Here is a 115,343-nt window from a genome sequence, read left to right as displayed (position 1 = left end):
GCCTGGACCGCGGTTACTGCCCGGTTTATTATCATCAAAGCGCTTCGCAGTTGGCTTCGTTTTCTTCGTTGTCTTCACGCCTGCCTTCGCTGCAGCTTCATCTAGTTCTGCGGCTGTTGCGCCTACATGAAATTGCGGCGTAGCTTCCTGAATAACAGGTCTACCGCTTTGATTGTGGCGGTTGTCGAATTGACGATTCGGACGTCCATTCGTACTGCGGTTTTGACTGCTTTGGCTGCGGTTTCCTGAAGATCCTTGGCCGCTAGAAGCACCCGTGCTGCCTGATTGATTAGGACGGGAAGCGGAGTTCGAATACCCGCCGCTCGGACGATTAGAGCCGCCTTGACCTTGACCTTGACCCTGGCCTTGACCATTTGAACGGTTATTAAAGTTACCTCCGCCAGAGCGATTCTGAGAACCGCCGGAACGCTGCTCCCCATTACGTGGGCCTTGTCCTTGATAACCGGAACGTTGGCCTTGATTGGAGCCGCCTTGGCGTTGGTCGCGCTGAGGTTGAGCGGGACGGCTCGCTACGTACTGGCCGTCCGAGCGTCTGGAAGAGTTCCCTGAATTCCCTTGTGTGGAGTTAGCTGCTTGTGCAGAGGCATTCGAAGCCGTTTCCTTATTGGATGGCTGCGATGCCGCAGATGTAGTTACTGGCTTTTCGGCATTTTTATGTTCTGGTGCAGGATTCTGCCCAGCATTTTTCTGATTTGTCGTCGTTGAGATCACATTTCCTCCGTCCGTGACTGCTCGCTTGGCAGCCGCATTGGCTTTAATATCGCGAAAAAATCGTTCTACACTATCCACCGCTTCGTTTTCCATCACACTCATGTGATTGTTCACGGGAATATTTAATCGTTTGAGAATCGTAATAATTTCTTTGCTGCTCATGTTGAGCGATTTGGCATATTCGTAAACGCGAAGTTTATCCTTATTATCTTGTTTATTAGTCAATACTCTTCACCTCCGCAGTATTTACCTGACACTTCAACAGCATCTGTGCGAAGCCTCCGTCTAGTACGCCCAGGATCACGCGCATTTCTTTGCCGATACTGTTCCCAAGTTCTTCTTTGCTGCCCATGGAAATGAGCTTGACATTGTAAAATTGGCATTTATCCTGAAATTTTTTAAGCGTATTAGCGGAAGCGTCCTCTGCGATGATTACCAGCTTGGCTTCTCCGGAACGAATGGCTTTCATAACCCCTTCATCTCCGGTAACCAGCTTGCCTGCCCGCATGGCCAATCCAAGTTGGGATAAAAATTTATTCTTCATCGTCCGTCATCTCCTCTTTCGAAGAGATAAACTCATCTTCAACGCGGATAAAATCCTGCTCCAGCTGATCATAAATCTCAGCGCTTACTGTATGCTTCAACGCACGATCGAACGCTCGGCTTTTCTTCGCCAACTTGAAACAAGATACTTTCCCGCACAAGTAAGCGCCGCGCCCTGACTTCTTGCCCTTCAGATCGATTAAGATTTCATCTTCCGGCGTCTTGACGACACGAATCAGTTCTCTCTTCGGCATCATTTCTTGACATGCAACACATTTTCTCAGAGGGACTTTTCTCTGCTTCATACCTTTGTCACCCCTTGGTTCTACAACTTACTTCCGGAAAACCAACAAAATTTAGTCGATGCTCACAGAATCCTGATGCATTTCTTCTGTATAGGTCTTCGGTCTGCCGAATTCCTGCTCAGCTTGCGACTCACTCTTGATATCGATTTTCCACCCTGTCAATTTTGCCGCTAGGCGTGCATTCTGGCCCTTGATACCGATAGCCAGCGACAGCTGATAGTCCGGCACAATCACGCGAGCCATTTTTTCAGCTTCATGAACCTGTACTTCAAGAACCTTGGATGGGCTAAGCGCATTTGCAACATATTCCTCTACGTTTTCCATCCAACGCACAATGTCAATTTTTTCGCCGCGCAGCTCGCTGACGATCGTTTGAACGCGCATCCCTTTAGGACCGACGCAGGAACCAACCGGATCTACCTCGTCATTACGGGAATGAACGGCAATCTTGAGCGGAAGCCCGCTTCGCGTGCTACGGATCGAATTTCCACAACTCCGTCGAAAATTTCCGGAACTTCTAACTCGAACAAACGTTTGAGTAGACCCGGATGAGTTCTCGACAAGATAATTTGTGGCCCTTTGGTCGTGTTCTCGACCTTGGTGATATAAGCCTTAATGCGATCACTCTGCTTGAACTTGTCAGTAGGCATGAGCTCAGTAAGCGGCAGCACTGCCTCTACCTTCCCAAGATCTACATAAATGTTGCGTTGATCCTGACGCTGCAAGATGCCCGTAACGATATCTTCCTCTTTGTCGATAAACGCATTGTAGATCAATCCGCGCTCGGCTTCACGAATTCTTTGTGTCACCACCTGCTTGGCTGTCTGAGCGGCAATCCGTCCGAAATCCCGAGGCGTCACTTCAATTTCAACGATATCATCGAGCTGATAATTCGGATTAATTTCACGAGCGGCGTGCAGAGAGATTTCCATTCTCGGATCCAGCACTTCTTCTGTTACGGTTTTGCGGGCGTAGACTTTAATTAAGCCGGTTTGGCGGTTAATATCCACGCGCACGTTTTGCGCCGTATTAAAATTACGCTTATAGCTTGAAATCATCGCTGCCTCAATCGCGTCGATCAACAAATCCTTAGAGATGCCTTTCTCACGTTCAATTTCAGACAGCGCTTCGATAAAATCCATATTCATTTGAACCGAGTTCCCCCTTTCAATAAATGACAATTAGAAAACAATAGCCAGCCTAGCGCTAGCGATTTTTGCAAGAGGAATCGTGAACTTCTTCTTGCCGGTTTCAACTACCAGCTGTTCGGCATCGTATGACTGCAAAAGTCCTTCAAATTCTTTGGCGCCGTCAATGTGCTCATAGGTAGTGATAAAGACATTGCTGCCAATCGCTTTCTGAAAGTCCTGAGGCTTTTTGAGCGGTCGTTCTGCGCCTGGCGACGAAACTTCCAAGAAATAAGCTTCCGAGATCGGATCCTTCTCATCAAGCTTCCCGCTTAAAAATTCGCTGATCCGGCCGCAGTCATCTATATCAATGCCGCCCTCTTTGTCTGCATAGACACGAAGGAACCAGTTGCTGCCCTCTTTGACGTATTCAATATCCACGAGTTCAAATCCATTTTGCTCGATGTACTCTTTCAGCATGTCTTCAACGACGGATTTGATGTGCGCTTGCGTTACCACGGATCGATATACCCTCCTAAGAATGAACTTCCTGCTTCAATCAGCTCGAAAAGTTCTATATCAAAAATGTAAAGAGTGGGTTTCCCCACTCTTTAATCACAAGATGATATCCTCATTATTGCCAAGAAAAATTATACCATAACCTATAATGGCTTACAATAGCAAGATTGTTAATGATTTTAGCTTGACAGTTAGAATAAGGACAGCTGATTCGACTCGGGCAATCCGCGGAAACAACCCATTGAAGCGAGCAGTTCAACGATTGTCTTGGAAGCTTTGGACCTGTTTTGGAAATCCTCAATGGATAGGAAATCCCCTTGTTCCTTGGCCGCTGCAATATTTTTTGCCGCATTCTCACCGATCCCCGGCATAGCCGCAAAAGGAGGGATAAGCGAGGTCCCGTCGATCAAAAATTTCGTAGCATCGGAGCGGTACAAATCAATCGGCTTGAAGCTAAATCCGCGCGCCGTCATTTCTAGGGCCATCTCCAGAATTGAAACCATCGCTTTTTCCTTAGGCTGCGCTTGGAAGCCTTTCTCTTCAATCTCGATCAGACGCTTTAAGATGACATCATAGCCTTGGCATAGCACATCCAGTTCAAAGTCGGAAGCCCGAACGCTGAAGTAAGTGGCGTAGTAGGCAAGCGGATGATACACCTTGAAGAATGCGGTACGAACCGCGGAGATGACGTAAGCAGCAGCATGCGCTTTAGGGAACATGTATTCGATCCGTTCGCAGGATTCGATATACCAGGCAGGCACGTTGCAGCGCTTCATCTCTTCCTTCCACTCATCCGTAAGACCTTTACCTTTACGGACGCTTTCAGTTATTTTAAACGCCAGTCCGGCATCCATCCCGGCTTTGTAAATCAAATAAAGCATAATATCGTCTCGGCAGCCGATAACAGTTTTAATATTACAAATGCCTTTCTTGATCAGCTCTTGGGCATTACCAAGCCAAACGCCCGTTCCATGGGAAAGACCGGATATCTGCAGTAGATCGGCAAACGAGCTGGGCTGCGTCTCCTGAAGCATTTGACGGACGAACTTGGTTCCCATCTCCGGCACTCCGAATGTAGCTACAGGAGAGCGGATTTGCTCCGGCGTAACGCCTAGCGCCTCCGTAGAGTTAAAGATGCTCATAGCCTTCGGATCGTTCATCGGAATCGTGGTTGGATCAACTCCAGTTAAATCCTGCAGCATTCTCATCATCGTCGGGTCGTCATGCCCTAGTATATCGAGCTTAAGCAGATTCGCGTCAAAAGCATGGTAGTCGAAGTGAGTGGTTTTCCATTCTGCATTGACATCATCCGCCGGGTACTGGACAGGAGTAATGTCATCAACTTCCATATAGTCGGGTACAACGACAATCCCGCCTGGATGCTGGCCTGTGCTTCGTTTAACCCCTGTACATCCAGCGGCCAACCTATTCAACTCCGCACCGCGCCACTTGTGCCCGTATTCTTCCTCATATTTTTTCACGAAGCCAAAGGCTGTCTTCTCGGCAACGGTACCAATCGTACCCGCCCGGAACACACTTCGCTCGCCGAACAATACCTTCGTATAGTTATGCGCAACTGGCTGATACTCCCCGGAGAAGTTCAAGTCGATATCGGGAACCTTATCCCCTTTAAAGCCTAGGAACGTCTCAAACGGGATATCGTGCCCGTCGCCTCTCATATTCGTGCCGCAATGCGGACATAATTTATCAGGCAGGTCAAATCCGGAAGGAACGCTGCCGTCTAGGAACCACTCGCTCTGCCTGCAGTTTTTACAGACGTAGTGAGGCGGCAGCGGGTTCACCTCGGAAATACCGAGCATCATTGCAACGACGGAGGAGCCTACGGATCCCCTGGAACCTACGAGGTACCCGTCCGCATTGGACTTCTTCACCAAACGTTCCGAAATCAAATAGTTCGCAGAGAAACCGTATTTGATAATCGGAACAAGCTCTTTTTCCAAACGGGCTACAACGACTTCCGGCAGTTCCTCACCATATATCGTCTTGGCCGTCTCATAGCAGGTATTGCGGATTTCATCATCCGCCCCTTCAATAATCGGTGTAAAGAGCTTATCTGGGAACAGTTGAATTTCTTCAAATTGGTCTGCTAGATCGTTCGTATTGCGAACAACAACTTCATGCGCCTTCTCTGGGCCAAGGAACGCAAATTCCTTCAGCATTTCTTTCGTCGTTCGGAAGTGCGCGTCAGGCTTCTTCATATCCTTGAGCGGACTGAATCCGGTAATCCCAAATATCGTGATGTCCCTGCACAGCTTTTCTCTGGGATGCAAATAATGCACATTACCGGTGGCAATGACGGGCTTGCCTAGCTTGGCGCCGATCTCACAGATGCGTCTGACTGCATTCTCCAAATCTTCCTTGCTGCCAACCAGCCCTTTGTCCACTAAATGCATATTGTAACTGACTGGCTGAATCTCCAGAACATCGTAAAATTCCGCGACCTGTTCCGCTTCTTCAAGCGATTTATTTAGAACCGACTCAAAAAATTCGCCCTTCTCACAGCCGGATATCACCAAAAGACCGTCTCTCATCTCGACGAGCTTGCTCTTAGGAATACAAGCAACTCTATGAAAATACTGCGTATGTGACATTGAGATTAGTTTAAACAAATTTTTCTTCCCGGTCGCGTTGAGCGCGTAAATGCAGCAGTGAAATGGACGCTGATTTCGGAGGTCTTGACCAACACTGTCATTCAATCGATTCAGATTCGTAATGTTTCTTTCATAAGACTCATTAATTAAATGAAACAATACATATCCAAGTGCGACTGCATCGTCAACAGCTCTATGATGGCTCTCCAGACTAACTTTGAACTTATCCGTCAATGTGTTGAGACGGTGATTCTTCATGGTAGGGAACAAGAAGCGTGCAAGCTCCAAGGTGTCCAATACTGGATTAGGCAGCTCAGGCAGGTTCATTCTTCTCAGGTTGGCTTGGATGAAGCCCATATCAAATCTAGCGTTATGCGCTACTAGAATTGCGTCACCGACGAATTGAACGAACAGCGGAAGCTGCTCCTCAAGTTCAGGAGCGTCCTTCACCATATCATCGTTAATATTGGTCAATTGCTGAATATTGTAAGGTATTTTCTCGTGCGGATTAATAAAGGTTGCAAAGCGATCGATCTCCTTGCCGTCCTGCATCTTGACACCCGCAAGCTCAATAATCTTATTATTCGTTACTGATAGTCCGGTAGTCTCGATATCAAATACAACATAAGTGCCTTGCTTTAAATCGATATCTTGCGGATTCATCACAATCGGCACGGAATCATTGACCACATTGGCTTCAAGTCCATACATGACCTTAATACCGTGCTTCTTGGCCGCCTTCCTGCTTCAGGAAAGCATTGAATATTGCTGTGATCCGTGATGGCGATCGCTTTATGTCCCCATTTTGCTGCCATCTTGATATATTGATCTACCGGCGTCAACGCATCCATTGTACTCATTGACGTATGCAGATGAAACTCAACACGCTTCTCTTCGGCATCATCCACACGATCCTTAGGAGGCATGACTTCATTGATATCATTAGGAATCATAACTAGCTCAGGGATTTGCATAAACCGGTCGTATTCCACTTTGCCTCGCGCACGAATCCATGTACCGTTAGACAACAGGCTGAGGATTTTCACATCATCCTTTGTCTTTGCAAAAACTTTCATCGACATGGAATCTGAAAAATCCGTCAAATTGAAGGTGAATAACGTATTTCCGTTTCGCAGTTCCTTGACATCGAGACCGAACACGGTACCTTGCACGGTAATTTTCTTTTCCTCTTCAACGATGTCCTTTAGAGGTGTCGGCACTTCTTTAATATCGTAACCGATCATCAATTTTAGATCTGCTTCCGGCAGTGAAGAGACCTCTTCTTCCTGCTCGCTCGACGTGATCATTTCTTGTGTAACGGTTTTTTCTTCTTGTTCAATCAGCTTGGCAAACTTCTCTTTTTCCGCTTCAATATCGCTTGAATCCCCCAAGCCGTACTTCACGTTAAAATCCGTTTGAAAGTAGTTGAGAAAAAATTTCTGACGAACAAATCAACATTTTTCTTCTTGGCAAGTTCAAGTCCAATTTGATCGAGCAGAACAACTGTAAGCTGATTCCCCTGAACATCATATTTGGCCTTACTCATCCATCCGTTCACCGTAACTGCCTCTCTTTGCAGCCAATCGATAAATAAGCTCCAATATTCGGCAACAAGAGCAGCTGGTTCTGCTTTCTCGAATCGCCATATGAAACGAACCTTTGCAAGATGGGAAAACTTATCTTGAATCATTTTACTAAAAGATCGGTATATGTTCTGAGGCAGCAGCTCGTCTTTGACCAAATAAAAGGTCCAATCCCGGTTCTTGCGGCTAATCTCTACCTGCTCTATATACCCTTCCGCAAAAAAACGAACGAACGACATCGGCCGGAATCTCTGCTTGCTGCATCAAGAGCTCAAAGCGATTCCTTTTATCAGCCTGGTTACTCATGAACATCCTCCCCAAGAAAATACGAAGGGCAAAGGAGATGTAGCATTCCGTTTGCCCTTTAATTTGATTTTAATAGCTTCTTCCGAATACGACCGTATGCTTTGCCGACTCTCCGCACACAAGACATGTATGCTTCGTTTCGGACGGCGAGAATGGAATGTTACGGCTTGTTGCACCCGTTTCATCTTTCACCTGCGCCTCACATGCATTGGAACCGCACCATCCTGCAAGGGCAAACCCTCTCTTACCTTCCAGGAATGTTTTAAATTCATCTAGTGTATCGACAGCAATGTAATGCTCATCGCGGAACTGCTTCGCTTTATCATACATCTGCTGATGAATCTCGGCAAGGAGATTTTGCACTTCCTGCACAAAATTCTCCTGGGCTACCGTTTTCTTCTCGCCGCTTACACGGCTTACAAGAACAACCTGCCCATTCTCCATATCACGAGGACCCAATTCCACACGAATTGGAACACCTCTCATCTCGTACTCATTGAATTTCCAGCCAGGACTCTGATCAGCTCGGTCATCGACCTTCACACGTACGCCCGCTTTTTTCAAGTCTGCATAAAGCTCGTCTACTTTAGCAATTACCTGCTCCCTTGTTTTTGGAGGTCCGATCGGAATCATCACAACTTGAGTTGGAGCTACTTTAGGGGGAAGCACAAGACCTCTGTCATCGCCATGCACCATGATCAAAGCACCAATCAAACGGGTGCTGACCCCCCAAGATGTCGTGTGGGCGAATTGATGTTGATTTTCACGGTCAAGGAACTTGATATCAAACGCTACGGCAAAATTAGTGCCCAGGTAGTGGGAAGTTCCGGCTTGAACCGCTTTGCCGTCTTTCATCATCGCTTCGATCGAGAACGTGTCTACGGCACCCGCAAACTTCTCCGAAGGTGTTTTTTGACCGACAATGACCGGAATGGCCAGGAAGTTTTCAGCAAAATCACGGTATACTTCCAGCATCTGCATGGTTTCACGGCGCGCATCCTGCTCATCTTCATGAGCTGTATGGCCTTCCTGCCATAAAAACTCGCTCGTGCGCAGGAACGGCTGCGTTCTTTTCTCCCAGCGAACAACGTTAGCCCATTGGTTAATCAGAAGAGGCAGATCTCGATAAGAATTAATCCATTCCGAATACATATGCCCAATCATTGTTTCGGACGTAGGACGAATTGCCAGTCGTTCCTCCAGCTTCTCTCCACCTGCTTCCGTTACCCAAGGCAGCTCAGGATTGAAGCCTTCCACATGCTCTTTTTCTTTTGGAAAAAGCTTTCAGGAATAAAGAGAGGGAAATATGCGTTACGATGACCCGTCTCTTTAAAACGTGCATCCAGCTCACGCTGAATATTTTCCCAAATTTCATATCCATCCGGCTTGAATACGATACAGCCCCGTACAGGGAGTAGCTCATCAAATCCGCTTTCTTAATGACATCTATGTACCAGCGGGAGAAATCTTCTCCCTGTGGAGTAATTTCTTTTACAAACTGCTTATCGTTCGACATATTCTCCTCCTAAGACTTTTCCGTCAGAAAACGTAACTGTTACCCTTTCATCAACCGTAAGATATCATTATACGTTACTGCGACCATTAAAAGCATCAGTAAAGCAAACCCAATAAAATGCACCATACTCTCCCGGTTAGGGTCGATTGGTTTACCTCGCAAAGCCTCCAAGCCCATAAACAAGAGCCGGCTCCCGTCCAATGCAGGGATTGGCAGCAAATTGAAGATTCCCAGATATAAGCTTAATGTTGCAGCCCATGAGATTAAGTAGCTCATGCCCAATCTAGCAAATTCAGCTGAGACTTGTGCGGTTCGTACGGGACCTCCCAGGTCGTCAAGCTTAAATTGCAGCATGACCAGCTTCTGCAAGCCAGTTACGATACCAATGGTTGTACCTACCACTTGCTCATACGTACCTGTAATGACCTCGCTAAAAGTAGCATTCCGACGATCTCCTGAAATCACGACACCAAGTTTTCCTGTACCTTCCTCCATCTCGGGTGTAACTTCAAGGGTAAGCGGACTACCACTTCTGTTGACTATCCATGTCATCGGCTTGCCTGCTGATTGCTGAATGGCTGATACCAGCTTCTCTCTATCATCCCCGATAGGTTGATTATCGATGGAGATGACTACATCTCCACTCTTGAGTCCAGCTTTCTCTCCTGCTTTGCCTGCTACCACCGAATCAAGCTTCACATTTGTATACACACCAAGCATGATCACTAAAATCAGAAAGAGGAATATCGCTAGAACAAAGTTCATTACCGGCCCCATAACGATGGCTAAAGCTCTCTGACCTACCGTCTTGCTTCCGAATTGTCTGTCGATTGGCGCAATTTGCGTTTCCGTACCTTTTGCTACAATCATCGCTTTGGGATGAATCGGATAGGTAGCCTGTTCACCATCAACATCGATAGTGAGACTTAGTTTATGTTCCAGGTCGATTTTGTCCACAACACCAAGTATCACATTAGAACGACGGTCCAACTGATCTGCGTACAGCGTGGAAACTTGCTCTTGCTTATTTAAAGAGATGGCAATGGTCTGTCCCGGGTTAATTTGAACGATTTCAGGATCCTCTCCCGCCATTCGAACGAATCCGCCTATCGGCAGAATACGAAGGGTGTAACGGGTTTCCCCTTTCTTATAGGAGAAGAGCTTCGGTCCAAACCCGATCGCAAATTCTCTAACCAATATCCCTGCTCGCTTGGCAAAATAAAAGTGTCCCCATTCATGTATCGTCACCAGAACAAAAAATAACAAAATCACTTTCAATCCAACTTCAATCGCTGACAAGTCGTACCTTCCTCCTTTGAGCCTTCCGCTAAGATAGCTTGCATCGTGTGCATGAACGAAGTCCCATTCAGAATAGTTACCGTCGTAACCGTAGAGATTCCACGGATATTTCGTCATGGTCTGATGACAATTTACGTAACCTGTGCAAACAGCTGTATATAGAACACTTGTGTTCTAAGAGTACCATTACTGAACATGAGAATACAAGCTGTACCTACTTGCACAGTATACGACAAAAGAGGATGGTTTAGACTCTGTTACCTATTCAAAAAAAGAGCTTTGCCATAAGTAAATGACTTAGCTCCTTATGTTAAAATTGCATGGCCGCGGCAATCTTTCTTGCCCATGCGTCCTGCTCGTAAATCACTTCAAGCTGAGGATTCTGAGTGTTGTCATGCTGTGCTAACGTTTCTTCGATCACTTGTTCGATTTGCAGAAACGTAATCTCACCGCGCAGGAACCTTGCAACTGCTACTTCATTCGCCGCATTGAACACAGTCGTTGCAGTTCCGCCTTGCTTGCCGCTTTCATAAGCCATTCTTAGGCACGGGTAACGTTCGAAATCCATCTCACGGAAATGAAGCTTTCCGATTGCTGCTAAGTCAAGCCGCTTGGTTGGCGTAGCATAACGATTTGGATAGGTAAGCGCATATTGAATAGGAACTCGCATGTCAGGGTTACCTAGCTGCGCAATCACACTGTTGTCAACGAACTCTAAATACGAGTGAATGACACTTTCAGGATGGACCAGTACATCAATTTGAGTATAGTCAAGTCCAAACAACCAGTGGGCTTCGATCACTTCCAAGCCTTTGTTCACCATCGTTGCCGAATCAATCGTGATCTTCGATCCCATCGACCAATTCGGATGCTGCAGTGCCTGTTCAACCGTAACACCTGCAAGCTCCGCCCGTGATTTATCACGAAATGAGCCGCCTGATGCCGTTAAGGTGATCTTGGATACTTCTTTCACGCTTTCGCCATTCAAGCACTGAAAAATCGCCGAATGCTCACTGTCAATTGGCAGCAAGCTCACTCCTTTGCGCTTGGCGGCTTCTGTAACAATATGACCTGCACTCACCAAAGTCTCTTTATTGGCTAGACCGATGTGTTTTCCCGCTTCAATCGCAGCAAGAGTAGGCTTAAGGCCCTGACTTCCAACAAGAGCCGTTACCAAAAGCTCTGCATCCGTTGACGCCGCTACTTCGTGCAGACCTTCATCACCATACAGCACTTTAGTTCCTGTTGGAACTTGAGAACGAATTTCATCTGCGATATGCTTTTCTGCAACCGACACCAGCTTTGGGCGAAACCGATTCGCCTGCTCAATTAGCAAGCTGCTGTTATAGCCTCCCGATATAGCTTCCACTGTAAAAATTTCCGGGGCATGTGCAACGATGTCCAAGGTCTGCGTGCCGATTGACCCCGTTGATCCTAGTATCGCAAGTCGTTTTGTCATAATCCACCTCGTAAATGGCTAAAATTGCGGAAGGATTGCAAGAAGCTGTATAAATGGGAATACAATCAACCAGCTATCTGTGCGGTCCAGTACACCACCGTGACCTGGCAGCAGTGCTCCAGTATCTTTAATTCCTTTTACACGTTTATAAGCAGATTGAATCAAGTCTCCAATTTGTCCTACGACCGCGATCACGAGTCCAAGGTATATCGCCTTTGTATAGCTAAGGAGCGATGGAGCATACCATGCAAACACAAGGGCGGCAACAATCGAGATTACAATGCCTCCTACTGAGCCTTCTATGGATTTCTTCGGACTGATTTGGGGCCAAAGAGGATGCTTCCCTATCATGGAACCAACGAAATAGGCACCTGAGTCTGATGCCCAGATGCACACAAAGACCAGAACTGTCCAAAATAAACCATTCTCCGGCAAACGAGTTGTAATCATATAATGGAACCCGAGCCCGATATAAACTGCGCCAAGTAAAATAATCGATACCTGATCGATTGTAATCGAATTTTTGGAAGCAACCGTAATAAAAAGGAGGACAAACATGGCGAGCCATATCACAGCGGTGTAGCGGATCTCAAAGTCGATATGAAGCATACTCCAAGGGAAGGCAAGGAGCAGCATAGCGACTAAACCGCATAAAGAGGAGATTGTAAATTTGCTGTAACCGTTCATTTGTATATACTCACGGTAGCCGATTACCGAGAGAAGAAGAATGAGTCCGGTGTACCAATAACCGCCGAGCACTAATAAGGTGATGAATACAAGTCCGGCTGCGACTCCTGTGATGATTCTCTGCTTCAAAATTATTCCTCCTACGAGTATCGCTAAGCAAGACATTTACTCTACGTGATTAAACTCCGCCGTACCTTCTCCCCCGGCGTTGATATTCAGCGACAGCTTGTAAAAACAATGCTTCTGTAAACTCCGGCCAATATGCTTCCGTAAACCATAGCTCAGAATAGGCTAATTGCCATAATAAAAAATTACTGAGCCGCAGCTCCCCACTTGTTCGAATCAATAGGTCAGGATCCGGTAAATCGGACGTTAGCATATATTGAGAAAACCGGTCTTCATCGATTTCGTCAGGATTCAGCTTTCCGCTTTGTACATCACGAATCATGTCTTGAACACCAGCAATCATTTCCTTACGGCCACCATAGTTCAAGGCAAAGTTAAGGATTAATCCGGTATTATTCTTTGTCCGCTCGATCGCATCTTCAATCGCGCTCAGCGTATAGTCCGGCAACCCTTCCTTCCAACCAGTCATGCGGATTTGAACGTTATTCTCAATTAGCTCTTTAATCTCCAAAGGAAAAAATTCTTGAGGCAGCTTCATTAGAAACTCTACCTCTTCTTTTGGTCTTTTCCAATTTTCAGTAGAAAATGCGTACATGGTGAGTACTTTTAACGCCGATGTCATTAGCAGACATCGTAATTTTCTTTACATTCTTCATACCGGAATGATGGCCGGCTACCCGCGGCAAGCCTCGTTTTTTTGCCCAACGCCCGTTACCGTCCATTATGATTGCAACATGAGCCGGAACATTGTCCGGATCTATACTTGGAAAATCCTGATTGGATTGACCCTGCGGAGTGCTTCCCAGCCATTTTTTTATCGGTTTGAGCATTGTAGTTCCCCCATTAAAGGAAAGATGAAAAACCCCCAGCGAATACCCCGGGGCTAGCTCTATGCTACACTTCCATGATTTCTTTTTCTTTAGCTGCCAACACTTTATCCACTTCAGCCACAAACTTGTCCGTAAACTTTTGAATATCTTCTTGATGCTTGCGGGACTCATCTTCCGAGATCCCAGCTTTTTCTAGTTTTTTGATTTCATCATTGGCGTCGCGTCGAATGTTCCGGATGGCAACCTTCGCTTCTTCGCCATATTTCTTTGTCATTTTCACCAATTCCGCACGACGTTCTTCGGTAAGTGCAGGAATGACGATTCGGATGACTGTTCCGTCATTGGTTGGAGTTAGTCCCAGATCGGATTTCATAATCGCTTTCTCAATCGCACCCATCGAGCTCTTATCCCACGGTTGAATCACTAAGGACCGTGAATCCGGAGTTGTTAAATTAGCCAGTTGATTAACAGGAGTCATAGCTCCGTAGTATTCAACCTGGATACGATCAAGCAGAGAAGGAGTAGCTCGGCCCGCACGAAGCGATGACAAGTCTCTTTTCAAAGCGCCAATTGCTTTTTCCATACGCTCTTCGGCATTCTTTTTTATCGTTTGTGGCATAGTTATACACTTCCTTTAACTGTAGTCCCGATTTTTTCGCCAAGGACAACGCGTTTAATGTTCCCTTTTTCCGTAATCGAAAACACCACCAGCGGGATGTTGTTATCCATACAGAGGAGGAAGCCGTTGAATCCATGACGCCCAAATTTTTACTAATGACTTCCAAGTAAGTCAAAGTTTCGAACTTTTTCGCAGAAGGATCTTTAAACGGATCCGCAGAATAAACGCCATCCACTTTATTCTTAGCCATGAGAATTACTTCTGCTTCAATTTCAGCGGCACGAAGCGCAGCAGTCGTATCTGTTGAGAAGTAAGGGTTACCGGTTCCTGCTGCAAATATGACTACTCTTCCCTTTTCCAAATGGCGCATAGCTCTTCTTCTTATGTATGGTTCTGCAACTTGCTGCATGGTGATGGAGGATTGTACGCGGGTAGGCACTCCCATAGTTTCAAGAGCATCCTGAAGGGCTAATGAATTCATGACAGTTGCCAGCATGCCCATGTAATCCGCAGTTGCTCGGTCCATTCCTTTTTCACTGCCTGCAATGCCTCTCCAAATATTGCCGCCGCCTACAACGATGGCAACCTCTACTTTTAAATCAATAACTTCCTTCACCTGATGTGCGATGGAGGTGATGACTTCAGCGTCAATGCCATACCCCTGCTGTCCAGCTAAAGCTTCCCCGCTTAATTTTAAAACGATTCTCTTATAATAAGGTTGCTCCAACTCGTAATACCTCCGTTTCAATAGGTGAACGCGTGCCGATAAATTTCGCTAAAAAAGAAGGAACACCATGTGTTCCATTCTTTGGAAAATGCTTATTATAGTTTTACTTGAGACATAACTTCTTCTGCGAAGTTTTCTTGTTTCTTCTCAAGACCTTCACCAAGAGCGAAACGAGCGAAACGACGAATGGAGATGTTCTCACCGATTGTCGCAATTTTCTCATTCAATAGCTGCTCAATTGTTTTGTCTGGATCTTTAACGAAAGATTGCTCCATCAAGCAATACTCTTCATAGTATTTACTGATGCGGCCTTCAACCATTTTATCAACGATTTTCTCAGGCTTTCCTTCGTTCAAAGCTTGGTTGCGAAGAATTTCTTTTTCTTTATCCAAAGCTTCAGTTGGAACTTCTTCACGACGAACATATACAGGGCTTGCAGCTGCGATGTGCATAGCGATGTCTTTGCAGAATGCTTTAAACTGATCTGTTTTACCTACGAAGTCAGTTTCACAGTTGATTTCTACAAGAACGCCTACTTTACCGCCAGCGTGAATGTAAGATTCAACAGCACCTTCAGTAGCGATACGACCAGCTTTGTTAGCTGCTGCGGAAAGACCTTTTTCACGAAGCAGTTCTCCTGCTTTCGTCAAATCACCATTTGCTTCTTCAAGCGCTTTTTTGCAATCCAACATACCTGCGCCTGTTTTTTCACGTAATTCTTTTACTTGTGCTGCTGTAACTGCCATTGAAAAGAACCTCCCGATAGTTATATGTAGTTTTCTTTAAAAAAAGGGTGGTGACAGGCTGTTACACCTTCCAACCACCCTTTTGTAGCATTCCTATAATTAAGCTGTTGTTTGCTCGCCTTGATGAGCTTCAATCACAGCATCCGCAATTTTCGCAGTTAACAATTTCACGGCGCGAATTGCATCATCGTTACCAGGAATTACGTAATCGATTTCGTCTGGATCGCAATTTGTATCAACGATACCAACAATTGGGATACCCAATTTGCGAGCTTCAGCAACCGCAATACGCTCTTTACGAGGATCGATGACGAACAAAGCACTTGGCAGACCTTTCATATTCTTGATTCCGCCCAGGAACTTTTCAAGACGCTCTTTCTCTTTACGGAGAATGATAACTTCTTTCTTAGGAAGAACTTCGAATGTACCGTCTTCTTCCCACTTCTCCAGAGTTTTCAAGCGATCGATACGCTTTTGGATTGTTTGGAAGTTTGTCAATGTACCACCCAACCAACGTTGGTTGATGAAGTACATTCCGCAACGCTCAGCTTCTTCCGCAACGGAATCTTGAGCTTGCTTCTTTGTACCTACAAAAAGAATGGTTCCATTCTCTTCGGAAACGGATTTAACAAAGTTGTATGCTTCCTCAACTTTTTCACCGTTTTTTGCAGGTCGATAATGTAAATGCCGTTTCTTTCTGTGAAGATGTATTTGTCCATCTTTGGGTTCCAACGACGTGTTTGGTGCCCGAAGTGTACCCCAGCTTCTAGAAGCTGTTTCATGGAGATAACTGCCATCTCCAATCCCTCCTCTGATTTGGTTTTTTTGTGCTATCCTCCGCCAGTCGCATCTTCGAGCAAAACTTACAAATTGTAAGCACCATTGCGCGAATTGACGTGCGTGCGTTTTTAACACCGTGAATAAATATACCATAACTCATTTGGGCTTGCAACCTTTTGTCACTATTGTAAGTTTACCCGTAATCATGGCGAAACATGTAAAATCCACAAATAAAAACAGACCTCGCTTTGTTACTTTTTAGCTCAGTCTGCCGTTTGGCTCGTTATTAAATTTTTGACGACATCTTCCATTGTGAGCGTCCCTTGAAACTGATGATACCCAATTTGAATCTTATACGATCCGCCCTGCTTTTCAAGCTCTGCGGCAAAGGCTTTACGGTCCGATATTACACCAGAATTAAGAAGCAGTTCTCCTACAGCTGTAGCGTCAAGATTAGGTTGAACATAAACAACTACACGACTCACCGGTGCAGGCTGAGCTTGAGGTTGAGCGGAAGGGTTGGTTGCAGCAGGCTGCTTCGCAAGCTCATCCTGCACTCTCTTCTGCACACTTGCATCAAAATCTGCCTGTGTATACAGCTTCTCATCCTTTTCATACACTTGATAAAACTTAGAGGCTTGCTCTTTAAGCTTCTGCGGCTCCATCTCTTCAATGGGGGCGCTTTCCTGAGCAGGTGTGGGTCTCTGGGAAATCGTCATCATTTCAAGAAGAATGGCTCCTACTATGATGCCGGTCCCAATACCATACATGTAAGATCGGTTCTTAAACACGTGACTGTTCCTCCTGTTTGGAAAGTTGAAGAATGAGACTGACCTCTCCTTTGTTCATGCCAAGCTTCTTTGCTATAGCTTCTACCCCTTTGCCTTGATCATGTAGGGCAAACAGCTCCGCATATCTGCTTTTCATACTCAGTCCGGTCAAAACAGCTGCAACATCAGGAAGTTCAGATTCCGGCTCTACCTCTTCTACAGGAAGTTCGGATTTATGTTGAACAGGAAGCTCTGTGACAGGCGGATGTAGCTCACTCATCGCTTTCATATTTAACTGTTGATTAACATTCGCTTGAGTCAGCTCATGAGTCAGCTCATTTCGTTGTTTTTCCAACGATTCAAGTCTTCCTGACAGCTTGGCTAGTTCAATCTCATAATCCTGTTTCGTTTTCGTAAAAAGAGTAAGAATCGCTTGATTCTGCTCATCCATTTCTGAAGCGAAGTGCTCGATCGTATCTTCAATCTCTTGTACAACGTTGTTTTTAGGCTGTGATGCATGCTGTTTAGGTAAAAATCGCGCATATACCACAAAAACCAGACCAAGAAGTATCACATACATCCATGGCTGCAGAGCCATGAAAACCACCTTCTCTTAACAAAATATGAAACTGTTGCTCACAAAGTAACATCAATATGATGCCCTTTATATGGATGATCGAAGCAGGTAGAAGACGCGGAACCTGCAGCGTCTGATGACTGTTTCTCTTTAGCATTGCTGCTGACAGGCTCCTGCCCGCGACCTTGTCCTTGATGAGCTTGATCGTGAATATTGGATTTGGCACTCTCCTCAAGCTTTGAGCTACGATGTCTGTCACGCTCAACCGTCTGAGAAGCTTGATTCTCTAAGAGTGCTTCATCCAACCGCGGCTTTTGCATCATTTGATTCTGCCGAATGCCGGCTTCATCATTCTTGTGCACTGCAAACTGCAAATCAATCGCTTTCATGCTCATGCGCGGCACCTCACTGAATGATCTAGCCTATACATATGGCGTCATTGAAATATCGCCATCGCTCAAATGAAAAGTCATTCGATTCGTTGGATCTTTAATAAACTTCGTATAACGCCCGATGACGATTTTGGACCCGCCGTAAATCGTTGAAAGTATTTCAACTTTGGCTTTTTCTGAATCCTCCAGCGATTTTTCAATCTCCAAAATACGTTCCTTAATGGAGTTCTGCTCTTCTAATGCCTGCTTCTTTGTATGATTCAATTTAATTCTCATGGAAACTTTATCTGGACCCAACTGGCCGGCAGCGGCTAACTGATCCAGAAGTGTTAGCGCTTTATCTGTTTTGTCCATATTTTCCAAGTGAATACGCAGCTGATTTCTCAAATGGAGCAGCTCGTTCCTTAATTCAGGTAGGACCCCGACCTCTATGATGGTTGTTGTTGACATCGAGTTCCCAACTGTTCTAGCGGTAACTCGTTCACCTGCCTGAATGGTACCCCCGACGATTAACCCTTTGGATCCACTGCAATTGATTGCTTTCGCCGCCCGTATTGTCGAATGCATCACACTCTGCGAAACGAAAATTTCTCCGCCCGCTTCAACAATAGCGTCTTGTATAAAAGCACTCTTAACATTTCCTCCTGCTTTTACATGAGCTTTATTCTGACCAACAATACCCGCATTGATCTCAATAGATCCGTCAGCCTCAAGCTCTGCAGCTTCAACACCACCTGTAACGCGGATATCTCCTGCAGCTCGAATCTTAAACCCCGGAAGAACATTGCCTCGGATAACAACCGTACCAATAAAATCAACGTTTCCGATGTTGTAATCGACATCACCGTTTACTTCGTATACAGGAAATACATTAATCTTGTCACGATCCGTTTTGACAACCATTCCGTCAATTGCCGCGTATAACGCCATTTGCTCTGGATCAGTGACGACATTTTTACCAGTCTTAAAGCGTGCTTCTTTACCAGCTTTGCCATACAAAGCTTCACCTGTAACTGCTCTACCTGGTATACCCTCCGTAGCGAGAAAACGTTGACCGATGAGCTGACCTTTTTTTACATTATGAAGCGAAATGACTTCTTTGTAGTCAACTTTACCGTCGTCAAGTTCAAGAGGTTTCTTCTCTTCTTTATCTAAATTGTAAATGTACTGAATATATCCATTATCACCATCGATAGGCTTCGTACCTTTGGCAATAACTATTTTCTGAGAGTTAAACGACTTAAGATTCGTCGCGATTTGTACCAGCTGTGCTTGATCTAGACCATGAACAATATGATGGGCACTAATCAATTCTTCTAGCTGTTTTAAGCTTACAGTAAAGCCTTCTTCCACATTGCTTATTTGCATCAACGCGGTAAGTTTGTCATCTGATACGGAGACTGTGAAATAAAAATCTAAAGGCATGCTCCTCTCACCCATGGACATACCACCTTTCATTCAAGCTTACATATAGATGTTAAGTGTCTTGAAACAATTGCGTCTTAAATCTTGCCAGAGCTCCCTTGAGGCGTAAAATCGCTTTAGAATGCAGCTGAGATATTCGAGAAGGCGATAGATTCATTACCTCTGCTATCTCACTTAATGAAAGCTCTTCGAAATAAAACAAGGAAACAACGGTTCTTTCTTTTTCCGTAAGCCGTTCAATAGCTTGTGCCAGTGAATCCTTGAGAAAAAATTCATTGACTTTGAATTCAGGATTTTTGGCTTTCTCATCAACAAGCAGGGATAAACGCGTCTCCGAATCTTCCTCGCGTATGGGATCATCTATGGAGCATACCGTTGTGATCGAAATATCCTGGAGCATCTGTTGAAATTCCTGTTCAGAGACTTGCAAATAGTTGCTAATTTCTGAATCTGTCACAGACCGGAGATATTGCTGCTCTAGTTTTTGATATGCATCTTCGATTTTTTTTGCTTTTTCCCGAACGGAACGGGGAACCCAATCCCCCTGCCGTAATCCATCGATAATAGCGCCGCGGATACGCCAAGACGCATAGGTTTCAAACTGAAGTCCACGAGCATAATCAAACTTCTCAACGGCATCGATAAGTCCCATCACGCCATAACTCGACAGATCGTCTTTGGATACATTTTTAGGCAAGCCTATGGCAAGTCGTCCCGAAACATAGTCGACCAAAGGAAGGTAGTTCTCAATCAGGGTCTGTTTGGCCGGTACCCATCCCTCTTCCTTCCATTGTTTCCAGAGCTCCATATTTGCCAGTTGGGGTTGCTTCTGCTCGATCATGAGTTACGTTCCACCATCCTTAATCTTCTGACATTCGCCTTAAGGCACCCGCAAGTTGTTCGGGGTCTATTTGATTTTTGGTGACGAGCTTAGGCGGATTCAGGGGTGAAAACTGGGGTTCGCTTGCTTGAGCTGTTGAAGTCGGATCAAGTCCGGCTTTCAGTAATTCGTTCGTTTCATGATCTTCCTCAGGAGTTGATACATCAAGCGTACTGCCGATGTGTGAATCGGAGGTTAGATCATTTGGTGACATGCTTGTTTTCGTCTTCTCTATCGTAACCAGAACGCCCAATACCCATCTGAATCCGAATGTCAAAACAAACAGAATCGCAAAGCTGTACAAGCTCTTCAGACATGTGGTGACAAACATATTGTTTCCCAAAGACATGACAAAGGTAAACACAGCTGCAAGAGCAGCAACGATCAAATTAATTCGGATAGTACCTACCATGTTTTACATTTCCTTTACTCCTTGTTGGACACTTCGGATCATTAAAATCCCGGTTTCACAATTAAATTCAATAGTTCTCCCGAAATTTGCTCCAGTATCCTCTGCTTTAACAGGAATAGTGTACTTTTTCAGCATTTCCTTACAAGATTCTACATTTCTCGGACCTATTCTCATCGTATCATTATTTCCAGCAAAAGCAAACATCTGCGCCCCGCCTGCAAGCTTAGCTTCCATTCTGCTTACACTTGCACCTAGTTTCTCCATACGGGATATAAGCTCTGGAATGGCGGTGTCGGCATATTTGGCAATGTTGACTGAACCTTCTCTAGCAATTTCCGATGATGGGAGCATGACGTGTGCCATCCCAGCTACCTTGACGCGGCTGTCGTAAAGTGTGACGCCTACGCAAGAACCCAGCCCTGTCGTCTTAAGTATACCTGTAAGGTGCGCGACGTTCAGGTCAGCCATTCCTACTTTAATGTAATTATCTTGCATCATGGAGATTCTACCCCTAAAGCTGCAAATATTTTGCCAAACGATTCAGGGTCCGGAATGAGGAAGAAATGACCTTGTACTTCATTTTGCCCTTCTAAGAATTTTGTATCAATTAATAATGCTTGATCGCCCATTTCACCGAATTGCAGCAGACCGTAGCTTAGAATGGCACCGGCCATATCTATTGCTAATGAAGGGACAGTGGGCTGCATATTGAGGCGTGTAAAATCTGCAAGAGAAGATAAGTAGGAACCTGCCAAAATATTGCCAATTTCATTAAGGGCAGAAAGCTCAAGCTCTGAGTATTGCTCTTCATCTTCAACCTCTAGACCAACTAAATTGCGTAAAACATTCTTAGCCGATTCCAGATGAAGAATAAAAAACATATTACCTGGAGCATCACCCTCAACGCGTAAAAAAATCGCCAAAACAGCTGTCTCCGCGCCCCCAACACTTTCACAAATCTCCTCAAATGGGAGCATTTTTACTTTGGGCACCATCATATCGATGGGCTTGTCCAGAAGAGTAGAAAGCGCGGTAGCGGCATGCCCCGCGCCTATATTCCCTACTTCCTTTAGGACATCCATTTGGAAGTCGGCTAAATCCTTAAATACATCCACGACCTAGTCCTCAGTTCTTTCTAATTGTTGAATTTCGTGACGGTCCAATACTTGCTCCAGATTCAAAAGAACCAGTAATCTCTGTCCTCCCACTCTGGCAATACCATCAAGGTACTTAGCTTTTATGCCTCCCACAATTTCAGGCGGATTATCAATATTATCCGTATCTAGATCGATAACATCATTTGCTGAATCAACGATTAAGCCAACTTCATAATCACCTTGTGAAACGATAATAATACGTGTTGCATCCGTATAATTTTGAGTTTCTAGACCAAACCTAGATCGTAGATCAATAATTGGAATTACGACACCGCGAAGGTTAATAACACCTTTAATAAACTCAGGAGCTTTAGGAACGCGTGTCATTGGCTGCATTCTTTCAATTGTACGAACTTTCTCTACTTCAACACCATACTCTTCCGTACCAAGAGCAAATACGATCACTTTTTTTCTTCTCCCATACTAGAACCCTCCCATGAGTTATTCGCCAGGTTTTGGCTTAGCTAACAGAATTATTTGATCAATGCATTTGGATCGATGATGAGAGCGACTTGTCCGTCCCCTAAGATGGTTGCACCAGATATAGCGAACAGTCCCGACAGGTATTTACCCAATGTTTTCAATACGATTTCTTGCTGGCCGATAAACTCATCCACCATCAGAGCAACTTGTTTATCACCTTTACGAACGACGACAATCTCGGTTTCATCTTCCATGTCCTCTTTGAAATCCGGCACATCAAACAGCGTACTGAGTGAAACTAACGGAATGACAGAATTACGATATTCGATCATCTTATTACCGTGAATATTTCGAACCTGATTTCTCTGAATTGCAGAGGTTTCCACAATGGAGGACAATGGAATAGCGTATTTCTCACTACCCAGCTTAACCAGCATTGCAGAAATAATGGAAAGGGTAAGCGGCAGCTGTACGGAAAATTTACTGCCAAGCCCTGGTTTGGACTCAACATGCACATGACCGCCAAGCATTTGAATTTTCGTTTTTACCACATCTAGACCTACACCACGTCCGGAAATGTCTGAAATCTTATCGGCTGTACTGAAGCCTGATTCGAACAGTAGATTGTACACCTCGGTATCGCTCAGCTTAGCAGCTTGATCTTGAGTAATTAATCCATTTTTGAGCGCTGTCTTTAGCACCTTCTCGCGATTAATCCCTCTTCCATCCTCTTCAATCTCAATAAATACATGATTTCCGCTGTGGAAGGCTCGAAGATATACCGTACCATGTTCAGGCTTTCCAGCCGCCAGTCGATCATTGATCGATTCAATACCATGGTCTACAGAGTTACGAAGTAAGTGAACCAACGGATCGCCAATTTCGTCGATGACCGTACGATCTAGCTCAGTTTCAGCACCAGTAATGACCAGGTCGACTTTCTTGTTTAATGACTTCGCTAAATCGCGAATCATACGAGGGAAACGGTTAAATACAGAGTCAACAGGAACCATTCGCAGCTTCAGCACGATATTTTGCAAATCGCTGCTTACTCTAGACATATGCTCTACTGTTTCAGACAAATCGTTTCGCTTCACTTCACTTGCAAGCTGCTCCAACCGAACCCGGTCAATCAACAGCTCGCTGAACAAGTTCATCAATGCATCCAGACGCTCAATATCCACTCGGATGGTGCGATTAGCGACAGGTGCTCCTCCTGCTGCGGGTTTAGCCGAAGCATTAGGCTCAGCCTTTGCTGCAGGAGCATCGCTTGCTTCAGGCGCGACAGCTGCAACCGCTGCGGCAATTTCCTTTGTGGCTGCCTCCACTTCACTTTGCTTTCTGGACATATCAGCTAGAGATTCAGAGTCTACTGTTGTTATTTCAGCTGATTCGATCTCAGAAACATTAAGAATTTCTTTCTGTAGAGAAGCTTTGTCAATCTTGGAGATATAGTAGACCGAAAACGTACGATCAAACTTCTCTTGTTCGATATCCTGAACAGATGGAGTTGCCTTGACGATTTCACCGTTTTGCTCTAAAGCGTCGAATACCATATAAGCTCTTGCTGCCTTAAGGACACAATCCTCGCGAACACTGACTTTTATAAAGAATACAAGAAAACCAGAGTCAATCGATTGCTGGAGAATAGAATATTGGAATTCATCCACTTCGATGCCTTTAGTTCCTTCTTTTTTGTTCGAATCTGTAGAAGCAGGCGCATCTGCAGATGATTTCTTGTAGTCACCTGTTACAATGGACCCTAAAGAAGCAACAATTTGCGTAACATCCGCTTTTCCTGTACCACCCTGAATGATGTCTTCAACCATGGATTCCAAAGAGTCCAAGCTTTTAAATATACAATCAAAAATAAAAGAGTCCATTGCTAACTTATGATTACGGACTAGATCTAACACGTTCTCCATTTCGTGAGTGAGAGACGCAATATCTTCGAAGCCCATTGTTGCCGACATACCTTTTAACGTATGTGCGGAGCGAAAAATATTGTGCACAATGCTAATATCTTGAGGATTGTTCTCCAAGCTGAGCAGGTTCTCATTCATTGCTTGTAAATGCTCTCTTGATTCATCGATAAACATGGATAAATATTGACTAAGTTCCAAAACCACACACCTCCGATAGGTTCGTTATGTAACTTGCTTGCCATGGCTTATTCATGTCAACACCGCTTGAGAAAGCTTAGAAGCAATGTCCTGCTGAGGGATGACATGCATTGCAGCTTTTAATTCGACCGCAGCTCGAGGCATTCCGTATACAACACAGGTTTCTTCGGACTCCGCAATCGTAGTTACGGCTCCATTTTCACGCAGCGACAACATGCCTTTAGCGCCATCGCTACCCATCCCCGTCATAATGACGATGTGCCTTCGCAATTCTTTGAAGGGCAATAATGATTCCAGCATGACATCAACCGAAGGTCGATGCCCTGAACGAGGATCTTCTTTAGAGAGGCGTATCTTGTACACTCCTCTTGTTGACTCTCGATAAGCGGTCATATGCCATCCACCCGGCGCAACATAAGCTGTCGCTGTATGAATCACTTCTCCGTCTTGAGCTTCCACAACTTTGATATGTGAAATATCGTTCAATCGCTGTGCAAGAGACTTCGTAAAGTTCGGCGGCATGTGTTGGACGATAAGGATCGGTGCCGGGAAGCCCGCAGGTATTTGAGAGATAACCTGATGCAAAGCTCGCGGTCCGCCGGTTGAAGTCCCGATCGCTACCAGTTGATCGAATTGTGTCATAGATGAGGCGGATGTCGATACTGGAGCCCTCGGCTCCGGCGGCTTCATCTGAACAGCATTGTTTTTAATTGGGGGTGGATCCAATAATTTATTATTTATCGGCTGAATCGGCCGAAGCTTAGACCTGACTGCAATTTGCAGTTTCTCGTGAAGAAGCTGTTTGACTTTGTAGAGATCCAAAGAGATAGACCCCGATGGTTTTCGGATAAAGTCAACAGCGCCCAGTTCTAGAGCTCTAATCGTTTCAGACGCACCTTCCTGAGTTAAAGAACTTAACATGATCACGGGAGTTGGTTGTTCGGCCATAATCCGTTGAAGCGCATCAAGTCCGTTCATTTCGGGCATTTCAACATCCATGGTGACTGCATCGGGACGAAGCAGTTTCACTTGCTCTATGGCATCTTTGCCATTCTTTGCAGTTCCAACTATTTTGAATAAAGGATTATCGGAGATGAGATCACTAATGATTTTGCGCATAAAGACGGAGTCATCCACTACAAGTATGTTATATGCTGCCATGCTGCTTCCCTCCCTTTATGGGCTCTGAAAAAAATATGGATACTGATCGTTATTTCATTAAACGGATCATCTTGCTAAGAAACCCTTTTACTCCAGCATTCTGAGTCTGAGCCTCCGAAGCCTGGTGACCATGTATAAAACGGTCAGCAATCGTCTGTAGATTTCTGGCTGCTGCGGAGTTTGAAATGCTACGGTAAATGGGATTTGTTTCTTGACGGCCTTAGATACCGAGCTATCATCATCTACATAGCCAAGAGTAGGAATATCTAGATGCAAGAACTGCTTGGCAACCAAGCTGATTTTATCTGCAGTCATTTTCCCCTCTTTATTGTCTGTGACCCGGTTTATAACTAGTTTGAATTGGATTTGATGTCCCATGGAATTCACCATTTTTATTATTGCATAAGCATCCGTAATGGATGTAGGCTCAGGCGTCGTAACAACGATCGTCTCCTCGGCAGCAAGAATAAACTTTAATGTTTCTTTAGATAAGCCTGCGCCAGTATCGAAAATAATAAAATCAACGTAACCGTTTAGCTGTGAAACCTGTTCGGCAAAATAGTCAAGTTCCTCATCCGTTAATCGAAGGAGATCATTGAAACCCGAGCCTCCAGCGATAAATTCAATTCCATTAGGACCTTTTTGGATGATTTCCCATATGGTTTTTTCCTTCTTAAGTAAGTGGTACAAGCTGTATTTGGAGGAGACTCCCATAAGCACATCAATATTTGCTAATCCGATATCGGCATCAAATACAAGCACTTTATGTCCTAGTGATTGCAGTGTGAGAGCAAAGTTTAAGGTGAAATTAGACTTTCCTACTCCGCCTTTACCGCTTGTTACCGTAATGACTCTTGTCGTTCGAGTCGCTTTCTCATTTTGAATCTGGACCAGGTTACGGAGTCCTTCTGCTTGATCGGTCATGATTTGGGTTCCTCCAATAACAGATCAATGATTTCATTCTCATTCATCTCTGAAATATCGTCAGGGACACTTTGACCATTGGTCACATAAGAAAGCTGCAGAGAAAATTCATTGATTAGATTGACAATGGCACCGAATGAATCCGTCTCATCGAGTTTGGTAAACAGCACTTTGTCCACTTTAAATTTATTGAAATTATTCGTTATCGCTTTCATATCCCGATATTTGGTAGTCATGCTCAAGACGAGAATTGTTTCACTATTTCCCTGTGTCTTCAGAAGTGCATTCAGTTCGGACACATACATTTCGTTTCTAAAATTTCTACCCGCGGTATCCATAAAGATCACGTCACAGCCTTCCAAATTATGAAAAGCTCGCGACAAATCTTGCGGTGAAAATACAATTTCCAAAGGTATATTTAATATCGTTGCATAAGTTTTCAGTTGCTCAATGGCTGCAATTCGGTAAGTATCTGAAGTAATAAATCCGACTTTCTTTTGATATTTCAGAACCTGCTCCGCCGCTAGCTTTGCAATCGTAGTTGTTTTTCCAACACCAGTTGGTCCTACAAAATGAACAACTCTTGTATTACTCAAAATTCTTTTGTTGTTTCCTGTGTGAAGAATGGACGCGATCTGCCTGCGAATCGAGGTTTCGGCAAATTCCTCCGATATCAATTCAAGCTGCTTCTCTTCCGCGTCAAGCAATACTTGATCAATCATTTGCTTGACTAGTTGAGGATCCACTTCCTGGTACAACAGCTTCTGCTCGATTACCTGCAAGCATTCAGGCAGTTCTTCCGAAGCTCCTGCAACAGCTAATTTTTTCATCATTTCTTTCATTTGTTTGATTTCTTCCAGCAGCTTATCATCATTAGGCTTTCCTCCTGCTTCAACAGTTAGATTGCTGTTCGAAGTATAGGATTGCCTAGCAGAAGAAATGGATGGAGGTGCAGCCGAAGCAGCTGTGGTTACAAGCTGTCTAGATGGTGCAGTCGCAGCTGCAGAGACAAGTACATCAGGCACCTCGGGAAAATCAGAATGATACGTTTCTTTGACAGGTGCTTGAGACGCTGCCATAATCGGAGATTTCGCCGGCTGATATTTGGGCGCAGTAGGTGAAGCAGCTACTTGACCCGCTCCGCCATCAATCGCAGCGATGACTTCGATCTTCTTCTTGCCGAACATACCAAGAAAACCACCTGTGCGTATTTCCTTCGTATTTAAAATAACGGCGTCCTTGCCCAGATCCGTGCGAATCTTTTGCAGCGCATCAGGCATGGAATCAACAACATATCTTTTTACTCTCATAAATTGACAACTCCCATGCTCTGAATTTCAACGCTAGGTTCAAGCTCACTGTAAGAAAGAACCGGTATATCTTGTAGGGTTCGCTCCAGCAGCTGTCGCAAATACATTCGGATCGTGGGTGATGTTAAAATCACAGGCTGTTGACCGGATTGAATTAATTTAGAAACTTGTTCACTGACTCGATGATAAATAATTTGCGAAGAAGACGGGTCTAGAGCTAGATAACTTCCCTGATCTGATTGTTGGACGGAATCTGCAATTTTCTTTTCAACAGAAGGACCGACAGTAATAACTTTGAGAGAATCTCCTGTTGTCGTAAATTGCAAAGTAATTTGTCTGGACAGTGCTTGTCTCACATATTCCGTCAATATTTCGGGATCCTTCGTATAGGAGCCGTAGTCTGCTAGCGTTTCTAATATTGTTACCAAATCGCGAACAGATATCTTTTCTTTTAGCAGCTTTGCCAACACTTTTTGCACATCGCCAATGGACAATACGGATGGGATTAAATCGTCCACAAGAGCTGGATAAGATTCTCTGACATTTTCGATAAGCGCTTTTGTTTCTTGACGTCCCAACAGCTCGTGCGAATGCTTTTTAATTGTCTCCGTTAAATGTGTAGCCACTACAGATGGAGGGTCTACTACCGTATAGCCTGACAACTCTGCACGTTCTTTCGTTACCTCATCAATCCAAATTGCTGGCAAACCAAATGCTGGTTCAGTCGTCTCAATGCCTGAGATCGAATCATCCTCAATACCTGGACTCATGGCCAAGTAGTGGTTAAGGAGCAGTTCGCCGCGGGCAACCGTATTCCCTTTAATTTTGATGATATACTCATTTGGTCTTAATTGGATATTATCTCGAATCCGAATAACTGGTACCACGATACCTAATTCAAGCGCACACTGACGACGAATTAAGATAATTCGATCCAGCAAATCCCCGCCCTGTCCAGTATCTGCAAGTGGAATCAACCCATAGCCGAACTCGAATTCAATCGGATCTACTTGAAGCAAGCTGATAACACTTTCGGGACTGCGAACTTCTTCGATCTGCTGCTCTTCGACCATTTGTTCTTCTTGTATCGCTTGCCGTTCCAAGTTTTTTTGCATCTTCATAGCGGCAAAGACTAACAATCCTGCAATAGGGAAAGTTGTGTACCAATGAATAGGTGTGAAAATGCCAAGCATGACTAGCGTACCTGAAACAATGTATAACAGTTTAGGCTGAGAGGTAATCTGAGAAGTAATGTCATGCCCCAGATTGCCTTCCGATGAAGCACGAGTTACGATGATACCCGCTGCTGTCGAAATCAATAATGCCGGGATTTGGCTGACCAATCCGTCTCCAATCGTAAGGATAGAGAATGTCTCAAGAGCTTCTTGAAAAGACATTCCCTTCATGGTCATCCCGATAATAAAACCACCTAAGAGGTTAATAATGAGAATGATAATACCCGCAATGGCGTCCCCTTTGACGAATTTACTGGCACCATCCATAGCTCCATAAAAATCCGCTTCCCGCTCGATCTTTTGTCTGCGTTCACGCGCTTGACTTTCATTAATTAAGCCTGCGTTCAAATCGGCATCAATACTCATCTGTTTACCAGGCATAGCATCGAGTGTGAATCGTGCCGCTACCTCGGCAACCCGCTCAGAACCTTTGGTAATGACGATGAACTGAACCAAGACAAGAATGAGGAATACAACGAATCCTACGACAATATTGCCTGCAGCCACGAAGGAACCAAAAGTTCTGACCACGTTACCTGCTTCCGCATGAGCTAGAATGTTCCGTGTCGTAGAAACGTTTAGCGCCAATCGAAATAAGGTCGTAATCAACAATAAGGATGGAAAAATGGAAAACTGGAGCGCTTCTTGCGTATTCATCCCAACTAATATGATCATTAACGCAATCGAAATATTAATAATCAGCAAAAAATCCAACAAAGGAATAGGGATTGGTACAACCATCATTAAAACAATACCGATAATTCCGATCAATACTAGTAAATCTTTCACTCTCATCAGGATGTACCTCCTTTCCTCGTTTAACCAGCTTTACCCTTCATCTTATATACGTAAGCCAGCACTTCGGCCACAGCTTGGAACAATTCCGCCGGAATTCCATCTCCAATCTCAACCTGAGCATATAATGCACGTGCAAGCGGCTTATTTTCCATAGTTATAATACCGTTTTCTTTAGCGACTTCCCTGATTTTCAATGCGATGTGATCCGTACCTTTCGCAATCACGGTCGGAGCCTGCATATTACCCGAATCATATTTCAATGCGACCGCAAAATGCGTAGGATTCGTAATAATGACATCTGCTTTAGGTACTTCCTGCATCATACGCTGCATCGCCATCTGACGCTGCTTCGCACGGATTTTACCTTTAATATGAGGATCGCCCTCACTCTTCTTGTACTCATCCTTGATATCCTGCTTGGACATCTTGATGCTCTTCTCAAACTCATACTTTTGATAAATAAAATCAAAGACCGCAAGAACAATTAGAATAGATCCAATTTTTATACCTAGCTTTAGAGTTAATGAGGCGATAAAAGTAAAAGTACTTTCAATGGGCGTATGCCCAAGACCTAACAAATTAGCTTTTTCACCCATCAGTGTGCTGTAAACGACGTATCCGATAATAGCCAGCTTAAGACTGGATTTTAGGAAATCAGCTACTGTACGCATGGAGAAAATTCTTTTGAACCCTGAAATCGGATTGATCTTACTAAATTTAGGGATCAACGGATCCCCGATAAACATAAAACCAATCTGCAGATAATTGGATAAAACGCCGATTACCATAACCAGAAGAAATAATGGAGCCATGATCTGAAAGCCCTGCATAACCAGCTCTGAGAACATCACTTCCACATTCGAAGCCGTAACGTCCATTGTAAGCTGATGTTCAAAGATCTGTCTGAACATACCAACCATCTTTTCTTTCATAAAGCTGCCAAAAATAAGAAACGAGGCAAAAGAAAAAGCAACACCAAGGCAGCGGGTAAATCCATAGACTTGGCAACTTGCCCTTTCTTGCGGGCCTCCTGCCTTTTCTTCGGCGTCGCCGATTCCGTCTTCTCTCCTGAAAATAATTGCAAATTCAGCTGTAAATGAAGTTTGTGTGACACAATGAACCCCCCGGGTTACGGTGATGTTGGTTGCGAACCCGAAATCAGCTGCAGTAAATTTTGCATTGAATCGAATAAGGAAGCAAAAAGGCCTTGAAACTGCGATATCAATTCCGGGAAAAGCAAGGCTAGTAAAATCAGCCCTAGAATCATTTTCAATGGTGCTCCGATGACAAAAATATTAAACTGAGGAGCTACACGCGTAAGCAGACCGAGTCCTAAGTCAGTCAAAAATAATGCGGCAATAATTGGAGCAGCCAATTGAAACGAAAGATAAAACATTTTAGAGAAGGACTGAAACAAAAAGTCCGATATCTGACCATTATAGATACGTGTGAAAAGCTGATTGTCTAGAGGTATCCAATGATAGCTTTCCATAATAGCCCGAAGCAAATAGTGGTGTCCGTCAAATGTTAAGAACAGTAGAATCGCTATCATGTACTTCAAATTGCCGACTAGCGGCGAAGAAGTTCCGGATAACGGGTCAATAATATTGGCCATGCTAAACCCAATTTGCATATCCATGAACGAACCTGCAATTTGAACAACTGTGAAAAACATGTAACCTAAAAACCCAAGCAAAATTCCAATCAACATTTCCCTAATGATGAGCAAAATGTATTGCCCGTCAATCACGACAGCCTGGTTCAACCCAATGCTGCTAAAGACGATAAACGTGACACATAGGGACAATCCGATCTTGAATGTATTTGGGATATTTTTCGAAGAAAGCACAGGCGCCACGACAAAGAACGATGTGATTCGACAAAAAATAAGCATAAAGCCAGGTAAAACTTGAAATAACAGTTCCAAGCCTCTCACAACCTATCCAACGAATTTGTAGAGGTTGTTTAGCAAATTGTAAGTGAAATCAACCAAAGTGTTCATAATCCAAGGCCCAAATATAAGGATGGACAAAAGAACGGCAACAATCTTGGGAACAAATGCAAGCGTCTGCTCCTGAATCTGCGTAGTGGCTTGAAATATACTGATAATCAGACCCACGACCAATCCGATCACCAACATGGGCGCGCTTGCTTTAAGAACTGTATACACAGCTTCTCCTGCAATCCGGATGACAAACTCTGAACCCATCTAGCTGACCTCCATCCATTTTCGTCAAGTACTGTAACTGAGTAACAATGATTTAACTACCAAATACCAGCCATCCACCAAAATGAATAACAAGATTTTGAATGGCAATGAAATCATGACTGGCGGAAGCATCATCATCCCCATCGCCATAAGCGTACTCGAGACTACCATATCGATGACCAAAAATGGAATGAAAATCATAAATCCCATCTGGAAAGCAGATTTAAGCTCGCTAATCGCATAAGCAGGCACTAGGGCCGTTACAGGAATATCATCAACTCCTGTTGGCTTAGGTGCCTTTGTGTAGTCAAGAAAGAGCTTCAGGTCCTTTTGTCTCGTATGGGTGAACATAAACTTTTTCATAGGACCAGCCGCCTTTTGAAAGGCTTGGGTTTGATTAATCTCACCTTTCAAATAGGGCTGTAACGCTGTTTGATTCACTTCACCAAGCGTAGGTGACATGATGAAAAATGTGAGAAACAGCGCTAATCCTACTAGAACTTGATTGGGTGGCATGGATTGAGTCCCCAGGGATGTACGTACAAAGCCGAGTACAATAATAATGCGTGTGAAGCATGTCGTCAAAATGAGAATGGCAGGAGCCAAGCTTAAGACAGTCAATAAAAGCAGTAAAGTTATTGTATTCGACGATTGGCCCGTACCGCCGACGTCTCCTGCCCCGATGTTAACATTAAGGCCAGGGATCGGGTTACTAGGATCTGTTCCCGCGGCCGCGGCAGTCAGTGACCAAGCAAACACAGATAACAGGGTCAGAATTACGATTACACTAATTTTGTTTCTCTTCATTCGTCATTCAACCGATCTTTCATTTTTTGATCCGAGAGCCAATCTTCAACATTTTTGTTGCGATTTGTCACCCGCTGCATTTTATCATGAAATACTTGCTGAAAGGATGACGTTATTTCTTCCTCCTCGGCTTCTCGTTTGCCTATAGGAAGTTTATCCAGCCATTTACGAGCATTCATGATTCCTTGATGCTGGGCATGAGTTGCCGTTAGAAGGTCTGTAATATAGGCCACCTCATCGGCGTCATTGATTTTATCCAGCAACTGAATATTATCACCGACGCCAACTACGAAGAGTGAATGACCAATTTCTACGATTTGAATCGACTTATTTTGCCCTAAAGGCACCCCGCCGAGGGAACGCACGGAATTACCAAAAAATGAACCCCTGTTTTTTCTTGCAATATATTTGATGAGAACGAAGAACAAAAGAATAATCAATACCAAGAAAAAGATGACCTTCACAATCATGGTGAATGAATCAAACGAATCCCCTGGATTAAATTCAGAGTCTGCTAATCCTTGTGTAGGGTCCGTCTCAGCAAAACAAACAGCTTGTGTGTAGATGATCAGCACAAGCCCCAGTATAGTGGATAGCGATAGTTTGGTGATGAGTCTTCTCATGGTCACATCCCTTTCGGTTTATGTCAGACTCAGCCGAACTTCGTAAAATTACCCTAGAGTCTTTTTGATTGCTTCAATAACACGGTCCGCTTGGAAAGGTTTTACGATAAAGTCCTTAGCTCCAGCTTGGATCGCATCAATAACCATGGCCTGTTGTCCCATCGCAGAACACATAATGACCTTAGCGTTTGGCTCGAGCTTTTTGATTTCTTTCAGTGCTTGAATGCCATCCATCTCAGGCATCGTGATATCCATGGTAATCAAATCTGGCTTAAGTTCCTTGTATTTTTCAATTGCTTGCGCTCCATCATTTGCTTCTCCACAAACTTCATATCCGTTCTTTGTTAGGATATCCCGGATCATCATTCTCATAAATGCAGCATCATCCACAATAAGAATTCGGTTAGCCATTAGTAAACAGTCCTCCTAGAATTTAAGTTATTGTAACTTTTGAATCCGTTCCCACTGGTTCACAATATCAGTGACACGAACTCCAAAGTTTTCATCGATGACGACGACTTCGCCTTTGGCAATCAGCTTATTGTTCACCAGAATGTCAACTGGCTCCCCGGCCAATTTATCCAGCTCAATGATGGATCCCTGAGAAAGCTCCAAAATATCCTTAATCACTTTGTGAGTTCTCCCTAATTCTACAGTTACCTTAAGGGGGATATCTAGTAGTAAATTCAGGTTCGTATCATCGGCTTGAGCCATGCTGCCTGACTGCAGATTTCCAAACTGTACTGGCTGCACATTGACATTGCGATTCGGCATTCCACCGTAAGCTGCAGGCGGTTGACCATACATGGGCTGCCCCGGAGGATACATCGGTTGTCCCATCATTGGCGGCTGCTGGTACATTGGCTGCTCGTGCATAGGTGGTTGTTGATACATGGGCTGCTGATACATCGGTTGCTCATACATCGGAGCTGCAGCTGCAGGCGGCGTATGCACATCTTGTCGAACCGGAGCGCTTGGTGGCGCTGTTGGTGAAGGTGAAGGTGCCGCGGCTTGCGCTGTCGGCGCTGCTTCCATTGTAGCCTCGGATCCTCCCCCCATCAGGATCGATACCATGTCTCTCGCAAAAGTCACAGGCAGCAGCTGCATAATGTTGGAATCAATCAGATCGCCAATCGTCAGTCGGAACGATATTTTAATAAATACGTCCTCGTCAGGTAGTTTTCCTTCTCCTTTCGACAAATTTAATATGTCGATTCCAGGAGGTGAGATATTGACAAACCGATTAAAGATCGTAGACATGGAAGTGGCCGATGATCCCATCATTTGGTTCATTGCTTCTTGAACCGCACTAATATGAATTTCACTGAGATTTTCGTCTCCGCCTGTTCCATCTCCACCCATCATTAAGTCAGCTATGACCTGAGCGTCTCGAGTTTTAATAACAAGCAAGTTAATGCCATCAAAACCATCCACATAATTAACATGTACTGCTACATGCGGTCTTGGAAATTCACCTTCGAGCTCTTCTCGAGCAATGATGGAAACCTTAGGGGTTGTAATATCAACCTTTTTCCCTAATAAAGTCGAGAGTGCTGTAGCTGCGCTTCCAAATGTAATATTCCCAATCTCACCAAGCGCATCCTGTTCTAGCGAAGACAAGTAGTCCTCAATGTTAGGCGACGTCTGGAAAGAAGGATCTGTGGTGTCGTCAGAGGTTTGTCTTAACAAAGCATCTATCTCTTCTTGAGATAAATAATCTTTATTATTCGTCATGATCTTCTTCTCCTTCATTCACGATATCAGTTACTTGCACAGCTATCTTGCCTCTTACTGTACCAGGGCTACCGAGATATTTAAGCTTCTCTCCTACTTTGATTTGAAGCGGGTCATCTACCGATTTGTGCAAGGTCAGCACATCTCCAACCGACAAGCTCAAAAATTCCCGAATCGAAATTTCGGATGTACCTAATTCGGCAATAAGCGGCAGCTTAGCTTTCTCTAACCGTGATTGAAGTGCTTCAACTTCCTCAGGAGCTCTGGTCTTTTTCTGTGAAACAAACCAGTGATGAACAGATAACCGAGGCATAATAGGCTCAATTACGACGTGTGGTATACATAGGTTGATCATACCTGTCGTATCACCAATCTTCGTGCTCAAAGAAATCAAAGCGATAGTTTCATTAGGAGAAACAATCTGCATAAATTGCGGATTGGTTTCCAAGGCTTCCAGCCGCGGAGACAAGTCAATTACTGTCTTCCAAGCTTCCTGAAGACTATCGAAGGCTCTGCTGAAGATACGTTCCATAACGATCGTCTCGATCTCAGTCAGAGCATTAATTTTAGTTGGAGATGTACCAGCTCCCCCCAACAAACGATCCAACATGGCAAAAGCTACATTGGGATGGACCTCAAGGACCATTCGACCCTCTAAAGGCTCTGCTTCAAAGATGTTCAAAATGGTCATTTTCGGGATCGACCGAATAAATTCGTCATAGGGCAGCTGTTCAACTTGTACCACGTTAATTTGCACAAACGTCCGCAACTGCGCAGAGAAATAGGTTGTCAAAAAACGCGCAAAATTTTCGTGTATTCGCGTCAAGCTTCGAATATGATCTTTTGAAAAGCGTACTGCTCTTTTAAAGTCATAAGCCCTGACCTTCTTCTGCGTCTCTTCTTTTTTAAGCTCCTCCGCATCCATTTCACCAGAGGATAACGCAGCTAGAAGGGCGTCGATCTCATTTTGCGATAACACATCAACCATAGAGACTCACCTCCTTAAAGCATGATCGTCAGCGAGTTATTGAAGCACTTTATCGGTGATCCAAATCTGCCTGATTTTACCTTCATGTAGCATAGGGTTAAGTTTATTCATCAAAGTGGACGTCAGTAGATCGTTACCTTTACTTCCCTGTACTTGTTCGGAAGTCATGTCTGCCAGAGTTTGAACAATAGTTCCTTTCACTGCAGAATCTAACAGGCTGTCGAACTCTGTCTTCCCCTTGGAATTTTCAAGTTCAAAGGCCAGTGACAATTTAATAAAATTGCCCCCACCGGAAAGATTAGTTAAGATATCCTTCACAAAAGCAGTATTGGCTTTAATTTCCTCAGCCGTAGGTGGCTTTGTTGGTTTTACTGAAGCAACAGCATCCTGTGCTTGTCCAGCCGGGTCCTGAGATTGATTATTTTTTTCCATAAAGTTCCATAATACAAATGCCGCCGTGAGAATTAATGTGATAGCGATGAGTATGGAAACGATGAGTATAAAAATTTTATTCTTAAACACCTACAAGCCCTCCGCATCCCTGGACATTATTGACGCCCGAACCGAGCCGATATCTTGCATGTAGGTCCGCACTAAGCTTACCACAACATCAGCTTTCTCGAGAACCGTGATTTTCTTTCCTGTCGTTAAAGAAATCATGGTATCCGGGGTTTCTTCAATCATTTCAATTAGCAAGGCATTAACGATAACAGGTCTTCCATTTAACCTCGTAAGAGAAATCATATTCTCCTCCTGGATGAAAGTGGGGGAGACTCTCCCCCCGCTTTACATTACTTTACGATCCATTAATGCTTCAGATTAACAACTTCCTGAAGGACTTCATCTGAAGTTGTAATAATCCTTGAATTCGCTTGGAAGCCGCGCTGTGCAACGATCATTTCGGTAAATTCACCTGTCAAGTCAACGTTCGACATTTCCAACTGTCCGGAAACTAGCGTACCTACACCAGTTTCAGCATTCCCAGGCGCAACCGTTGTAATTGCAGTATCAGCATTTGCATTGGATGTCATGCGGTATAAGTTACCGCCAAGCTTTTCCAAACCTGATGGGTTTGTCACTTTCACAACCCCGATAACTTGACCTGTTGGAGCAACAACACCTGCAGAATCAACGCCGATAATTTCTCCGTTTTGGGAGATGGAGAAGGAGACCACGTTGTCTGGTATTGTAATAGGCCCCGCGTTATCAGCTCCCATTACATGAAGCCCGTCTGCGTTAACAAGATTTCTGTTAGCGTCTAGAGTGAAATTACCTGCTCTTGTCAAATATGCTGTATCCACTTGATCGGCAGTTCCAACTGCAAAGAAGCCGTCTCCGTTCAATCTAAGGTCTGTTACGACATTTGTCGTCATCGCACTACCGGCTGTGTGTACAGTATCAATAGACGCTGTGCTCACACCTAGACCAACCTGCTGAGCGTTCACGCCGCCGCGAGTATCGTCCGGAGCACTCACACCGGAAACCGTCTGACTTAGAATATCCTTGAACATGACTCGGCTGCCTTTGAAGCCGATCGTATTGACGTTAGCAATATTATTGCCGATAACGTCCAATTTTGTCTGAAAACCACGCATACCGGAAACCCCGGAATAAAGAGATCTTAGCATTTAGCTACCCCCTACGGATTCATATATTTTACCGAGCCGCTTCCATCGTTCGGCGGCTCCAGGCCCCCTGTCGGTCCAGCCTGATATTAAGAAATGATTACTGCACTATCGATTTGTGTAAACACATGATCGTTCATTGTATTTCCGTCCAGCGCTGTCACTACAGTTCGATTCGGTACATTAACGATGAGTGCGTTCCCATTCAAAAGCATTAATGCGTCTTTAGCGCCTTTGGCCGCAGCTTTATCGATTGCTGAACTTAGCTTATCTAGCTGCTCCTGCTTTAATTGAATGCCTCTCTCTTGAAGCCGTACCTCTGCATGATGACTGAAGCGAACAAATTGATCCTGAAGAAGTTGTTGAAATGTCGGTTTGCCGGTTTGAGCTGCCGGCTGCTGTACAGGTGCTCGTCTCGTAGACGCTGGAGGAACAGCATTAGGATATAATTGTCCTATCGATATTCGCTCCGTCATTGGGTTTCTCCGGCGTTCTCAATCTTACTGAGCTGCTCCAGAGAAATTTCCTCTCCTTTCACATTGGCGTATTGATTACCATCTTTAAAAGTAATGGAATCAACAATACCTGTCTTGGTTGCCGATAACCCTGAGGAATCAGTACTTGTCCATGTAACCGATTTACCAATTAACTCTGATGTAAAACCTAACGATTGTCTCATCAGCTTAATTTCACTCGCCATGTTGGTCAATTGCTCTACGGACGTAAATTGAGCCATTTGAGCAATAAACTCTTTGTCTTGAAGCGGTTGAGTAGGGTCTTGGTTTTGAAGCTGTGTGATCAAAATTTTCAAAAAATCGTCTTTACCTAAAGAGTTAGGATCCTTGGTTTCCGTTTTTTTCGTTTGTCCTGCATTGATAATATCGGAGACATTCCCTGATACTGAATTAGTGCTTGCCATAATATCACCTCCGGTTACTAAGATGAGGATTGTATTAAGCTATAACATCAAAGGAGTTTCCGTAGGCTGTACCACGAGTTTGACCCGCGCTTGCAATCTCTTGGTTAAATTCAATGACATCCTTCTCATAATTACCTGAACGGTTCTTATTTTGGCGGAATGCTTGATTGGATGACTGCTGCTGACGTTGATCCTGGAACATTCCAGAAGACATACTTTGATTTTGAGTAACCTCAAGTCTTTCAACTTGAAGACCTTGTGTTTGAAGTGCCTGACGCAGTTGAGGCAATTGACTCTCCAGCATTTGTTTTCCTGCTGCTGAATCCGTAGCAAATTGTGCAATGAGTTGTCCATCATGCATCGTCAGCTTGACATCGACATGACCTAAATTTTTAGGAAATAAGGACAGTTTAGCCTCGGAGATTCCGTCAGCTAGCGTGATCTTCATACTCTTCATGACATGCTCGGTCATATCTTCAGCAAAATTAGCTGCATGTATGGTCGCAGGAACAGCCTTCTCAACAGGTACCGTCGACTGCACTCCATGTTGAGCATCTAAAATATGAATAAAAGGAGTTGCAGCATCGGTTGCATCAGTGGTTACCGGCTGCTCTTGACTAACTTGATCGTTCGTGCTTGCTTGCACTTGATGCATCGGTTGACTAAGTGAATTTTTGACTGCAAGTATTTCAAGCTTGGATTTAGCCGGCTGCTGTTGAATATTCATATCCACAGCTTGCGATGAAATTACTTGCTTTTTACTATCGGCTCGTCGCACTTGTGTGTGTTGGCCGATATGACGGCTTGCTGGCACAGAATCTGTGTTCTCAAGTGTATTCGAATCAGCTTGAACATCGTCACTTTCTGAAATAGGGGTCATTTGCTCCCCCGCTACTGAAGGCAATATAGGTTCCATGATCTGCTGCAGCTGTTGATTCAAATACTGCAAGATGGGATTGTCAGGCTGCTGCTTAGATAACGAAGCAAGCATGAGCAAAGTGTTTTGCGCTTCCAATGCGTCTGAGCCGGCTAATTGCGCCTTTGTCATGGGAGCACTCCCCATTTTCGACTGGCCATCTGTCATTGCGCCTATAAGCTGACTTGCTTGCTCTAGCCACTGCTGCATACCTGGATCCTGTAGAAGCTTGGCAGCTAAGCTAGGATTACTGTTCATTGCTTGAACAAGCGTGTCCGGTAGAGAATCGCCTGTTGTCTCATCACCTTGCACGACAGGTGCATTTTGCATGGGCATGATCATACTTTGGAGCATCTGTAATAAACTCGCCAGCATCATAGCTGGATCTTCTGCATTGGCTTGACCGGCTTCATCAGCAGTCGGCGTTGATGGTGTTAATTGAGAGCCCAGGAGCTGCGAGAATGCATCCGTTGTTCCTGGTTGTGCACTCGTCTTAGCCGAAGCTGAACCTCCACTGCTTGTAGTTGGTGTACTAGGCGCTATCGACATTTGTACGTCCATTTTCTTCTCACCTCCTTTCAATATGCTTAAAGCCGAGCTTACTGTGCCAGCTTGGAGGTAATAGCTGCTGCGACCTCTTTATTAGCATCTGACAATGCCGACATTACTTTTGATCGCGATGTATTGTCCATTCCACTAAGGATTGTAATTACCTTCTCTGGACTAGACTTATACATTTCTAACAGTACATTGGAAGCACTTTTTGGAGTCATATTTCCAAATGTTTGACCTAAATCGGCTTTGCTGACGGATGTCGATGCTTGTGTCGTGTCCGAACTACCGTTAATCTTCAATCTTTCTTGCAGTGCTGCAATCTCCTGGTCTTTGACCGGAACTACATCTTTTAGACCGATAGATGCTTCAGCGGCAACCTTCGGGTCCATTTTCTCAAGAATAGCGCCGCGGCTGTCCGACTTCATCATGGAGAAGACAAGCACCATTTCCTTCGGTGTTAAATTTTGCATAATCGGGGCAGCTTTACTTGGTGACATGCTCGCGTACAGGTTAGCCAACTCCGTAATTTTATTCTTGTATTCTTCTTCCGTTTGAGTCTTGTCTTTCAACTTTTCTTCCAAATCAGCAGCTTTAGCTTCAGCATCCTTTAAAGACTGATCTTTCTGTTGAGTAGTTGCGTCCGATTGTTGGAGCGCAGTTTCGAGCTCCGTAATTCGAGCATTTAGCTTTGTTATCTCTTCATCTTTGGACTTCGCACTTTCTTCCGCACCTTTAGATTTATCAGTATCGGCAGCAGAAGCCTTCTCTTTCGGAGCAGGTACAACCTTACCAATCACTGGTGTATTATGCAAAGCATTTTGTATGCTGCTCTTGATGTCATAATCGAAGATCGACAGCAAAACGAAGAGCAGAACCGCCGTAAATACAAAAGGAATGACAAACCAAATTAGAAATCGCTCTAATGCACTGTAGGATGTGCCTTCCGCACTTGTATCGGCCATTGTTTCTCTCTCCCCCCTCTACGGCTTCCTCAATATGACAATCGTTTAAAACGGTTAGTCGCCATTTCGTCCAGAGCTTCCTGTTCCTTTTTGGCAACAAACGATTGAAATTGATGAAACGCCTTCTCTCTTGCTTTGTTCCAAACCTTCTCATCTAGCATGCGTTCTGTCAGCTTTTCCTGCTTATTCTCAACCAATTTTTGAGCTCTCGCAACATCCTGATGCTTTCGTAAAATTTGTTGATCAATGTGATTCAAATAATTTTGCAAAAGAAGCATTTCGGAGATCGTGACACACTGGTCAGAAGCGGATACGATTTGCTGCTGAAGCGCGTCTTTTTGCTCGAATAGCGCATGCAAGCTTGTTTCTTCATTCCTCAATTCACCCAGAGCTTCAGATAGAATCCACTCTGCATGTGTCCGTTCGCTATTTTTGAGATCTACTATTTGCTGAAAGGAATAGCGGAATTTCATTCAGTTCCCTCATCCCTTGTAAAATTCTTGAATCAGTTGTTGCTGAGCCTCTGCATAGGTTAGCTTTTCAGAAGTCTTTTGCTTCGTAAAGTTCCAAATCGATTGAATATGATCAATCGCAGTATCAATTTCAGGGTTTGACCCCTTCTGATACGCCCCGATATTAATCAAGTCTTCCGAATCTCTATAGGTGGATAACAGTCGCTTCAGTTGATCCGCGGCTTCCATATGTTCAGTTGGTACAATTTCTTTCATAACACGACTTACACTTGCCAACACATCAATTGCAGGATAATGCCCTTTATTGGCAATGCCTCGATTTAAAACGATATGACCGTCAAGAATACCTCGAACGGCATCTGCGATAGGTTCATTCATGTCATCCCCGTCTACCAATACCGTATAAAAGGCAGTTATCGAACCTTTCGGGCCAGTTCCCGACCTCTCCAACAAGCGAGGCAGCATAGCGAACACAGATGGTGTATATCCCCTTGTAGCAGGCGGCTCCCCAACTGCAAGACCAACTTCCCTCTGCGCCATTGCGAAACGGGTTACAGAATCCATCATCATCATGACATTCAATCCACGATCTCGAAAGTACTCTGCAATACTAGTCGCAATCATAGCACCTTTGATTCTAATCAATGCAGGTTGATCGGATGTAGCAACAATAACCACGGAACGCGCTAAACCTTCGGGCCCCAAGTCTCTCTCGATAAAATCAAGCACTTCTCGTCCACGCTCACCAATTAAAGCAATCACGTTGACATCGGCTGACGTGTTACGAGCGATCATGCCCATAAGTGTACTTTTTCCTACACCAGATCCGGCAAAAATACCGACACGTTGTCCTTTACCTATGGTAAGCAGTCCATCAATGCATCTAACTCCGACACTGATTGGATTCAACACTCGCGGACGTGTAAGCGGATTGCTAGGCGCGTTATTCGTAGAGTAATGAGACATGCGCGATGGTAGAAACGATCCATCAAGCGGTTGACCCAGACCGTCCAGAACTTTCCCCAATAATTCATGTCCTACTTGAACGGTGAGCGGCCTACCGGTTCCGACAACATCGCACCCTGGGCCGATTGATTCCAACTCACCAAGTGGCATTAATACAACCTTATTACTTCGAAAACCAACCACTTCTGCCTTTAATGGCTTGTTCGACTTAAGAGGATAGATATAACATAAATCACCGATGCTTACATCAGGCCCCTCAGATTCAACAGTCAGACCAATAACCTGGGTGACCTTGCCATTAACTCGAATTGGATCTATTTGTTGGAGATGCTCCTTGTACTTTTCGGGAGATGGTATAGAAATACTCATGCCTCTGCCCCCTCACTCCGAATAGCAAGCTCCTGTAGTGCAGTTTTAATCTCTTTCAACTGAGTATCAATTCTTGCATCTATACTTCCAAATGAAGAACGAACAACACAGCCATGATCTATGACAGTAGAATCGGGCAAAATGACAAGCTCTGCTTGTGAATCAATGGATGTTAACAGCTCTTCGCGGGCATCCTGGATATAAGCAAACTGAGACGGAGCAACACATAACGTAATGACTCCTGTCTCGCGTCTTCGTGACAGCACCTTTTGAATGGAATCAATCACCCATGCCGGCTCCATACTTAGTTGCCGACCGATTACTTTTTCTGCGATAGAAGTGCTTAGCTCTATCAGAAACGGTTCGGACTCTTGGATAATTTGCTGTTTCAACGTATAGGCTTGTTCTAAGACAGAGCGAGCTTCGGCAAGCATGTCCTCATACTCCTGACGAATCGTCTGCTCTGCTTGCGCTGCACCGTTCTGATACCCTTCCTCAAAACCTGTCTGCCTAGCTTGAGCAACATACTCTTCATCTTGCGCCCGGCGCTCATTCCACCAGGCGTTAATTTCGGTATCCACTTGCTCTCGTAGCGTTGCGCATTCCTGCATAGCAAGCTGAATCTGTTCTTCAGCAAACGCTTCTGCGTCCTGAATAATCTGTTCCTTCATGCTATTCGCTTCTAAGAGCTCCTGCTGCTGCTCGGGTGTGAGTTGCGATTTTGCCGCTTCTTCATCCTCTAAAAGTCCGGCCCGCAGCATCTGAACGGGTGTCATAACCTCGAGCTGCTTCTTATCTTCTAAAGACACGTAAGCAAAAGACTTAATGATATTAGACAATAATATCGTCTCCTCCGCCGCGTGCGATAATAATCTCGCCGGATTCTTCCAATCTTCGAATTGTCGCTACAATTCGAGTCTGAGCTTCTTCTACGTCACGCAAGCGGACAGGACCCATAAATTCCATTTCCTCTTTAAAGGTCTCTGCCATACGCTTGGACATATTTTTAAATAGAGCGTTTCGCACTTCTTCACTGGCCACTTTAAGCGCAAGCTGCAAATCCGCATTTTCGATATCCCGAATAATCCTTTGAATCGAACGATCGTCGATATTGACAATATCTTCGAATACGAACATGCGTTTCTTGATCTCTTCTGCGAGCTCCGGGTCTTGAATCTCGAGTGAATCGAGAATGGTACGTTCTGTACCTCGATCGACGCCATTCAGAATCTGAACAATGGAAGCAATACCGCCAGCGTTTGTGTAGTCCTGCGTTACGGTTGCAGACAGCTTCTGTTCCAGTACTCGTTCCACTTGACTGATGACTTCAGGTGAAGTACTGTCCATCAGTGCGATTCTCTTAGCAACGTCAGCTTGCTTCTCTTGAGGAAGAGAAGACAAGATAATCGAAGCTTGATCGGCTTGCAAATATGATAGTACAAGCGCAATCGTCTGTGAGTTCTCATTCTGAATAAAGTTGAGAATTTGTGCCGGATCCGCTTTTCTTGCAAAGTCAAATGGTCGAACCTGCAAAGTAGCGGTCAACCGGTTAATAATATCCAGCGCCTTCTGATTACCTAGCGCCTTCTCCAAAATATCCTTGGCGTATGCAATACCGCCTTGTGAAATAAACTCTTGCGCTAAGCAAATCTGGTGAAACTCGGAGAGAATGGAGTCCTTCTCTACAGAATCAACTTTTCTTACATTTGCGATTTCCAGTGTTAGCTGCTCAATCTCTTCTTCACGTAAATGCTTGAAGATCTGAGCAGACACTTCAGGACCTAAACTGATCAAAAGAATGGCGGCCTTTTGTCGTCCGGTTAACCCTTGCAGAGCTGTTCTCACCACAAAAGATCACCTCTATTCGTCTGCTAACCAAGTCCGTAACAGATTCACGAAATCCTCTGGGCGTTTCTTCGCCAAAGTTTCGAGCTGTTTGCGTACTTGATTGTCGTTGGATACATTCTCGATATCGATCGTTGGAAGCTCCGCCTTTGTCGCGGCAGCTGGCATCGCCAACTCTTCTTCCAGCTGCTGAGCAGCTTTCTTACGTCTTCTCAGTACAAGACCACCGATTAATCCTAATGCAAGCGCTGCGACCGCTAATCCACCATAAGTCATATACGTGGTCGTCTTATTTTCAGTAGGCACATCAGGCTGTACAAACGAATGGGCAAATACGGTAACTTTTTTATTCAACTCATCGTCTGTATAAGTAACCTTGTTGTCGGCAAGCGCTGAACGAACAATATTCACTAGTGCCGTTTGAATGGCGGCTTTTGTGTCCGCAGTAAGCGAGTTCGGATCATCCTTGACCGGAGGCTCGATACCAACGTTAATGCTCAGGTCTTTCACGACATACGGCGTAGCAATAATATCGTTCGTGATCCGATTCACTTCATAATTAACGGTTTTGCTGTTTTCTTCAGATGTAGACTTACCTGAGCTAGAGCTTCCAGGGTAGCCCGGCACATCCGTGGAGCCTGTTCCCGGAACGCCGCCCGAATCAGCACCACCGTCGTTCTGATACGACTTGGTTGCTTCTTGTAGAGAAATTTCCAGCCCTTTTTGATCCACTTGATTTGGAGCAGAGACCAATTGTTCAGTGCTTTTCTTCTGATCAAAGTTCATCGTAGAGAACACACTGACAATGACTTTGTCTTGTCCGAGCATTCTGCCCAGCATACTGCTGATATTTCTCTGCAAATCATTACGGAACTGATTATTAATTTCAAATTGGCTCGTTACCAAGTTGGCGGACGATTGCCCTCCTGCTTTGGAGGAGACTAAGCTATCGCCGTTTTGATCCGAAATGGTGATATTCTCCAGAGGGAGATTCTTAACACTATGAGATACTAAGTTGTAGATGGTATCTACTTTCGCTTGATCCAGCTTATAGCCCGGCTTAATTTGCAGTACAACGGATGCCGAAGCTTGCTCCTGCTCCGTTTGCAAAAATGCACCTTCTTCAGGAAGGGATATTAACACTTTCGAGCTGCTGATGGCTTGATTAGAGTTAATTAATTGTTGTAATTCGCCTTGAACAGCATTGACGTATTTCACTTTAAATTCATTATCGGTTATTCCGAAAGAACTGCTTTCGCTAAAAGCTCCAAAACCTAAGGAACCATTCTTATTTAAACCTTGAGACTCTACCTCAAGCTTTACATTCGCGACTTGATTGGTCGGAACTTCAATACTCTTGCCATCGGCACTTAAATGGTAGGGGATCTTTGCTGTATCCAGATAGCCTTTAATCGATGCTGCATCGCTAGGCTGCAAATCCGTGAATGCCAGGGAATACTCGGTTTTTGATAAGTTATAGCTAATAATTGCTGCAGTAAGAACTAAAAGGAATACCGTGGCTATGAAAGTGATTTTCGTCGTTCTACTGTATCGATTCCAATATTGCTTTACTTTTTCCCAATACTGGAGCAGGTTTTCATTCACTTTGTCACCTCATTGAACCATAGTTTGTAAAGAATCACTTCGACTACAGCTGCATTCTCATTACCTCTTGATAAGCTTCCAACACCTTATTTCTGACTTGAACGGTAAGTTCCAAGCCAAGTGAAGCCTTCTCTGAAGCGATCGTCAGCTGATGGACATCAGATAATTCTCCTTTAATAAAGCTTTGGTTCAATTGATCTACTTGCTGCTGCTGATTATTTAAATTTGATATCGCATCATTTAGAAACGCCCCAAACTGCTTGCCAAGATCTGCTGCGCCTTCGCCTGTACGGTCTATAGGCTTAATGGTACTCATGATGTTTATGGGACTGTAACTAATCTTGTCAATCATGATGCTGAATCCCCCTTAGTTTAATAAATGTTAGTTTATTTCCCTATCTCCAAAGCTTTTGTAATCATAGATTTACTTGCATTAAGGGCCGTCACGTTGGCTTCATAGGATCTAGTAGCAGATATCATATCTACCATTTCCTTAAGAACATCGACGTTGGGCATATATACGAAGCCATTCTCGTCCGCATCCGGATGGGATGGGTTGTATACCTGTTTTAGAGGAGAAGTATCTTCAAAGATCTTATTTACCCTGACCCCTTCCCCAGTCCCATCTGCCATTGCTGAATCCAGGGCTTGAGCAAATGAAGGCTGAGATTTGGTTTCAAACGACACCAGCTTTCTCTGATACGGTACCCATTTCCCATTAACCATCTTGGCCCTTGTCGTATCAGCATTAGCAATATTGGACGAAATAACATCCATTCTTAACCGCTGTGCTGTTAATGCGGAGGAGCTAATATCAAATCCATTGGTTAGTCTCATAAGTTATCATCTCCTCCAATTACGGTTCTCATTTTCTTGAATTCACTGTTCATTTGTTGAACCATGGTGTTGTATCTCAACTGATTTTTGGCCATGAGTGACATTTCATAATCCATATCAACATTGTTCATATTATTATTGATAGCCGTAGATTCATCTGTCCTGATTTCCGGTGTAACACTAGTTGAAGCTTTACCAATAAAGAAATGCCTCGGGTCTGTTCGATAACCTTCTACAGATGGAGTAGTTGAGCTCATTTGATCCTGAAGCAAATCTTCAAACGCTACATCCGAACGCTTAAAGTATGGTGTATCAACGTTTGCTATATTATTAGCTATCACTTTTTGTCGAAGAGTAGATGCATCTAGTGTTTTTTCGAGCAAGTTCCAACTGGGTCTATCTAATAAAGACATGCTTTCTACCCACTTTCAATGGAATGGTTTTGTTCTTATTCAACAAGCACAATGTTATTTCCTTCTTTGTTCGACATTTTTTTTAATTGGCCGATACGATATAGTTCCAGAATGTAGAAATATGTAAAACCTTTTGTCATTATTCTTATCATGTAAGATAATAACCTAAGTTACAATAAGAAAAAAGCCCTATCTTTTTACCAAGACAGGACTTTTTTATACACATGTGTGATATACGCCAGATCTATCAACGTTTTCTTACAACTTGGTCTTTACTTGTTCTATGCTCTGAATCAATTGATCATTGAGAATTCGAATATAGGTGCCCTTCATTCCGAGCGACCTGGTTTCGATGACTCCTGCGCTTTCCAGCTTTCTTAATGCATTCACAATGACAGAGCGGGTAATTCCAACTCGATCGGCGATCTTACTTGCCACGAGCAGACCTTCTTTTCCATCTAGCTCCTCAAAAATATGCTCCACGGCTTCCATCTCACTGTACGACAAGGAACCAATAGCCACTTGAACAACTGCTTTGCTTCTCGCTTCCATCTCAATTTCTTCCGCACGCTCGCGAAGAATTTCCATCGCAACTACGGTAGACCCGTATTCGGCTAGAATCAGATCATCGTCGACAAAGGCCTCGTCGTTTCGAGTCAAGATTAACGTACCTAGTCGATCTCCAGCACCAATGATGGGCACTATGGTCGTAAAGGCGTAGCGGAAATTGGATTTCAACTGACTTGCATGAGGGTGATCAGCTTCCACATTGGACGAGGTTTCATCGATTTTCAGAAGCAGCTGATTAAATTCAACAGTAAACCTCCGCTCTGACAAAACCCCTTCATCCATCTCTGACGGACTAGCATCGTGTCTCAGTGCATACCCGAGTATTTTCCCCTTGCGGCTGACCACAAATATGTTGGCGCTAATCGTATCGCGCAGCACCTCCGCCATATCCATAAAGCTGACAGCGTTGCCCGCTTCTTTTGCAGCAGCCGGTTCAGCCTCCTAGTTTTACTCAATAAAGTCATGATAACTGCCTCCCACTAACGTTACAGTACTGATACTTAGAGAATATATTGACTTAAATCGCGATTTTGCACGATATCGCTTAATTTATCTTTGACATACTCAGGCGTAATGACAATTTGCTCCAAAGTAATATCCGGAGCCTCGAAAGATAGATCCTCGAGCAGTTTCTCCAGTATCGTATGTAAACGGCGCGCTCCGATGTTCTCGGTATTTTGATTGACATCCACAGCTATCCTAGCAATTTCTTTGACAGCATCGTCAGAAAATTCAACTCCCACACCCTCGGTTTGAAGTAAAGCCGTGTACTGCTTCGTTAGGGCATTCTTAGGTTCCTTAAGGATGGAAACAAAATCTTCCAATGTTAAATTATTAAGCTCAACACGAATTGGAAAACGGCCCTGAAGCTCAGGAATCAAATCTGACGGTTTGGCAACATGAAAGGCTCCTGCACCGATAAACAGTACATAATCAGTTTTGACAGGTCCATACTTCGTAATGACTGTTGAACCCTCAACAATAGGCAAAATGTCCCTCTGTACCCCTTCTCTGGAAACGTCCGGCCCACCGCCTCCTCGGCTGCTGCTGGCAATTTTATCGATCTCATCTATAAAAATAATACCAGACTGCTCCGCACGACTAACCGATTCTTGGATCACTTCATCCATATCAATCAAACGCTGCGCTTCTTCTTGAATCAATATTTTACGTGCTTCCTTCACAGTCAGTTTTCGCTTTTTGGTCTTCTTAGGCATCAAGCTGCCGAACATTTCCTGCATGTTCATCCCCATCTGCTCGTTACCCTGACCTGATAACATATCCAGCATGGTTGGAGAGTTATCCTCAACTTCTAACTCAATGACTTCCTTCTCTAGTTGACCCGCGGCTAATTGTTCGGCGATTTGGGCCCGTTTGGATGTTAAAGAAGGATCCGTCGACGGTTGCTCTTCTTCCGTTTGTTGATTTTGCCCTCCGAAAAGCATCTCTAGCGGATTTCGCTGACTCTTTGCTTTGGTTGGACTTGGTGCAAGTAAATGGACGATTCGTTCGTTCGCGAGCTTTTCGGCACGATCTTTGACAGTTTCCGTACGCTCCGCCTTCACCATGCGTATGGACGTTTCGACCAAATCCCGGACCATGGACTCAACGTCACGCCCCACATATCCAACCTCAGTAAATTTCGTCGCCTCTACTTTAATAAATGGAGCGCCAACAAGCTTTGCAAGTCTGCGCGCAATCTCAGTTTTCCCTACTCCCGTAGGTCCAATCATCAAAATATTTTTTGGAACGATCTCTTCGCGAATTGACTCATCCAGTAAACTTCTGCGATATCGGTTTCGCAGTGCGATCGCTACTGATTTCTTCGCATTCTTTTGCCCTACAATATATCGATCCAATTCTTGAACGATCTGTCTAGGCGTCAGGGAACTGTTTTTCATTTGGAACCCTCCTATTTCAATCCGTAAAGTGCTATTCAATTTCTTCTACAATGATATTATGATTTGTAAATACACATATCTCTGCCGCGGTTGTCAGTGCAGCATGAGCAATTTCTTTAGCGCTCAAATTCGGCGCATGTCTATGTAGGGCCCTGCCAGCAGCTAATGCGAAGCTACCGCCCGAGCCAATTGCCAAAATACCGTCATCCGGTTCAATAATTTCTCCATTACCGGAAAGAAGCAAAAGCCCTGTAGCGTCCATAACAATCATCATGGCCTCCAGCTTTCGGAGTACACGGTCTTGCCTCCAGTCCTTTGTTAGTTCTACAGCCGCGCGCTGCAGGTTGCCGTGATGCTCTTCCAGCTTGCCTTCGAACTTCTCGAACAAGGTTATGGCATCCGCAACAGAGCCTGCAAAGCCAGCAATCACTTTCCCTCTATATAAACGCCTTACTTTCTTGGCGCTCCCCTTCATAATCATACTATTGCCAAACGTTACCTGCCCGTCTCCAGCGATCGCTCCTTTGCCCTGATGACGAATTGCAAATATCGTAGTTGCATGAAACGTTGCATGCTTTGGATCCATCCGTTTCACCTCATTATGGGATTCTTGTAACATTCACACTTACAAATACAATCAGACCATGACACATAAAAAGAACGCAGCTCGGTGATGGTAACGGATAAGCCGTTCATCCCTGCTCGTTCATTATATGTTCCTTGCATGTAAATAAATGAGAAGCAGCCACAAAAACGTTGGTTTTGTTGCTGCTCCGGAGTCCGATTTCATAAAAGCATAATTATAGTAACACAGGCTGAATCTTACTTACAAGTTAAACGATGCTCAATTTGTGTAAAATTCTGAATACTTTCCAGTGCACGGTTTGCCAGTATTTCGTACTTCTCCTTCTTGTTACGGATTCGCTGCGGAAGCGGCGGAAGGAGTCCGAAATTCGCGTTCATCGGTTGAAAATGCTTGAAGTCTGCAGTCGTAATATAATGGGCCATACTCCCTAGTGTCGTTTCCGCAGGGAATACGAGACAATCTTCGTTCTTAGCCAAACGCCCTGCATTCAGTCCTGCAATCAGTCCTGATGCAGCAGACTCAACATAACCTTCAACACCTGTCATTTGTCCTGCGAAGAACAAATTGGATCGGTGCTTGAATTGATACGTTGCCTCAAGAAGCTTTGGAGAATTAATAAATGTATTTCGGTGCATAACCCCATATCGAACGAATTCAGCGTTCTCTAGTCCTGGGATAAGCGATAATACACGCTTTTGTTCTCCCCATTTGAGGTGTGTTTGGAAACCTACCAAATTATACAGCGTACCAGCAGCGTTGTCTTGGCGAAGCTGTACCACAGCATGAGGCAGCTTGCCTGTATGAGGATTGATTAGACCGACCGGTTTCATCGGACCGAACAATACGGTTTGCTTGCCGCGCTTAGCCATAACCTCGATCGGCATACAGCCCTCGAAATAAATTTCTTTCTCAAAATCCTTCAGCTCCGCAACCTCTGCGCTGATCAAAGCTTCATAGAAGACGTTAAACTCTTCTTCGGTCATAGGGCAATTTAAATAGGCAGCCTCCCCTTTATCATAGCGGGAAGCCAAGTAGACTTTATTCATATCGATGGATTCTTTCTCCACGATAGGAGCGGCAGCGTCATAAAAGTACAGGTACTCCTCACCCATCAGCTGCTTCAGTTCAGCAGACAAAGAAGGAGATGTCAGCGGGCCTGAAGCTACGATAGTAATTCCTTCAGGCAGTGTTTGCATCTCTTCATTGCGTACCTCAATCAATGGATGGTTCCGAAGAGTGGAAGTAACCTCCTGCGAAAAGCCTTCCCTGTCTACTGCAAGAGCTCCGCCAGCAGGCACTGCATGCTTATCGGCACAAGAAAGAATCAAGGAGTCCATTCGTCTCATTTCTTCTTTCAGGACCCCGACAGCATTCGTTAGTCCATTAGCGCGAAGCGAGTTGCTGCATACAAGCTCGGCAAATTGATCGGTAATATGAGCCGGCGTCTTGCGAACCGGCCTCATTTCATATAACACGACGGGCACGCCTTGCTTGGCGATCTGCCATGCAGCTTCACTGCCGGCTAGGCCTGCTCCGATTACTGTAACTTTTGGATATTCAGACAAAATCGGTACACCTCTACTCTTTCACATCATCGCTGGCATCTTCCGCAGCGTCTTCTTTGAAGTCACATTGAATGCATTGATGGGTCGCGCCGCTCTTGCTTCTCTTTTCGATCAGCATGGAACTGCACTGCGGACAAGGCTTGCTGACCGGCTTATCCCAGGAAACAAAGTCACACTCCGGATAACGGTCACAGCCGTAGAACACGCGTCCCTTCTTGCTTCTTCGCTCAACAATTTTACCTTCGTGGCAAGTCGGGCAGGTCACCCCAATATCCTTGATAATCGGCTTCGTATTGCGGCAGTCCGGGAATCCGGAGCACGCCAGGAATTTTCCAAAGCGGCCCATTTTATAAACCAAATGCTTACCGCATTTCTCACAGATTTCGTCCGATACCTCATCTTGAATCTCAATTTCTTTCATCTCTTCTTCCGCGACTTCCAGACGCTTTTCAAAGGATGAATAGAACGAATCCAGAACTTTAACCCAATCTTCCTTGCCTTCTTCTACAAAATCGAGTTCTTCTTCCATATGCGCCGTGAATTCGATATCGAGAATTTCCGGGAAAAATTCCTGCATGAGTTGAATGACGAGTTCACCGAGCTCCGTAGGAACGAACTTTTTCTCCTCAATAGCCACATATCCGCGCTTCTGGATGGTTTCTAGGGTAGGTGCATATGTACTTGGGCGTCCGATCCCCATTTCCTCCAACGCACGAACTAGGCGAGCTTCCGTATATCTTGGCGGCGGTTGCGTGAAATGCTGCTTCGGGTCGATACTTTGCTTCTGCAGCTGATCCCCTTTTGTCAAAGGAGGCAGAAGCTTATCTTCCTCCGTCGTTCCATCGTCATTGCTCTCCACGTATACTTTCATGAAACCCGGGAATTTCATCTTGGAACCCGCAGCTCTAAACATCGTTTCGCCCGCAGCCAAATCGACGGTCATAGTATCCAAAACCGCTGAAGCCATTTGGCTCGCTACGAATCTCTCCCAAACGAGCTTGTACAAGCGGAATTGATCTTTGCTCAAAAATCCCTTCATCTGCTCAGGCTCTCGCAGCACAGACGTTGGTCTAATGGCTTCATGCGCATCCTGGGCATTAGCATTCTTCTTTATGTATTGGCGAGGCGTTTCCGGATAAAAGGCAGCGCCGTACTTTGCCAAGATAAACTCTTTCGCTTCCTCTTGAGCTACCGGCGAAATCCTTGTGGAATCCGTTCTCATATAGGTAATTAAACCTACTGTGCCTTCTTTACCAAGATCAATACCTTCATAGAGCTGCTGCGCAACGGACATCGTCTTGGATGCCCTGAAATTCAGCTTGCGGGCAGCTTCCTGCTGCAGGGAGCTTGTAATAAAAGGCGGGGACGGATTACGCTGGCGTTCCTTTTCCTTGATCTCACGGACAACAAAATCACCGCTGCCCATCGCTTCCAGCACCAGCTTAACATCCTCTTCGGAGTGAAGCTCCTTCTTCTCGCCATTCAAACTGTGATATTTAGCTTCAAACACACTTTTGCCTGACTCGAGCGACACAGTGATAGACCAGTATTCTTCCGGCTCAAAAGCCTTGATTTCATTCTCCCGGTCCATAATTAACTTAACGGCTACGGATTGAACGCGGCCAGCAGATAGCCCTTTTTTCACCTTTTTCCAAAGTAGAGGGCTTATCTTGTAACCAACCAACCGATCCAGAATGCGTCTTGCTTGCTGAGCGTTTACAAGGTCTTGATTAATGCGCCGCGGTGTTTTGAATGCATCCTTCACAGCGTCCTTGGTAATCTCATTGAAAACAACGCGGCAGGCTTCCTCTTGACCTACGTCCAAGTAGTGAGCCAGGTGCCACGCGATCGCTTCACCCTCACGATCCGGGTCAGCTGCGAGATATATTTTTTTCACTTTTTTACTGGCATCCTTCAGTTCTTTAAGAACCGAGCCTTTGCCGCGTATCGTTATGTATTTAGGCTCAAAGTTTCGTTCGACTTCAACGCCAATTTGGCTTTTCGGAAGGTCTCGAATGTGACCCATCGAGGCTTTAACGATGTATTTGCTGCCCAGATATTTACCGATGGTTTTGGCTTTTGCTGGTGATTCGACGATGACAAGAGAATCCGCCATATCGTCCTTCCTCCCCTCGTGGTCTCCGATTAAGTCTATTGGCGAGAAGAATAGCCCCTTGAGCAGCCTATGCTAATATGTAAGAAGATCCTGGAAGCTGTTTAATCGCCTTTTTCAATAGTAAAGATAACAGAACTGCATGCAAATGTCCAAACGTAAATTGACTCCCCTCCAGCAGCTCGTCGATCGTAACCGGAACATCCGACAACATTCGAGCGATTTCCGCCTCCTCATTCGTCAGCTCAGCTGAGGCTTGAGTCCTATGAAGTGCGCTTTTCTCTGACTCGCTTAGAAGGTAATGATAATCATGAAGAATATCCTCCACCCGCGTCACAATCCGTGCTCCCTTACGTAAGAGCTCGTACACGCCTTGGCTTTGCAGCGAGGTGATTGGACCTGGTACTGCGAACACATCCCTCGATTCATCTACGGCAAAATTCGCCGTTATGAGTGAGCCGCTATCAGCAGCTGCTTCCACGACCACCACCCCTAGAGACAACCCCGCGATAATTCGATTTCGCTGAGGAAACATTCCAGGATGCATCTTCGTGTCAATGGGGTATTCCGAGACAATAATTCCCTCTTGCTCGATTTGCTTGTACAATGGGGCATTCTCACGCGGGTAGATCTGGTTAATTCCACAGCCTAACACGGCTACCGTCTTTGCACTGCCCTGCAAGGCGCCCAAATGAGCATGACTATCGATGCCTCGCGCCAAACCGCTTACGACGCCAAAGCCGGCCTTTGACAATTGAGCTGCCAATTGGGATGCGATCTTCTTCCCATAGGGAGTTGGCATACGCGTTCCAACAATTCCAATCGACCTCATCTGTAGGTACGCCGGATCGCCTTTATAATAAAGAATCCAAGGAGGTTGAGCGATTTCTTTCAGAATAGCGGGGTACATTTCATCCACAATCGTCAAGAATTGAATGGAATGCTTCTTATATAATTGAAGCTTAATCTCGATAAATCCGGGAGTAAATTCAGAGGCGATGCGTTCAGCGATCGACCGTTTCACACCGCATGAAGCGATTTGCTCGGCGGAAAGGCCAAACAATTGGTAGGGTTCAGGAAAAGCGGTAAGAAGTCGTAACATCGACTGCCAGCCTACTCCTTCAATCTCATGCAAACCAAATATAATGAAGCGATTATCCATAAGTATATACACTCCTTTTCAAGAAAACAAATAGAAAGCCTGCTAGAAAATAAAAAAACCTTTCAGTACCCGGTTAAGGGAATTGAAAGGTTGCTTACCTTGTGTTTGCCTTATTTTTTTGTAATGCACTTTTCAAGAATGCCTTTTTCTTCAAGTACGCTTACCAAAGTGGAGCCCATCTCAGATGGTGTTGCAGCAACTTTGATACCGCATCTCTCCATTGTCGCCACTTTCTCAGCAGCCGTACCTTTACCGCCTGAAATGATAGCGCCAGCGTGACCCATACGTTTGCCTGGAGGCGCTGTTTTACCGCCGATGAAACCGACAACCGGCTTCGTCATGTTTGCCGCGATCCATTCAGCTGCTTCTTCTTCTGCCGTACCACCAATTTCACCAATCATGATAACCGCATAAGTATCAGGATCTTCATTGAACATTTTCAAAATGTCGATAAACTCGGAGCCTTTAACAGGGTCTCCACCGATACCAACAGCCGAAGATTGTCCGATTCCGCGAGTCGTCAATTGATGAACCGCTTCATACGTCAATGTTCCGGAACGGGATACAACGCCAACGTGTCCTGGCGTATGGATGTAGCCCGGCATAATGCCGATTTTGCACTCGCCTGGAGTAATGACGCCTGGGCAGTTAGGTCCGATCAGGATCGTTCTTTTGCCTTCCATATAGCGTTTTACTTTGACCATGTCAAGTACAGGAATACCTTCAGTAATACAAATAACAAGATCCAGGTCAGCATCTACTGCTTCCATGATCGCGTCTGCTGCAAAAGCAGGCGGTACATAAATAACCGATGCGTTAGCATCTGTAGCCGCTTTAGCTTCTGCAACCGTGTTATAGACAGGAAGAGTAACGGTAGAACCGTCTTCCAATGTGAAGTCGACGTTTTGACCGCCTTTACCAGGAACAGCGCCCGCAACCATTTGCGTGCCGTACTCCAGACCGCCTTTGGTATGGAACATACCTGTGTTACCCGTCATATTTTGCGTGATAACTCTTGTATTTTTATTGACCAAAATACTCATGATCTAAAGTTCACATCCTCTATTTATTTATGAAAAAACCACTCGGGCTATGGAAATTATTTAACTAGAGCAACGATTTTCTGAGCGCCGTCAGCCATGGAATCAGCCGCTACGATGTTCAGACCGGACTCGTTAAGAATCTTCTTACCAAGATCAACGTTCGTACCTTCCAAACGCACAACAAGCGGACGGGAAAGACCAAGCTCTTTCGCAGCTGCTACAACACCCTCAGCAATAACGTCGCAACGCATGATACCGCCGAAGATATTAACGAAGATACCTTTTACTTGTTCGTCAGACAGAATGATTTTGAAAGCTTCCGTTACTTTCTCTTTCGTAGCGCCGCCCCCTACGTCAAGGAAGTTAGCAGGATCTCCGCCGTAGTATTTGATAATGTCCATTGTCGCCATAGCAAGACCAGCTCCATTAACCATGCAGCCGATGTTTCCGTCCAAAGCGATATAGCTCAGATCAAATTTGGAAGCTTGGATTTCCTTCTCGTCTTCTTCTTCCAGGTCACGCAACTCCTGAATATCTTTGTGACGATACAGTGCATTGGAGTCGAAGTTCAGCTTCGCATCCAGAGCCATGACATCGCCATCACCAGTTACAACCAATGGGTTGATCTCAGCGATCGAGCAATCTTTATCTACAAACGCTGTGTACAGAGCCGTCATGAATTTAACCGCTTTGTTCACAAGCGCAGTTGGAATATTAATCGCGTAAGCCAATTTGCGAGCTTGGAAAGCTTGCAGGCCGACTGCAGGGTCAATCACTTCTTTAAAAATTTTCTCTGGGGAATGCTCGGCAACTTCCTCAATCTCCGTACCGCCCTCTTCGGAAGCCATCATAACAACGCAGCCAGTAGCACGATCTACGACTACGCCCACGTAATACTCTTTCTTAATATCGCAGCCTTGTTCGATCAAAAGGCGCTTTACTTCTTTGCCTTCAGGGCCTGTTTGGTGAGTAACAAGGACCTTACCCAAAATTTCGCTTGCGTATGTACGTACTTCGTCGAGGTTTTTGGCTACTTTCACGCCACCCGCTTTACCGCGGCCTCCGGCATGAATTTGTGCCTTAACGACAACAACAGATGTTCCAAGCTCTTTAGCCGCTTCAACCGCTTCGTCTACAGTAAAAGCAACTTTACCTTTAGGAACGCTGACTCCGTACTGTCTCAGGACTTCTTTTCCTTGGTACTCATGGATATTCATTTCCTAAAATCCTCCTATCAGTATGGACTTTCTTTACATGTTAAGCATGGGGAAAAGTGCGATTCCCATTCATCAGCACAGCAACCAAATAGCTGCAGCCGAAATTAGTATCACACTTCTTTACAAGCCCTAACCATTGTATCATTTTTTTCGACAGTTTCCTTATTTTTTTCAAGTTAGCGGTAGAAGTTTCCTTTCACCGTGAAAAACTTTAGCTATCACCCTGCATATAAAAAGACGCACTTCTTGATAACTGAGAAGTTGCGTCTTGATCATGGGTAACTCTAGCTAGGTGATACAGACCCCATTAATACATGGTAGTTGTCGTTGTATTCATCCGAGGTTCTCTCTCCGCTTGTTTAATAAAGCGAAGCTCATTACCGATAAAACTGCATACTTGACATTGAATCGTCGGTTCCGCCTCTTGAATCGCATCAGGCTCTTGGAATTCCTGAATGGCACCCGAAAGCGCGTCCTTCATGAAAAATTGCGAGTAGCTGGTAATCACACTGAATTTAACGCGATTCGAACGGCAATTCGGGCAAAAATACGGTTTTTCCTGCATTTTCATCACCTCAATTCCAAGTATGTGCATACTTTCGACATATTATAAGGACTTCCGAGGAAAAACTTTGAAACCATTGCACGACACAAGGAAGTTCCTGTAAAATAGGAGCCATATAGGATCAATAAGGAAGCACCTTTAATCCTGAGACATGGGGCAGCGAGACTGCACTCTTCTTGGAAGGAAAGGTGTATTTGATTATGTACGGAAAAGTAAGAAGCGCATGCTTACAAGGAATCGAAGGTCAGATCATTGAAGTCGAGGTCGATATTTCAAGCGGCTTACCCCAAATCAACCTCGTTGGCTTACCCGATACAGCCATCCGAGAATCCGTGGAACGAGTGCGTTCCGCCATCAAAAACTGCGGGTTTACTTTCCCCATGGACCGGATTACCGTCAATCTGGCACCGGCCGACCTGCGCAAGGAGGGTTCTTCTTTCGATCTAGCGATTGCCATGGGGATATTGATCTCTAGTGGGCAGGTAGCCTTTCAAGCTGCGGAACAAACTTTGCTTGTAGGAGAGCTTGCTCTGGACGGGACGTTAAGGCCTGTAGCCGGCGTGTTATCCATGGTGCATGCAGCTGAAAAGATGGGTGTAAAGCGAATTGTAGTTCCAGCGCAAAACGCCCAGGAAGCTAAGCTGATTGATGGTGTAGAGGTCTACGCATTAACAAGACTCGCGCAATTAAGTACGAAGAACGACTCGCTTTGGGATGAGCTTCTAGTTGAGAATAAAGAAGATGCATGCAGCGAGAATATGACAAAACATGCTGAAAGCTCCTTGTACGGTGAGGATTTTGCCGATGTAAGCGGCCAATATCAAGTAAAGCGGGCTATGATGGTTGCTGCCGCCGGCATGCACAACATGATGCTGATTGGCCCTCCCGGTACGGGAAAAACGATGCTTGCAAAGCGTTTACCCACCATTCTCCCCCCTATGTCAGACTCCGAGGCTCTGGAAGTAACGAAAATATTCAGTGCGTCAGGCAAGCTTGCCGATCGTTCGGCATTACTGCGCGCACGATCCTTCCGATCTCCGCATCACACCATCTCAGCTGCAGGTCTCGTTGGCGGCGGATCTATTCCCAAACCCGGTGAAGTGAGTTTAGCGCATCGGGGCGTACTCTTTTGGATGAGCTTCCCGAATTCTCACGAAGCGTGCTGGAAGTATTGCGTCAGCCCCTTGAAGACCGCAGAGTGAATATCAGCAGAGCAAGAGCCACGTACAGCTTCCCTTCCCAATTCATGTTGATTGCGGCAATGAACCCTTGCCCCTGCGGATATTTAGGCGCTGAATCCGAGCAGCAGCCATGCACCTGCAGTCCATTAAAAATCATCCAATATCGTTCAAAAATATCGGGGCCCTTGCTCGACCGAATCGATCTTCACATTGAAGTGCCCAAGCCGGCTTTCGCGCAGCTCAGCCATCATTCGGATAACCTCTCGTCTGAAAAAATGTTGGAGCAAGTGCTTATGGCTAAACAGAGGCAGTTGAGCCGTTATCAAGGTACCGGGATCCAAACGAACAGCGAATTGAGCGGAAAGCTGCTTCGCAGGATTTGCCGATTGACTCCCGAAGGCAGCCGCTTGATGGAAGCCTCATTCGAATCCCTTGGCCTAAGCGCAAGAGCGCATGACCGGATTCTAAGGCTGGCCCTTACCGTTGCAGACATGGACCAGAGCGAGCAAATTATGCCTCAGCATGTGGCGGAAGCGATACAATATCGCAATTTGGATAAAAAACAGTCGATGTAGCGTTAGAACATCTGAGCTTCTATTCTAAACTCCAACTTCATATTGGTTGTATTGAAAAAGGAGCTTTCTATAGGATTGGCAGCTCATCTGCTGTCATTCCACGTTAGAACGCTCCTTCAATATGTTCAATGAGAGGACGATCATGCATTTGATTCATTTGAATGGACAAGACATCGAACCTGACCCGCCGATCATAGAGCTTGTACCTCGCCAAGTAATACTGAGCCGCTTCTCTCACCTTCATCTGCTTCCGGTAATCGACGGATTCTTTAGCCATCCCGAAGCTTCTTGAAGAATTGCGGGTTCGGACTTCAACAAACACAAGGACACCTTCACTCTCCGCAACGATGTCAATTTCTCCTACTCGGCATCTCCAATTTCTTGAGCTAATCGTATATCCTTTATCGGTTAAGAGCTGTACCGCCATTTCCTCGCCTGCCGCTCCCAGCTCTTTTCTCCGGTCCTTGCGTTCAATGGTCATAGCAGCCCCCGCGAGCTGCCCGCACTCATCCGATGATCCGAGCGGTAAATAAAGCTGAGCACTTCCGCGACGAGCTGATACAGCTCAGCAGGAATCTCCTGGTCCAGATCCAGCTTGGACAACACCTCCACAAGCGAAGAGTCTTCCTGAATCGGTACTCCATTTTCCTTTGCTTTTTGCAGAATTGTCTCCGCCATATGGCCTTTACCTTTGGCGACGACGACCGGGGCTTTTTGCTGCTCCGGCGTATATTTCAGCGCAACCGCCTGTTTGATCGGGGTAGGCTTGTTATTTGGCTGCTCCTTGCTCATGCGCGGAAATCCACCCCTTTATACGTTTTAGGCTCATATAAGCTTCGCAGGTCCGCTTTGAGCGCTTCTGAATGGCCATTTAATTTCCCTTCACCCTCATTAGCTTGGATAGGCTCTGGGAATGGCGAGACCTTCAACGATAAAAATTGATAACCGGCCTTGTTCATCGAAGCGGCTATTTCTTGCCTCGAGCCTTCAATCAATGCGGATACTGCAGGATGATCATTATGGATATGCAGACTGACAATTTTATTAACGACCTGCACATCGACAAGTGTACTACCCATCGATTTCATCTGCAAATCGAATAGCAGCCTGCAATTATTCGCATCCACTTCCCCGCGCTTGCCCTTGCGGGACTGGATATGCACAGCTGCCGATTGCTGTCCTGAGTTGTCCATAAAAGGTATAAACAACGTTAGATGAGCAAACATGGAGGCTCTGTCACTGCTTAGCATCAGCTGCTGACCGGTGACCTGCTGCACGGCCTGCTGCGCCGCCTCTTTGAGCGGCGCAGGCGTATCATCCGAGGCAGTGAGCTGCAGAAGCAGGCTCTTGAGGGTCTCGGCGGCGGCAGGCTTCTCTGCGCCTGCCTGCGGTTCACTGCGGGCGATCAGGTCGAGCATCTGATCGTCCTGCTGCAGTCGTGGGCGCTGCAGAGCATCCGACCGATCATCAAGCTTCGCGAGATGATGCTCATGCTCTACGCCCACGCTCTTTAGCATGCGGCTGATCCAGTTTGGCTCTCGATCAGCCTCTGCTCTTGCAGGCGCAGCCTCCGGCTGCTGCGCCTGCGGGCGCCCCGCCGCCTTCGGCTCAGCCGGCGGCGCGGGAGCTGGCGAACCCGCCAAGGGCGGTTCGCCGCTTGCGGCAGGCTCAGCGCTGCGCGCCTGAGCCGCAGGTACTGCGCCCGCCAACGCTGGGCGGGCGGGAGGCACTTCCGCCGGCGGCTGCGCCGAGCCGGCGGGGCTCGCCTCCGCGCGCGGCGCAGCGGAGGCGGTGTGCCCTGCAGCCGCCGAAGGCGCGGCTGCGGGCTTGCCGGCAGCGGGCGCAGCGCTGCCGGTAGAGGCTGCAGGCGGCGCGTCAGGCGCCGCCGGAGGCTCTTGGCCTGCCTGCGAAGCAGCAGGCCTTGCCGGCGCTGCAGCCGCGTCTGCCTTCGGCTGCGGCTGCTTCCCCGTCCACGCAGCTGGCGTGGACTCGCGCAATTCACGAAGCAGGCTGACCACCTGCTTCAACGTATCCGCAGCCGGATGATCCGGCTGCTCCTGCAGCAGCGTCTCCGACTGCTCCATCAAGTTATCCAGTACCTGTCCCGCAGGCGGTCCGGCTGTCGTCTGCCGTAAAGCAGCCACCGTATCCTTCGTAAGAGGGAGACCTCTTTTATAAGCCAGAACCGCCGCCTGTACCCATTCTTCTTTCTCCATACCTTCCGGTATCTGTTGGAGAACAGCCGCAAACGACTGTGCAGTTTCCTTCGTTAAGGGGACGCCCTGCTGCTGAATCTGCTGCACCAGCTGTCGGTTCCCTGCCGTATCTTTTAAAGAGAAGGCTCTCAGCAGCTCATTCATTGATTCGTCAGCTATTTGCACATCAGAAGCAAGAAGCGGCTTCAGTAAAACCTGTCCATTCCCAGACTCTGGTTGCACCTGGAGCATCGTTACATCCCCCTGCTTCAGGGGAGTTTCCAACTTAGCGCGCACCTGTACACCGCCGATGTTGATCATAGCTTCTTGATCGTTCATTAACTGCAGAACAACACCTTTGACAACTTGTCCAACCTTGAGCTCCAATACTTTAGAGTCCGACGCCTGCAAATCCCCAACCAAGCTGCGGATCAATCCGCTAATATTCATTCCGTTCACCTCGCACGTAACTGACACTTATGTATAATATCGGCGAACAGCTCCATTTTCTTTAAACAATCATTAAAATAATTCCAGTTCCATCTGCTCCGCTTGCTGCTCAGCTTGAGCCATGATGTTACGAATAAAAAGCTTTCGATGCAAGGGGGTCGGTCCATATCGGAGCAGCATCTCACGATGATGCTTCGTGGCATAGCCTTTATGTACTAGAATGCCGTATTCCGGGTATAGCTCCTCCCACTTCTGGCACATCCGGTCTCTGGTCACTTTCGCTATGATGGAAGCAGCGGCAATGGATTGACTTAGAGCGTCTCCATGAATGACGGCAAGCTGAGAAATGTCCAGATCCACTTTCTCTGCGTCTACCAGCAAATAGTCAGGTTTAGTGACCAGTCCCTCAATAGCTTGCTTCATAGCCAGTCTGGAGGCTTGTTTGATATTAATACGCTCAATGGTTTCCACATCAACGATTCCAACGGACACCGCTACTGCTTCATCTATAATCCGCTCATAGAGCAGCTCCCTTTTCTTTTCAGAGAGCTTCTTTGAATCATTGACTTCCTCGATAACAAAACCCGCTGGTAAAATAACTGCAGCCGCTACAACGTCCCCAAACAAGCAGCCCCTCCCCACTTCATCCACCCCAGCAATATGGACAAAACCTTGATTCCAAAGATCTATTTCATGTTCAAGCACGAATGACAGCTCCTTCCCATCCTATCATTATAAAGGATTCCAGAGCAGAAGGGCATACAAATTCCTGCCATTTCATGAACGTAATATAGGTCACCGCCACCATCATATTTTCCCATATTTATCCTTAATATGTTATTATTTATGTGTGGAGGTGAGTTTATGAACCATGACAAAAACTCCCCGGTTTCATCTCATATGACAAGTGGCCAACAACTCAAACTAAAAGAAATTTGTGAAATCCCCTCATTCAACAGTGTAACCGAGCATTATCAACATGTTCTTGGAGCTCCCCAACAAACAGCGGATCTAAACAGTATGCCTGCCCCCATCCGAATATTTGGCTATTTGTTCTACTCCGTATTAGCATCCTGCATAATTCTTTTCATCATAAGTCTCATTTATAGACAGATCCACTCATAAACATCCTTCTTGATTGCTTGACAAAATCCACAAACAAAAACATCCACCTTAACCCTGCGTTATCTACACGCTTGATTAAGGTGGATGTTTTATAATTCACCGGGAACTTCTAGTGTGATTCTGCCTAATTTCCCTGCACGCAGGTCCCGAATAATGATCAGTGACGCTTTATCAAGATCGACTTTGCCGCCGCTTACGATCGCACCGCGTTTTCTTCCGACGGCTTCCATGACCTTCACGACTTCATTCGGGTCGTCAAGATCCTCTGGCAGCTCGGCAATGCCAAATCGCTCCTGAAGAGCCGCACCATAGTGTTTGACCATATATTTGATAACAAAAAATGCGATTTCATCCATATGAAGCAATTCTTCTTTAATCGCGCCTGTCGCAGCTAACCGCAGACCGACCATCTGATCTTCAAACTTCGGCCAAAGAATACCTGGCGTATCCAAAAGGTCCATTTCTGTGCCTACTTTGATCCACTGCTGTCCCTTTGTCACTCCTGGCCTATCGCCGGTTGCAGCGATCTTCTTCCCAGCTAACTGATTAATGAGTGTCGATTTGCCCACATTGGGTATTCCGACAATAAGCGCTCGAACCGCTCGGGGATTCACGCCCTTACGAAGCTGCGCTTCGATCTTATGTGCCCATAGTTCTTTGGCTCGCGGAAGAATCTCTTTTACATTCGTTCCGGTGGCCGCATCAATCGGCAAAGCCTTTAAACCTTGTTCTGCAAAATATCGTACCCACTCGGCGGTTAATTGCGAATCCGCTAAATCATACTTGTTGAGAAGCACCATACGGGGCTTTCCCTTTAGAATTTCATCTACCATTGGGTTCCGGCTCGATAGCGGGACGCGAGCATCCAAAAGCTCGATGACGATATCGATCAGCTTAAGCTTATCTTCAATCTGTCTGCGGGCCTTGGTCATGTGGCCGGGAAACCATTGTATGGTCATATTGTCACCTCAAAAATGTATAAAGCTGAATTTGTTAAGCGGCCAGAAAATCACTTCAGCACGGCCAACCACTTTCTCGAAAGGCACAAAGCCAACGGATGGGTCGCGGCTATCCTTACTGTTAGAACGGTTATCCCCCATTGCGAACAGCTCGTTATCCGGCACCTTCTGCTCAGCATAATTAGCTAAGCGGTTATAATTTCTTCCTTCTTGATGAGCTTGCTCGATAGCCTCTTTCAAGTAAGGCTGATCGATCTCTTCACCGTTTATGTATACTTTATCCCCTTCGACTTTTACCGTTTCTCCCGGGAGGGCAATGACCCGTTTGATATAATCTTTTCCTTCAGGGGCATGGAAGACAATAACTTCCCCTCGTTTTGGTGCACGAATATCGTAAATCAATTTATTCACGATCAGACGTTCGGCGGTTTGAAAATTGGGCTGCATCGATGCGCCGTCAACAATAAACGGTGAAAATAACAGCCAACGGATAATGACAACCAGTACCCCGGCTATCAATAACGCTTTGATCCATTCCCAGGTCTCGCTTTTCGCTGACTTCGCACCGGCTACAGGTTCAGTGTAGGATTGTTCCTGGCTTCTCTCTTCCATCACATAATGCCTCTTTTCAATTGAAGATATGGATCTGATAACATCTGAAAAAACGAAAAGGAGACTTGCCTGAACAAGCCCCCCGGTTTCTTATCGAATCTCTTTAATTCTCGCTGCTTTACCGCGAAGACCACGCAGATAATAAAGTTTCGCACGACGAACTTTACCACGGCGAGCCACTTCAATCTTGTCAATCTTCGGAGAATGGAACGGGAACGTTCTTTCCACACCTACACCGTACGAAATTTTACGAACGGTAAACGTTTCGCTAATTCCGCCGCCGCGGCGCTTAATAACAACACCTTCGAACAGCTGAATACGCTCACGAGAACCCTCGATAACTTTTACGTGAACTTTCAGTGTGTCGCCTGGACGGAAAGTAGGAATATCCGTACGCAGTTGTTCCTTCGTAATCTCTTGGATCAGATTCATAGTTGACTCCCTCCTTCCACACAGGTGTTCATGCCGCTCTTTCAGATGATGTCGATACCTAGAAGTATACGCGCACAGAGGACCACCGGACTCAAACAGGATTCATTCTATCACACTATGATGCATTCGTGCAAGAGTTTTTCAGAATCCATTACTATTTACTTTGAACCTAGTTGATCGTTCTGCATATAGGGGTGATATCAAACAACCGATCTAGTTCAAAACATCTAAGATCTAGTTTTAACCAATTTCGCAGCAAATAATCAAGCCGCAGGTGGAGAAAGCACTGATTTTCACTCCAGTCCTTCCCGCTTCCATTCGTCCAGCCAAGCCTTCTCTTCCTTCGTCAATTCTCTTCCTTCAAGCAAGTCCGGCCTACGCTGCCAAGTCCGCAGCAATGCTTGCTGTCTTCGCCAACGATTCACATTCTCATGATGGCCTGACAGCAAAATCTCGGGCACTTCCATATCTCTGAATTTGACCGGCCTCGTATAATGCGGATATTCAAGCAGCCCTGTGCTGAAGGAATCGGTTACCGCGGACATTTCATTACCAAGCACTCCTGGCAGAAGTCTTGTTACGCTATCTATTACGACCATTGCAGGCAGTTCTCCGCCTGTTAGTACATAGTCACCTACAGATATCTCGTCCGTCACCAAATACTCTCTAATACGTTCATCGTAACCTTCGTAGTGGCCACAAATAAAGACAAGATGCTTCTCCGAAGCAAGCTCCTCCGCCTTCTTCTGTGTATACGGCTCTCCTTGGGGGCACATCAGGATCACTCTCGGCTTCACAGGCTGCTCTGATTCACCTCCGATGACCGGAAGATCCTCAACCGCGGAAAAAATCGGCTCCGCCTTAAGCACCATACCCCCTCCCCCGCCGTAAGGGTAATCATCGACTGTATTGTGTTTATTATTCGCATAGTCGCGAAAATTGACCGTGTTGAAGGAAACGATCCCTTTATCGCGGGCTTTGCCTAAAATACTGGACGAAAAAACACCCTCGAACATTTCCGGAAATAAGGTCAATACGTCGATTCTCATTCCAGTAATCCTTCCATGAGGTGAATGCGAATCGTTTTCTCCGCTACATTTACGTCCAAAATCACATCATCTATAACAGGCAGCAGCAGCTCTTTGTTTTTAGGCAGGGACACAACCCAGACGTCATTTGCTCCAGGTGTCAGCACTTCTTTAATCTTTCCAAGCTCTTGTCCATCCTCCGTCACAACTTGGCAGCCGATAATTTCATGATAGTAATACTCGCCTTCTTCTAAAGGCTGTTGAAATTTCTCCTCCACTTTCAGAAGCGAGCCTTTGAATTTTTCGACTTCATTGATGTTTGCAAACTGCGCAAACTGCACAATGTACATGTTTTTATGTAAGCGGGACGAATGGATCGTCACCGGTGTTTGCTGATTTTGAGAATCTACGATCACCAGTTTGCTGCCCTTTTCAAATCTTTCAGGAAAATCCGTTTCCGGCACAATCTTCAATTCTCCGCGAATCCCGTGGGTATTCACTATTTTACCGACCGTATACAATTTTTCACTCATACTTGTTTCGTCAGACCTCCACAGTCATTTTGCGATACAAGAAAAAGGTTAGGAACGTAACTCCTAACCTTGTTTCTTATGATACAATTTCCACAGCTACACGCTTGGTTTCTTTCACAGCTGCTGAGGTGACAACCGTGCGAAGCGACTTCGCGATTTTGCCCTGCTTGCCGATGACCTTCCCGACATCGTCAGGATGAACGGACAGCTTGAACTCAATCTTATCATCTTTCTCCACACGCTCGACACGCACTTCTTCCGGATGATCAACAAGAGCCTTAGCAATAACAGTGATAAGTTCTTTCATGAACAACCCTCCGAAGCTACAGATTACTTCTGAAGTTTCAGCTCGTGAAACTTAGTCATCAGACCTGCTTTGCTGAACAGGCTGCGAACCGTATCGGAAGGCTGAGCTCCAGTTTGAAGCCATTTCAGCGCTTTCTCTTCATCAATATTCACAACCGCTGGTTGTGCTACTGGATTGTAGATACCGATTTCCTCGATAAAACGACCGTCACGAGGGGAACGGGAATCCGATACCACTACACGGTAAAAAGGAGCTTTGTGAGCACCCATACGTTTCAGACGAATACGTACTGCCATTTGAAAATTCACCTCCTACTTCAAATAATCATTTCCTTACTTTTTCTATTAGAACGGGAATTTAAAGCCTTTCCCTTTGCCTAACTTTTTCAAGTTCTTCGCACCTTTAGGCCCCATCATGCCGGAAAACTGCTTCATCATCTTGCGCATATCTTCAAATTGCTTGATGAAACGGTTAACCTCCTGAACAGAGTTACCGCTTCCGATTGCAATCCGCTTGCGGCGGCTTGCGTTCAGCAGCTCAGGCTTCACTTTCTCTTCTTTGGTCATCGACTTCACGATTGCCTCAATGCGGCCCATCTGTTTGTCATCGACCTTCATATCTTTCATGCCTTTAATTTTGTTGGCGCCCGGAAGCATTTCGAGGATTTGATCTAACGGACCTAGCTTTTTAACCTGCTCCATTTGATCCAAGAAATCATCAAAGGTGAATTCGGCATTGCGCATTTTGCGCTCCATCTCTTTCGCCTTATCCATATCGATTCCTGCTTGCGCCTTCTCAATGAGCGTCAGCATGTCACCCATGCCGAGAATCCGAGATGCCATCCGGTCTGGGAAGAACGGCTCCAGTGCATCCATCTTCTCACCCATTGCTGCAAACTTGATCGGGCAGCCTGTGACGGCTTTAACCGATAATGCCGCACCGCCGCGGGTATCGCCATCAAGCTTAGTCAGCACAACACCCGTCAGTTCGAGCTGTTTGTGGAAGCTCTCGGCTACATTGACGGCATCTTGTCCTGTCATTGCATCGACAACCAGCAGAATTTCATCCGGCTTGACGGCTTCCCTTACGTTCTTCAGCTCGTCCATCAGGTTTTCATCGATATGTAAGCGTCCTGCGGTATCGATAATGACGTAATCATTGCCGTTGTCCTTCGCATGCTGCAATCCGGATTTCGCAATCTCAACGGGATTGACTTTATCCCCCATTGCAAAAACTGGAACCTTCAACTGCTCACCGAGCACTTGAAGCTGTTTAATAGCAGCTGGCCGGTAAATATCACACGCGACAAGGAGCGGACGATGATTTTGCTTCTGCAGCATCTTCGCCAGCTTACCGGAAGAGGTCGTCTTACCTGCACCCTGTAAACCAGCCATCATGATTACCGTTGGCGGACGGTTGGAACGAGCTAGCTTACTCTGAGTTCCGCCCATAAGAGCTGTAAGCTCTTTATTTACGATATCGATGACAACCATGCCTGGCGTGAAGGATTTCATCACTTCCTGACCGATTGCCTGCTCCTTCACTTTCGCGATGAAGTCTTTTACTACTTTAAAGTTAACGTCTGCTTCCAGCAGCGCCAACCGAACCTCGCGAAGCGCTTCGCCTACATCTTCTTCCGATAGCTTACCTTTGCTTCTCAGCTTGCCAAATACGTTCTGCAATCGGCTCGCCAATCCTTCAAATGCCATGCGCTTCACCTCCTGCCTCTATTCAATCCATCCCAATCATTGTATCAAATATCAAGCTGGTTTTCCTCTTTAGCTCAGGCTCACAATCGCAAGTATCAAGCACCTGCATCAATTCACCGCGAAGCTTCATTCTCTGTTCATGCTTGTCCAGAAGCTTCAGCTTATCTTCGTAATCGCCAAGCGTCTGCTCCGCTCGTTTAATATGTTCATAGACCGCCTGCCGGCTGATCTCGAAATTCTCTGCGATCTCGCCAAGCGAGTAATCATCGTGAAAATAAAGCTTGAGAAACGTTCGCTGCTTCTCTGTCAGCAGGGGCTCATAAAAATCAAACAGCAGATTAATTCTGTTCGTTTTCTCCAGCATTTGATCAACAGGCACCTTCAGCCACCTCCGTAAAGGTTCTACACTTGACAGTGAAACAACAGAACTTATCATACTCAATTACGGAATCAATGTCAAGCATTTTACCTTGTCAGAAAAAATAGCTTTAAAAAAATCCTCCGCAAGTCATTTACGACTTACGAAGGATGTATTCGCCTAACATTCTTGGCTGATGCTGCAGCTGTACTGTCGATCATTAATATCCCGCAATTGCTCAAGGGGGTCTTCGACTTATTGCTCTGCCTCTTCATTGGATTCGTTAATCCATTTACCGAACAAGGCGTGCACAAATTGCTCCGAATCAAACGGCTGCAAATCGTCCATTTTCTCACCTAAGCCCACAAATTTCACAGGTAGTGACAGTTCCTGTCGGATTGCTACAACGATGCCGCCTTTGGCTGTACCGTCCAATTTGGAAAGCACAAGACCTGTTAGACCAGTCTTATCGCCAAACAGCTTGGCCTGGCTCAATGCATTTTGTCCTGTCGTAGCGTCCAGCACCAAGATGACCTCATGAGGAGCATCGGGAACTTCACGCTGAATAACCCGATAAATTTTGTTCAACTCTTCCATGAGATTAACTTTATTCTGCAAACGTCCCGCTGTATCGCACAGTAAAATGTCAACACCTCGGGTTTTGGCAGCTTGCACCGCATCAAACATAACCGCAGCAGGATCCGCGCCTGATTGCTGCTTGATGACATCAACACCGACTCGTTCTCCCCAAGTCTCCAGCTGCTCGATCGCTCCGGCACGGAACGTGTCTCCTGCGGCCATCAATACCTTTTTCCCTTGGGATTTGAACATATGCGCCATCTTGCCGATTGTCGTAGTCTTGCCAACGCCATTCACACCGACAAACAGGATAACGGAAAGTCCGTTCGGATTGAGGTTTAAGCTTGTGCCCTCATCACCTTTTAACAGCCCGATAAGCTTCTCAGATAGGATAGGTTGAAGTTCGCTGGGATCTTCAATTTTACGTTTTTTGACCTCCGCGCGCAGTTGATCGATCAAATTCAGCACGGTGTTTACGCCGACATCGGCGCCAATCAAGATTTCTTCTAGCTCTTCATAAAATTCTTCATCGATTTTCTTTCTGCGGCTGAACAGATCATCTACACGTTCTACGAATACATCTCTTGTTTTGGATAAGCCTTCTTTAAACTTATTGGTGACCGATTCAGCTTTGCTTGAAATGCTTTCCTTTAACCGTTTAAAAAAACTCATTCTTCCACCAAACTCCCTGTCATTCTATCTATACATCATTACGCGGAAAATGCGGCTTCCTCGTCTTCCAATCGGACTGACACCAGCTTGGATACGCCGCCCTCCTGCATCGTTACACCATATAGCACGTCTGCTTCTTCCATTGTTCCTTTTCGGTGAGTAACAACAATAAACTGCGTCATTTCCGAAAATTCACGCAGATACTCCGCGAAACGGGAAACGTTGGCCTCATCAAGCGCGGCTTCCACCTCATCGAGCACACAAAACGGCACAGGCTTGACCCGAATAATGGAAAATAGCAATGCAATTGCAGTCAAAGCCCGCTCTCCGCCGGATAGGAGCTGAAGGTTCTGCAGCTTCTTTCCCGGTGGCTGTGCGACAATTTCGATCCCGGTATCTAGAAGATTGTCCGGCTCCGATAAGATAAGATCGGCTCGACCTCCACCAAACAGCTTAGCAAATACGATTACAAAATGCGAGCGAATCGCGTCGAATGTCGTCTTAAAGCGCTTGGACATTTCTTGATCCATCTCGTGGATGACCTGGTAAAGGGTTGTTTTCGCCTCAATCAAGTCATTCTTTTGTGAATCCAAAAATTCAAAGCGTTCCGATACACGCGCATACTCTTCGATTGCCCCAAGATTCACGTCACCCAGAGAAGCAATCTCACGCTTCAGCTCACGTACCCTGCTTTGTGTACCGGGAACATCTTCAGGCACTGGATATCGTTCCTTGGCCAGCTCGTAGCTAAGCTCGTACTCCTCGGCAAGCTTTCTGAGCAAATTATCGAGCTCCACATCCAAGCGCGTTACCCTTACTTCCGTCTGATGCAGATCATCTTCAACCTGTTTCAATTGTTGACGCTGAACACGGGTTTCATTCTCTTCTTGTTCGAGCTTTTGAATCCATTCGGTTCGTTCTGCGCGTTTGAAGTCAATTTGCTCCGCACACTGCTGCTTCTTAAGCTTCAAATCATTTAACTGCTCGATCTGAAGAACTGTCTCCTGATCCAAAGCGGCGATATCTGCTTCCAGCTGTTCCAACAGCTGACGATTCGTCGTCATCTCCTGGATACCCTCGGTCAAATCCTGCTGCAGACGCCTCTGCTGGTCTTGGAGCGATTGCTTCTCTTGTGACGTTGATGCAACCCTCACCTTCAAATCTGTGAGCTGCGATTGAAGCTCTTCCTTCTGCGATTCGTTCGCTTTACGTGAAATTTCGGCCTCACGAATGGCCTGCTGCAGCGAAGCTTCTTCTTCTTGAAGCTGAGATAACAGCTGCTCCGCCTCCAGCTTCTTTTTGCCAAAATCAGACTGCTCCTGCAGCAGTGAGCTTCTATCCTGAGTATCTAAGGAAAGCTGCTCCTCTACTGTGCGGGTCTCCGCTTCCAATGGGTTCAGCTCGGCTCGGATCTGCTGCTCCGTAATGCGCTGCTGCTCTCCTTCATGACGAAGCTGCTCGATTTTCATCATATCTTCGGTTATTTCTCGCTTCATCAGGCTTGTTTTCTCACGAAGACCTGTCAATTGGCTTTGCGACGACTTGATTTCGTCATCCAGCTCCTCAATCTGCCGCTGCCTACCGAGCAAACTGGTCGTCTTTTTCTGCAAGCTACCTCCTGTCATGGAACCGCCTGGATTGACGATGTCTCCTTCGAGGGTAACGACACGATAACGGTACTGGCCTTTAGCGGCAATATGGTTGGCTTCTTCGAGTGTTTGGGCAATAATCACATTCCCCAACAGGCTTGAAAAAATATTGCGATACGTTGAATCGTATTCAACTAGATCCGCAGCGACCCCGACAAACCCTTTAGCTGATTTTAAAGCATTGGCTTCGTGTTCTGGAATAGAACGGCTGCGAATGACGTTCATTGGCAGGAAGGTCGCTCGTCCCATTTGACGGCGCTTCAGAAAGGCAATGGCTTCCCGTCCGTCCGCTTCGGTTTCGACGACGATATTTTGCAGTGCTGCGCCAAGTGCTGTTTCGATCGCGATCTCAATGTAAGCTGGCACTTTAACCAGTTCCGCAACCGCTCCCCGAATGCCTCGCAAATCTTTACGGTTTTTAGCTTTGAGCACTTCTTTAACGCCCTGCATAAAGCCGTCGTAATCACTGGCCATCTCTTTCATCGTATCGCGCCTGGAAGTGAGCGCATCCAGCTTCTGCTCCCATTTACGTACCGTGCTCTGCGCTTCATCTAGCAGGTTTTGTTTGCTCTTCAAATGGGTTGTGAGTTCTGCATATCGTACCCGAACTTCTTCAATCTCCTTAACAATAGCCGTCAGCCTGTCGGACAGATCCTGCTTACGCAGCATAATTTTGTCACGCTGGTCCGCCCATTTGTTTCTCTCTTCATCAAGCCTGTCCAGCCTCCGACTCAAGCTTTCCATTTGCTGCTCAGCATAACGGATTTCATTCCTTGCCTGAGCCATCTTGTTTAACGTCTCAAGGAGCTCGCCTTTGAGTTGATCCTCTGGCGCTGAGCTGATCCCACCGTTAACGCCAAGGAGACGCTCTTCTTCGGCCGCCAATTTGGCTTGAAATTCGAACAGCTGCGCTCCGATTGCAATAATCTTTTCCCGCTGACTCGCCAATTCCGCTTCTTTATCAGCTTTACGCTGCTCTTGCATGGCAATCGTGGTCAAAAGCTGCGTACGGTTAGCAGCAAAGTTCCGGCTTCGTTCCTTTAAAACTTCACCTTGTCCTTCACATTTCTCAAATTCTTCACTGATGACCAGCAAGCTCTCCTGCAGCTTCTCGAGCTCTTCTTCCAGCCTACGAGTCTCCCAACGATGCTTCTCCAAATGTGCATCATGCTGGTTGACTATGGTTGCGAGCTCTGTCTGCTGCTGCTGAAGCTGTTTCAGCTTCATGCTGGCTTCGTTCCATGACAAATAGATTTGGTCAATCTGATGCACATACATCGAGATCTCGCTGCTTTTGAGTATTTCCCGCAATTCCTTATAGCGAATCGCTTTCTCTGCTTGCTCGCGGAGCGGCTCCACCTGATCCTCAAGCTCCATGACCAAGTCATGAATCCGCAGCAAATTTTGCTCGGTATCGTTTAACTTCTTTTCCGCTTCACGCTTACGCGATTTATACTTGACGATCCCCGAAGCTTCCTCAAATATGCCGCGGCGATCTTCTGATTTTGTACTCAATATTTCCTCAATACGTCCTTGTCCAATAATGGAATACGCTTCTTTACCAATCCCTGTATCCATGAACAGTTCCGTTATATCCTTCAACCGGCACGGCTGCTTATTAATTAAGTACTCGCTTTCACCGCTGCGGTGCACTCTTCTTGTCACCGTTACCTCATGAAAATCAAGCGGAAGCGATTGAGAGCTGTTGTCAAGTGTTAACGACACTTCCCCATAATTCACCGCTCGTCTAGTGTCACTGCCTGCAAAGATGACATCCTCCATCTTGCCACCGCGCAGCGACTTTGCACTTTGCTCCCCGAGTACCCACCTAATGCCGTCGGAGATATTGCTTTTCCCGCTGCCATTAGGACCCACGACAGCCGTAATTCCGCGCACGAACTCAAGCTCGGTTCGATCAGCGAATGATTTAAATCCGGATAGCTCGATCCGTTTCAAAAACATGGTCTCACCTCATGCTTATTGTACCATAACCCTGCTCACCGAGAAGCTAAATTCTTAGAGAATTCCTGCAAAAAGCATCAGATAACACTCAACATGAAAAAACATAACGTTAGGCTATGGCTTTGACGCTAATGCTGGTGCTTCATAGGTGCATACTGGAGCCTATTAATTCCATGTACATGCAAGGATAAACGACTTCGTCGTCCTTATAGGGCAACCTCGTTGTCAAGGTTGATGCGAAGCCAAAGAAAAGTATATAACTTATACCTTCTTAGCGACAAATAAAAGGCGGCCGCGGCCGCCTTTCCTGCAAGATCCTTATTCTCTTAACGCTCTACAGGAACATTCAGCTTCGACAACGCTCCAGATGCCGCTTGCTGCTCCGCTTCTTTCTTAGAGCGGCCTGCCCCGATACCGAGCAATTCCGAGTCCATATACACTTCGGCAACGAATTCCCGCTCATGCGCCGGTCCCCGTTCATCAACAATCCGGTATTCCAGAATACCTAGATTGTGATGCTGCGTGTACTCTTGAAGCTGAGTCTTGTAATCAATCACAAGCAGCTTGCCTTCACTGGAAATTTTGGGGAAGACATGCTTCTTCAAAAAAGCTTTCACGCTATCGAGCCCTTGATCCAAGTAGAGAGCTCCGATGAACGATTCAAATACGTCTGCTAATAGAGCCGGACGTGAACGTCCACCGGTGAGTTCCTCGCCTTTACCGAGATAAACGAAGGCGCCAAAGTCCAGACTTTCGGCAAAGGTGACAAGCGAAGGCTCGCAGACAATAGAGGCTCTAAGCTTCGTCAATTCCCCTTCCGATCTTCCGGGATATGTATCATATAAAAATTCCGAAACGGTTAACTCCAGAACGGCATCCCCTAGAAACTCCAAGCGCTCATTGTCCTTGTGTCCGGCGATCCGGTGCTCATTAACGTACGAAGAATGCGTGAAAGCCTGCCTCAGCAGCTCCGATCTCCGAAACGTGATGCCGATTCGATTTTGCAGTTCTTTAACATCTCGGTTCATTGCTTTGTCACCGCCCAGAGAGATTCATATTTCCTTATCTTTCTTCGCAGGAAGGCAATTTATGCTTCAAATCTCTTGAGAACGATCGTAGCATTGTGGCCTCCGAAGCCAAACGAGTTGGACATTGCAATGTCAACCTTCGCTTCTCTAGCTACGTTAGGCACATAATCCAGATCACATTCAGGATCCTGATTGACCAGATTGATCGTTGGAGCAATGAGATTGTTGGAGATTGTTAGCCCACAAATAACCGCTTCAACTCCGCCCGCTGCTCCGAGCAAATGCCCTGTCATCGACTTGGTTGAACTAACCGCGACTTTATATGCATGCTCTCCAAGCGTTTTCTTAATTGCCGTTGTTTCTGATCTGTCGCCTACCGGTGTTGATGTTCCATGCGCGTTGATGTAAGCGATATCTGTTGGCGCAATATCGGCGTCCTTAATAGCTTTCGCCATGCAGCGAGCTGCTCCGTCCGGATCCGGATCCGTCATATGATAAGCGTCTCCGCTCATGCCGTAACCGATAACCTCTGCATAAATGCGCGCTCCGCGCTTTTGTGCATGCTCCAAAGACTCAAGAATAAGCACACCTGCTCCTTCTCCCATGACAAAGCCGTCACGATCTACATCGAACGGGCGACTAGCAAGATGAGGCTCTTCATTGCGTGTAGACATGGCGCGAAGCGCACAAAATCCCGCAACACCGATTGGCGTGATCGTTGCTTCGGCGCCTCCGCAGATCATTACATCCGCATCGCCGCGTTGAATCATCTTGAAAGAATCACCGATGGAATGCGTTCCTGTAGCACAAGCTGTAACTGCTGTGCTATTAGGTCCTTTGGCGCCTGTGATCATGGAAATCTGTCCGGAAGCCATGTTCGCAATCATCATGGGGATGAAGAACGGACTAACTCGTTTTGGCCCCTTTTCAAGCAAAGTCCGGTGCTGCTCTTCCCATGTATTCAAGCCGCCGATACCTGAACCGACGGATACGCCAACACGTTCAGGATCTGTATCTTCCTTGACATTCAGATTCGCGTCTTTCAAAGCGTTAAGTGAGCCTGCAACGGCGAACTGTACGAATCTATCCATGCGTCGAGCTTCTTTACGATCAACGTACTGCTCGATATCAAAATCTTTTATTTCTGCTGCGATCCGTGTCGGATATTCGCTAACATCGAAATTCTCGATCATACCGACTCCAGATTTACCGCTAGTCAGGTTCTTCCAGAATGTATCCAGATCTTGTCCAAGGGCTGTGACAACGCCCATACCAGTAATAACTACTCTATTCATCTGTACCACCTCTATATGAGATAAACCTCTTCTCAAGTTTCTCAACATGAGCTGCCTGGCAAGAGGAAACATGTATATTGGATATTTTATGTAACTTTCAGGAATGGAGAGAAGTCCCGTCTTGATGAGAGAACGGGACTTGTAAGACTTTTACGTATGAGATTTTATGTAATTCACAACTTCTCCTACAGTAGTAATCTTCTCAGCATCTTCGTCGGAAATTTCCAAATCGAATTCATCTTCTAATTCCATTACCAATTCTACTACATCGAGAGAATCAGCACCTAAATCTTCTTTGAAAGATGCTTCGAGGGTGACTTCAGCTTCATCTACCCCTAGACGATCGACCACAATTCGTTTCACACGATCCAATACGTCGGACATCCGGTTCACCTCCTCCTTGGTATTATACGAGAAACTTGTACAGATTGCCAATAGACAATTTTTAGTTCCCGTGAAGCCCTTTTTCCAGGTTTGACTTACATGTACATGCCGCCGTCCACATGAAGTGTCTGGCCTGTCATGTACGAAGAATCGTCAGAAGCAAGGAATCGGACGACTTTGGCGATTTCTTCAGGCTGACCGAGCCTCTGGAGCGGAATCTGCCCCAGCATTTGCCCGCGCAGCTCTTCGGACAGCTTGTCCGTCATATCGGTTTCAATAAAGCCCGGAGCCACTGCATTCACAGTAATTCCACGTGAAGATAATTCTTTCGCCGTCGCTTTGGTTAGGCCGATCACTCCTGCTTTAGCCGCCACATAGTTAGCTTGACCGGGATTACCGATCACGCCAACTACGGAAGATATGTTAATGATTCGACCGGAACGCTGCTTCATCATCGGACGAGTAACTGCCTTCACGCAGTTAAACACACCCTTTAGATTCGTAGCAATCACTTGATCAAATTCGTCTTCCTTCATTCGCATGATTAAATTGTCTCTCGTAATTCCGGCATTATTCACCAGAATATCAATTTTACCGAAAGCTTCCAGCGTCAGCTTGACTAGCTCTTCAGCTTCCTGACTGCTGCTCACATCTGCGCGAAGCTTAACGGCTTTACGGCCCATCGCCTCGATCTGCTCCACGACTTCTTGCGCAGCTCGCTCGCTCCCCGCATAATTCACGGCCACATCGGCTCCCGATTCGGCCAAATGCAAAGCAATCGCACGTCCGATGCCTCTGGACGCGCCTGTTACCAGTGCTACTTTACCTGACAGCATGAATATCGCTGACCTCCTTATTATATAGAAAGAAGTTGTTTACGCATGAGCTTCCTGCAAGAATTTCTCCAACGCATCCAGGCTGCCCAGCGATACGGCTTTCACGCTGCGGTCCACTTTTTTGATCAGACCTGCAAGCACGGTCCCCGAGCCAAGCTCAATGAATGTATCCACGCCTTGCGCGATCAAGTAGGTAATCGTATCTTCCCATAATACCGGGGAATATACTTGCTCCACAAGCAGGCGGCGAATGTCGTCAGGCTGCGTTACCGGCTGAGCGGTCACATTGGCTACGACAGGCATCGAAGCTTCACTCATGTTTAGTCCAGCGAGCACATCTGCCAAGCGCTCGGATGCGGGCTTCATCAGCGAAGAATGGAAAGGCCCGCTCACTTCGAGCGGAATGACGCGCTTCGCGCCGATCTCCTTGCCGCGCTCTGCGACCGCGGCAACGCCTTCCTTACTGCCTGAGACGACAATCTGTCCCGGGCAGTTCACATTGGCGAGCTCCACGACGGAGCCGCCTGCCGTGATGGCCGAGCAAAGCTCCGCCAGCGCTTCGCGCTCGGCTCCGAGCACGGCCGCCATTGCGCCCAGGCCGCCAGGGACGGCCTGTTCCATGAACTCGCCGCGGGCCCGCACGGTGCGGACCGCGTCCTCGAACTCAAGCACGCCCGCTGCGACGAGCGCGCTGTATTCGCCCAGACTATGTCCGGCGACATAGTCGGGCGTAATGCCCGCAGCCTTGAACGCTTCCAGACAAGCAATGCTTGTTGTCAGCAGCGCAGGCTGCGTGTGGTAAGTGATTTTCAGCTCCTGCTCCGGACCTTGAAAGATCAGATCTGAAAGCTTGAAGCCGAGCGCTTCATCCGCGCGGTCAAAGTAAGCTTTTGCCGCAGGATGCTGCTGATATAAGTCTTGTCCCATTCCTACGGACTGGGAGCCTTGTCCTGGAAAAACAAATGCTATTTTCCCCATGGGTAAAGATTCCTCGCTCTCGTTCATCGTTATTGAATGGATCGAATGCTATCATTATCGTTAACGTTCTTTAAACTGCCGTTAGTATTCCTACCAAACCATCGCAGAAGCGCCCCAAGTGAGACCGCCTCCGAAGCCGACCAACACCAACCGGTCACCTTCCTTGACTCTGCCTTGCTCCACAGCCTCAGCGAGAGCCACCGGGATCGATGCCGCCGACATGTTGCCATACTTGTCCAAGTTAATCATACATTTATCATCGCTAAGCTCCAAACGATTCAGAGAAGCTTGAATGATTCGCATATTGGCTTGATGCGGGACGAGAACATCAATCTCGCCTTTGTTCCAGCCTGCTTTGCGAAGAGCTTCCTCCGCTGCATTCCCCATAATTCTAACTGCGAATTTAAAGACCTCGGAGCCGGCCATGTAGATGAAATGACGACGCTCATCAATGGATTGCTGTGTAGCAGGACGTCTGGAACCGCCCCCCTCAATCTTCAGCAGTTCGCCCCCGGAACCATCCGCTCCAAGCTCAAATGATTTAAAGCCTCTGCCTTCCGGCACCTCGCCAATCACGACGGCACCTGCTCCATCTCCAAACAAGATGCAAGTGTTACGATCTGTGTAATCCGTAATTCTGGACAGCGTGTCAGCACCGATCACGAGCGCATATTTATACATACCAGTTGCAATGAAATTCGATGCATTAGCGAGACCATATATAAACCCAGAACAAGCTGCCGATAAGTCATATGCCGCCGCTTTCTTAGCTCCTAGCTTGTCCTGCAGCAAGCAAGCTGTTGAAGGGAAAGCCATATCCGGTGTGATCGTGGCCACGATGATCAGATCCAGCTGTTCTGCGGATATACCCGCCTTCTCCAGCGCAATGATTGCGGACTCATAAGCTAGGTCTGAAGTCGCTTGTCCCTCATGGGCAATTCTGCGCTCACGGATCCCCGTTCTGGTAACGATCCACTCATCATTCGTTTCCACCATGGTTTCCAGCTCTTGATTCGTTAGTACGCGTTCAGGCACATATTTGCCTGATCCCAAAACGCCAACCGGTATTAGTTTCATATCGTTTCTCTCACTTCCCGAGACTGAATTTCCGTTGAGATTGCGCTGACCAGATTGTTTTGCAAAGCAATTTTAGCCTGTCTTACTGCATTTTTAATCGCGTTGGCATCTGAAGAGCCGTGGCACTTCAGAACCAATCCTTGTACACCCAAGAGCGGTGCTGCTCCGTGCTCCGTATAATCGAATTTTTTTCTAAATTTAAGTATGCCAGGCTTTAGAATCGCTGCTGCTAGCTTGGAGTACCAGGTTCTAGTGAACTCCGTCTTCAATACTGAGAAAAATACGGAAGCAGCTCCTTCCAACGATTTAAGCATAATATTCCCTGCGAAGCCGTCACATACCAGTACATCACAATCTGCACGCAGCGCATCTCGTGATTCCACATTTCCGATAAAATGAATAGGAGCCTGTTCCATTAATGGATATGCCGCTTTTGTCAATTCATTCCCTTTCATGGCTTCCGTACCGACATTCAGCAGTCCAACGCGCGGCCGGTCAATACCATGAACTTTGTTACGATAGACACTCCCCATAACCGCATACTGAGACAGCTGTTCCGCAGTTGCATCCATGTTAGCCCCTAAGTCGAGTGCCAGAAGTCCATTCCCGTTCACAGTGGGAATCATTGGAGCAAGCGCAGGTCGCTCGATCCCCGGTATTCTGCCGATCACGAGCAGGCCTGTTGTCATTAATGCTCCTGTATTCCCCGCCGAAATCATCGCATCGGCTTCCTTCTCACGCACCATACGGCCCGCGACGACCATGGAAGAGTCCTTCTTGCGACGTACAGCCTTAACCGGCTCATCGTCCGCTTCAATGATTTCCTCCGTATGACGAACCGTTAGATTCGCCGGTTTATCCGTCATATATTTCTCTATTTCAGCGGCATTGCCGACTAGAACAACCTCAATTTCGTTCCACTCTCTTGCCGCGGCAAGTGCGCCTTCAACTATGTCCTTGGGAGCATGATCCCCGCCCATGGCGTCAATCGCTATCCGCATGCAAACTGTCCTCCCTCTTAAGCTGCTTATCGGATTTTCGCTTCCGCAGGAGTGATTCTCCTACAGCATTTGCTTCGCTCGACGGTGTTCATTCTTGCTTAGTGCTGTTCTTTCTTAGAATGAAAGATGACAAAATTCCCTCGAAACACCGCTTCGTCCCCCACATAAGTAAACACCTCGACTCTAGCTTTCCCTTTGGAGATGGAGCGGACGTACGCCTTAGAAATACATTTTTCTCCAAGTTTGACCGGTCGAATGAACCTGATGTCCGCTGATGCTGTCAATGCAATCGGATCATTAATGACTGCAACGGCCAAGGAGTTGGCTTGGGAAAAAATGTGATGTCCCCTAGCGATTTTTGTCCTCGAAAAAATATGTTCATCCTTGATTTCAAATATAGAAATACCGCTCTGGTCAAGTTGGATATCAATTACTTCGCCAATAACTTCCTCCAAATCCAAAGAACGAACTTGATCGTAAGTTTTGACGGCCATATGTTTCATTCGCTCCCGAAGCTCGGGAATCCCCAGCTCCAATCGATCCAGTCGAACCGTTTGAATGCTGACTTGAAACCTTCTCATCAGCTCTTCATCGGTCATGAAGGGATTGGCTTCAATCTCCTGCAGCAGCAGCTGCTGCCTTTGCCGTTTTGGAAGGCGTTCGATGGCGTCCACCGCCTTTTATCTTGTGAGATGCTCTTATTACCAGATACTAAATTGTAGTATATTAAATTTACAAGGAAAAAGAAAGCAAAAAAAATAGCACCTCACACTAGGATGAAGTACTATATCGACTTACTATGCTTTTACGATCTCTCTTCCTTTGTAAGAACCACAAGTTTTGCAAACGCGGTGCGCCAGCTTGAGCTCTCCACATTGGTCGCATTTTACCATACCTGGAACTTCCAGTTTAAAGTGAGTACGGCGCTTGTCGCGACGAGTTTTGGACGTTCTTCTTTGAGGTACTGCCATATTCCCACCTCCTTAAGCAAATTTCATTCATTTTTGTTAAAAAAGTCCGCGAGTCCTGCAAGTCGAGGGTCAATCTTCTCTACCTTGCAGCCGCAATCATGCTGATTGCGGTTTCCTCCGCACACCGGACAGAGACCTTTACAAGCTTCATCACAAAGTGGTATGTATGGTAAACCCACCACTACATTTTCTGCCACGTAAGGCTCCAAATCGATTTTATCTTCAGTAACCAGATGAACATCCTCGTCTTCCTCGGCATCTTCATCCAGCTTCTGCGTGAAAACTTCCTTGAAGGGAAGCTCGATTGTTTGCTTGACGTGCGATAAGCATCGTGAACAGCTTAACTCCAAATCCAACGTTAACTTTCCGCTAACTTTAGCCGCTCCACCTTCATGCACCGCATGAAGATCGACATGTACGGGACTATAACGAAGGATGTCTTGTCTACCTTGAAAAACGGCAGGAACATTCATGTCTTCCGTCAAGTGAACCGGTTGTCCTTTTAGAGCAAGATCTTTCAAGTGAATCAGCATGATTATCACCCCAAACAAACAAAGATTATTATATCCAGTAGGTTCGCCTTTTGTCAACCAATCAGCGCACAAAATATTCATAACAGAGTCGTTATTTGGCAGGAAGTCCTTCCAAGAACCTAAGCGCGTCGTCCATCGTTCCGATTTCGACAATTTTCATCTTGGATTTGATTTGCTTTGCCCGCTTGACTGCATCTGAGTAATTTTCAATTTTGGAGCCATTCGAAAGAGTCACATCTTTAGGTGCAAAAAAGTATTCAGCGCCTTCCTTATCTGCGGCAATAATCTTGTGCTCAATGCCACCAATTGGACCGACTACACCATCAACTGTTTCAATTGTGCCTGTGCCTGCAATGCGATGCCCCTTCGTGATATCCTCCGGCACTAATTGATTGTAAATCTCTAGCGAGAACATCAGACCTGCCGACGGTCCTCCAATCTCGCCGGCTTTGATGGTCACCTGCTGCTGCTCGTTATCAGCCTTTACAGCCTGCATATCCGCTGGAACTACACCTATCCCAGCCCTCTGCTCCTGTGTGGAGCCCTCCTGCTTTGGCAGCAGGCCGAGCATCAACGTCTCCGTCTGCTCAATTTGATTTCTTTTAAACGTAATATCGATGGATTCGCCTGCTTGTTTGCCTTTGATGGCATCCAGCAAATCTTGAGCTTCCTTGATGTCTTTATCTGCCGCTTTGAGCAAAACATCGCCTGTCTTTAATGCTTTCTCTCCTGACAATCCAGGGAGCGTCTGCAGCACCATAACACCTTCGTGATTGATGTGATATGGGATTTTTGCTTTGGTATAGGCTGCCTGAATGGCACTAGCCTGTGAGGTCAGCATAACAAATTCCTGACGCTGTGAATACTCTTGTTCGGATTCGCCGTTTTGAAAGATTGTGGACTGAGGCTGGATCTCTTCGTAAGGATGCAGGGCTGCAATCAGATAGCTCATCACATTAGCATCAGCAACTCGGACCGTCGTCAGCATCAAAGTGCCTTTCTCGGTATTTGATCCCGCAGGGATTGAAACCATCGGTCTGATCTCTTCTGCCGTGCCTGGCATGAAAATAAAGAATGGCAGCCGAACAAAGAAGAGTAAATAAATAATGACAACTCCCACGAGAACAGAAACCAAATATCTACGAGTTGATGAGGTTCTCGGATGCCGGTATGAATCGTTGGACCATGTGCGAACACTGTTGTCTTCTTGATCGTCCATATTGTTTTCCCCCTTGCTGCTAAGATGGCCGCTATCTTTACCCGCAGCAGAAGCGGCAGCTTGGTCTAAACCCGTCTGCAGGCGCGTACAAATGAAGCATATTATAGGATGAGGTGACTTCATGCACCGTACAAATAATCGCACTAGCAGTAAGCTAACAACGGTGCTGCTAGGCGCGATAGCCGCCATCGTTGTGATATCCATTATTTTATTTCCAGATGAAGCCTTTCGAGCATCCCTAGAAGGCTTGACGGTTTGGTGGAAGCTTGTTTTTCCCGCACTGATGCCTTTTTTCATTTTGACCGAGCTCTTGACCGGATTAGGCGTCATTCAAGGTGTCGGGATGCTGCTTACACCGCTTATGCGTTTTATCTTTCGATTACCCGGCGTAAGTGGATGGGCTTTGGCCTCGGGCTTGATTGTAGGATTTCCCGCCGGAGCCAAAATTACCGCAAATCTGCGGGAAAAGAGCCTCATTACTCAATTCGAAGCTGAGCGCTTGAATGCCTTGTCACACCTGTGCAGTCCGCTATTTCTTTTGACCGTGGTAGGGGTCGGTTTTCTACACAGTGCAAGCCTTGGAGCAACGCTCGCTGTCATTCATTACGTATCTGCCTTGGCAGTCGGCCTCTTACTACGTATTCGAAAATCAAGAAGCGCCGGCGAACAGCTCGCACCCTCCGAGCATAGCCACAATCATGATCATCACCAAACCGCCAACGGCTCTATCTGGCAAAGATCTTCACAAGCTATGAGAGAAGCTTATTTGGAAGACGGCCGTTCTTTCGGCAAGCTGCTTGGCGATTCCGTCACCTCGTCTGTACAAACGTTAATGCTCATTGGCGGATACATGATGATATTCTCTGTCATCATCCATGTTGTAACCATCACACATGCCATTGATATTATCCGTTTGTTTGCTGGTGCTGCGATGAGCTTCTTCCATTTGCATACGGACATGGCTCCGCAATGGACCAAAGCATTGTTTGAAATTTATCTAGGCTCCTACTCTCTTAGCCAGACGCAAGACATTCCTCTCGTTCTAAAAATAGCTTTTATCAGCGCTTTCCTTGGTTGGGGCGGATTGTCCGCACATGCACAGGCAGCAGGGTTCCATTTTAAAACCGACGTTCGTTACTCCCCATTCCTGATTGCCAGGACACTCCATGCCGCAATTGCTTTCATGACGACATTTCTCCTGTGGAAGCCCCTTGAGTCGGTGTTTGCCTCGGCAGAGCCCAGCTTCTTACGGTTGGATCTGAATCCGGTGACACAAACAGCAGCTCACACCCCGCTTGAGGGCGGACATCTCTGGACGATGTGGAGCAGCGTCAGCATCCAGCTACTGCTTCTAATGGGAGTTATGATCCTGCTGTCTCTAATTACCAATCTGCTAGTCGGCAAAAAATTCCGCTGACAGTCAGCGGAATTTATGACTACTTGGCTGCAGGGAATTTGGCACGTAACGCCTCTTCGACTTCAACAGGAACCAAATCTTCAACGGGTCCGTGAAAGCGAGCGATTTCTTTGACAATGCTGGAGCTTAAATAGGAAAACTTAGGCTTCGACGTCATGAAGAATGTCTCAATATCTTCATTTAATTTATGATTGGTCGAAGCCATTTGCAGTTCATATTCAAAATCAGATACCGCACGGAGCCCGCGAACAATCAAATTTACATTACGTTTTTTCGTATAGTTCACAAGCAAATCACGAAATCCGTCCACCTCAACATTGGGCAAATCGGCGGTGACCTTCCGGATCAGCTCCATTCTTTCTTCCAGCGAAAACAAAGGGTTCTTAGACGTATTGTTCAGAACAGCCACAATCAGCTTGTCAAACACCTTAGCCGCTCTATGTATAATATCAAGGTGACCATGCGTTACTGGGTCAAAGCTGCCGGGATATACGGCAACCGTGATGCCATGTTCTTGTCTTTTCATGCTTCTCATCTCCTTCAATGGATTAAGAAATCCTTGTATAAATCGTTACGGCCGTCTCGCCGTATTCAGACCTTCGCTGCTGCTCCAACTCGCCGATGGCTTCAGGCAGTATATCACCTGCATCATGCTCGGCCACTATGAAAACATCGCTTGAAAGAAGGCCAAGCTCCTCCATAGTCGTTATCAACTCTGCTATGACTTTCATTTTATAAGGAGGATCAAGAAATACCAGATCAAATTTTTGCTCCCGTTTAGCTAGCACCTTTAAGGCTCTTGCCGCATCATTGCGGTATACTTCGGCTTGGTCCTTGTACCCGGTTGATTGCAGATTCGCATGCACGGTGTCAACACTCTTCTTTTCCACATCAATAAAAACCGCTTTGCTTATGCCGCGGCTTAATGCTTCGATTCCTAGTCCGCCGGTGCCTGCAAATAGATCAAGCACTTGACCTCCGTCGAAATACGGACCAATCATACTGAATATGGCTTCCTTCACTTTATCCGTTGTCGGTCTCGTACTCATCCCTGGCACGGCTTTAAGTGTTCTTCCTTTCGCGTTTCCTGAAATGACTCTCATTCTTCCTGATTCCCTTCTGGCTGAAGTTCTTTTGCTATCGTACCACATGCGCCAAATGGAAACAAAAAATTTTCCTGCCGTGCCATGTATAAAATATCCATATGAAGGCTATCCTTGAATTATCGACATCAGAGAATGTCGTAGACAACCGCGGAGAAGACTTACGTTTCCCCATAAGCTCTTCGTCCGGTTTCTCCTCTCCCATGAGGCGGCTGCGCAAGCAGTCGCCGTTTATTATTTTATAAGAGAGCTCAGCGTTTAGGCATCGTTACGAACCCCATTGCCTTTCGGGATTTTAGAATTTTTATAAGCCTCGTTTGCATGGAAGCTTGACATGTTATCTCTAAAAGCACTTCACTTTTACGGCTCGAAGCAATGGTAAGCTTCCTTTTACTGAGGATTATTTCAATGGCTAATCCTATTAAGAATCCGCCAACTAAGCCCAACAATCCCCATATAACAGGTCCCCAATGCAAAACAAATCCGTAAATTGCTCCCAGAACCGCCAAAATAGTTCCGCTCATCATCGCCCCATCCAAAACACTTCTTCCGTCAACACTATGAATCGTATCAAGAACATGGGTTTGAGAGTCAAGATTTTCCAGAGGCAATGCAACGATGTGCTGTGCCGGCACCCCTAATTTTTCGATTTCGTGGATTGCCATCTCCACAAAGGGGGAATGGTCAAATGTAGCTATTATTTGTACAGTATGGTCTTCAGGTGTGTGTAGATGTGCCAAATTCGCCGCCCTCACTCTTAGATGCCTTATTTGCTCAATATCGAATAACGTATTATTTTCATTAACGGATGTATAGGCTTGGTAAATGGCAAATGCATACATGGAAGGCAAAAAGAGAAACCACTGCCAATCCACTATTGCAGCTGCACTATTGAAATCCCCCAGGAACGAATAGAGCCAAGTTCGAACCGCAACGGCCTTATAGCAAACAAATATCCACCAAGCTAAGATGAATGTCCCTACAATCGTACTGCCGCCATATAATTGCCCCAAACCAGGCGATAAAGTGGACCAGAGCATCCCAACCCAAGGATTCTTCTTATCTAGGATAATTACCTCAAAGAAAGTCACATCAGAAGGTGCGATTGGTGCATCTTCAATTTCTGACAATACGTGACTCTTGTTGATTTCAACCGCGCTGCGATAACTATCCCATATACTGTATGCGTAAACAGCCACATAAAGCAGTGCCCAATTCTGGTCGATTTGAGCTTTAGCTTCATCAAACCTGCCAAGAAAGGATAGAGCAATGCCCATGTTTAAATGGGCTTGACCGTTTACTACAAGCTCCCAAATGATAAGAACAAAGCCTTGAAGGTATTTTCCTATAAACATGTGCCCGAATCCCGGAAAAGCGGCAGCCCACCAAGCTGCCATCCATGGAATTCGAGGATACACAGAATTAATACCGAATACAGATATTTTCCCTTTAGCATAACGCGGTCTTAGGTCAGCGGATTGAAACTTTTGATGTGGCATGAAAGCGGCTCTCCTACGAATCAATATTATTTCATAATATATCCTTTAGGTCCTTTTATATCCGCATTGTGAACGAAAAGAAAAAGGACCCCTTACGGAGTCCTCTCGACGGTGATTGCATGAATGGTACTTGCTATGAATATTACGCTGCTCGGTTTTACCTCATCCCTGTCAGATAGTACGTAATACTACGCTAACGAGCTCTGCGGCACATCCCCTCGCTTCTATAATGATTCAAGACAATGTTACCTTGACGTGTGTTGTCTCCGACACGACACTCTCTCTTGAATCACCGTCGAATCTTAGTATGTCCGGGTTTGCGCAGGATATACATCAACGATTCATTTATTTTCAAAAGAAACCGAATCCGACAACGGTATACCTCATGTCAGTATATTTACCATCTCAGCCGATTTACTTCTCAATCAAGTATGAAATACACGGCCATGACGAAAACTATTTGAAAAAAAGGAGCGAAATTATGAATTTAAACTCAATACCATTGACGTCCTCGGAAATCGGAAACTTATGGATGACTTATCAGGAAAAAACGATGCTGCTTCGATTTTTGGAATACTTCCTGGAGCATGCGGAAGATCAAAGCGTACATAACATATTGCAAGATGCTTACTCAGCATCCGATCAAGTTGTTAAAACGATTCACAGCATTTTTCAAAATGAAGGAGCCGCTTCTCCATTAGGTTTTACAGCGAACGATGTGAACAAAAGAGTCCCGAAGCTCTTCGATTTTTATTACGAGCCTATGTTTCTGAACGTCATTTGTAAAATTGAAGCAAGTCTCTTCTCCATGTACTTCAGCATGTCTTATCGACAAGATATCAGGCAGTTATTCAAACAGCTGACCGCCGAAGCTCAAGATATATTTGATCGTTGTTCCAACTATCTGCTGGATAAAGGCGTATTAGTCCGTCCCCCATTCATGTCCGTGCCTAAAGAGATCAGCTTTATCACGGATAAGCACTATCTGTCTGGATTTAATTTATTTAAAGAAAAACGTTCGTTAAATGCAATAGAAATATCCCTAATTCATAATTCCATTGAAACGAATCTAATTGGTATGCAGCTAATGATAGGCTTTGCACAAGTCGCGCACAACCAAGAAGTTAAGGAATATTTTATTAAAGGGATGAAACTTTCGAAGGACGTGGAGACGTCACTTGGTGAGTTTATGCGACAGGATTTCATTGAGCCCCCTGCGACTCCAGCTGGCAAAGCGACCAATTCCACCATCGCACCATTTTCTGATAAGCTAATGATGTACATTACGAATTTACTCGGTTCGTTTGGTTTAGGCAGCAGTTCATTAGGAGGAGCGTTTAATTTACGATCTGATTTGCCTCTAGAGTTGGCGAAGCTAGCTCAGAAAATATTGCCTTTCATTAAGGAAGGAGGAGAAATTATGATTACAAACGGTTGGATGGAGGAACCCCCGCAGGTGGAAGACCGGAGACAATTAACTCGGAGTTGATGAAATACCCACATATATGAACGTGACCGTGAAGAGGGGAACCTCTTCTTTTTTCTGAATACAACATGCCTGCTCCAAATAATAATGAAACGATGAGGTTATCTGAACGTAACAGTCCAATAAAAGGAGTTGATGTATACCATATTGGCAACGTTGAGCGCTGAATTATGTTCCGTTACTCCGTCTAAAGACTGAGACAGCTTCAATCTTGTGCCTGAATACTTTCTGTGAAAAATCTTGTAGGATACAATTAGAAGATTGCAAATCAACTTATTCTAAGATCGAACTATGTACAGGAGGCAGTAAAAAAATGAATATGGAAGTATGGATTATCTATGGAATTGTAGCCGTAATTATCGGGCTCATCATTTGGTTAAAGGTGAAAGGCGGTAATAAACCTATACGAAGAAAAGGAATCGGCATCGTCCTTCCCGTCTTTGCCTTGCTGCTCGTTTTTGGTTTCTCGCTGAATTCACTAGCTCACATTCCGAATCATCCGTTTCATCTCCCCGCGATTTGGGAATTGCTTTGCGCAGGTGTGTTAGGCGTGGCGTTTGGTAGTATTATGCTCTATCATACCGGCTATGAGAAACGTGAAGACGGGTTCGTTTATGCAAAGAAAAATAAAAACTTTAAATATGTCATCATTGCCGTTATTGTCATTCGGCTGGCTTTGTCTCAGTATTTTAAAGGTCTTGACTATACGGAGTTTACGGTTCTGACCATGGTTCTGGCTTATCTCTATATTTGCGTATGGCGAATCGGAAGCTATCTCAAATATCGTAAAGTATGTAAATCCGCTTAACTGTACATGCGCCCAATTCCAGTTAGGCAAGCATCCATTTCTTTCCCTTCGTCATAGGCTATAGCATCCATTCTTCAAGGAGGAACGTGGCTATGGCTTATGTGAATTACACGAGTACTTACCCGATTTATCCAGTACCGGTTCCTGAAACGGTGCCTGTACCTATCCCGACTCCCTATCCGGTAGTTCCTTATCCGCTTTACCCTTATTATCCTCATGGCTGGCACGGCGGTGCTTGGCATGGCGGCTGGGGATGGCATGGCGCGCCGGGTCAAGTATGGCACGGAGGCCACTATTATCATCACAGAGAACTATAGTGATTTATGAGTGACGCTTACGAGATGTGGGCGTCTCTTTGTTTATGCGGAATTTGTCGCATTTTGTTCTTTTCTCGGGAGTGGCTGTATGTTATGATAGAACAAGAACGCACGTTTGCATAGAAACATTCAGTCAGAAAAGGAAGCGAAACACATATGCAGGAACCGAATGCTTTTGAACAGCTCCGCAATAAGTACCTCGATGAGGATAGAGCGAAGCTGATTATGCTTCAGCTAAGAACCTTGATGGAACAAAAGAAAAAAAGAGATGGTTTCAGTTTTCCAATTCCAAGCCTAAAACCGCACCGAAAAGCTGGGATAACAATTAAAAATAAATGAAAAAAAGGAAGATTTCCCGCTAAACGCGCTGAATCTTCCTTTTTCTTGTTTTGTTTATTCTACTGAAGCTGTTTCTTCGCGTAATACCGAACGCCAAAGTAATGTACGCCTGTAAATAGGGTCAAGATCCCGAAGAAAACGAGAAAACCGATGTCATCTCTACGAAAAAAGAGTTGAATCAAAAAGAGCACCAACGAGATCTCCGACCAAAGCAGCGTTCTTTTCTTAAGTGGTGTTAAATCCGCTTTCGTCTTGCTGATCTTGCGGAAGTTCATAATCGTTAAAACTGCAAGTACAATAACCCCAATGATCAATGCAAGTAAGTATTTCATCGTTTCTGTCATTCCGTTTCCCCCGCCTTGATTCGTTTTAAACGTTATGCGAATTCATGCTCGAATTCATTTCCATAGCTACTGCCAAGTTTGGCATGCCTTTCTGTGCCCCGAAACGGGTTACAGAGCAGCTTCCGGCTGCTACAGCAAATGAAACTGCCCTATGTATGGGCCACTTTAAGCTAATGGCATAAGCCAGTGCCGCGTTATATGCATCCCCTGCTCCGGTTGTATCTACGACCTCCACATGAGGTGCCGGTACATGTACAAGCACATTTTCCTTCCTATAAGTGCAGCCGAATTTCCCTCGTGTCAGGCATATCCGATGGTTGTATTGTAACTCCCATTCACGAATAACGCCAGCTAATGTTTCATCGGATGCCTGCTCGACGGATACTCCAGTCAAATGTTCAAATTCGGTTTCATTTGGCGTTAATATCGTAACTTTTTGAAGAATCGTATCCGGCAATGTAGCAGCAGGCGCAGGATTCAACACCGTCGGAATTTTCTTCTCGTGAGCGATAGAGATCGCTGCTTCAACCGTTTCCAGTGGAACCTCAAGCTGTACCAGCAAAACGTTGGCTTGTTCGATCCTAGATCGGAAGGAGCGAACCTGTTCCGGTGAACAACAGCTGTTAGCTCCTGGAACAACAATGATGCTGTTATCTTGCAAGGCATGAATAATCGTAGCAGTTCCCGTAGGTTCCGCTTCTACTTGAAGCATTCCGCTCAAATCAATTTGCTCATCTCTCAATGCATGCATAATTCCCTGCCCAAATACGTCGCAACCTACAGCACCGATCATACTAACATCAGCACCTAACCGTGCGCAACCAACAGCCTGATTAGCCCCTTTTCCACCGGGAACATATCGTATATGTTGTCCCATGACAGTCTCACCCTGCCTGGGCATCCGATGTGCACTTACGACCAAATCCATATTACAGCTGCCGACAACTGCAATTCTTGGACGCATATCAGCGCCCCCTTTCGAGTCCTTCGTGGTTAGTGCCTATTATATCCGAGTCGTGGTGAACTGGCTACAACCTTTATCGTTTGTTAAAGCACCAATCGGTTCCAATTCAATCCGCCGTTCAACGATCTCCATAGTCCATTGGATCCTAGAATCCAACTATGGTCTTCTTGCACAGCAGTCAAGGTTAAGCGATGCTTCATCGGCGCAAACGTAGAGGGAAAGGCGTGCTCGGTCCAAGTCAGACCCTCATCCGACGTTCGAACGAGTGACCACGTTTGCGAGACAGAATTTTGCATCAGGATCCAGCCATCGTCAACACTAGGAAACGCAATAGCAATTGGATTCAACTCACTTTTTAGCCTGCCAGAGAGCTGCCATCTGTCTCCGTCGCTTGTTTGATACAGCTGGAGCAGCTTCTTCTTTGGATCGGATACGGCATACCACCCTTTCGAAGGAGAGACAAATGTGAAAACGCCGCGGCCGCCCTCGGGGAGCAGCCCATTATCGGATATATTCCAAGCAAGACCGCCGTCTTGAGTTCTTAAAATTTGCATCCCGGTTGGAGCTTCCCAAGCAATCATACCGTTTTGCCGATCAAAAAAACGAAAAAATAGCTGTTCCTTCAAATCTCCAAGGTTGTGCAGCTGCGTTGAAATCACTTCCCAAGTCTCCCCGCCATCTACTGTTAACAGCAGCTCGTTGTGATCCTCGCCATCCTTCTTCGCCAGCAGCCAGCCTGTATCTTTATCCAAAAAGGACAACCCCGATACCCACGTAACCCCATCCAATTGATGCCGTGGTGTCCAAGTTTCCCCTCCGTTATCTGTAAGCAGCAGCTCCACTGCGCTTCCATTCTGCTTAATTCCGTAACCAAATAACCCATCAACAAAAACCATACACCCCTGCGGAATGTCTTTTATTGGATGATCCTTCGACGCGGCATGAACGGCATCTTGCACATTCACCTCAACACCGGTATGTACTCGCATATCTGTCGAGGAAGGCCGAACATCCGCCGCACCTACCTCTTGAGCTGTCTTATAGATAGAACACCCGGTGCCCATAAGGACAAACAGCACTAGAAGACTGATGAATCTCAAGTCCAGATTAAACATCACCTTCACCGCCTCTCTACCATTCAAAAAGACTTACGCAACTTCTTTAAGAGCCTTGGTACAGTTTATGACGAGCCTTTTTAACATTTAGTTCAACAGCTGCGCTTCCATCTATTCCAAAGGATAGGAAATGGGGAGTCATCAAATCCTAGAGCTATACGACTTGTAGGGGGAATTCACGTGACCAATCGTCTGTGGCTTGCGGTATTATCATGTATGCTTATTCAGCTCACAGCAGGCTGCGGAGCGGACCATAACGAAACCCAACGGGAACAAAACTATACTAAACAAGAGCTTGAGCTTTCAACAAATGATGAATCTTTCGATTCCCCTGAGGTTAAAGAATCAGCAAATCTGCCGATGATGCCGACCTCCATTCCAAAGCTTCCGTTAGCTTCGTCCTCACCGATTCCCACTCCGGTTATACAAGCAACGCCGATGCCGACAGCAGGTCCGAGCCCTTCAGCAGTTCCTACGGAGGAGCTTCCTGTCGCAAAAAAAGCAACTCCGAATCCGAAGACTGCCAAAAAACAGACCGTAGCTGTTAATCAGAACCAATCGAAAGCGAGAAGCACGCGAAGGCTAACCCTTTCTCAGCTTGTTTTGAAGTACCCCAACACCTTCAAGCTGAGAGGGCCAGCTAATGAGAAAAAAATTGCACTTACCTTTGATGATGGACCTGACAGCCGCTATACCCCAAAGGTATTGGACGTTCTCAAGGAAAATCACGTGAAAGCAACGTTCTTCCTGCTGGGAGCTAAGTCGAGCGAACACCCTGATGTGGTAAAACGAATTGTCCGAGAAGGCCATGTCATAGGAAATCATTCTTACAGCCACGCCAATTTGCCTAAGCTATCGGTTCAGAAATTTCAAAGCCAAATTGAGGATACGGAAAGCGTGCTGCAAAGCTTAATCGGGTATACACCGAGGCTCATTCGTCCGCCTTACGGCGCCATCAATGAGGAACAAGTCAAATGGGTCGCAGACCACAGCTATTTAATCATCAACTGGAACGTAGACTCATTAGATTGGAAATCATTAAAATCCGATCAGGTCATGCAAAATATTATGCGGCAAACAAAGCCAGGATCTATCATTCTTCAGCATTCCGGCGGTGCGGATAGCCAAGACCTATCCGGTACGGTTCAAGCCCTAGGACCTCTAATTACCAAGCTTAGAGCCGCTGGGTACACATTTGTTACGGTTCCGGAACTGCTGCAGGTATCCAAAAGCAAGTAATCAAAAAGCCGGAAGAATGCCTGAACAAGGCAATTTCTTCCGGCTTTATTAACATCATCATTTATATATGGGGGGCTCCCCGCCAAGTACCTGAACTAACTTCATAGCCAAGACTGGGCTTTGTGGGGTTCATTATCATTGCAGATCCGCCAGCCTCGCCTTGATTTCCCGCACCCGCTGCAGCAAATGATCCTGTTGTTCTGAATTCACTTGTTGGTCACTTGTCATCAGCTGCGTCAGCTCCAGCTCCAAACGTCTTCTTTCATTGCTGATCTCCAAGGAAGCTCCCGACTGCCCACGTTCATGCAGGGACTCCATATATTCGTCATACGTTCCTTCAAATGAAGCAGGACTCTCGCCTGCATGCAGCCATAACAGCTTTGTCGCTAATTTCCGAATTAGATACCGGTCATGCGATACAACCACCATAGCCCCCGGAAACTGTCCCAGTGCATGCTCAATCCGCTCACGTGTGTCAATATCCAGGTAATTCGTCGGCTCATCCAGTACCAATAAGTTCGCTCCGCTGAAGTATAGATTCAAGAATGCTGCGCGGCATCGCTCACCCATGCTCAAATCACCGATTCGCTTGTGCACATCTTCACCTGAGAAGAGGAAACAGCCCAGAATAGTACGTGCAAGAGTTTGTGTCATGGAAGGCAGAACCAGCAAATGCTCCAGCAGCGTCGCATCTTCGTCCAGGTTTTCAAGCTCCTGGGAAAAATAGCCGATTTTCACCTGGGGATGCACATAAACGCTCCCTGCCGCAGGCTTCAGCTGCGCCGTCAACAACTTCAGCAGTGTTGATTTGCCCGCCCCGTTGGGACCGCACACGGCAAGTCGATCCCCCGGTCCACGCTGAAGCTGACCCCGGCCAACAGCTCCCGATCGCCGCCATAGCTGAATGCGGCCTGCGATAGCCGCACAAGCGTAGAGGACGCGAACTCGCTCGCGCCCAGGCTCAGTTTGAGCTGAGCCGGATCCCGCGGCTGCTCGACGTTATCCGCTTCCAGGCGGCCAAGCTCCTTCATCTTCGCGTTCATACGCGAAATGTGAGTACCGGCCCTAGCCTGGAAATAGCCCCGCTGGATCGGCACCTCCGCCTGGCGAGCGCTCTTCTCGCCCTGGTGGAACCACTGCCGGTACATGCGGATGCTCTCCTCCAGCTGCTCGCGCATGAGCTGCTGCTTGCGGTAGAGCGCCTCCTGCGTGCGGCGCTCCAGCTCCTTCTGGCGGGTAATTTCCGTATACCCGCCCTTGTATCTGCGACAGCCTGTTGGCGTCAGCTCATACAGGCATGTCGCCACACGATCGATGAATTGCCGATCGTGCGAGACGAAGACGACGGTGCCCGGATATGCTTGAAGCCACGCTTCAAGTATATCCAGGGATTCGCCGTCGAGGTGGTTGGTGGGCTCGTCGAGCAGCAGCAGCTGCGGCTCGCGCACCATTAGACGCGCGAGCTGCGCGCGCGTCTTTTGTCCGCCGCTCAGCGAGCTGAGCGGCAGCTCCCACAGCTCGCTGCCCAGACCGAGCCGCAGCAGCATCCGCTCCACGCGGGACTCCCACTCATAGCCGTCCAGCTGCAAATACCGCTCCGAGACCTCCTGATAGACGGCAAACAAAGTTTCGAGCTCAGCAGAAGCATCCTTCATGCGCACTTCTACAGCTTTGAGCGAGCGCAGCGCCTCGTTGTGGGCTGGGCTGCCCATCCGAACGAACTCCAAGGTTGGGATCGTTACTTCCTCTTCCGCAAGCGGCTCCATCCACCCCCATTCCTCCATGCTTAATCGCCGCTCCACGCGCCCATCATCCGGCTGCACCGCCCCAGCGAGTATCCGGAGCAGCGTAGTTTTCCCTAAACCGTTACGTCCATAAAGCGCGACGCGTTCTCCATGGTGAATTTCAAGATCTACTTGTTCAAAAAGAGTTTTCCCGGCAAATTCCTTCATGAGCTGAATTGCTTTCATACATATGGTCATAGGCTTACTGCCTCCTTAAGAGAAATATGCAAAAAACCACAGACAGACGTCTGCGGTCAGGATCAGCGAATCCAAATGCATATGAATAAGGATAAAGCTCCATGCTAGAAAGCAACCATCACCCAGAAACCCATAAAGGATCTCACCCGATTCACAGGGCAAGCCGATGGGCTAACCAGAATGCTAATATTTCCTCTACATGAATCAGAAGAATGTAACATTCTTTAGCTATAATCAGCCCAGTGGTCACTGTCAAGCATATTTCAAATTTGGAGTCCGTTCCTTTAGACATACGTATCCTACTCGCTCTACCTGTTCATGCAGAGTCTGCCCAAACAATACCTGTTCGATTTGCAGATTAGAGTGGGAACGTAATTACTTCATTGGTCTAAAGGTACCTCCAAATTCTTAGTGTGGATTTAGTATATGCCTTCTTACACAGTTTTGCACATGGAAAGATTTATTATAATAAATTCTTCCTTCTTGATCAGTTGCCCTTACGTGCCTATCAAACATGAGCGCCTGCTACCGAGGAGGCTTTGCAGTCGGAACAATAACCGAAGATTTCGAAGCGGTGGCTTTGAATTTCAAAGTTACCGGGAAGATCCGTCAAGTGCTTCATCGGGCAAAACTCAAAAGTTACCGTCTTCTCGCAGCCAATACAGATCATATGATGATGATGGTGAGTTTGACAGCTAGCTTTGAACTTCAATCCGTCGGCCAGGTGGAATTGCTCAAGGACGCCCATTTCGCTAAGCAGCCTTAAGTTTCGATAGACCGTATCGAAGCTTACACCAGGATATTTGACCTTCATATATTCATAAACGTCTTTAGGTGACAGGTATCCCCCAGACTCGGCAAATAGTGTCGCTAAACTTCGGCGCTGTTCCGTAATTCTCCAGCCGTGCTGAGACATGGCTTGCAGTATCTGATGAACCGTATCCGCATGGGTACCCACTTGTATTGCTCCTCTATTGTAGAATGTTCTTTTCTATAGTGCCGTATAGAGCGTACAAGAGTCAAGTCAATCCAGTAAAATTGATCGTTTCAGCAGGCTGCTGAATCCTATAGGGATTGTTCCTCCCGCTCCAGTTCCAATAGTGCACTTCGAACAGCATCTTTAGAGAATTGTTCGCCAATAAATACGGCTACATTCGGAACCTCGGCTTTCGGAGTAATTTTGACAAAGTCCATTTCGCGGTATGCATACTGGAACATAAACCTACTAGGCGTATCGGAAAAGGTGAGAACCCCTTTAGCCCGGTACACGTTCTGCGGCAGCTTGCTGACAAACGCTTCGAACGAGTGACTATTCACGGGATGTTCGAAAAAATGCGTATACGCCATCACATGATCGTGAGTATGATGATGATGTCCAGATGCTGCCTGTACGTGCCCTTCCGAATGCATATGCTCATGATCATGATCATGATGATCGCAATTACTTGTACAAACATGTTCGTGACCTTTGTCCGTCATGTGTGTATGAGCAGCATGTAGAACCGCTTCATTATCTTCCTCGAATAACTCCAACAGTCTCATATCAACACGGCTGAACACGGTATACTCCAGCTTCGCATGCTCGTTCCATTCACGTACGACCTCGTCAACTTCAGTAAGCTCACTTGGCGGCAGCAGATCGGTTTTATTCAACAGCAGCAAGTTTGCGCAGCGAATTTGATCCTGCATCAAGCGATATGTTTTACCGCGGCTTGTCCGGCTTAATTCCAGCAGTTGAGGAGCATCCACCACCGTGATGACCGCCTTAAGCTCAACAGGCAATATTAGCGAAGCATCTGTAATTTCATCCAAGATTTCCATCGGATTCGCCACACCTGTAGATTCAATGAAAATCATATCCGGCTTTTCGCTTAACACCAGCTCGTGTAAAGTCGCAGCCAGGTCGCCCCTGCTTGAACAACAAATACAGCCACCCAAAAGCTCGGCCATCGGGACACTGGCATCAACCAGCTGCCCATCAAGGTTCACCTCTCCGATTTCATTCATAATCACAGCCGTTTTACGGCCCATTTCGCCAAAATGATCAATCGCTTGCGTCAATAATGTCGTCTTCCCGCTTCCCAAAAAACCGGAAAGCACAAATACTGTGATGCGCTTGGTATTCATCGTCGAATCCCGCCTTTGCTTAAGAGGATTGAATCGTAAATTTGGAAAGAATAATCGGCCATTTACCGACCGCTTGAATCAAGTAAGGAACCAGCTTTGCCCATAATAGGCTAGTTTCCGCATGAGCAGGCTTACGCGGTAAATTCAGACGCTCATATAAGATCGTCGCTGCCGCTTCCACGAGTGCTAGGGCATGTTCATCCGGCAAGCTCGCGCTGACCTGCTGAAAGAGCGGAATATAGATTTGATGGATCGGCTCTGCTAATTGATGGGAGGCAAAAGCTTCCGAGGCCATAATGGCGGCCATCTCCTTACTAATCAAAGCAGCCGTTTCCGGTTCAAACGCAAACGGAATACAATACAGTTCCAATGAAAGTGCTGCCATATATATTTCTCTCAGCAGCTCGTCTTCTTTGGCTTCACTAAGCATTGGCTCTTCCAAATAGACGGATAAAGACGGTTTGAATGAATCCCAGCCGTTTTCAATACTTTTCATGGTAAATTGCATCATAGCTGCAGCTGCTTCCTTCGGTGTGATCAGCTTTTTTCGGTGTCTTCCATGTTATAAGCCCTCTTTTCTTTCTTCCTGTCTAAAATGTATGACTAATTCAATGATTTCCGATCTGCTCCCCAGTCTCAACGGGGGGCCCCATGTGCCGAAGCCCGATGAAACAATAGCATGGAAGTCTCCTTTACGAAGATACCCCCAATCCAGCTCGAACAGCCTCCCCGTAATGAGGTGATTCGGTGCCAATTGCCCTCGGTGGGTATGTCCGGACAGCATAACGTCCGCTCCTGCAGCCGCAGCCCGGTCCAAATGGTACGGCTGATGGTCCATCACGATCAACGGCTTGTTTGGATCAAGCCCCTTCACTAGCTGCTCCAGCGGCATTCTGCCGTCTGACATGCCTTCTGATGCCTTATCTTTGCGACCCGCAACATACAGCCTATCCGCAAGCAGTACGACCTCATCCATTAATACCCGTATCCCGATTTTATTCATCTCGGCCACATACGCTGGAATATGCCCGCCGATATACTCATGATTGCCAAGAACAGCAAAGACACCTAAAGGCGCCTTCAGTTGACGCATCACTTCCCCCATTCGCTTTCGAATAAATGGACGGATATCATCGTCGATGACATCGCCTGGCAGCAGGATTAAATCAGGCTGCATAAGAGTTAGCCGATCAACAAGCTTTTGAAGATGCTTATTTCCCACCACCGTCCCTAAATGGATGTCGGAAGCAACCGCAATGCGGAGCTGACTCCAGTCGCCGGCTTGTTTGGGAATGGTGATTTCATATTTGCGTATAATCGGACTACGTGCGTTATAGGAACCTCGAATGAAGATAAGTGCCCAGATTAGCAGTATCACACTGCCTATTGCCCTAACATAAGTATCAGACGGAACAGATGCCAAATGAAGCAGCCACGCCGATAGATCTGCAAGCGGCAGCAATAACAGACCGAATTGCATACACGCAAACCAGTATGAGCCGATTTGCTTAAACAAGCTTGAAATCCCATAGGGCATGATTTTTTTACCTAGCCAAGCTAGCAGATACGACAACGAAGCGATCCAAAATATAATCCAGTATACGGATGGAACATAATAAGAACCCATCAAATGAGCCAAAAATACATGCCCATGCCAGCCGATATATCCGTTTACGACTCCGACAATAAGCAGTATGATGCCAAAGGTTACGGCGAAACGCCCTTTCATACGTGTACTCTCCCTGCGGTTTATAGTAAAAGCTGCAATTCCTCAATACATTGTTCGTCATCATTGCGTACATTGCCCACCCTGTTGGAAACTGGATAAGCCATCATCTCATCCTCTGGGTAGGGTTTAAGGAGATGCTGCAGTTCTGACGGATTAGTGAGGCTGCGGTTAAGCCAAATCGATTCATCCTCAGGATTCAAAATGACAGGCATCCGGTCATGAATTCCTGCAACCAACCGGTTCGGTGTTGTGGTTACAATCGAACAGGTTGAAATTCGGGTTCCTTCCGGAGAAACCCATGTATCAAACAAACCTGCGAAGCTGAACAAAGTTCTGCTTTTCATAACAATCCGCATCGGTTGCTTTTGCTTGCCAGATCCCTTCCATTCATAAAAGGAATCCGCTGGGATCAAACAACGCTTTCTCTGAAAAGAAGCGCGAAACGCCGGCTTGTCCGTAAGCGTCTCCGCCCTGGCATTGATCGTCTGGTAGGCGATCTTCTCATCCTTGGCCCATCCGGGTATAAGCCCCCACTTTAATTCTCCGAGTCTGTTCTTCTCTCCATCATTTACAATGGCCATGACAAGCTGTCCTGGTGCCACATTGTACTTGGGCCGATGATAGGGAGTGGTTACAGAATCAATATGATACCTTAGAATCAGTTCCTCCAAGGTTACGGTAATGGTATAACGTCCACACACGGGTATCACCTCCGTCCTGAAAGAGTATAACACTATCCTTCATTATGTGAAAAACAATCGTTTGCGTCAATTCGTGACAGCATTCGAATCACGAGGGCTGAATCTAACCCCTTAATCAGATCCCTCACAACACTCTATCGTTAGTCTCACGGCTTCGTTACCAGCTCAAAAAACCAGCATAAAAAAGTGCCGACCAGCCGAATAGTCTTCGGAAGTCAGCACACAGCCCTGCCTTATGATTGAGCTAATGTTTATACTCATACCTATGCGTTGGCGTAGTCTAATGTCTGTCATAGTTACGCTTTTCCTTATGCAGCATTTAGCGAAACATAGCCCACAGCTTAATCAAATGAAACGTATTGGATGGATCGATTTTTAAGCCGATAATCGTATCAATGATTGTTGAGCTTTGGCTCTCACTCAGCTTCTCGTCCAATAGTTGCCCTGCTTTGCCAAGCAATTGCCGCACCTTTGCTCTGCTTTGCAAATCTGCTTTCGTTACATCCTGCAGCAGCAGCTTCACGCGTTCCTTCGTTTGGGGATTTTTCAATTTCACCTTCACTCGCTCAACGAGAACGGATCAATTCCATACTTTAGATAACTCATGCCTAAGCACCTCCGATTTCTCGACATGTACTTATACTATGAGTTTCCATCGTGAAACTGACCGTTACGCTTTTTGAAATAAAGCAACCTATCACTACGACTCCCCAAACCAAGAACTAGCTGCCTCATGACTCTCATTCGTTCGATGGTAACGCATCAAGCTACACATACATAGCTATTAAAATAACGCAAATCGCATTGAGCGCAATCAACAGCGGAAAGCCATAGACAAAGGAACTATGTTTGGTCTTATGACGCCATGCTCGCATGCCAAGCCAACCGCCAATGGCTCCCCCGAAAGCCGCCAATAAAAATAACCGTTTTTCCGGCACTCTGCGTCCGCCTTTTTTGGCTTGCGCTTTATCATGTCCCATCTCAATAAATGTAAAAAAATTGATGGCTATTAGATATATATAAAATAAAGTCAATCTTTCGTCCCCCAATCCTTTAGGCATCACATTTCCATCATAAGAGGGATTGCAAGCAGGGTCAAATACTGCCTTAATTCACACGAATGCGTTGCCCATAACCGATGAGGATGGAGAGATGGTCAAGTCAAGACAACGCAACTACCATGAATAGGTGTCGTACAATAATTAAGTGCTCATGAAACCCATAATTCAAGGGAGGGGAATGATGAAGAAAAATGATATCTTGATTGGTTCATTGTTTGTAGTAAGCTTGCTATTCTCATTATTAATCCACATAAACTGGAATAACAATAAAGTTTCCAACCAAGCAAATGTTCATGAACAAGAGTGGAAAACTAGCCCTATATTTAGCGTAGGAGAAAGAACAATGGTTGGACAACCAGCAAAGATAGGTATTTTGGATACTGCTTTTATTGCAGGGAAACAAAAAGGTGTTCACTGGTTTTTGTGGGGAGACCAGAAGAAGTTGGTCAAAGGAACGTTTAAATTAACAGCAAGTACACAAGGGGCAAGACCACTTACCATTGTTGAAAATTATGCAATCGCTTATGGTTCAGAAGGTGTAGATGCACAAGTACCAACCCTCATGAGCATCCCTTCCCCTGGCTTATGGAAACTTGTTGCGTATGTTGATGATGAAATATATGGGAGTATTGTAATTCGAGTATCTGAATGAGAGACAAACAAAGAGACAGACTCTCATCTGTCAATCGCAGATGAATTCTGTCTCCTTGAAAATTATTGAAATTCCATTAGTTCTAGGGATGTCCGACATTAGTCGAGCACTTCATTATCAAACACCTGCGTCCTCTGCAAATAGGCTCTGAGCTGCGTATATTCAGCTCCGGTCCAGAAGGACGATGCCGACACCAACTCCGCCGCATCGTCACGAGCCTGTTCCATGACCTCGAAATCAACCATCATATCGGCGATCCGAAAATCCGGTACACCGCTTTGCTTTGTTCCGAAAAAATCACCTGGACCTCTCAGCTCGAGGTCGCGGCGGGCAATTTCGAAGCCGTCCGACGTATCCGTCATCGCTTTCATGCGCTCTTTGCCAACCTCCGTTTTGGGATCTGCAATCAAGACGCAATAAGACTGATGTTCTCCTCTTCCTACGCGTCCACGCAATTGATGCAGCTGAGACAGGCCAAAGCGGTCCGCATCATACACGACCATTAGCGTTGCGTTCGGCACATCGACACCAACCTCGATGACTGTCGTCGACACCAGCGTTTTCACAAGGCCTTCCTTGAACGCCTGCATGACAGCTTCCTTCTCCTGCGCGCTCATTCGACCGTGAAGAAGACCAATGCTCATACTTGGAAAATGCTGCTGTAATTGAATATGTACGTCAATGGCATTCTGAACGTCCAGCTTCTCTGATTCTTCAATTAACGGACAAATGACGTAAGCTTGTCTGCCAGCCGACACTTCCCTGTCTATAAAGCTGAGCACCCGCTCGAGCATAGAATGATGGACCGAATAGGTTTTGATCGGCTTACGACCCTTGGGAAGCTCTTTAATAGTCGATACATCCATATCTCCAAAAGCCGTGATAGCTAGAGTTCGAGGAATCGGTGTCGCGGTCATCGTGAGCACATCGGGATTCATGCCTTTACGTCTCAAGATGCTGCGTTGATTGACACCAAAGCGGTGCTGCTCATCCGTTACAACCAGTCCTAGTTGGCGGAAATATACATCCTCTTGAATAAGTGCATGAGTGCCTACAATAACGTCGATTAGCCCCATCTGCAGGGAGGCCAACAGATCCCTTCGCTGTCGGTCTGTCGAGCTGCCTGTCAGCAAGGCCACCTGCAGTCCGTAAGGCTCATACAGCCTATCGAGCGATTTTTTGTGCTGCTCAGCTAATATTTCGGTTGGCACCATCAGCGCTCCCTGGAGGCCTGCCTTCACAGTCGCAAAAAGCGCGATAGCCGCGACGACTGTTTTCCCTGCCCCGACGTCGCCCTGCAGCAGCCGGTTCATGCAGTAAGGCTCCTGCATATCATGCAGGATCTCGGCAACGACCTTCTTCTGCGACTCCGTCAACTGGAAGGGCAGCGCGCGCACGAATGCGCGTACAGCAGGCAGGTCGACCTGCTGCTTGACCCCGTCCGAGCGGCTGCGGGTGACCGCGCGGTAAGCTTGAAGCTTGAGCTGGAACAGGAACAGCTCCTCGTACACCATCCGCCGGCGCGCCTGCTTGCCTTCCTCCACGCCGCTCGGCGTGTGGATGACGGCTAGAGCCTTGCCGCGCGGCATGAACCCGTATCTGCCGGTCAACGATTCCGGCAGCACTTCCTCTACCTCATCGCTGTACTGCGCTAGCGCCTGCTGAATCACCTTCCGCATCCACTTTTGAGTGAGCGTGCCTGCTATGGAATAGACCGGCTGGACCGTGCCGGTCTTGGAGGCAGCTTGTCCGGGGAACTCCGAGTCGGACACGGACAATTGCCTGCGCTTGCCGTCCCATTTGCCAGTGAGTACGATTTCCTGCTGGGGCCGTAAGCGGTCCTTCAGAAAATGTCGGTTAAACCATACCGCATTGAGCAGAAACTGATCCACCATCACTCTGCAAGAGAGGCGGGTTTTTCCGCTGAATCGCTGAAGCACTGGTTCTCCTACAATGACCCCTTGTACAGTGATACGTTCACCATCTTTGACACTTGCCAGCTCTCGTACCGTGTAATCTTCATAGCGGTATGGAACGTATTCCAATAAATCCATAACTGTAAAAATGCCCATGGAGGCGAGCTCAACTGCTTTTTGAGCTCCTACTCCATGGACTTCACGAACTTCTTTTACATGTAAACTCATCTTTCATTACACCGCGCTGACAAAGGCTGCGATTGTCCCCGGACCGGCATGAGCGCCAATAACAGGCCCTAAAATAACGTACTCGACCTGCATCTCGCCGAACCGCTCCGCAATCGCCTCCCGCAGCAGCTCTGCCCCTTCCCCGTTATTCGCATGCGCAATGTAGAGCTTGCGAATGCTTCGTCCGGATAAATCCGCATCCAACAGCTCCATAATACGAGCAATGGCCTTTTTAGAGCCGCGAACCTTATCTACAGCCGTTACTTCTCCTTCAGAGTCAATGGAAAGAATCGGTTTAATATTCAGCAGGGAACCGAATAAAGCGGAGGCCTTGCCGATTCGACCGCCTTTTTGCAAGAACTCCAGCGTATCTACCAAAAAATAAATGTAAAAGTTCTCTCTCATGAGCTGGATTCGTTCTATGATTTGTTCCACACTCTGTCCATCTCGAGCCGCTTCCGCCGCATACACGACTAACGCTCCGATCCCGTAGGATGCTGACCGTGAGTCGAGCACATGAACCTTGACACCTGTCTCTTCTTCGAGCATCATGCTTGCAATGCTAGCCGACTGAAACGTTCCGCTAAGCGCTGAGGACAAATGGATAGAAAGAACCTGAGTCCCAGGCTCTAAAGCTAGCCGTTTGTATACGGATAAAAATTCATCTGTTGACGGCTGTGATGTTCTTGGAAAATGGGACGATGCTTTCAGCTTGTCATAAAACTGATCGGACTGCAGCGAAACTGCATCGAGATATTGTTCGTCACCAAATGAAATTTTCAACGGCACCATTTCAATATTCAAAGCTTGCCTTACTTCCAATGGAATATCAGCGGTGCTGTCCGTTACAATACGAATAGAATTCAACGGCTTCCCTCCCGTTTATACGTTTTACTCCACTGAAAAAATGTACGCATACAGCGGTTGTCCACCTGGATGAAGCTCTATTTCCATTTCCGGGAATTTTTCTTGTATGAAAGCTTCGAGCAATTCCGTTTCTTCAGTTTTAGCTTCTTCACCGGTTAAGATCGTAACGATTTCACTTCCATCTTCAATCATGACCTGAAGAAGCTTTTTGCAAGCATCCATGAGGTTGGCATGGGAGCTAACGATTTTACCGTCTTCGATCCCAATGAAGTCTCCCTGCTTGATTTCAATGCCATCCATGTTCGTGTCCCGCACCGCATAAGTGACCTGACCGGATTTCACTTTCTTTAAAGCAGCAGACATTGCTTCCGTATTAGAGGCAGCGTCTGCTTTGTCCTGGAATGCCAGTATCGCAGCAAGTCCTTGCGGTATCGATTTCGTCGGGATGACAACTAGCCGCTTGTCCTCCACTAATTCCGCAGCTTGTTGGGCTGCAAGAATAATGTTGGAGTTATTCGGAAGCACATACACGGTCGCGGCATCAATATGCTTGACGGCATTCACGATATCTTCCGTACTTGGGTTCATCGTTTGTCCGCCGGAGAGGACTACATCAACGCCCACACTCGAGAAAATGTCCGTAATTCCGCTCCCCATTGCAACAGCTACGAAGCCATAAGGCTTACTTGGAGCTGCTGGCGCCTTGATTTCTTCAACAGCAAGCTCCGGAGCGTCTGCCGATACATGTCCGACCAAGTCAGCATCTTCTAAAATGTGTGTATGCTGATCCCGCATATTTTCAATTTTGATCCGACTAAGTGCACCGTATTTCATAGCTTGATTCATGACTTCGCCTGGGTATTCTGCATGGATATGAACCTTAACGAGCTCGTCATCCGCAACCACAAGTAAGGAATCCCCCAGCTTGCTTAGCTGCTCGCGAAACCGTCCTTCATTGAAATCATAACCCTTCACTTTCACCGCTTGAATCGTTAACATGAACTCTGTGCAGTAACCGAACTCTATATCATCTGTAGCCAAATGCGCCTGCGCAGGCAGATGAGCATGAGCTTCTTTCGCTAATTGAAGCGTAGAAACCGCAGAGACACCACTTAGTGTCGTATCCATGGAAGCAAAGTCATCGCTATCATAGTCCACTTCCCCCGAAGGGCTGCAACAAATCCTTCATACACGCATACAAGCCCTTGTCCCCCGGCATCCACAACACCGACTTGCTTGAGGACAGGAAGCTGTTCAGGTGTCCGTGCGAGGGCTTCCTTGGCTTTACTCAATACCTCTAGCATTAGATCCAATATGTCGCCCCCGCGGCGGTATTGAACGGCATGCTTGGCCGCTTCTTTGGATACAGTTAAGATTGTACCTTCAACAGGCTTTACTACGGCCTTATATGCCGTATCCACGCCCTGCTGCAAAGCGGCTGCGAACTGCTGGACATTCACACTTTCCAAGTCATGAACATATTTAGCGAAACCGCGAAATAACTGGGACAAAATAACGCCTGAGTTTCCTCTGGCACCCATCAATAACCCTTTGGACAACGCGTCAGCTGCTTTCCCAATATGAGGGGATGGCTTCTTCTTCAGTTCCTCAACGCCTGAGGTGATGGTCAAATTCATGTTGGTGCCGGTATCTCCATCAGGAACGGGAAAGACATTAAGTCCATTAACCCGATCCACATTCCGATTCAGGTTATCCGCTCCCGCAAAGACCATGGCGGCGAAGTCATTTCCATTTATTGAAATAAAGCGCTTACTCAAAGCGTATTCTCCTTCCTGGTTACAGGGCTATTTGGCCACACGAACACCTTGAACAAATATATTTACATCGTCCACATGAAGACCCACGACGTCATTTAAAATATACTTAACCTTCGTTTGCACATTGCTGGCAACGACAGATATCTTGGTTCCGTAACTGACAATAATATAAAGATCAATTTCAAGTCGGCCGTTCTCGCGTCTGATCTCAACGCCTCGGCTGAAATTCTCTCTTCCGAGCAGCTCGGCAATTCCATCCTTCAGCTGTTTTCTTGTTGCCATGCCAACAAGTCCATAGCATTCTAGAGCGGCGGAACCCGCTAAGGTGGAAATCACTTCATTGGTAACTGTTACTTTTCCAAATTCCGTACTGATTTCAATTGGCATTCTATAACAACTCCTTCGCGTTTTCTTTAAGAAAACGTGTTTCTTTCGAATAAGCTGCGCGCAGTATCTGCGAATTCATATCCATTCGCATTCCGGCCTGACCGACGTATTTCGACATTTGCAACCTAATCTTACTCTCTATGTAAGTGATTATGGACTAATCTTCATTCTACTATAACATAAACAATAAATAAACGGTAAAAATACAGGTAACTCGTTGACTAGGCTTGCTGGGCTATGCTATTATATCTGAGTATGTTTTTTCTGGCTGCATCACATGAATAGAAGAAGCCAAGTCTAACTATGAGGAAAGCTGTCATGTCAAGCTTAGGCTTGCCACCCAGGCTGCTTTGTATACTGCCGAAGGAGGTGTCAAACATGTCCCGCAAATGCTTTATTACAGGTAAAAGTCCAGGCACTGGAAATCACGTTTCCCACGCTAACAATAAAAACAAGCGTACTTGGGGTGTTAACGTTCAAAAGGTTCGCATCCTCGTTGATGGAAAACCTAAACGTGTCTACGTAAGTACACGTGCGTTGAAGTCCGGTAAAGTGACTCGCGTTTAATCGCGGCAAGATAGACAAAAAGCACCTAACCGGTGCTTTTTTTGCGTTTCTGGGTTAAGTATCGCTTAGCCTAGTTTTTGCTGAATGTGTTAAGTACGGCCTTCACGAATCCACCCAAAAATTTTGGCAGCTTGATTGTGTAGAACTTCATCTTCTACCCCTCCTTAGAGTTTTCGCAAAGAAAACTTACTCCGAAAGAGTAAGCTTCACAGGTTGCATCACTGCTCCTTGCATCGTCATCACAGTATATGCCCAGACCGCAAAAACGTGCTTTCAAATGGATTGCTTCCTTAGTAAGAACCGTCTCCAGAAAGCAAAAAAAGCTACAAGAGCATGTCGCTCTTGTAACTATATGTATGCGAGTTCTATCCAGTTATGCTGCCCGAATACGAGTATAGGGCAAATCCTAGGCTCAACATGAAATAAATGACCACGGAAAGAACGATGAACCAAATTCGGTGCGCCTTCTCTTCAAAACGTCTAAAGAAACGAATTCCAGCGTATAGAGCACCTAATGAAAACAAAAATTTGGACATATCGTGGATATTCGTGTACAGCGTTAACAACACACCGCACATGAGGCTGTAAATGAACAACCAGAGAATTTTCAAAGGCTCCAGCTCCCTTTCAAGCTACCCGCGAATTCGGCGTATCGCATCAGCACGATCCGGCTTTCCAAACACGGCGTTGCCGGCTACCAGTACATCCGCTCCCGCCTCAACCACTTGGCGAGCAGTAACCTCGTTAATTCCTCCATCCACCTCAATATGCAGCTTATGAAGTCCTTTCGCATTCGCATGCGCCCGCAGCGCTTTGATTTTGTCCAGCATGCCGGGAATGAACGCTTGTCCCCCGAAACCCGGATTGACCGTCATAATCAATACCAGATCCAGATTCTCATCCAACACGTGCTCAATGAGCGAAATTGGAGTCGCCGGGTTCAACACCACTCCTGCACGGACGCCGTTTTCTTTAATAAAGTTAAGTGTCCGGTGCAAATGCGTACAGGCTTCAACATGCACAGAAATCAAATCTGCGCCAGCTTTTACAAAGTCGGCGATGTAGTGGTCCGGCTGCTCAATCATTAAATGTACATCGAGCGGCAGCTTCGTTATAGGTCGAATCGAGTCGACAACTAGCGGTCCGATTGTAATGTTCGGCACAAAATGTCCGTCCATCACATCCACATGGATCCAATCCGCGCCGCCTTGCTCCGCTTCTTTAATTTCTTCCCCAAGCTTGGCAAAGTTTGCCGATAAAATAGATGGCGCGACAACTACCATTGTGGTTAATACCTCCTCTTCCGTTCTTTCATTTCAGTTAAGAACAACAAATAATGATCGTAACGAGACGCTGCCACCCGGCCTTCCTCTACAGCTTCTCTCACTTTACAGTTCGGTTCGTGCTGATGGAGGCAGCCGCGGAACCTACACTCTTCGGCTAACGGCACAAATTCTTTAAAACAGCTGCCCAATTGTTCGGCTTCAAGCTCCATGAAGTCCAGCTGACTGAACCCTGGAGTATCAGCTACGTATCCACCGCTTTCAAGCGGAAGAAGCTCCACATGCCTAGTGGTATGCTTTCCTCTTCCGAGCCGTTGACTAATCGCATTCGTCTCAAGATCGATCCCTCTGATCATTTCATTGAGCAGCGAGGATTTACCGACGCCGGATTGACCGGCAAACACACTCAAACGGTCCTTTAAGGCATCCTGAACCGCTCCAATGCCATTATGCATCTTGGAGCTGGTTGTAACGATCGCATATCCAATTTCTTCGTACAGCTTACGGATCTGATCAAATTCAGCTACAGTCAGCTGTCCGCTTCCTGCTTCTTCATTCTCAGCAAGCAGATCATGCTTCGTGAAGCAAAGTAGGACATCCAGCCCTGTACTTTCAATATGAACCAAGAACTTATCGAGCAGTTGTAAATTAAGAACCGGCTCTGTGACGGCAAACACAAGAACGACCAGATTCACATTAGAAATGGGGGGCCTGATGAGCTCAGATGTGCGGGGAAGGATTTCGGTTACCGTTCCTTCCCCATTCTCCGTAAGCTCATACATGACTTGATCCCCTACCAGAGGGGAAATGTTCTTCTTTTTGAACACTCCCCTGGCTCTGCAGGTGATCGTATCAATCTCCCTGATATTTGCGCCTTCCGGCAGTACATAGTAATAACCGCTTAATGCCTTCACAATGAATCCTTGCGGCATTAATCCTGTCCTCCAGTCCCTTGTATAGCCTTGATGCTCTCCGTTTGGCCTTGGCCCCTGCGCCGCTTCCGGAACCGCCTACGGGAATAGCAGGGCCGCTATTTTGCTGCTTAGGTGTGGTACTCGGCGATACACTCGGATTCGGAGATACGGTTTTACCGTTCTTTTGATCTTCATAATCTTGGTAAGTCCTAGTGATGGAGTTGATCAGGTTGTCTCCCTCTTTGATTAAGATGACCGCCTTCTTATCCGGCGAAACGATGACCTTAACCTCCAAGTTTTGCGGCTTGCTAACCCGCTCCGTTTTGTATTCGAAATTGTCGTACTGAGCATCGCTCACAACAATTTTGAATTCCGAATCCTTGCCTTCCTCGGTCGGCTTCACCGGAATGCTCACACTGAGCTGGCCTGCATCTTCAGGCAATCCGTCACTGATCACCAAGGTAATTTCTTCGCCTTTGGACACTTCCGCATCCTTGTCAAACGGGAACTGCTTCGTCACTTTCCCTTTCGGGTATTTATAGCTCTTTTCACGTGTGATGCCATTCGCCGGGAGCTTAAGTCCGAGCTTGGTAATTTGCTTTTTCGCATCTTCCTCGGACATGCCGACTAGATCAGGCATCTTGAAGGTTTCTTTTGCTTTGCTCACCGTCAAGGTAATTGCCGCTTTCTCCAGCTCAAACTCTTGCCCAGGAGAAGGTGTCTGCTGCTGAATAATATCCGCCTTTTCCTCGGCGGTACCTTGATTAATCGTAATTTGATTGTCATTGATACCCAGCGCTTGCAGCTTCAGTTTGACATCGGCCAGTGTTTGCCCAACGTAATTGTCCAGTTGGACCTTGGCCACACCTTCACTGACGTATAAAGTAACCTTCGTCCCTACATTGAGCCTCATCCCGACTGGATCTTGACGCACCACGACGTCTTTTGCTTCATCGCTTTTTTCGTATACGACGTTTGAAGTAAGTCTTGCTGCCGTAAGCTCAGCCTGCGCCTGAAGCAGCGGCCTATGCTCTACATTCGGCACTTCAACGGTTTCAACCGTAAACATTCCTTTCACAAAGCCAACCAGATACCACATGCCGCCCAAAACAATAAGCAGCACGACAATCCATATCGTCGGTTTGATCCAGGTCTTCTTCTTGGGAGGAGCAGACTCTTCCCGCCAGACCGGTTTTTCTGCCGGTTCTTCTTCTTTGAAATCATTCAATTGATTCGGCCGTATCGCAGGCATCACCAAGGTCCGCTCGTCATCCATTCCTTCCGAATCCCAGAATGTAACCTTCGGTTCATTTCGGCGATCCGCATGAAGGCAGGTATCGAGGTCCTCCATCATTTGTTTAGCGGATTGATACCGTTCCTCCGGCTTTTTTCTCATTGCCTTGAGAATCACATTCTCCACACTTTGCGGGATAAGCGGGTTCACCTTCCGAGGCTCTTCCACTTCCTCTTGCAAATGCTTAAGGGCTACACTGATCGGGCTCTCGCCTAAAAAAGGCAATTTGGCCGTCAGCATTTGATACATAACGATGCCTAACGAATAAATATCCGACTTCTCACCGGTATTCGTCCCCTTCGCATGCTCAGGTGAAAAGTAATGAACCGAACCCACTACGGAGCCAGTCTGCGTAATTGTAGAAGATGTAGCGGCGCGCGCAATGCCGAAATCCGTTACCTTCACTCGCCCGTTCCTGCCGATCAAAATATTGTGGGGCTTGATATCGCGGTGAATAATCTCATTATGGTGTGCATGATCCAGCGCATCTGCAATTTGACTGGCGTAGTGCACAGCCTCCTCCACTTGAAGCGGAGCTTTTTCCTTGATCAAATCATTCAAGGTTGTTCCTTCGATATATTCCATCACAATGTAATGGACTTCGCCTTCCTGCCCGACATCATAGATACTCACGACGTTGGGATGAGAAAGTGAAGCGGCCGCTTGAGCTTCTCTGCGGAAACGTCTGATGAATTCCTCATCGTGAACGTATTGCTGACGGAGCACCTTAACCGCAACCTTACGGTTCAACAGCAAATCATGCCCCTTATAAACTAAAGCCATCCCCCTCCGCCAATCCTCTCCAGGATTTCGTAACGGCCTCCAAGCTTTCTACCGATCAACTCTCATCACCCCTTTTTCTCGTCCGATTCAGTATCATGCGTAAACAGTACGACTGTCACATTATCATCTCCACCGGCATCCAGTGCACTTGCTACAAGCTTGGTAGCTGCTTCCTCTATATCAGGATGGGATTTGACAATCTCCTTGATGAATGCAGGGTCAACTAAGCCGCTAAGACCATCCGTACAAATGAGAATCGTCTCGCCTTTGCGCCAAGCCACCTCATACAAATCAACTTCTACTGTAGGCTCGGTTCCCAGCGCACGGGTAATCCAATTGCGCCTAGGGTGGTGATCCGCTTCCTCCAGTGTAATCTGCCCGGTTTTGACCAGTTCATAAACTAGAGAATGATCCTCCGTCAGCTGCGTAATGGTATCACTGTCGATTTTATAGGCTCTGCTGTCTCCGATATGGCCAATAATCAGCAGCTCTTGCGAAGCGATGCAGGCGACGACCGTCGTGCCCATACCATGATAATTTTCTCTCTGAGAGGCGAACTCATAAATCTTTTCGTTTGCCGTTTCAATGGCCTGCTTCATCACCGCTTTACATTCCTCTACCGGCATTCCCCAATGTATGCCCTGCAGGCCAGTCTCAATCAGTTCAATCGCCATTGTACTTGCAATATCCCCAGCTTGGTGACCGCCCATGCCGTCGGCTACAATTGCCAGTGACAACCCGTTCAGCTCTTTGTGGATCGCAGCTCGGTCCTCATTCACCATTCGAACCTTGCCGATATCCGTCCGGCTTACCATCTTCATCCCGATTTCACCTCATTACTTGCTCTCCATATGCTTGGCACGCAGTTGTCCGCAGGCCGCAGCAATGTCACTGCCTTGCTCACGGCGTATGGTCGCATTGATTTTGTTTTTCTCGAGAATACGCTGAAATGTGAAAATATCGTCTCTAGGCGTTCTTTTAAAGTCCCGCTCGGCAACAAAATTTACTGGAATTAGATTCACATGGCTAAGCGGCATTTCCTTAAGCACCTGGGCCAGCTCCTCCGCATGCTCCGGCTGATCGTTCACCTCGCCCATTAACGCGTACTCAAATGTGATCCTGCGACCGGTCTTAGCGGTATAATACTTGCACGCTTCAACCAAATCGTTAAATGGAAATCTCCTATTCACCGGCATCAACTTAGAACGAAGCTTATCATTCGGAGCATGAATGGAAATAGCCAAATTCACTTGCAGGTTCTCATCAGCAAATTTGTAAATATTCGGTACGATTCCGCTGGTAGAAACGGTAATATGACGCTGACCGATATTTAGTCCCTTCGGATGGATCATGACCCGGAGGAAATTCATCGTCGCTTCATAGTTCTCAAATGGCTCGCCGATCCCCATAATGACGATGGAGCTCACACGTTCATTCGTTTCATCCAATAGTTTTTGAGCTTTAACAACCTGCGCAACAATTTCTCCAGGACGCAAATCTCTTTTCAAGCCGCCCAGCGTCGAAGCGCAAAACGTGCAGCCCACTCGGCAGCCCACCTGTGTAGTCACGCAAATGCTGTTGCCGTAATTATGCTTCATGACCACCGTCTCAATTGCATTCTTGTCTTCCAGCTCAAAGAGAAACTTCACCGTGCCATCCTGAGACTGATACTTGGCAATCTCTGAAAGTGTAACAAACTCGAATTGCTCCTTGAGCTTCTCTCGCAGCGCCTTGGGAAGATTCGTCATGTCATCAAAGCTGAAAACGCGCTTCACGTACAGCCAGTCGAATATTTGTCCGGCCCGGAAGGCGGACTCACCGTTCTCTTTTACCCAGTCTTGCCACTCGTCCCAATTTAAATCATACACAAATGGTTTCACATTGATCACAACCTGATTATTTAGTCAGAAAAGTTTTGCTAATCTTATGTATTTTATCACAAACAGAGACCGAACACACATCCCCCTGCCTGTGTGTAGATAGTATCAGCAAGCAGCCAATGGCAAGTACTGCGCTTCACCAATGACTGCTGAGCTCATCATTTACCTCTACCAACATTCCAGCGCCTTATCTGCGTTTTTGAAGTCTGGCGATAAAGAAGCCGTCTGAACGGAACTGCTGCGG

Annotated in this window: 113 protein-coding genes and 11 pseudogenes (2 of these 124 cut by a window edge); 10 read left to right on the top strand and 114 right to left on the bottom strand. The window is 46.3% G+C overall.

Features of this window, described 5'->3' with window-relative positions; genetic code table 11:
- The 61 genes and pseudogenes from infB to L0M14_RS09595 form a co-directional block, all read right to left on the bottom strand.
- Positions 1-957: the beginning of a translation initiation factor IF-2 gene (gene infB, locus L0M14_RS09895; RefSeq protein WP_235121947.1), read on the bottom strand. Its footprint begins 1,845 nt before the window's first position; only the first 957 of its 2,802 coding nucleotides appear in the window; its start codon is at positions 955-957; the stop codon falls past the left edge of the window.
- A complete protein-coding gene (locus L0M14_RS09890) occupies positions 950-1,276 on the bottom strand; it encodes a L7Ae/L30e/S12e/Gadd45 family ribosomal protein (RefSeq protein WP_235121946.1) in 327 nt (108 codons plus the stop codon). Before L0M14_RS09890 ends, infB begins: the two co-directional genes overlap by 8 nt.
- The gene (gene rnpM / locus L0M14_RS09885) at positions 1,266-1,580 is read right to left on the bottom strand and encodes an RNase P modulator RnpM (RefSeq protein ID WP_235121945.1); all 315 of its coding nucleotides are present in this window, start codon (positions 1,578-1,580) and stop codon (positions 1,266-1,268) included. Before rnpM ends, L0M14_RS09890 begins: the two co-directional genes overlap by 11 nt.
- Positions 1,581-1,631: 51 nt before the next feature.
- A pseudogene (nusA, locus tag L0M14_RS09880) lies at positions 1,632-2,728 on the bottom strand (transcription termination factor NusA).
- Positions 2,729-2,761: 33 nt separating this feature from the next.
- Complete coding sequence (rimP, locus tag L0M14_RS09875; protein WP_235122866.1) at positions 2,762-3,187, bottom strand: ribosome maturation factor RimP; 426 nt, start codon at positions 3,185-3,187, stop codon at positions 2,762-2,764.
- A gap of 230 nt (positions 3,188-3,417) precedes the next feature.
- A pseudogene (locus L0M14_RS09870) lies at positions 3,418-7,727 on the bottom strand (PolC-type DNA polymerase III).
- A 69-nt stretch (positions 7,728-7,796) separates the two neighbouring features.
- A pseudogene (gene proS / locus L0M14_RS09865) lies at positions 7,797-9,243 on the bottom strand (proline--tRNA ligase).
- A 39-nt stretch (positions 9,244-9,282) separates the two neighbouring features.
- Positions 9,283-10,542, bottom strand: a complete 1,260-nt coding sequence (rseP, locus tag L0M14_RS09860) for an RIP metalloprotease RseP (RefSeq protein ID WP_235121944.1) — start codon at positions 10,540-10,542, stop codon at positions 9,283-9,285.
- Positions 10,543-10,852: 310 nt separating this feature from the next.
- Positions 10,853-12,001, bottom strand: a complete 1,149-nt coding sequence (locus tag L0M14_RS09855; RefSeq protein ID WP_235121943.1) for a 1-deoxy-D-xylulose-5-phosphate reductoisomerase — start codon at positions 11,999-12,001, stop codon at positions 10,853-10,855.
- A gap of 18 nt (positions 12,002-12,019) precedes the next feature.
- Complete coding sequence (locus L0M14_RS09850; RefSeq protein WP_235121942.1) at positions 12,020-12,817, bottom strand: phosphatidate cytidylyltransferase; 798 nt, start codon at positions 12,815-12,817, stop codon at positions 12,020-12,022.
- 49 nt (positions 12,818-12,866) lie between these two features.
- Positions 12,867-13,644 (bottom strand): annotated as a pseudogene (locus tag L0M14_RS09845) (isoprenyl transferase).
- A 64-nt stretch (positions 13,645-13,708) separates the two neighbouring features.
- Entirely contained in the window at positions 13,709-14,263 is a 555-nt protein-coding gene (gene frr / locus L0M14_RS09840; protein ID WP_235121941.1) for a ribosome recycling factor, read from the bottom strand.
- Positions 14,151-14,990 carry a UMP kinase gene (gene pyrH, locus L0M14_RS09835; protein ID WP_235121940.1) on the bottom strand — a complete coding sequence of 280 codons (840 nt, stop codon included), beginning with the start codon at positions 14,988-14,990 and terminating at the stop codon, positions 14,151-14,153. Before pyrH ends, frr begins: the two co-directional genes overlap by 113 nt.
- A gap of 95 nt (positions 14,991-15,085) precedes the next feature.
- A complete protein-coding gene (tsf, locus tag L0M14_RS09830) occupies positions 15,086-15,736 on the bottom strand; it encodes a translation elongation factor Ts (RefSeq protein WP_235121939.1) in 651 nt (216 codons plus the stop codon).
- Between the two features lie 99 nt (positions 15,737-15,835).
- Positions 15,836-16,533, bottom strand: a pseudogene (gene rpsB, locus L0M14_RS09825) (30S ribosomal protein S2).
- A 246-nt stretch (positions 16,534-16,779) separates the two neighbouring features.
- Positions 16,780-17,307 (bottom strand): endolytic transglycosylase MltG, encoded by a 528-nt coding sequence (locus L0M14_RS09820; RefSeq protein WP_235121938.1) that lies wholly within the window; start codon positions 17,305-17,307, stop codon positions 16,780-16,782.
- Positions 17,300-17,884, bottom strand: a complete 585-nt coding sequence (locus tag L0M14_RS09815; RefSeq protein ID WP_235121937.1) for a DUF6115 domain-containing protein — start codon at positions 17,882-17,884, stop codon at positions 17,300-17,302. Before L0M14_RS09815 ends, L0M14_RS09820 begins: the two co-directional genes overlap by 8 nt.
- A 38-nt stretch (positions 17,885-17,922) precedes the next feature.
- On the bottom strand, positions 17,923-18,258 hold the full coding sequence (locus tag L0M14_RS09810) for a hypothetical protein (protein WP_235121936.1): 336 nt from the start codon (positions 18,256-18,258) through the stop codon (positions 17,923-17,925).
- 27 nt (positions 18,259-18,285) lie between these two features.
- Positions 18,286-19,695 carry a flagellar assembly protein A gene (locus L0M14_RS09805; protein ID WP_235121935.1) on the bottom strand — a complete coding sequence of 470 codons (1,410 nt, stop codon included), beginning with the start codon at positions 19,693-19,695 and terminating at the stop codon, positions 18,286-18,288.
- A gap of 37 nt (positions 19,696-19,732) precedes the next feature.
- Entirely contained in the window at positions 19,733-20,521 is a 789-nt protein-coding gene (locus tag L0M14_RS09800) for a FliA/WhiG family RNA polymerase sigma factor (RefSeq protein ID WP_235121934.1), read from the bottom strand.
- Positions 20,522-20,540: 19 nt separating this feature from the next.
- Complete coding sequence (locus tag L0M14_RS09795; RefSeq protein ID WP_235121933.1) at positions 20,541-20,972, bottom strand: hypothetical protein; 432 nt, start codon at positions 20,970-20,972, stop codon at positions 20,541-20,543.
- Positions 20,973-20,975: 3 nt separating this feature from the next.
- Positions 20,976-21,470, bottom strand: a complete 495-nt coding sequence (locus L0M14_RS09790) for a chemotaxis protein CheD (RefSeq protein WP_235121932.1) — start codon at positions 21,468-21,470, stop codon at positions 20,976-20,978.
- Complete coding sequence (locus L0M14_RS09785) at positions 21,467-22,054, bottom strand: chemotaxis protein CheC (RefSeq protein ID WP_405031056.1); 588 nt, start codon at positions 22,052-22,054, stop codon at positions 21,467-21,469. Before L0M14_RS09785 ends, L0M14_RS09790 begins: the two co-directional genes overlap by 4 nt.
- Before the next feature lie 36 nt (positions 22,055-22,090).
- Positions 22,091-22,534, bottom strand: a complete 444-nt coding sequence (locus L0M14_RS09780; protein ID WP_235121930.1) for a chemotaxis protein CheW — start codon at positions 22,532-22,534, stop codon at positions 22,091-22,093.
- Positions 22,535-22,602: 68 nt separating this feature from the next.
- Complete coding sequence (locus L0M14_RS09775) at positions 22,603-24,675, bottom strand: chemotaxis protein CheA (RefSeq protein ID WP_235121929.1); 2,073 nt, start codon at positions 24,673-24,675, stop codon at positions 22,603-22,605.
- Positions 24,676-24,726: 51 nt separating this feature from the next.
- The gene (locus L0M14_RS09770) at positions 24,727-25,836 is read right to left on the bottom strand and encodes a protein-glutamate methylesterase/protein-glutamine glutaminase (RefSeq protein WP_235121928.1); all 1,110 of its coding nucleotides are present in this window, start codon (positions 25,834-25,836) and stop codon (positions 24,727-24,729) included.
- Positions 25,837-25,885: 49 nt separating this feature from the next.
- Positions 25,886-26,760, bottom strand: a pseudogene (locus L0M14_RS09765) (MinD/ParA family protein).
- Positions 26,757-28,070, bottom strand: coding sequence for a flagellar biosynthesis GTPase FlhF (gene flhF, locus L0M14_RS09760; protein ID WP_235121927.1), 1,314 nt, complete (start codon positions 28,068-28,070; stop codon positions 26,757-26,759). The pseudogene L0M14_RS09765 and the gene flhF overlap by 4 nt, the downstream one beginning before the upstream one ends.
- Positions 28,067-30,100 (bottom strand): flagellar biosynthesis protein FlhA, encoded by a 2,034-nt coding sequence (gene flhA / locus L0M14_RS09755; RefSeq protein ID WP_235121926.1) that lies wholly within the window; start codon positions 30,098-30,100, stop codon positions 28,067-28,069. Before flhA ends, flhF begins: the two co-directional genes overlap by 4 nt.
- A 23-nt stretch (positions 30,101-30,123) precedes the next feature.
- Positions 30,124-31,217, bottom strand: a pseudogene (flhB, locus tag L0M14_RS09750) (flagellar biosynthesis protein FlhB).
- 15 nt (positions 31,218-31,232) lie between these two features.
- On the bottom strand, positions 31,233-32,030 hold the full coding sequence (gene fliR, locus L0M14_RS09745) for a flagellar biosynthetic protein FliR (RefSeq protein ID WP_235121925.1): 798 nt from the start codon (positions 32,028-32,030) through the stop codon (positions 31,233-31,235).
- A 12-nt stretch (positions 32,031-32,042) separates the two neighbouring features.
- The gene (fliQ, locus tag L0M14_RS09740) at positions 32,043-32,312 is read right to left on the bottom strand and encodes a flagellar biosynthesis protein FliQ (protein WP_235121924.1); all 270 of its coding nucleotides are present in this window, start codon (positions 32,310-32,312) and stop codon (positions 32,043-32,045) included.
- Between the two features lie 24 nt (positions 32,313-32,336).
- A complete protein-coding gene (fliP, locus tag L0M14_RS09735) occupies positions 32,337-33,119 on the bottom strand; it encodes a flagellar type III secretion system pore protein FliP (RefSeq protein ID WP_235121923.1) in 783 nt (260 codons plus the stop codon).
- Positions 33,116-33,742 carry a flagellar biosynthetic protein FliO gene (locus L0M14_RS09730; RefSeq protein WP_235121922.1) on the bottom strand — a complete coding sequence of 209 codons (627 nt, stop codon included), beginning with the start codon at positions 33,740-33,742 and terminating at the stop codon, positions 33,116-33,118. Before L0M14_RS09730 ends, fliP begins: the two co-directional genes overlap by 4 nt.
- A 48-nt stretch (positions 33,743-33,790) precedes the next feature.
- Positions 33,791-34,153 (bottom strand): response regulator, encoded by a 363-nt coding sequence (locus tag L0M14_RS09725; RefSeq protein ID WP_235121921.1) that lies wholly within the window; start codon positions 34,151-34,153, stop codon positions 33,791-33,793.
- 27 nt (positions 34,154-34,180) lie between these two features.
- On the bottom strand, positions 34,181-35,476 hold the full coding sequence (gene fliY / locus L0M14_RS09720) for a flagellar motor switch phosphatase FliY (protein ID WP_235121920.1): 1,296 nt from the start codon (positions 35,474-35,476) through the stop codon (positions 34,181-34,183).
- Complete coding sequence (gene fliM, locus L0M14_RS09715; protein WP_235121919.1) at positions 35,466-36,464, bottom strand: flagellar motor switch protein FliM; 999 nt, start codon at positions 36,462-36,464, stop codon at positions 35,466-35,468. Before fliM ends, fliY begins: the two co-directional genes overlap by 11 nt.
- A gap of 36 nt (positions 36,465-36,500) precedes the next feature.
- The gene (locus tag L0M14_RS09710) at positions 36,501-36,986 is read right to left on the bottom strand and encodes a flagellar basal body-associated FliL family protein (RefSeq protein ID WP_235121918.1); all 486 of its coding nucleotides are present in this window, start codon (positions 36,984-36,986) and stop codon (positions 36,501-36,503) included.
- Positions 36,987-37,208: a flagellar FlbD family protein gene (locus tag L0M14_RS09705; protein WP_235121917.1), complete on the bottom strand. Its 222-nt coding sequence runs from the start codon at positions 37,206-37,208 to the stop codon at positions 36,987-36,989.
- A 62-nt stretch (positions 37,209-37,270) separates the two neighbouring features.
- Complete coding sequence (flgG, locus tag L0M14_RS09700) at positions 37,271-38,092, bottom strand: flagellar basal body rod protein FlgG (RefSeq protein WP_235121916.1); 822 nt, start codon at positions 38,090-38,092, stop codon at positions 37,271-37,273.
- An 86-nt stretch (positions 38,093-38,178) separates the two neighbouring features.
- A complete protein-coding gene (locus L0M14_RS09695) occupies positions 38,179-38,565 on the bottom strand; it encodes a TIGR02530 family flagellar biosynthesis protein (protein WP_235121915.1) in 387 nt (128 codons plus the stop codon).
- The gene (gene flgD, locus L0M14_RS09690; protein ID WP_235121914.1) at positions 38,562-39,008 is read right to left on the bottom strand and encodes a flagellar hook assembly protein FlgD; all 447 of its coding nucleotides are present in this window, start codon (positions 39,006-39,008) and stop codon (positions 38,562-38,564) included. The genes L0M14_RS09695 and flgD overlap by 4 nt, the downstream gene beginning before the upstream one ends.
- A gap of 34 nt (positions 39,009-39,042) precedes the next feature.
- Positions 39,043-40,485 carry a flagellar hook-length control protein FliK gene (locus tag L0M14_RS09685; protein WP_235121913.1) on the bottom strand — a complete coding sequence of 481 codons (1,443 nt, stop codon included), beginning with the start codon at positions 40,483-40,485 and terminating at the stop codon, positions 39,043-39,045.
- 38 nt (positions 40,486-40,523) lie between these two features.
- Positions 40,524-41,441, bottom strand: coding sequence for a MotE family protein (locus tag L0M14_RS09680; protein WP_235121912.1), 918 nt, complete (start codon positions 41,439-41,441; stop codon positions 40,524-40,526).
- A 29-nt stretch (positions 41,442-41,470) separates the two neighbouring features.
- Positions 41,471-41,914 carry a flagellar export protein FliJ gene (gene fliJ / locus L0M14_RS09675; RefSeq protein ID WP_235121911.1) on the bottom strand — a complete coding sequence of 148 codons (444 nt, stop codon included), beginning with the start codon at positions 41,912-41,914 and terminating at the stop codon, positions 41,471-41,473.
- Positions 41,915-41,923: 9 nt separating this feature from the next.
- Positions 41,924-43,249 carry a flagellar protein export ATPase FliI gene (fliI, locus tag L0M14_RS09670; protein ID WP_235121910.1) on the bottom strand — a complete coding sequence of 442 codons (1,326 nt, stop codon included), beginning with the start codon at positions 43,247-43,249 and terminating at the stop codon, positions 41,924-41,926.
- Positions 43,246-44,088: a FliH/SctL family protein gene (locus tag L0M14_RS09665; protein ID WP_235121909.1), complete on the bottom strand. Its 843-nt coding sequence runs from the start codon at positions 44,086-44,088 to the stop codon at positions 43,246-43,248. Before L0M14_RS09665 ends, fliI begins: the two co-directional genes overlap by 4 nt.
- Positions 44,081-45,097, bottom strand: coding sequence for a flagellar motor switch protein FliG (fliG, locus tag L0M14_RS09660; protein ID WP_235121908.1), 1,017 nt, complete (start codon positions 45,095-45,097; stop codon positions 44,081-44,083). The genes L0M14_RS09665 and fliG overlap by 8 nt, the downstream gene beginning before the upstream one ends.
- 12 nt (positions 45,098-45,109) lie before the next feature.
- Positions 45,110-46,699 carry a flagellar basal-body MS-ring/collar protein FliF gene (gene fliF, locus L0M14_RS09655; RefSeq protein WP_235121907.1) on the bottom strand — a complete coding sequence of 530 codons (1,590 nt, stop codon included), beginning with the start codon at positions 46,697-46,699 and terminating at the stop codon, positions 45,110-45,112.
- Between the two features lie 43 nt (positions 46,700-46,742).
- Entirely contained in the window at positions 46,743-47,051 is a 309-nt protein-coding gene (gene fliE / locus L0M14_RS09650) for a flagellar hook-basal body complex protein FliE (RefSeq protein ID WP_235121906.1), read from the bottom strand.
- A gap of 35 nt (positions 47,052-47,086) precedes the next feature.
- A complete protein-coding gene (gene flgC, locus L0M14_RS09645; protein WP_235121905.1) occupies positions 47,087-47,536 on the bottom strand; it encodes a flagellar basal body rod protein FlgC in 450 nt (149 codons plus the stop codon).
- A complete protein-coding gene (gene flgB / locus L0M14_RS09640) occupies positions 47,533-47,949 on the bottom strand; it encodes a flagellar basal body rod protein FlgB (protein WP_235121904.1) in 417 nt (138 codons plus the stop codon). The genes flgC and flgB overlap by 4 nt, the downstream gene beginning before the upstream one ends.
- Before the next feature lie 258 nt (positions 47,950-48,207).
- Positions 48,208-48,983: pseudogene (gene codY, locus L0M14_RS09635) on the bottom strand (GTP-sensing pleiotropic transcriptional regulator CodY).
- A gap of 36 nt (positions 48,984-49,019) precedes the next feature.
- Positions 49,020-50,420, bottom strand: a complete 1,401-nt coding sequence (gene hslU, locus L0M14_RS09630; protein ID WP_235121903.1) for an ATP-dependent protease ATPase subunit HslU — start codon at positions 50,418-50,420, stop codon at positions 49,020-49,022.
- A gap of 31 nt (positions 50,421-50,451) precedes the next feature.
- Positions 50,452-51,006 (bottom strand): ATP-dependent protease subunit HslV, encoded by a 555-nt coding sequence (hslV, locus tag L0M14_RS09625; protein ID WP_235121902.1) that lies wholly within the window; start codon positions 51,004-51,006, stop codon positions 50,452-50,454.
- 236 nt (positions 51,007-51,242) lie between these two features.
- Positions 51,243-52,571 carry an FADH(2)-oxidizing methylenetetrahydrofolate--tRNA-(uracil(54)-C(5))-methyltransferase TrmFO gene (gene trmFO / locus L0M14_RS09620; RefSeq protein ID WP_235121901.1) on the bottom strand — a complete coding sequence of 443 codons (1,329 nt, stop codon included), beginning with the start codon at positions 52,569-52,571 and terminating at the stop codon, positions 51,243-51,245.
- Positions 52,572-52,584: 13 nt separating this feature from the next.
- Positions 52,585-54,687 (bottom strand): type I DNA topoisomerase, encoded by a 2,103-nt coding sequence (topA, locus tag L0M14_RS09615; protein ID WP_235121900.1) that lies wholly within the window; start codon positions 54,685-54,687, stop codon positions 52,585-52,587.
- A gap of 67 nt (positions 54,688-54,754) precedes the next feature.
- Complete coding sequence (gene dprA / locus L0M14_RS09610; RefSeq protein WP_235121899.1) at positions 54,755-55,846, bottom strand: DNA-processing protein DprA; 1,092 nt, start codon at positions 55,844-55,846, stop codon at positions 54,755-54,757.
- 110 nt (positions 55,847-55,956) lie between these two features.
- Positions 55,957-56,889 carry a succinate--CoA ligase subunit alpha gene (sucD, locus tag L0M14_RS09605; protein ID WP_235121898.1) on the bottom strand — a complete coding sequence of 311 codons (933 nt, stop codon included), beginning with the start codon at positions 56,887-56,889 and terminating at the stop codon, positions 55,957-55,959.
- Positions 56,890-56,945: 56 nt separating this feature from the next.
- Entirely contained in the window at positions 56,946-58,106 is a 1,161-nt protein-coding gene (sucC, locus tag L0M14_RS09600) for an ADP-forming succinate--CoA ligase subunit beta (protein ID WP_235121897.1), read from the bottom strand.
- Positions 58,107-58,413: 307 nt separating this feature from the next.
- Positions 58,414-58,671, bottom strand: coding sequence for a hypothetical protein (locus L0M14_RS09595; protein WP_235121896.1), 258 nt, complete (start codon positions 58,669-58,671; stop codon positions 58,414-58,416).
- Between the two features lie 200 nt (positions 58,672-58,871).
- On the opposite strand from L0M14_RS09595, the gene L0M14_RS31485 reads away from it, so the two are divergent.
- Positions 58,872-59,873: a YifB family Mg chelatase-like AAA ATPase gene (locus L0M14_RS31485; RefSeq protein ID WP_311198864.1), complete on the top strand. Its 1,002-nt coding sequence runs from the start codon at positions 58,872-58,874 to the stop codon at positions 59,871-59,873.
- On the top strand, positions 59,831-60,427 hold the full coding sequence (locus tag L0M14_RS31480) for an ATP-binding protein (RefSeq protein WP_311198897.1): 597 nt from the start codon (positions 59,831-59,833) through the stop codon (positions 60,425-60,427). The genes L0M14_RS31485 and L0M14_RS31480 overlap by 43 nt, the downstream gene beginning before the upstream one ends.
- Positions 60,428-60,530: 103 nt before the next feature.
- Here L0M14_RS31480 and L0M14_RS09585 read toward each other — a convergent pair whose 3' ends face one another.
- From L0M14_RS09585 to L0M14_RS09460, 26 genes are all read right to left on the bottom strand, one after another.
- Positions 60,531-60,908, bottom strand: a complete 378-nt coding sequence (locus L0M14_RS09585; RefSeq protein ID WP_235121895.1) for a YraN family protein — start codon at positions 60,906-60,908, stop codon at positions 60,531-60,533.
- On the bottom strand, positions 60,905-61,219 hold the full coding sequence (locus tag L0M14_RS09580) for an EscU/YscU/HrcU family type III secretion system export apparatus switch protein (protein ID WP_235121894.1): 315 nt from the start codon (positions 61,217-61,219) through the stop codon (positions 60,905-60,907). Before L0M14_RS09580 ends, L0M14_RS09585 begins: the two co-directional genes overlap by 4 nt.
- Positions 61,216-63,072 carry a flagellar hook-length control protein FliK gene (locus tag L0M14_RS09575; protein WP_235121893.1) on the bottom strand — a complete coding sequence of 619 codons (1,857 nt, stop codon included), beginning with the start codon at positions 63,070-63,072 and terminating at the stop codon, positions 61,216-61,218. The genes L0M14_RS09580 and L0M14_RS09575 overlap by 4 nt, the downstream gene beginning before the upstream one ends.
- Positions 63,073-63,144: 72 nt before the next feature.
- Complete coding sequence (locus L0M14_RS09570) at positions 63,145-63,777, bottom strand: ribonuclease HII (RefSeq protein WP_235121892.1); 633 nt, start codon at positions 63,775-63,777, stop codon at positions 63,145-63,147.
- 509 nt (positions 63,778-64,286) lie between these two features.
- A complete protein-coding gene (gene ylqF, locus L0M14_RS09565) occupies positions 64,287-65,156 on the bottom strand; it encodes a ribosome biogenesis GTPase YlqF (protein WP_235121891.1) in 870 nt (289 codons plus the stop codon).
- Between the two features lie 9 nt (positions 65,157-65,165).
- A complete protein-coding gene (lepB, locus tag L0M14_RS09560) occupies positions 65,166-65,768 on the bottom strand; it encodes a signal peptidase I (protein WP_235121890.1) in 603 nt (200 codons plus the stop codon).
- A 90-nt stretch (positions 65,769-65,858) separates the two neighbouring features.
- Positions 65,859-66,200: a 50S ribosomal protein L19 gene (gene rplS, locus L0M14_RS09555; RefSeq protein WP_235121889.1), complete on the bottom strand. Its 342-nt coding sequence runs from the start codon at positions 66,198-66,200 to the stop codon at positions 65,859-65,861.
- A 293-nt stretch (positions 66,201-66,493) separates the two neighbouring features.
- Positions 66,494-67,249, bottom strand: coding sequence for a tRNA (guanosine(37)-N1)-methyltransferase TrmD (trmD, locus tag L0M14_RS09550; protein ID WP_235121888.1), 756 nt, complete (start codon positions 67,247-67,249; stop codon positions 66,494-66,496).
- The gene (gene rimM / locus L0M14_RS09545; protein ID WP_235121887.1) at positions 67,246-67,761 is read right to left on the bottom strand and encodes a ribosome maturation factor RimM; all 516 of its coding nucleotides are present in this window, start codon (positions 67,759-67,761) and stop codon (positions 67,246-67,248) included. The genes trmD and rimM overlap by 4 nt, the downstream gene beginning before the upstream one ends.
- A 76-nt stretch (positions 67,762-67,837) precedes the next feature.
- Complete coding sequence (locus L0M14_RS09540; RefSeq protein ID WP_235121886.1) at positions 67,838-68,068, bottom strand: KH domain-containing protein; 231 nt, start codon at positions 68,066-68,068, stop codon at positions 67,838-67,840.
- 23 nt (positions 68,069-68,091) lie between these two features.
- Positions 68,092-68,364, bottom strand: coding sequence for a 30S ribosomal protein S16 (rpsP, locus tag L0M14_RS09535; RefSeq protein WP_235121885.1), 273 nt, complete (start codon positions 68,362-68,364; stop codon positions 68,092-68,094).
- Positions 68,365-68,412: 48 nt separating this feature from the next.
- Positions 68,413-69,777: a signal recognition particle protein gene (gene ffh, locus L0M14_RS09530; protein ID WP_235121884.1), complete on the bottom strand. Its 1,365-nt coding sequence runs from the start codon at positions 69,775-69,777 to the stop codon at positions 68,413-68,415.
- A 22-nt stretch (positions 69,778-69,799) separates the two neighbouring features.
- Complete coding sequence (locus tag L0M14_RS09525) at positions 69,800-70,141, bottom strand: putative DNA-binding protein (protein ID WP_235122865.1); 342 nt, start codon at positions 70,139-70,141, stop codon at positions 69,800-69,802.
- 249 nt (positions 70,142-70,390) lie between these two features.
- Positions 70,391-71,386, bottom strand: coding sequence for a signal recognition particle-docking protein FtsY (gene ftsY, locus L0M14_RS09520; protein ID WP_235121883.1), 996 nt, complete (start codon positions 71,384-71,386; stop codon positions 70,391-70,393).
- 38 nt (positions 71,387-71,424) lie between these two features.
- Positions 71,425-74,997 carry a chromosome segregation protein SMC gene (gene smc / locus L0M14_RS09515; RefSeq protein ID WP_235121882.1) on the bottom strand — a complete coding sequence of 1,191 codons (3,573 nt, stop codon included), beginning with the start codon at positions 74,995-74,997 and terminating at the stop codon, positions 71,425-71,427.
- A 326-nt stretch (positions 74,998-75,323) separates the two neighbouring features.
- Positions 75,324-76,025, bottom strand: coding sequence for a ribonuclease III (rnc, locus tag L0M14_RS09510; RefSeq protein WP_235121881.1), 702 nt, complete (start codon positions 76,023-76,025; stop codon positions 75,324-75,326).
- Between the two features lie 59 nt (positions 76,026-76,084).
- Positions 76,085-77,320 carry a beta-ketoacyl-ACP synthase II gene (gene fabF, locus L0M14_RS09505; RefSeq protein ID WP_235121880.1) on the bottom strand — a complete coding sequence of 412 codons (1,236 nt, stop codon included), beginning with the start codon at positions 77,318-77,320 and terminating at the stop codon, positions 76,085-76,087.
- Between the two features lie 150 nt (positions 77,321-77,470).
- On the bottom strand, positions 77,471-77,704 hold the full coding sequence (gene acpP, locus L0M14_RS09500) for an acyl carrier protein (protein ID WP_235121879.1): 234 nt from the start codon (positions 77,702-77,704) through the stop codon (positions 77,471-77,473).
- 95 nt (positions 77,705-77,799) lie between these two features.
- Positions 77,800-78,540: a 3-oxoacyl-[acyl-carrier-protein] reductase gene (fabG, locus tag L0M14_RS09495; protein ID WP_235121878.1), complete on the bottom strand. Its 741-nt coding sequence runs from the start codon at positions 78,538-78,540 to the stop codon at positions 77,800-77,802.
- Positions 78,541-78,579: 39 nt separating this feature from the next.
- Entirely contained in the window at positions 78,580-79,518 is a 939-nt protein-coding gene (fabD, locus tag L0M14_RS09490; RefSeq protein WP_235121877.1) for an ACP S-malonyltransferase, read from the bottom strand.
- Between the two features lie 90 nt (positions 79,519-79,608).
- Positions 79,609-80,595, bottom strand: coding sequence for a beta-ketoacyl-ACP synthase III (locus tag L0M14_RS09485; protein ID WP_311198863.1), 987 nt, complete (start codon positions 80,593-80,595; stop codon positions 79,609-79,611).
- Positions 80,592-81,596, bottom strand: a complete 1,005-nt coding sequence (plsX, locus tag L0M14_RS09480) for a phosphate acyltransferase PlsX (RefSeq protein ID WP_235121876.1) — start codon at positions 81,594-81,596, stop codon at positions 80,592-80,594. Before plsX ends, L0M14_RS09485 begins: the two co-directional genes overlap by 4 nt.
- Positions 81,597-81,694: 98 nt before the next feature.
- Positions 81,695-82,270 (bottom strand): transcription factor FapR, encoded by a 576-nt coding sequence (gene fapR / locus L0M14_RS09475; RefSeq protein WP_235121875.1) that lies wholly within the window; start codon positions 82,268-82,270, stop codon positions 81,695-81,697.
- Between the two features lie 123 nt (positions 82,271-82,393).
- Positions 82,394-82,567 (bottom strand): 50S ribosomal protein L32, encoded by a 174-nt coding sequence (rpmF, locus tag L0M14_RS09470; protein WP_235121874.1) that lies wholly within the window; start codon positions 82,565-82,567, stop codon positions 82,394-82,396.
- Between the two features lie 23 nt (positions 82,568-82,590).
- Positions 82,591-83,100, bottom strand: coding sequence for a YceD family protein (locus L0M14_RS09465; RefSeq protein WP_235121873.1), 510 nt, complete (start codon positions 83,098-83,100; stop codon positions 82,591-82,593).
- A 91-nt stretch (positions 83,101-83,191) separates the two neighbouring features.
- Positions 83,192-84,319, bottom strand: coding sequence for a SepM family pheromone-processing serine protease (locus tag L0M14_RS09460; protein WP_235121872.1), 1,128 nt, complete (start codon positions 84,317-84,319; stop codon positions 83,192-83,194).
- A gap of 121 nt (positions 84,320-84,440) precedes the next feature.
- Here L0M14_RS09460 and L0M14_RS09455 point away from each other — a divergent pair, with 121 nt between their 5' ends.
- The gene (locus L0M14_RS09455; RefSeq protein ID WP_235121871.1) at positions 84,441-85,736 is read left to right on the top strand and encodes a nucleoside recognition domain-containing protein; all 1,296 of its coding nucleotides are present in this window, start codon (positions 84,441-84,443) and stop codon (positions 85,734-85,736) included.
- A 19-nt stretch (positions 85,737-85,755) separates the two neighbouring features.
- Here L0M14_RS09455 and coaD read toward each other — a convergent pair whose 3' ends face one another.
- The 3 genes from coaD to L0M14_RS09440 form a co-directional block, all read right to left on the bottom strand.
- Positions 85,756-86,262 (bottom strand): pantetheine-phosphate adenylyltransferase, encoded by a 507-nt coding sequence (gene coaD / locus L0M14_RS09450; protein ID WP_235121870.1) that lies wholly within the window; start codon positions 86,260-86,262, stop codon positions 85,756-85,758.
- A gap of 22 nt (positions 86,263-86,284) precedes the next feature.
- Positions 86,285-86,839 (bottom strand): 16S rRNA (guanine(966)-N(2))-methyltransferase RsmD, encoded by a 555-nt coding sequence (rsmD, locus tag L0M14_RS09445; RefSeq protein ID WP_235121869.1) that lies wholly within the window; start codon positions 86,837-86,839, stop codon positions 86,285-86,287.
- A 251-nt stretch (positions 86,840-87,090) separates the two neighbouring features.
- On the bottom strand, positions 87,091-88,338 hold the full coding sequence (locus L0M14_RS09440; RefSeq protein ID WP_235121868.1) for a hypothetical protein: 1,248 nt from the start codon (positions 88,336-88,338) through the stop codon (positions 87,091-87,093).
- A 481-nt stretch (positions 88,339-88,819) separates the two neighbouring features.
- On the opposite strand from L0M14_RS09440, the gene L0M14_RS09435 reads away from it, so the two are divergent.
- The 4 genes from L0M14_RS09435 (at position 88,820) to L0M14_RS09420 (ending at position 91,288) form a co-directional block, all read left to right on the top strand.
- Positions 88,820-89,827 (top strand): DUF3231 family protein, encoded by a 1,008-nt coding sequence (locus L0M14_RS09435; protein ID WP_235121867.1) that lies wholly within the window; start codon positions 88,820-88,822, stop codon positions 89,825-89,827.
- 310 nt (positions 89,828-90,137) lie between these two features.
- A complete protein-coding gene (locus tag L0M14_RS09430; protein ID WP_235121866.1) occupies positions 90,138-90,632 on the top strand; it encodes a CcdC protein domain-containing protein in 495 nt (164 codons plus the stop codon).
- A gap of 92 nt (positions 90,633-90,724) precedes the next feature.
- Complete coding sequence (locus L0M14_RS09425) at positions 90,725-90,949, top strand: hypothetical protein (RefSeq protein ID WP_235121865.1); 225 nt, start codon at positions 90,725-90,727, stop codon at positions 90,947-90,949.
- A 156-nt stretch (positions 90,950-91,105) separates the two neighbouring features.
- Positions 91,106-91,288, top strand: coding sequence for a hypothetical protein (locus L0M14_RS09420; protein ID WP_235121864.1), 183 nt, complete (start codon positions 91,106-91,108; stop codon positions 91,286-91,288).
- A gap of 59 nt (positions 91,289-91,347) precedes the next feature.
- Here L0M14_RS09420 and L0M14_RS09415 read toward each other — a convergent pair whose 3' ends face one another.
- The 3 genes from L0M14_RS09415 to L0M14_RS09405 form a co-directional block, all read right to left on the bottom strand.
- On the bottom strand, positions 91,348-91,632 hold the full coding sequence (locus L0M14_RS09415) for a hypothetical protein (protein WP_235121863.1): 285 nt from the start codon (positions 91,630-91,632) through the stop codon (positions 91,348-91,350).
- 25 nt (positions 91,633-91,657) lie between these two features.
- Positions 91,658-92,596: a ribokinase gene (gene rbsK / locus L0M14_RS09410; RefSeq protein ID WP_235121862.1), complete on the bottom strand. Its 939-nt coding sequence runs from the start codon at positions 92,594-92,596 to the stop codon at positions 91,658-91,660.
- Positions 92,597-92,679: 83 nt separating this feature from the next.
- The gene (locus L0M14_RS09405; RefSeq protein ID WP_235121861.1) at positions 92,680-93,711 is read right to left on the bottom strand and encodes a WD40/YVTN/BNR-like repeat-containing protein; all 1,032 of its coding nucleotides are present in this window, start codon (positions 93,709-93,711) and stop codon (positions 92,680-92,682) included.
- A gap of 180 nt (positions 93,712-93,891) precedes the next feature.
- Here L0M14_RS09405 and L0M14_RS09400 point away from each other — a divergent pair, with 180 nt between their 5' ends.
- Positions 93,892-94,950 (top strand): polysaccharide deacetylase family protein, encoded by a 1,059-nt coding sequence (locus L0M14_RS09400; protein ID WP_235121860.1) that lies wholly within the window; start codon positions 93,892-93,894, stop codon positions 94,948-94,950.
- 135 nt (positions 94,951-95,085) lie between these two features.
- Here L0M14_RS09400 and L0M14_RS09395 read toward each other — a convergent pair whose 3' ends face one another.
- The 9 genes and pseudogenes from L0M14_RS09395 to L0M14_RS09355 all read right to left on the bottom strand — a co-directional run bounded on the left by L0M14_RS09395 (position 95,086) and on the right by L0M14_RS09355 (position 102,550).
- Positions 95,086-95,784 carry an ATP-binding cassette domain-containing protein gene (locus tag L0M14_RS09395; protein WP_235121859.1) on the bottom strand — a complete coding sequence of 233 codons (699 nt, stop codon included), beginning with the start codon at positions 95,782-95,784 and terminating at the stop codon, positions 95,086-95,088.
- Positions 95,745-96,932 carry an ATP-binding cassette domain-containing protein gene (locus tag L0M14_RS09390; RefSeq protein WP_235121858.1) on the bottom strand — a complete coding sequence of 396 codons (1,188 nt, stop codon included), beginning with the start codon at positions 96,930-96,932 and terminating at the stop codon, positions 95,745-95,747. The genes L0M14_RS09395 and L0M14_RS09390 overlap by 40 nt, the downstream gene beginning before the upstream one ends.
- A gap of 508 nt (positions 96,933-97,440) precedes the next feature.
- Entirely contained in the window at positions 97,441-97,848 is a 408-nt protein-coding gene (locus L0M14_RS09385) for a Fur family transcriptional regulator (protein ID WP_235122863.1), read from the bottom strand.
- Positions 97,849-97,997: 149 nt separating this feature from the next.
- On the bottom strand, positions 97,998-99,059 hold the full coding sequence (locus L0M14_RS09380; protein WP_235121857.1) for a CobW family GTP-binding protein: 1,062 nt from the start codon (positions 99,057-99,059) through the stop codon (positions 97,998-98,000).
- Between the two features lie 19 nt (positions 99,060-99,078).
- Entirely contained in the window at positions 99,079-99,570 is a 492-nt protein-coding gene (locus L0M14_RS09375) for a hypothetical protein (RefSeq protein WP_235121856.1), read from the bottom strand.
- Between the two features lie 51 nt (positions 99,571-99,621).
- Positions 99,622-100,788: a metallophosphoesterase gene (locus L0M14_RS09370; RefSeq protein WP_235121855.1), complete on the bottom strand. Its 1,167-nt coding sequence runs from the start codon at positions 100,786-100,788 to the stop codon at positions 99,622-99,624.
- 20 nt (positions 100,789-100,808) lie between these two features.
- Entirely contained in the window at positions 100,809-101,489 is a 681-nt protein-coding gene (locus tag L0M14_RS09365; RefSeq protein WP_235121854.1) for an SOS response-associated peptidase, read from the bottom strand.
- 319 nt (positions 101,490-101,808) lie between these two features.
- Positions 101,809-102,095, bottom strand: a pseudogene (locus L0M14_RS09360) (stage VI sporulation protein F).
- 161 nt (positions 102,096-102,256) lie between these two features.
- Positions 102,257-102,550, bottom strand: coding sequence for a DUF1294 domain-containing protein (locus L0M14_RS09355; protein ID WP_235121853.1), 294 nt, complete (start codon positions 102,548-102,550; stop codon positions 102,257-102,259).
- 181 nt (positions 102,551-102,731) lie between these two features.
- Here L0M14_RS09355 and L0M14_RS09350 point away from each other — a divergent pair, with 181 nt between their 5' ends.
- Positions 102,732-103,202, top strand: coding sequence for a DUF4871 domain-containing protein (locus L0M14_RS09350; RefSeq protein WP_235121852.1), 471 nt, complete (start codon positions 102,732-102,734; stop codon positions 103,200-103,202).
- Positions 103,203-103,300: 98 nt separating this feature from the next.
- On the opposite strand, the gene recG is transcribed toward L0M14_RS09350, so the two are convergent.
- The 4 genes and pseudogenes from recG to L0M14_RS09330 form a co-directional block, all read right to left on the bottom strand.
- Positions 103,301-105,346: an ATP-dependent DNA helicase RecG gene (gene recG / locus L0M14_RS09345; protein WP_235121851.1), complete on the bottom strand. Its 2,046-nt coding sequence runs from the start codon at positions 105,344-105,346 to the stop codon at positions 103,301-103,303.
- A 6-nt stretch (positions 105,347-105,352) separates the two neighbouring features.
- On the bottom strand, positions 105,353-106,213 hold the full coding sequence (locus tag L0M14_RS09340; RefSeq protein WP_235121850.1) for a DegV family protein: 861 nt from the start codon (positions 106,211-106,213) through the stop codon (positions 105,353-105,355).
- Between the two features lie 24 nt (positions 106,214-106,237).
- Positions 106,238-107,991 (bottom strand): annotated as a pseudogene (locus L0M14_RS09335) (DAK2 domain-containing protein).
- 27 nt (positions 107,992-108,018) lie between these two features.
- Complete coding sequence (locus L0M14_RS09330) at positions 108,019-108,378, bottom strand: Asp23/Gls24 family envelope stress response protein (protein ID WP_235121849.1); 360 nt, start codon at positions 108,376-108,378, stop codon at positions 108,019-108,021.
- Between the two features lie 378 nt (positions 108,379-108,756).
- Between L0M14_RS09330 and rpmB the strand changes: the two genes are divergently transcribed.
- A complete protein-coding gene (rpmB, locus tag L0M14_RS09325; RefSeq protein ID WP_235121848.1) occupies positions 108,757-108,945 on the top strand; it encodes a 50S ribosomal protein L28 in 189 nt (62 codons plus the stop codon).
- Positions 108,946-109,015: 70 nt separating this feature from the next.
- On the opposite strand, the gene spoVM is transcribed toward rpmB, so the two are convergent.
- The 8 genes and pseudogenes from spoVM to rsmB all read right to left on the bottom strand — a co-directional run.
- Positions 109,016-109,096 carry a stage V sporulation protein SpoVM gene (gene spoVM / locus L0M14_RS09320; RefSeq protein WP_014652194.1) on the bottom strand — a complete coding sequence of 27 codons (81 nt, stop codon included), beginning with the start codon at positions 109,094-109,096 and terminating at the stop codon, positions 109,016-109,018.
- A 214-nt stretch (positions 109,097-109,310) separates the two neighbouring features.
- On the bottom strand, positions 109,311-109,556 hold the full coding sequence (locus tag L0M14_RS09315) for a hypothetical protein (RefSeq protein WP_235121847.1): 246 nt from the start codon (positions 109,554-109,556) through the stop codon (positions 109,311-109,313).
- Between the two features lie 21 nt (positions 109,557-109,577).
- Complete coding sequence (gene rpe, locus L0M14_RS09310) at positions 109,578-110,228, bottom strand: ribulose-phosphate 3-epimerase (protein ID WP_235121846.1); 651 nt, start codon at positions 110,226-110,228, stop codon at positions 109,578-109,580.
- A gap of 5 nt (positions 110,229-110,233) precedes the next feature.
- Positions 110,234-111,160, bottom strand: coding sequence for a ribosome small subunit-dependent GTPase A (gene rsgA / locus L0M14_RS09305; RefSeq protein WP_235121845.1), 927 nt, complete (start codon positions 111,158-111,160; stop codon positions 110,234-110,236).
- Positions 111,081-113,278: pseudogene (gene pknB, locus L0M14_RS09300) on the bottom strand (Stk1 family PASTA domain-containing Ser/Thr kinase). The gene rsgA and the pseudogene pknB overlap by 80 nt, the downstream one beginning before the upstream one ends.
- Before the next feature lie 6 nt (positions 113,279-113,284).
- Positions 113,285-114,040, bottom strand: a complete 756-nt coding sequence (locus L0M14_RS09295) for a Stp1/IreP family PP2C-type Ser/Thr phosphatase (RefSeq protein WP_235121843.1) — start codon at positions 114,038-114,040, stop codon at positions 113,285-113,287.
- Between the two features lie 15 nt (positions 114,041-114,055).
- The gene (gene rlmN, locus L0M14_RS09290; RefSeq protein ID WP_235121842.1) at positions 114,056-115,099 is read right to left on the bottom strand and encodes a dual-specificity RNA methyltransferase RlmN; all 1,044 of its coding nucleotides are present in this window, start codon (positions 115,097-115,099) and stop codon (positions 114,056-114,058) included.
- A 187-nt stretch (positions 115,100-115,286) separates the two neighbouring features.
- Positions 115,287-115,343: the 3' portion of a 16S rRNA (cytosine(967)-C(5))-methyltransferase RsmB gene (gene rsmB, locus L0M14_RS09285; protein ID WP_405030827.1), read on the bottom strand. 1,440 nt of this gene lie beyond the right edge of the window; 57 of the gene's 1,497 nt are visible here — the last part of the coding sequence; its start codon lies off the right edge, out of view; its stop codon occupies positions 115,287-115,289.

The organism is Paenibacillus hexagrammi, assembly GCF_021513275.1.
GTDB lineage: Bacteria > Bacillota > Bacilli > Paenibacillales > NBRC-103111 > Paenibacillus_E > Paenibacillus_E hexagrammi.
Note: the sequence above shows the minus strand (reverse complement) of the source record. Positions and strands in the feature narration are given on the sequence as shown.

What these genes read in the sequence shown, in the direction of transcription:
- L0M14_RS09890 (WP_235121946.1), bottom strand. Translation starts at nt 1,276, where the DNA reads ATGAAGAATAAATTTTTATCCCAACTTGGATTGGCCATGCGGGCAGGC.
- rnpM (WP_235121945.1), bottom strand. Translation starts at nt 1,580, where the DNA reads ATGAAGCAGAGAAAAGTCCCTCTGAGAAAATGTGTTGCATGTCAAGAA.
- rimP (WP_235122866.1), bottom strand. Translation starts at nt 3,187, where the DNA reads ATGCTGAAAGAGTACATCGAGCAAAATGGATTTGAACTCGTGGATATT.
- L0M14_RS09855 (WP_235121943.1), bottom strand. Translation starts at nt 12,001, where the DNA reads ATGACAAAACGACTTGCGATACTAGGATCAACGGGGTCAATCGGCACG.
- frr (WP_235121941.1), bottom strand. Translation starts at nt 14,263, where the DNA reads ATGCCACAAACGATAAAAAAGAATGCCGAAGAGCGTATGGAAAAAGCA.
- tsf (WP_235121939.1), bottom strand. Translation starts at nt 15,736, where the DNA reads ATGGCAGTTACAGCAGCACAAGTAAAAGAATTACGTGAAAAAACAGGC.
- L0M14_RS09815 (WP_235121937.1), bottom strand. Translation starts at nt 17,884, where the DNA reads ATGGCTCTGCAGCCATGGATGTATGTGATACTTCTTGGTCTGGTTTTT.
- L0M14_RS09810 (WP_235121936.1), bottom strand. Translation starts at nt 18,258, where the DNA reads ATGAGCATGAAAGCGATTGATTTGCAGTTTGCAGTGCACAAGAATGAT.
- L0M14_RS09805 (WP_235121935.1), bottom strand. Translation starts at nt 19,695, where the DNA reads ATGGGTGAGAGGAGCATGCCTTTAGATTTTTATTTCACAGTCTCCGTA.
- L0M14_RS09800 (WP_235121934.1), bottom strand. Translation starts at nt 20,521, where the DNA reads ATGATCGAGCAGAAGCAACCCCAACTGGCAAATATGGAGCTCTGGAAA.
- L0M14_RS09795 (WP_235121933.1), bottom strand. Translation starts at nt 20,972, where the DNA reads ATGGTAGGTACTATCCGAATTAATTTGATCGTTGCTGCTCTTGCAGCT.
- L0M14_RS09790 (WP_235121932.1), bottom strand. Translation starts at nt 21,470, where the DNA reads ATGATGCAAGATAATTACATTAAAGTAGGAATGGCTGACCTGAACGTC.
- L0M14_RS09785 (WP_405031056.1), bottom strand. Translation starts at nt 22,054, where the DNA reads ATGGATGTCCTAAAGGAAGTAGGGAATATAGGCGCGGGGCATGCCGCT.
- L0M14_RS09770 (WP_235121928.1), bottom strand. Translation starts at nt 25,836, where the DNA reads ATGGCAGCATATAACATACTTGTAGTGGATGACTCCGTCTTTATGCGC.
- flhF (WP_235121927.1), bottom strand. Translation starts at nt 28,070, where the DNA reads ATGAGAGTAAAAAGATATGTTGTTGATTCCATGCCTGATGCGCTGCAA.
- flhA (WP_235121926.1), bottom strand. Translation starts at nt 30,100, where the DNA reads ATGAGAGTGAAAGATTTACTAGTATTGATCGGAATTATCGGTATTGTT.
- fliQ (WP_235121924.1), bottom strand. Translation starts at nt 32,312, where the DNA reads ATGGGTTCAGAGTTTGTCATCCGGATTGCAGGAGAAGCTGTGTATACA.
- fliP (WP_235121923.1), bottom strand. Translation starts at nt 33,119, where the DNA reads ATGAAGAGAAACAAAATTAGTGTAATCGTAATTCTGACCCTGTTATCT.
- L0M14_RS09730 (WP_235121922.1), bottom strand. Translation starts at nt 33,742, where the DNA reads ATGAGAAGACTCATCACCAAACTATCGCTATCCACTATACTGGGGCTT.
- L0M14_RS09725 (WP_235121921.1), bottom strand. Translation starts at nt 34,153, where the DNA reads ATGGCTAACCGAATTCTTATTGTGGATGATGCTGCATTTATGAGAATG.
- fliY (WP_235121920.1), bottom strand. Translation starts at nt 35,476, where the DNA reads ATGACGAATAATAAAGATTATTTATCTCAAGAAGAGATAGATGCTTTG.
- fliM (WP_235121919.1), bottom strand. Translation starts at nt 36,464, where the DNA reads ATGGTTGATGTGTTATCGCAAAATGAGATCGACGCCCTTCTAGCTGCG.
- L0M14_RS09705 (WP_235121917.1), bottom strand. Translation starts at nt 37,208, where the DNA reads ATGATTTCTCTTACGAGGTTAAATGGAAGACCTGTTATCGTTAATGCC.
- flgG (WP_235121916.1), bottom strand. Translation starts at nt 38,092, where the DNA reads ATGCTAAGATCTCTTTATTCCGGGGTTTCCGGTATGCGTGGTTTTCAG.
- L0M14_RS09695 (WP_235121915.1), bottom strand. Translation starts at nt 38,565, where the DNA reads ATGACGGAGCGAATATCGATAGGACAATTATATCCTAATGCTGTTCCT.
- flgD (WP_235121914.1), bottom strand. Translation starts at nt 39,008, where the DNA reads ATGGCAAGCACTAATTCAGTATCAGGGAATGTCTCCGATATTATCAAT.
- L0M14_RS09685 (WP_235121913.1), bottom strand. Translation starts at nt 40,485, where the DNA reads ATGGACGTACAAATGTCGATAGCGCCTAGTACACCAACTACAAGCAGT.
- L0M14_RS09680 (WP_235121912.1), bottom strand. Translation starts at nt 41,441, where the DNA reads ATGGCCGATACAAGTGCGGAAGGCACATCCTACAGTGCATTAGAGCGA.
- fliJ (WP_235121911.1), bottom strand. Translation starts at nt 41,914, where the DNA reads ATGAAATTCCGCTATTCCTTTCAGCAAATAGTAGATCTCAAAAATAGC.
- fliI (WP_235121910.1), bottom strand. Translation starts at nt 43,249, where the DNA reads ATGAGTATTTCTATACCATCTCCCGAAAAGTACAAGGAGCATCTCCAA.
- fliE (WP_235121906.1), bottom strand. Translation starts at nt 47,051, where the DNA reads ATGATTGACAAGATTAGTTACAGTCCCATAAACATCATGAGTACCATT.
- flgC (WP_235121905.1), bottom strand. Translation starts at nt 47,536, where the DNA reads ATGAGACTAACCAATGGATTTGATATTAGCTCCTCCGCATTAACAGCA.
- flgB (WP_235121904.1), bottom strand. Translation starts at nt 47,949, where the DNA reads ATGTCTTTATTAGATAGACCCAGTTGGAACTTGCTCGAAAAAACACTA.
- hslU (WP_235121903.1), bottom strand. Translation starts at nt 50,420, where the DNA reads ATGAAAAACAGTTCCCTGACGCCTAGACAGATCGTTCAAGAATTGGAT.
- hslV (WP_235121902.1), bottom strand. Translation starts at nt 51,006, where the DNA reads ATGGATCCAAAGCATGCAACGTTTCATGCAACTACGATATTTGCAATT.
- topA (WP_235121900.1), bottom strand. Translation starts at nt 54,687, where the DNA reads ATGGCGGATTCTCTTGTCATCGTCGAATCACCAGCAAAAGCCAAAACC.
- dprA (WP_235121899.1), bottom strand. Translation starts at nt 55,846, where the DNA reads ATGGATAATCGCTTCATTATATTTGGTTTGCATGAGATTGAAGGAGTA.
- sucD (WP_235121898.1), bottom strand. Translation starts at nt 56,889, where the DNA reads ATGAGTATTTTGGTCAATAAAAATACAAGAGTTATCACGCAAAATATG.
- sucC (WP_235121897.1), bottom strand. Translation starts at nt 58,106, where the DNA reads ATGAATATCCATGAGTACCAAGGAAAAGAAGTCCTGAGACAGTACGGA.
- L0M14_RS09595 (WP_235121896.1), bottom strand. Translation starts at nt 58,671, where the DNA reads ATGCAGGAAAAACCGTATTTTTGCCCGAATTGCCGTTCGAATCGCGTT.
- L0M14_RS31485 (WP_311198864.1), top strand. Translation starts at nt 58,872, where the DNA reads ATGTACGGAAAAGTAAGAAGCGCATGCTTACAAGGAATCGAAGGTCAG.
- L0M14_RS09585 (WP_235121895.1), bottom strand. Translation starts at nt 60,908, where the DNA reads ATGACCATTGAACGCAAGGACCGGAGAAAAGAGCTGGGAGCGGCAGGC.
- L0M14_RS09580 (WP_235121894.1), bottom strand. Translation starts at nt 61,219, where the DNA reads ATGAGCAAGGAGCAGCCAAATAACAAGCCTACCCCGATCAAACAGGCG.
- L0M14_RS09575 (WP_235121893.1), bottom strand. Translation starts at nt 63,072, where the DNA reads ATGAATATTAGCGGATTGATCCGCAGCTTGGTTGGGGATTTGCAGGCG.
- ylqF (WP_235121891.1), bottom strand. Translation starts at nt 65,156, where the DNA reads ATGACCATACAATGGTTTCCCGGCCACATGACCAAGGCCCGCAGACAG.
- lepB (WP_235121890.1), bottom strand. Translation starts at nt 65,768, where the DNA reads ATGGAAGAGAGAAGCCAGGAACAATCCTACACTGAACCTGTAGCCGGT.
- rplS (WP_235121889.1), bottom strand. Translation starts at nt 66,200, where the DNA reads ATGAATCTGATCCAAGAGATTACGAAGGAACAACTGCGTACGGATATT.
- trmD (WP_235121888.1), bottom strand. Translation starts at nt 67,249, where the DNA reads ATGAGAATCGACGTATTGACCTTATTTCCGGAAATGTTCGAGGGTGTT.
- rimM (WP_235121887.1), bottom strand. Translation starts at nt 67,761, where the DNA reads ATGAGTGAAAAATTGTATACGGTCGGTAAAATAGTGAATACCCACGGG.
- L0M14_RS09540 (WP_235121886.1), bottom strand. Translation starts at nt 68,068, where the DNA reads ATGAAAGAACTTATCACTGTTATTGCTAAGGCTCTTGTTGATCATCCG.
- rpsP (WP_235121885.1), bottom strand. Translation starts at nt 68,364, where the DNA reads ATGGCAGTACGTATTCGTCTGAAACGTATGGGTGCTCACAAAGCTCCT.
- ffh (WP_235121884.1), bottom strand. Translation starts at nt 69,777, where the DNA reads ATGGCATTTGAAGGATTGGCGAGCCGATTGCAGAACGTATTTGGCAAG.
- L0M14_RS09525 (WP_235122865.1), bottom strand. Translation starts at nt 70,141, where the DNA reads ATGCTGGAGAAAACGAACAGAATTAATCTGCTGTTTGATTTTTATGAG.
- ftsY (WP_235121883.1), bottom strand. Translation starts at nt 71,386, where the DNA reads ATGAGTTTTTTTAAACGGTTAAAGGAAAGCATTTCAAGCAAAGCTGAA.
- smc (WP_235121882.1), bottom strand. Translation starts at nt 74,997, where the DNA reads ATGTTTTTGAAACGGATCGAGCTATCCGGATTTAAATCATTCGCTGAT.
- rnc (WP_235121881.1), bottom strand. Translation starts at nt 76,025, where the DNA reads ATGAACCGAGATGTTAAAGAACTGCAAAATCGAATCGGCATCACGTTT.
- fabF (WP_235121880.1), bottom strand. Translation starts at nt 77,320, where the DNA reads ATGAATAGAGTAGTTATTACTGGTATGGGCGTTGTCACAGCCCTTGGA.
- acpP (WP_235121879.1), bottom strand. Translation starts at nt 77,704, where the DNA reads ATGTCCGACGTATTGGATCGTGTGAAACGAATTGTGGTCGATCGTCTA.
- fabG (WP_235121878.1), bottom strand. Translation starts at nt 78,540, where the DNA reads ATGCTGTCAGGTAAAGTAGCACTGGTAACAGGCGCGTCCAGAGGCATC.
- fabD (WP_235121877.1), bottom strand. Translation starts at nt 79,518, where the DNA reads ATGGGGAAAATAGCATTTGTTTTTCCAGGACAAGGCTCCCAGTCCGTA.
- L0M14_RS09485 (WP_311198863.1), bottom strand. Translation starts at nt 80,595, where the DNA reads ATGAAACTAATACCGGTTGGCGTTTTGGGATCAGGCAAATATGTGCCT.
- plsX (WP_235121876.1), bottom strand. Translation starts at nt 81,596, where the DNA reads ATGCGGATAGCGATTGACGCCATGGGCGGGGATCATGCTCCCAAGGAC.
- rpmF (WP_235121874.1), bottom strand. Translation starts at nt 82,567, where the DNA reads ATGGCAGTACCTCAAAGAAGAACGTCCAAAACTCGTCGCGACAAGCGC.
- L0M14_RS09465 (WP_235121873.1), bottom strand. Translation starts at nt 83,100, where the DNA reads ATGCTGATTCACTTGAAAGATCTTGCTCTAAAAGGACAACCGGTTCAC.
- L0M14_RS09460 (WP_235121872.1), bottom strand. Translation starts at nt 84,319, where the DNA reads ATGGACGATCAAGAAGACAACAGTGTTCGCACATGGTCCAACGATTCA.
- L0M14_RS09455 (WP_235121871.1), top strand. Translation starts at nt 84,441, where the DNA reads ATGCACCGTACAAATAATCGCACTAGCAGTAAGCTAACAACGGTGCTG.
- coaD (WP_235121870.1), bottom strand. Translation starts at nt 86,262, where the DNA reads ATGAAAAGACAAGAACATGGCATCACGGTTGCCGTATATCCCGGCAGC.
- rsmD (WP_235121869.1), bottom strand. Translation starts at nt 86,839, where the DNA reads ATGAGAGTCATTTCAGGAAACGCGAAAGGAAGAACACTTAAAGCCGTG.
- L0M14_RS09440 (WP_235121868.1), bottom strand. Translation starts at nt 88,338, where the DNA reads ATGCCACATCAAAAGTTTCAATCCGCTGACCTAAGACCGCGTTATGCT.
- L0M14_RS09435 (WP_235121867.1), top strand. Translation starts at nt 88,820, where the DNA reads ATGAATTTAAACTCAATACCATTGACGTCCTCGGAAATCGGAAACTTA.
- L0M14_RS09430 (WP_235121866.1), top strand. Translation starts at nt 90,138, where the DNA reads ATGAATATGGAAGTATGGATTATCTATGGAATTGTAGCCGTAATTATC.
- L0M14_RS09425 (WP_235121865.1), top strand. Translation starts at nt 90,725, where the DNA reads ATGGCTTATGTGAATTACACGAGTACTTACCCGATTTATCCAGTACCG.
- L0M14_RS09420 (WP_235121864.1), top strand. Translation starts at nt 91,106, where the DNA reads ATGCAGGAACCGAATGCTTTTGAACAGCTCCGCAATAAGTACCTCGAT.
- L0M14_RS09415 (WP_235121863.1), bottom strand. Translation starts at nt 91,632, where the DNA reads ATGACAGAAACGATGAAATACTTACTTGCATTGATCATTGGGGTTATT.
- rbsK (WP_235121862.1), bottom strand. Translation starts at nt 92,596, where the DNA reads ATGCGTCCAAGAATTGCAGTTGTCGGCAGCTGTAATATGGATTTGGTC.
- L0M14_RS09405 (WP_235121861.1), bottom strand. Translation starts at nt 93,711, where the DNA reads ATGTTTAATCTGGACTTGAGATTCATCAGTCTTCTAGTGCTGTTTGTC.
- L0M14_RS09390 (WP_235121858.1), bottom strand. Translation starts at nt 96,932, where the DNA reads ATGACCATATGTATGAAAGCAATTCAGCTCATGAAGGAATTTGCCGGG.
- L0M14_RS09385 (WP_235122863.1), bottom strand. Translation starts at nt 97,848, where the DNA reads ATGTCTCAGCACGGCTGGAGAATTACGGAACAGCGCCGAAGTTTAGCG.
- L0M14_RS09380 (WP_235121857.1), bottom strand. Translation starts at nt 99,059, where the DNA reads ATGAATACCAAGCGCATCACAGTATTTGTGCTTTCCGGTTTTTTGGGA.
- L0M14_RS09375 (WP_235121856.1), bottom strand. Translation starts at nt 99,570, where the DNA reads ATGATGCAATTTACCATGAAAAGTATTGAAAACGGCTGGGATTCATTC.
- L0M14_RS09370 (WP_235121855.1), bottom strand. Translation starts at nt 100,788, where the DNA reads ATGAAAGGGCGTTTCGCCGTAACCTTTGGCATCATACTGCTTATTGTC.
- L0M14_RS09355 (WP_235121853.1), bottom strand. Translation starts at nt 102,550, where the DNA reads ATGCCTAAAGGATTGGGGGACGAAAGATTGACTTTATTTTATATATAT.
- L0M14_RS09350 (WP_235121852.1), top strand. Translation starts at nt 102,732, where the DNA reads ATGAAGAAAAATGATATCTTGATTGGTTCATTGTTTGTAGTAAGCTTG.
- recG (WP_235121851.1), bottom strand. Translation starts at nt 105,346, where the DNA reads ATGAGTTTACATGTAAAAGAAGTTCGTGAAGTCCATGGAGTAGGAGCT.
- L0M14_RS09330 (WP_235121849.1), bottom strand. Translation starts at nt 108,378, where the DNA reads ATGCCAATTGAAATCAGTACGGAATTTGGAAAAGTAACAGTTACCAAT.
- rpmB (WP_235121848.1), top strand. Translation starts at nt 108,757, where the DNA reads ATGTCCCGCAAATGCTTTATTACAGGTAAAAGTCCAGGCACTGGAAAT.
- spoVM (WP_014652194.1), bottom strand. Translation starts at nt 109,096, where the DNA reads ATGAAGTTCTACACAATCAAGCTGCCAAAATTTTTGGGTGGATTCGTG.
- rpe (WP_235121846.1), bottom strand. Translation starts at nt 110,228, where the DNA reads ATGGTAGTTGTCGCGCCATCTATTTTATCGGCAAACTTTGCCAAGCTT.
- rsgA (WP_235121845.1), bottom strand. Translation starts at nt 111,160, where the DNA reads ATGCCGCAAGGATTCATTGTGAAGGCATTAAGCGGTTATTACTATGTA.
- L0M14_RS09295 (WP_235121843.1), bottom strand. Translation starts at nt 114,040, where the DNA reads ATGAAGATGGTAAGCCGGACGGATATCGGCAAGGTTCGAATGGTGAAT.